This is a genomic window from Pseudomonas sp. M5A4_2d (genome assembly GCF_053345295.1).
Window position 1 is genome coordinate 399,777 of the sequence record NZ_JBKEZW010000001.1, and the last position, 115,343, is coordinate 515,119.

Genomic DNA, 115,343 nt, shown 5'->3' on the forward strand with positions numbered 1-115,343 from the left:
ACGTCTTGTTCGTTCAGGGCAAAGCCGCTTGCGAACAGTTGGGAGGATGCCATGGTAACGGCGAGGCTAAGTGTGGTCTTGAGCATTACTTTTTTCATTATTAGAACTCCGTGGTGATCACCGCTGCGGAAAGTATCAACAATTTTAAGTTAGCGCTATAGGTTGTAATGTAGGAGATAGAGCGGTTTTGTAGGACAATCCGACCAAAATCAACGTTTTTAGCCGAATCTTGCAAAAAGCCTGATCAACAAGTGACGTGATTCTGGGGTGAAACACAGGTTTGCCAGGCTTGAGTGAAATCTCGCAGCCGGCCTTGAGGGTGAAATATTTCCTTCCAGATACGCGCCATGGCCAGTACGTCGCCCGGCTGTGGCAATGTGGTGCGATGCTGTTCTACCAGCAGCCAGGCGATGGCGGTGGCGTAACGCAGGTTCACCGTAAGCTCCAACTGGGGTGCACTCAGAAATGCATGCTGGCTGGCGAGGCCGCGCACCAGGCTGGCGCGCTCGGGGTCGCGAGCGAGGTATTCGTCCCAGAGGGCGCGGTGGCGAGGTTCGGTGATGCTGTACAGGCCGTGGCCGCGCCTGTCATGCAGAGCGGAGCCAAGTTCCGATTGGCTGGCGGCAATCCCCAGCAGCAGGGATTCGGCGGTCGGATGATGGCGGCCGAGGTAAATCAAGGTCGGCCTGATCACATAACGACACAATTCGCTGGCGGCGATACCCATACAGGCCTCAATCCATGAAAGTGGTCGACGAAACCTGAGAGGGGGAGCTTGGCAGCGGTGAATCGGACTCAGGCTCGTCGCAAGCGGATCATGCCGCTTGAGTTGAAGTGTAGTGTCATATTCACGATGTAAAGGACTGTTTTTAAAACATCTTCTTCATTTAGTTATAACGTTTATATCTATTCGTACTTAGTCAAAACGCCCGGACTTAAAAGCCAGGCAATAAAAAACCCTGCTTTTTAAACAGGGTTTTTGTATTTCAGCGACTCGGGTCGATCAGGCAACCAGTGCCTGACGGGTACGCTCGATCACAGCCTGCAGCGGTTCAGCGCTGGAGTATTGATCGGGGTACAGGCGTTCGCTGTGACGAGCGATGCCGTGTTCGTTGACCAGGGTGAAGCTGAAGCAGCCTTTGCGAGCGGCCATGATCAGGCAGTTCATTGGTGCAAAAGCGTTAGTGAGGGTGCGGATGGCATCCTGAGTGTGGATTTGAGTGGACATATTATTGGTGTTCCTACAAATGACACGGATAAGAACCGTGCAACGTTAAAACGTTCCAGTAACGTCGATCACCATTGATCGAACGAAGAACCCGACTGGAACAAAGCAGCCAGTTTGAAGCGCTAATAAGTTAGGCGCGCTTGGGCTGGCAGGTAGGTACTTAGGAGGGCAGGCAACACAACAAGGGCAAAGGTTCTGGGCCCAGGGTGAAGATCCTGATCAATTTGCAGGTTGGTTCGGTCAGAGTATTGAAACTTCGCGACACCCTTTGCTTGTTCAAAGGCAGTGTCGTCGCAAGAAATACCTGGAAACCATCGAGGTGGTCGATCCCGTGTTGTTCAAGGGAGTTGTTCGACCAGAATTGACTTTCAGCTTGGTACTAACGCCGCGGATAGTAACGGATTGAAGCAGGGAAGGGAAGTGTGCTAGCCAAAAAACTTTAATCAGGCGCCTAACAATCCGCGATACACCAGCACTGTTGCGGCGGCCGCCAGTGAGCAGCCCAGCCCGTAGGCCGCAAGGGTAAGGCGCCACGAGCGGCCGGTCTCGATGATTTTCATCACGTCACGCATGTCATTGATCCTGCCTTCTCCCAACTCGATGCACAGGCTCACTGCTGTAAACGCTGCTGATAACAGGATAGCGATGGCAAACAAAGCACCATCGGGGGAGGGCAGGGCCGCATTGACTCCCAATGAGGTCGCACAGATGGCGAGCAGCAATAAGGCGAATAACAGGATTCCTTTCATCTGCCCCTACCTGATGGTTGCGTCCTGGGTCGAGCAGTGTGGCGAGCCCGGGCACTTTTGAAAAGGCCACTGGTTTGGCCTGTCGGTAACATCTTTTGGGCGGGTTGAAGCAAAAAACGCCCGCGATATAGCCAATGGGTCGGTACTTGTGCACATTAGTTGCGAGGTGTGTAACCACTCGGTCAACTGCCTTGGGGCACCGGCGTTTGCCTGTAATGGAAATTTAAGTCAATGAAAAATATCGCTTTTTTTTATTGGTGAAAAAATCGTCAGTTTGACTGCGGCCCCCGTTCCATGGGGCTTTGAGCGAGTTCAAGGCGGGTTGTCCACTGAGTTATCCACAGCTTCTGTGGATTGTCCCAAGCGCTTGCTCTAGAACGGGCGTGTGAGTTTTTTCTGGCTTTACGTCTGCGAAAAAAAGAGTAGAGTGGCGCGCCTTCCGTTCTGTCCCACAGTGCTTTATGAAGTTTCGCTCAGTATCACCTTCTGTTACCGACACCCCTCAAACTGTTACCGCACCCAAGCGTTTCTCCTTGAAAGTTGCCTTGTGGCTGCTCGACAGCCCGCGCCTGGGGCATAACACCAGCGTCAAGCACTTTGCCGGGTGTTTGCTCAAGCAGCCGGCGCGTGAAGGGGTGGTCGCCGCACAGAGCCGCCTGGGCCAGTTGATGTGCCGTGAGTGCGGCAACGCCCGCGATCGTCGCATCGGCCACGACTTGTTACGGTTGGCCGCCCGCGCCGGTGACCGCGGCGCGCAGCGCGAACTGGGGCAGGTCGAAGACTGAGCTGTCCTCAAGCCCTGCGCTTGGTTAACCTTGCTCTTTTTCGGTAATGGCAGAAATGGCTATGGCTTTTGACTGGACCAGTATTGCCTTGGGTCTTGCTGGCGCTGCAGTGCCTTTATTGGCCATATGCTGGCAGATTCAACGGCGGCTGACCGCGCGCATCACGGGCTGGGAGTTGCTTGAAGAGCGCCTGGCCACTGCGCAACTGGCCCAGGAAGGACTGGCGGCGCAACTCGACGCCAGCCGCGACGAGATCAGTGACCTCAGCCAGGCCAACGCTGCCAAACAAGCTGACCTGGCCGCCGTACGCCGTGAGGTCGAACTGCTTCAGATCGACCGCGACAACGCTCGCGACGCGGCGCACGCCTGGAACCTTGACCGCAGCGCCAAAGAAACCGAGCTGCGTCGGCTCGACGCGTTGTCAGCGGCTTTGCGCGCCGAACTGCGCGAACAGCAGGAAAGCCATCAACAACGCCTTGCCGACCTGCAGGGCTCGCGTGACGAGCTGCGCGCGCAGTTCGCCGAGCTCGCCGGGAAGATCTTCGACGAGCGCGAACAGCGTTTTGCCGAAACCAGTCAGGAACGCCTGGGCCAGTTGCTCGATCCGCTCAAGGAGCGAATTCAATCCTTCGAAAAGCGTGTGGAAGAAAGCTATCAGAATGAGGCGCGTGAACGTTTTTCCCTGGCCAAAGAGCTTGAACGCCTACAGCAACTGAACTTGCGTCTGTCCGACGAAGCCACCAATCTCACCCGCGCCCTCAAGGGCCAGAAAACCCAGGGCAATTGGGGGGAGCTGATCCTTGAGCGGGTGCTGGAACATGCGGGGCTTGAGAAAGGCCGCGAGTATCAGACCCAAGTCAGCCTCAAAGGCCCGGATGGCGAGCGTTTCCAGCCGGACGTGTTGATCATGTTGCCCGGCGACAAGCAGGTGGTGGTCGACTCCAAAGTCAGCCTCACGGCTTATCAGCAGTACGTTGCGGCGGAGGATGATGTGATTGGTCAGGCAGCGCTCAAGCAGCATGTGCTGTCCCTGCGCAATCACGTCAAGGGCTTGGCCGGCAAGGATTACAAGCGCCTGGAGGGCCTGCACAGCCTGGATTTCGTTCTCCTGTTCGTACCTATCGAGGCGGCGTTTTCCGCCGCGCTGCAGGCTGAGCCGAACCTGTTCCAGGAAGCCTTCGACCGCCATATCGTCATTGTCAGTCCGACCACTTTGCTGGCCACCCTGCGGGTGATCGACAGCCTGTGGAAGCAGGAACGCCAAAGCCAGAACGCACGGGAAATCGCCGAGCGGGCCGGCTGGCTCTACGACAAGTTCGTGCTGTTTATCCAGGATCTGGACGAGGTAGGCAACCGTCTGCAACAGTTGGATAAAGCCTACAGTGCAGCACGAAACAAGCTGACGGATGGACGCGGAAACCTCGTCAGTCGTACTGAGCAATTAAGGTTGCTCGGCGCGCGCGCCAGTAAAAGCCTGCCGGCTGATTTGCTTGAGCGGGCAATGACGGATGCAGACGGTGTGGCGCATCTGCCGGAATAGAGCGCAGCTGATGCGGGAGCTGGCGTGCCTGCGGTAGTGGGGGTGGCTGATCCACCGCTATCGCAGGCAAGCCAGCTCCCACAGGTTATTGTGTTCAGGCTTCCTACAGGGGTAGGTGCCGACTCAACAGCGCACGCAACGCCGCAGGCTTCACCGGCTTGGCCAGGTAATCCAAACCCGCCGCATGCACCTCGGCCACCATCTCCGGCCGTCCGTCCGCGCTGATCACCACCCCGGGAATCGGCTCCGCCAATTGCGCCCGCAGCCAACCCATCAGCTCGGTGCCGGTTTCGCCGTGGTCCAGGTGGTAATCCACCAGCGCCAGTTGTGGGCGTATGCCTTCGGCCAGCAGCGCCGCACACTGCGCCTGGTCGGTGGCGGTCCACACTTCGCAACCCCAGCGCGTCAGCAGGCTGCGCATGCCAATCAGAATGCTCTCTTCATTATCCACGCACAGCACCTGCGCACCGCTGAGTGGCAACCCACTGTCCTGCGCGGTCTTGACCAGCGGGCTGGCCTGGTTGCGCGCCAGTGGCACGCTCACGCTGAACACGCTGCCTTTGCCCGGCCACGAGCGCACGCTCAGTTTATGCTCCAGCACACGGCACAGGCCGTCGGCGATCGCCAGGCCCAGGCCCAGACCTTTTTCCGCGCGTGTCTGGTGGCTGTCCAAGCGCTTGAATTCTTCGAAGATGACCGTCTGTTTATCCAGCGGAATGCCAGGGCCACGGTCCCAGACCTCCAGGCACAGTTCGCCCTTGCGCCGGCGGACTCCAAGTAGCACAGGGCCGTCGGCATAGCGGAATGCATTGGTCAGAAAATTCTGCAAGATCCTGCGCAGTAATTTGATGTCGCTGTCCACCCGCAAACGACTGCCGCGCAGGCGAAAACGCAGGCCTTGCTCGTGGGCCAGCGCCTTGAATTCCGCGCCCAGGGTGTCGAACAGTTCATTGAGTACAAAAGGCTGTCGCTGCGGGTTGATTTTGCCGTTTTCCAGGCGCGAGATATCCAGCAGGTCGCTGATCAGGTCTTCGGCGGAGCGCAGCGAGCTGTCCAGGTGCTGCACCAACTGCCGCGCCTCCCTGGACAAACCGTCGTTCTGGTGGGAGAGGGCGGCGGAGAACAGCCGTGCGGCGTTCAGCGGTTGCATGAGGTCATGGCTCACCGCTGCCAGAAAGCGCGTCTTCGACTGGCTGGCGGATTCGGCCACGCCTTTGGCGTCGGTGAGCGCCACATTCAGTTGCGACAGTTCATGGGTGCGCTCGGTCACCCGTTGTTCAAGGCCCTCGTTGGCCTCGGTCAGTGCCTGCTCGGCTTCCCGGAACGCGGTGATGTCCGTGAAGCTCATGACAAACCCGCCGCCGGGCATCGGGTTGCCGATCAGCTCAATCACGCGCCCATTCGGGAACAAGCGCTCGGACGTGTGGGCGCGGCCCTGGCGCATCCAGTGCAGGCGTCGCGCTACGTGCACTTCGGCTTCGCCCGTCCCGCACAGGCCGCGTTCGGCGTTGTAGCGAATGATGTCGGCAATTGGTCGCCCGACACTGATCAAACCTTCCGGGTAGTTGAACAGCTCCAGGTAGCGCCGGTTCCAGGCCACCAGCTTGAGTGACTGGTCGACCACGCTGATGCCTTGGGTGATGTTTTCGATGGCGCCCTGCAGCAGCGCACGGTTGAACTGCAGCACCTCGGAGGCTTCGTCGGCGATCCGTACGACGTCCTCCAGCTGCATTTCCCGCCCTTCAATCGCGGCTTTTACTACAGCGCGTGTCGACGATGCACCGAGCACACCGGCCAATAGCCGTTCGGTGTGGGCGATCCAATCGTTATCGGCATTCTGGTTGGGGTTGAACCCTTTGCCTTGGCGATAGGCAAAGCGGATAAAACTCTGCTGGGCGCGTTCTTCACCGACAAAACGCGCGGCGAGGCTGAGTAAGTCGCTGATTTGCACTGACAACATCGAGCGAGCACTGGCGCGCTGGCTGATTTCCTGGCCGATAAAACGCCCGGCCTGCCAATGCTCGGAAACGCGTGTGCGCGACAGCATCGAGACCCAGACAAACAGCGTGAAGTTACCCGCCAGGGAAAACACGGTGCCCAGCGTGAGTGAGGTGACGGATAAACCAAATGGGTGCGAATGCATCCACGTCAGCCCGGGGAAAAGGCTGAACGACCAGCCGAGACTTTTCGCCGTCACCGGCAGGACTAACGTGTAGAACCACAAAAAGGTGCCGGCCGCCAATCCGGCAAACACGCCACGCCGGTTGGCCTGCTTCCAGTAAAGCGCGCCGAGCATCGCCGGGGCCAGTTGGGTCACGGCGGCGAAAGCGATCTGGCCGATGGTCGCCAGGCTCGCGGTGGAGCCAAGCAGGCGATAGCTCACGTAGGCCAGCAACAGGATGATCACAATGCTGACCCGGCGTACCGACAGCATCCAATGGCGAAACACTTCAAACGGCCGCTCAGCGCTGGAGCGCCGCAGCAGCCAGGGCAGCAACATGTCGTTGGAAACCATGGTCGACAGCGCAATACTCGCGACAATCACCATGCCGGTAGCCGCTGATGCGCCGCCGATAAATGCCAGCACGGCGAGGGCTGGATGCGCCTGTGCCATGGGCAGGCTGATGACGTAGGAGTCCGGCAATACCGAGCCAGGCAATAGCATTTTGCCGCCGAGTGCGATGGGAATGACGAACAGCGCGGCGAGGATCAAGTACGCCGGGAACACCCACTTGGCGAGGCGCAAATCCTGCGGGTCGATGTTCTCCACCACGGTGACGTGAAACTGTCGGGGCAGGCAGATGATTGCCATCATCGCCACACCGGTTTGCACCACCATCGACGGCCAGTTGATGGTTTCTTTCCAGTATTCCTCCAGGCGTGGTTCGAGCATCGCCTGGCTGAACAGGTCGCCGAAACCGTCGTACAGGCCGTAGGTCACAAACGCGCCGACGGCGAGAAAGGCGAACAGTTTGACCAGGGATTCAAACGCAATCGCCAGCACCATGCCTCGGTGGTGTTCGGTCGCGTCGAGGTTGCGGGTACCGAACACGATGGTGAACAGCGCCAGAACCAGCGACACAATCAGCGCGGTGTCCTGAGCGCGCGTGCCGGTGGTGTCGGGGCCGGAACCGATCAGCAGATTCACGCCCAGCACGATGCCTTTGAGTTGCAGGGCGATGTAGGGCAGTACGCCAACCAGGCAGATCAGCGCCACCACCACCGCCAGGGACTGGGACTTGCCGTAGCGCGCGGCGATAAAGTCGGCAATGGAGGTGATGTTTTCCTGCTTGCTGATCAGAATCATCTTCTGCAGCACCCAAGGTGCCAGCACCAGCAGCAGGACCGGTCCCAAGTAGATCGGTATAAATGCCCACAGTTGTTCGGCGGCCTGGCCTACAGCGCCGAAGAAGGTCCAACTGGTGCAGTAGACGGCCAGAGAAAGGCTGTACACCCAGGCGCGCACCCGTGGTGGCAGCGGCGCGTGGCGGCGGTCACCGTAGAAGGCGATGGCAAACATAATGGCCATATAGGCCAGGGCAACGGCGGCGATCAGCCCGCTGGACAGCGTCATGGTAACTCCGAGCATAAGAACACCCGGGCATTCCAGGCCCGGTTGGACAGTCTCGCATGATGCTCGGGGTTAGTCAGTGTCGACCAAGGTCGTGTGTAGGATCTGGCGGGCAAGCCCGGCTCCCACACACGCCAGCGCCCACCGTTATCGCGGTGGCAAGGTCTTCTGACGCAAGATATAGAGCGTTACCAGAACGGCACTGGTCAGCATAAACCCGCGTGCCCACGGTAGCGGCACCAGGTAACAGGAGAAGCCGATGCTCAGCCACATCAAGCCGATTGCATAGACCTTGCCCTTGAGCGGAATGCCATTGCCGTCCAGGTAGTCTTTGATCCATGGGCCCAGGCGCGGGTGTTCCACCAGCCAGTGGTAGAAACGCGGGGAGCTTCGAGCGAAGCAGGCGGCGGCGAGCAAGAGGAAGGGCGTGGTCGGCAAGACCGGTAGGAATATGCCGATCACCCCAAGCGCTACGCTCAGCCAGCCGATGGCCAGCAGCACGTAACGCAGGAGCAGCGAGCGGTTGCCCATGGGTGCCACGGGCAAACGACTCAGTGGTGACGTGGCTTGAGGATCGCCGGTTTTTCGTCAGGCGCGTTGCACAGCAGGTACAAGGCGGTCAGGGCTTCCGGGATCTGTACGATCATGTCGTCCATCAGGTTGGCGTCAGCGGCGATGTCGGCGAATTCCGGCTGGTCATCGAACAGGCCCGAACCCACCATGATCGGCAGCAGCATTTCGCTGACTTCTTCTTCGGCGGTTTCGAACCAGGCGGCTTCGCGCAGGAACACACCTTCCATGAAACCGATGCACCAGCCGCGCAGGTCGGAATCATCCGGCTCTTCGCCAAGGTCGAGGTCGCAGGGCAGTTCAAATTCCTCATCGGCAGCCAGTTGGCGACCGATATGGGCCTTGAGGGCCAGCAGGGTGGATTCGATTTCCTCACGCTGGGCGGCATCGGCGTAGTGAGGTTCTTCGGCGAACAGCGCGTCGATCCATTCACGGTCAGGCACGACTTCGGAGCAGATCGACAGGGCGGTCAGGTAGCCGTGAGCGGCCACGTAGTCCAGCGCCTCGTCATGCAGCTCATCGGCGTCGAGGAAGGCTTGCAGGCGGGTTAGTTGCTCAGCGAAGGACATTGAAGGGCTACCTTGGGAATAAACGATGCTGAATTCTAGGCTTTCTTGAGCGCCCAGGCCAGCCACACTGCATATTTGCCAGGTTTTAGATAGCAGCCGCTATTCGTCAGCGGTGCCCTTTGCGGGGTAACGCTCGGGTATACTGCCGCGTTTTGTGATGCCCCTGCAGGCCAAGCGCCAACCCGAGAAAACTTCGCTTACGGATTATTTCCCGTGACCCCGCGTTTTTTCGGCCAGCCTGTACAGAGGGATTTCGGCACCATTTTGGAGTTTTACATGCTCGAGCAGGCTCAACGCGTCCTCAAGGACATCTTCGGCTACGACAGTTTTCGTGGCCGCCAGGGTGCGATCATTGAGCGCGTGGCCAGTGGCGGTGATGCGCTGGTCCTGATGCCTACCGGCGGTGGTAAATCGCTGTGCTTCCAGGTGCCGGCGCTGTTGCGTAATGGCTTGGCCGTGGTGGTGTCGCCGCTGATTGCGTTGATGGACGATCAGGTTGCCACCCTTGAGGAACTCGGCGTTGCCGCGGCGGCCTTGAACTCCACCCTCAGCGCTGAGCAACAGCGCGACCTGGCCGCGCGAATCAAGCGCGGTGAAGTAAAGATGCTTTACCTGGCCCCCGAGCGACTGGTGCAGCCGCGCATGCTGGCCTTCTTGCAGAGCCTGGAGATCGCGCTGTTCGCCATTGATGAAGCTCACTGCGTGTCGCAATGGGGCCATGATTTCCGTCGCGAATATTTGCAACTGGGCCAGTTGGCCGAGCTGTTCCCTGACGTGCCGCGTATCGCGCTGACAGCCACCGCCGACAAACGGACCCGTGAAGAAATCGTCGAGCGTCTGCATTTGCAGAATGCCGAGCGCTTCCTGTCGAGTTTCGACCGGCCGAATATTTTCTACCGCATCGTGCCCAAGGAACAGCCGCGCAAGCAGTTGCTGGCGTTCCTGTCCGAGCGGCGCAGTGATGCGGGCATTGTGTATTGCCTGTCGCGCAAGAAGGTGGATGAAGTGGCCGCGTTCCTCTGCGAGCAAGGCTACCCAGCGCTGCCGTACCACGCGGGCCTGCCGAATGAAACGCGCTCTGCGCACCAGAAACGCTTCCTCAACGAGGAAGGCCTGATCATGGTCGCGACCATCGCCTTCGGCATGGGCATCGACAAATCCAACGTGCGTTTTGTGGCGCACATGGACCTGCCCAAATCCCTTGAGGCGTACTACCAGGAAACCGGTCGCGCCGGCCGTGATGGCCTGCCCGCAGATGCCTGGATGGTCTATGGCCTGCAAGACGTGGTGATGCTCAAGCAGATGCTGCAGAACTCCGAAGGCGACGAGCGTCACAAGCGCCTTGAGCAGCACAAGCTCGACGCCATGCTGTCATTGTGCGAAGAGACCCGCTGCCGCCGCCAAACATTGCTGGCGTACTTCGACGAGGACATGCCCGAGCCGTGCGGCCACTGTGACAACTGCGTGGATGGTGTGCAGACCTGGGACGCCACCGAGCCGGCGCGTCAGGCCCTCTCGGCCATCTACCGCACCGGCCAGCGTTATGGCGTTGGCCATCTGGTGGATGTATTGCTGGGCAAGGACAACGAAAAGGTACGCAGCTTCGGCCACGAAAAACTCTCGGTCTACGGCGTGGGCAAGGCCCGTGCAGAGGGCGAGTGGCGGTCACTGTTCCGGCAGATGGTCGCGCGCGGATTGGTGGATATCGACCTGGAAGGTTATGGCGGCCTGCGCCTGAATGACAGTTGCCGGCCTTTGCTCAAGGGCGAAGTGAGCCTTGAACTGCGTCGCGACCTCAAGCCGCAGACCACCGCCAAAAGCAGCACCAGCCAGGCCAGCCAGTTGGTGCGTGGCGAAGAACGCGAGCAGTGGGAAGCCTTGCGCACCCTGCGGCGCAAACTGGCGCAAGAGCACAGCGTGCCGCCTTACGTTATTTTCCCCGACTCCACCTTGCTGGAGATGCTGCGCGAACAGCCGACCACCCTGGCAGAAATGGGCAGGGTCAGTGGCGTGGGTGCACGCAAACTGGAACGCTACGGGCAGGCATTCCTTGAAGTGCTCGGCGGCCAGGCCGAAGCGCCGAAGGAAGTCGCCGATATTCGCCACGAACTGATCAGCCTGGCGCGTGCCGGCATGACTCCGATCCAGATCGCCGGCCAACTGCAATGCTCGGAAAAAAACGTCTACACCTTGCTGGCTGAATCCATTGGCAAGCAGCAGTTGTCGCTGGAGCAGGCCCTTGATTTGCCGGAAGATCTGCTCGGTGAAATCCAGGACGCCTTCCTCGACGGAGAAGGCGAATTGCCACCTGTTGCGGAGATCGCGCCGCTGTTTACCGGGCGTGTTCCGGAAGGTGTTTTGTATTGCGTGCGTGCCGCTTTACAGTCGGAATTCGAAATTTAATGTGCCAATTACGACAATGTAACGAATCAGAACATAGCAACTCTTGCCTCATGGCATGGCTCATGCTTAGCTGACTAATAATTAGCCACACTTTATTTTCAGTCTAACCCACGAGTTTTTTATGCCTTTAACCGATCAACACCGCTTTGGCATGCAGTTGGCGCAAATGTCCCGAGGTTGGCGCGCCGAGCTGGACCGCCGTTTGGCGGGCTTGGGTTTGTCCCAGGCGCGTTGGCTGGTGCTGTTGCACCTGGCCCGTTTCGAGGAAGCACCGACCCAACGCGAATTGGCACAAAGTGTCGGGGTAGAAGGCCCGACCCTCGCACGCCTGCTCGACAGCCTGGAAGGCCAGGGCCTGGTGCAACGCCAAGCCGTGCTGGAAGACCGGCGAGCCAAGCGCATTCTGCTGTGCGACACCGCCCGCCCTTTGATCGAACAAATTGAAACCATTGCCACGGCTTTACGCCACGAGTTATTTGTGGGCGTGGATGAAGAGGATTTACGCGTGTGCATGCGTGTGCACGGGCATATTTTGGCGAATCTGGAAAAGCCCTGAGGTAGCGCCTGACTAATGTCGGGCAGGGTTGTTGTGGCGAGCGGGGCAAGCCCGCTCACCACACGAGCTCTTCCCACATTTGATGTGTGTTGAGCGTTAGAAGGTCTGGCCCAGGTTCAGGTACACCGCCTGCTGCTTATCATCATTGAACCCATAGCTGAAATTCAGCGGCCCCAGCGGCGTATCAAACCCGAGGAATATACTCGCGGCATTGATATACCCACTGTCGAACTGATTGTCGTTGTTCCACGCGCGGCCGCGTTCCAACGAGGCGCCGAGGTACAGCGGGAAATCCAGTGGCAGGTACGAGCGCGGTGTCAGGCGACGGTAGTACACCGCACGCATCAGCGCGATGTTCTGCCCCGAGATCGAGTCTTCGCGAAAGCCCGATAATTGCCGTGCACCGCCGAGCAGGAAGCTGGAAATCACCACGTCGGATTTATCCAGCGTGCGCCCGTAGCGACCACCCAGTATCAGCGTGTCCGGGCCGTGGCTCATGGCCTTGTCCAGCTTGAACTCCCACTGGCGGTAGCGTTGGTCCGAGCCCAGGCCAGGTGCGAACTCGCGGAAGGCCAGGCCGATGTCTTCGCCGGTGTGGGGGAAGTACACGTTGTCCAGCGAGTCGAAGGAGTATTTCAGCTCATAGAAACCCTCGCTGAAGCTCACGCTTGGCAGGTCGCGCTCGCCAATGCGCACATCCGCCTTGCCCCAGGCTTCGCCGACGCCGAAGCGAATTTCGCCGCTGTTGCCAATCTGTCGCCCCACATTCAGGCCAAAACCGTAGCGCTCCAGGCGGTATTCGGCGATGGGGTCGCTGTCCAGAACCAGATCAACGTTCTGCGCCTGGGCACTGATATAGGGCGCGACGAAGTAGCGTGAACCCACATCCAGTGGCTGGTAGAACTCGCTGTACAGTTCCTGACGATCGCCAATCTGTACCCGTGTCAGCCATTCGGCGCCGAGACGATTGATGCCGTTCATGCGGTAACTGGCGCCGAGGTTGTAGGCGCTGTCGCCGCGCATGTCATCCGACAGGTTGAGGCCCAGGCGCAGATAATCGGTGCCGCTGCGTTTGCCGCGTGCGCTGATGACCAGGGTGTTGTCCGGGCCCTTTTTCACCACGCGGTATTGCACCTGCTCGAAGTAATCCAGGCCGTACAACGTGCCCATATCGGTTTGCAGGCGGTCCAGGTTCAGCGGCTCGCCCAGGGTTTGGCGGATGTAATAGCGGATCACGTCATCGCTGACTTTCGAGTCGTTCTCCACTTTGATCGCGGTGATTATCGGCGTGCGTTCGCCAGGGGTGCGTGCCTCCACCAGTTGCGGGTCGACCGGCTCTGCGGGGCGCAGATGTGCCAGGCGTACATCGAGCGCGCGGGTGGCGCGGTAGCCGGCGTCGATCATGTCCTTGGCGCGGCCAAAGTCCGTAACGCCATAGGCAGCCAGGGGCGGCTGGATCAGCACGTCCTTCGGATGCAGGGCCTTGAGTTGCTCCTCGGAATTGCGTCGGGTCATCAGGGTGATGGACTGGTTGAGCACGTCCACCACTGTCGCCAGTTGTTTACGTGAACGCAGCGGCGTACCGATATCCACCACGATAGCGATGTCGACACCCATCTCCCGGGCCACATCCAGCGGGATGTTGTCGGTCATGCCGCCGTCCACCAGCAGCCGTCCGTCCAATTCCACCGGGGCGAACACGGCGGGGATCGACATGCTGGCGCGGATCACCTGGGGCAGGTGGCCTTTGTTGAATACCACTTTTTCGCCGGTGGTGATGTCGGTGGCCACTGCGCGGAACGGGATCGGCAGCTTGTCGAAATTACGCGTGTTGCTGGCGTGAGCGAACATGCTTTCCAGCAGCAGGGCCAGGTTCTGGCCCTGGATCACGCCGAGCGGCAGGCCCAGACTGCCGTCGTCGCGGAAACTGAGTTTTTGTTTGACCAGGAAATCCCGGTCATCCTGTTTGCGTCGAAACGGTACATCCTCGCGCGGTGGCGCATCGGACAGTGCCTGCTGCCAATCGATATTCAGCGCGAGCTTTTCCAGCTCATCTATTTTGTAGCCCGAGGCGTACAAACCGCCAATCACCGCGCCCATGCTGGTGCCGGCAATGGCATCGATCTGAATACCTTGCTCTTCCAGGGCCTTGAGCACGCCAATATGCGCCAGGCCACGGGCGGCGCCGCCGGACAACACCAGGCCGATTTTGGGGCGTGGTGTTTCAACGGCGTTGGCAAGGAGCGGGATCAGGCACAGGAAAAGGCAGGACAACAGGCGGCGCATCATGTATCTCGGGCTGGGTGATAAAGGCCGGTATTATAGCCACTCGATCCTCCGAGCCCGTTACGCCAGGAACCTCTCAAATTATGTCTGCAAGCAAACCCGAGATCGTCATTACGTATTGCACCCAGTGCCAGTGGCTGCTGCGCGCCGCGTGGCTGGCCCAGGAGTTGTTGAGCACGTTCTGCGACGACCTCGGGCGCGTGACGCTGGAACCGGCCACCGGTGGCGCGTTTCGTATCACCTGTGACGGCGTGCAGATCTGGGAGCGCAAGGCGGACGGTGGCTTCCCTGAAGCCAAAGTGCTTAAACAGCGCGTGCGCGATCAGATCGACCCGCAGCGGGATTTGGGCCACAACGATCGTAACGCCTGAAGGTCATGCCGTTGCAGCGGGCTGTTTGGCCTGGCTGGCACTGCCCATCAGCCCCGAAAGCACGATGGCGACGATGATCAGTGCGCCCCCCAGCATCATGCGCAACGTCGGGGTTTCGGCAAACAGCAGCCACGCCGCAGTGATGCCGTAGACGGGCTCCATGGCAAACACCACCGACGCCGTGCGTGCCTTGATCACGGCGAGGCTGGCGACAAACAGGCTGTGGGCCAGGCCCGTACAGAAAACCCCGAGCAGCCCGATCCACAACCAGTCCAAGGCCCGCACATCCGCCAGCCCCGGCGCTGCCACGGGCAACAGGCAGGCCGCAACCACGACGTTCTGGCACAGCGCTGCCTGCACCGCCGGGATGCGCCCAGAACTGGCGCGATTGTTCAGCGACAGCAGTGAAAACAGCAGCCCTGAGGCGATGCCCCACAGCAAGCCGCCGGTGGCGGCACTGGCAAGGTTGAAGTCTGGAGTCACCAACACCAGGCCGATGCTGACCAGTACCACCAGCAGGATTTCATTGGCGCGAATGCGCTCACGGAAGATCAGCCCTTCGAGAATCACGGTAAAGGCCGGGAATGCGGTAAAGCCGAGCGTGGCGACGGCGACCCCGGCGACTTTGACTGCAATAAAGAAGGTCACCCAGTGCGCCGCCAGCAACACGCCGCTGACCAGCAGCCGACGCCAGTCGCGCATCTGCAGTTTTTTCCAGGTGGTATTGCTGGCGAATCGCGCAAACACCGCCAGGGCGAGCACGGCAAAGGCGGCGCGGCCAAACACAATGATGGCGGGCGAGGCGGCCGCCAGCTTGCCGAATACGCCGGTAAGGCCAAACATCAATGCGCCGATATGCAGGGCGCCGAGGGCTGAACGGGGAGTCATTGCGATCCTTGAAACAACGGAGTGTCAGCGTCGCAGTCTAGTGGGTTGAAAGCGCTGGTGTCTGTCGCGACTCTCGCGGTGATTAACGCAAGGCTCTTGTCAGGCCGCCCGCCGCAACGCGCCGGGTGAGGCGCCGAATTCGCGCAGCATGGCGGCAGAGAATGCACTTTGCGAGGCATAGCCGACGCGTTCGGCGATGTCGCCAATGGCCAGGGGTGTCTCACGTAGAAGCCCTAGCGCCATGTGCAAGCGACGGCTGCGTAGATAGTCCATCGGCGTTTGTCCGCACTCCGCCATAAAGCGTGCATGCAGGCGCGCCACTGAAAGCTCGGCAATCCGTGCCAGGTCGGCCACCTGCAGCGGGCGCGCGGCGTGCCGCTCGATGTGCGCGTTGAATGCCGCATAGGGCAGGCGCTTGCCCTGCATCGGGCGGGCCAGCGGGTGATTGAGGCTGGCCAGTAACAACACTGCGCCTTGCTGCACGATCAGCGGATCATCCACCGGGCTGTGCGCCAGCCATTGCACCAACTGGCTTTGCCGGGAGTCCAGGGCCAGGCGCGCCGGTTGATTGAGCAGGCGGCGGCTGGCGTCGGCATGGTCTCCCAAGGATTGCACCACCCAGTGTTCGGTGGGCACATCCAGCACCAGGCAGCGGCTGCCATCGCGACTGCCGCAGGTATGGTGGGCGGAGAAGGGCAGCACCATCACGCTGCTTTCATGCACTTGGCTGCCATGGCCGTCGACTTCCAGGTCCAGGTGCCCGGACAGGCCGAACACCAACTGCGCGTGGTCATGGCTGTGGGCGAGGGGGGCTTCGATGTAGTGGCGCAGCGTGAGGGTCGGTCTCATCGCGGTCTCCTGGGCAGCATGGCGCCAGTCTACAACGCTTTGCGGCCAGCAAACGCTGTCATCAGATTGACGCAGGCCTGTCATGGGCTATTAATCGCAAGGGTGCAAGCTCGCGAAAACACCGTCGAGGGATGCCCATGACCAGTGCCGAGTTCGTCAAGCCCAGCCGTAAGCAACGGGTGCGTACCCTGTGGATTTCCGACGTGCACCTGGGCACCCGGGATTGCCAGGCCGAGCACTTGTCACAGTTCCTCAAGGGCTATCACGCCGACAAGGTGTACCTGGTCGGCGACATCATCGACGGCTGGAAGATGCGTGGCGGCATGTATTGGCCCCAGGCCCACACCAACGTGATCCGCCGGCTGCTGACCATGGCCAAGCGCGGCACCGAGGTGATCTACGTCACCGGCAACCATGACGAATTTCTACGGCGTTATTCCAAGCTGATCCTGGGCAATATCCAGTTGGTGGACGAGGCTGTGCACGTCACCGCTGATGGCCGCCACCTGCTGGTGATTCACGGCGACCAATTCGATGTGATTACCCGTTACCATCGCTGGTTGGCGTTTCTCGGGGATTCGGCTTACGAGTTCACGCTGACGCTGAACCGCTGGCTCAATCACTGGCGTGCGCGGTATGGCTATGGCTACTGGTCGCTGTCGGCGTACCTCAAGCACAAGGTCAAAACGGCGGTGAGCTTTATCAGTGATTTCGAAGAGGCGATCGCCCACGAAGTGACCAAGCGTGAGCTGCATGGCGTGGTCTGTGGGCATATCCACCATGCGGAGATTCGCAAGGTCGGTGAGGTGGATTACCTCAACTGCGGGGATTGGGTGGAGTCGTGCACGGCGTTGATCGAGCACTGGGATGGGCATATCGAGTTGTATCGGTTGGCGGATGCGCAGGCAAAAGAGGCACAGCTAAAAGCTGAAATGGTCGCGGGCTAAAGCCGGGCGCGATCCAAATGTGGGAGCGGGCTTGCCCGCGAATGCAGTGTGTCAGTCAATGCATCTGGCGACTGATCTACCGCATTCGCGAGCAAGCCCGCTCCTGCCTTTACTTCCGGCTGCTTCAGTTGGAAACGTCGGCGATGGCTTGGGCGAGCAGGCTCAAGCGTGTCGCATCAATACCTGCGACGTTAGCCCGTCCCGAACTGACCATATACACGCTGTGCTTCTCCCGCAGTTGCTTCACCTGCTCGGCACTCAAGCCGGTGTAGGAAAACATCCCGCGCTGTGCACCAATATGCGCAAACCGTTCGGACAGCCCGTGTGGCGCCAGCGCCTCCACCAACCCGGAGCGCAACTGTGCGATCCGCGAACGCATGGCTTCGACTTCGTCGCTCCACACCTGCTTAAGCGCGGCATCACCGAGGATGGTCGCGACCACTGCGGCGCCATGATCCGGCGGTGTCGACCACAAATTACGCGCGATATTGGCCAATTGGCTGCGCACATCCGTGAGCTTTTCGGCATCCGCCGCACACACGATCAACGCACCGACACGGTCGCTATACAGGCCGAAGTTCTTCGAGCAGGAACTGGTGATCAGCACTTCCGGCAGCTCGGCTGCCAGCAGCCGTACCGCCCAAGCGTCCTGCTCCAGACCGTCGCCGAAGCCCTGGTAGGCGAAGTCAATCAACGGCAGCAGTTGGCGCTCGCGTACGATTTGCAGCACTTGGCGCCAGTCATCCCGGGACAGGTCGAAACCGGTCGGGTTGTGGCAGCACGCATGCAGCAACACCACGTCGCCCTTCGGTACCGTGGAGAGTGTCGCCAGCATCGCCGCCACGTCCAGGCGATTGTCAGCGCCCACGTACGGGTAATGGCTGACCTTGAGGCCGGCCTTGGCGAAGATGGTTTCGTGGATCGGCCAGGTCGGGTTGCTCAGCCATACACCACGGCCGGGCAGGCTGTGGGCGATAAAGTCGGCGCTCAGGCGCAGGGCGCCGGTGCCTCCTGGGGTCTGGGTCGCGCCGGCACGGCGTTCGCGGATCAACGTTGAATCGGCGCCGAGCACCAGTTCGCTGATCAACGTGCCGAAAGCTGCGTCGCCGTGCCCGCCGATGTAGGTTTTGGTGGTTTGAGTGTCCACCAGGCGCTGTTCGGCGAGTTTCACCGAGTGCGGAATCGGGGTCAGGCCCTGGTCGTCCTTGTAGACACCCACGCCCAGGTCGAACTTGTTCGGGTTGCTGTCCTGGGCATACAGGTCCATCAGCCCGAGGATCGGGTCGCCGGGCACGCGGCCAATGGCATCGAAATGCATTACTTGCGGCCCTCGGCGTCCTTGGCCACTTCGTCGGTGCGCGCGGCCATGATGAAGTCGTTGCGGTGCAGGCCCTTGATCGAGTGGCTCCACCAGGTCACGGTGACTTTGCCCCACTCGGTGAGCAAGCCTGGGTGGTGGCCTTCGGCTTCGGAGATTTCACCCATGGCGTTGGTAAAGGCCAGGGCGAATTTGAAATTCTTGAACAGGAAAACTTTTTCCAGCTGCATCACGCCGTCGCGGACTTCGATGTTCCAGTCGGGAATCTGCTTGATCAGTACCGGCAGTTCTTCGTCGCTGACTTGCGGGGCGTCGGCGCGGCAGGCTTCGCAGTGGGCTTGGTTCAAGGTGGTCATGTGTGTGTCCTGAATTCGAGTGTTTGAAAAACGGTCGTCAGTAGCGTCACCCTAAAGCAACGCGGGGCCAGGGAACAGACTCACCTGGCGTCAAAACGTAAGGCTCAGGCCGCTTTGGGTTTGGGTGGGAATTTGGGCGCGTGAAGACCCAACTGCATCCCGCGCTCGACCATGCCCATGATGTCTTCCTGCGCCACTTCGAACAGGCGCTTGAGCTCGGGCAGTACGAAGTACAGCGGTTGCAGGATGTCGATACGATACGGCGTGCGCATGGCTTCCAGCGGGTCGAAGGCTTGATGCTCGGGCTCATCCGACAGGCAATACACGCTCTCCTTGGGCGACGATAAAATGCCGCCACCGTAGATGCGCCGACCTTGCGGCGTATCCACCAGGCCAAACTCGATGGTCATCCAGTACAGGCGCGCCAGGTACACCCGTTGCTCCTTGGTCGCTGCCAGGCCGAGCTTGCCGTAGGTGTGGGTGAATTCGGCAAACCAGGGGTTGGTCAGCAGCGGGCAGTGGCCGAAGATCTCGTGGAAAATGTCCGGCTCTTGCAGGTAGTCCAGTTCTTCACGGGTACGAATAAAGGTCGCCACGGGAAACTGTTTGCTGGCGAGCAATTCGAAGAAGGTCTGGAAGGGGATCAGCGCCGGCACGCGGGCGACTTGCCAGCCGGTGGTCTCGGCCAGCACTTTGTTGATTTCACCCAGTTGCGGAATGCGGTCCAGGGGCAGGCCGAGCTTGTCGATGCCGTCCAGGTATTCCTGGCAGGCGCGACCTTCGATGACTTTCAGCTGACGAGTAATCAGGGTGTTCCACACCGCGTGTTCTTCGGGCGGGTAGTGGATAAAACCTTGCGCATCGGGCTCGCGGGCCACGTATTGCGTCTGCTTCATACGGCTCTCCTGCTAGGCATTCGTTCTTGTTATGTTCGGCGTATGGCCTATTGATAACGCGGAAGGCGGCGGATTCCATCCAGCTCTGGCTTGGGCTTGTAGGAAAAGTTACCGATTTCCGTAAAGTATTCGTTACGATCGCTCGGTTCTTCTGTGTCTTGGGCTGTGAAAAGCGCGCGCTCTGTCACATAATCTTGACGACTATCTGCGCCCAGCGGCAAAAAGACGCGGCGCCTTCCCACCTTTCGGGCCTTTTCATGCGTATCAAAGTGCACTGCCAGAACCGCATCGGCATCCTGCGGGACATCCTCAACCTGTTGGTGGAGTACGGCGTCAACGTCGCCAAAGGCGAAGTTGGCGGTGAGCATGGCAACGCGATTTACCTGTTTTGCCCCAATCTGGTGAACATGCAGTTCCAGGCATTGCGCCCGAAATTCGAGGCGATTGCCGGGGTGTTTGGCGTCAAGCGAGTAGGGCTGATGCCCAGCGAGCGTCGGCATATGGAGCTCAATGCGTTGCTCGGTGCGCTGGAGTTTCCGGTGCTCTCCATCGACATGGGCGGCTCCATCGTCGCCGCCAACCGTGCGGCGGCGCAGTTGCTTGGGGTGCGGGTCGACGAGGTGCCGGGGATTCCGTTGTCGCGTTATGCCGAGGACTTCGATCTGCCGGAGCTGGTGCGCGCGAGCAAGTCGCGGATCAATGGCTTGCGGGTCAAGGTCAAGGGTGACGTATTCCTGGCGGACATCGCGCCGCTGCAATCCTCCGAGCACGATGACAGCGAAGCCATGGCCGGCGCAGTGCTGACCCTGCACCGCGCCGACCGCGTGGGTGAGCGTATCTACAATGTGCGCAAGCAGGAACTGCGCGGCTTCGACAGTATTTTCCAGAGCTCCAAGGTCATGGCGGCTGTGGTTCGTGAGGCACGGCGCATGGCGCCCCTGGATGCGCCTCTATTAATAGAAGGCGAAACCGGCACCGGCAAAGAGTTACTGGCGCGCGCCTGTCACCTGGCCAGCCCGCGCGGGCAATCGCCGTTGATGGCGCTTAACTGCGCCGGGCTGCCAGAGTCGATGGCTGAGACCGAGCTGTTCGGCTATGGCCCGGGTGCCTTTGAAGGCGCGCGCGCGGAAGGCAAGCTCGGGCTGCTGGAACTGACGGCGGGCGGTACGTTGTTTCTCGATGGTGTGGGAGAAATGAGCGCGCGGTTGCAGGTGAAGTTGCTGCGTTTTCTGCAGGACGGTTGCTTTCGCCGGGTGGGCAGTGATGAGGAGGTGTATCTGGATGTGCGGGTGATCTGCGCCACCCAGGTCGATTTGTCGGAACTGTGCGCCCGGGGCGAGTTTCGCCAGGACCTGTATCACCGCCTTAATGTGCTGTCGTTGCACATCCCGCCCTTGCGTGAATGCCTGGATGGTTTGGCGCCTTTGGTTGAGCATTTTCTTGATCAAGCCAGTCGGCAGATTGGCTGCCCACTGCCCAGGTTGGCACCGGCGGCAATGGATCGGCTCAGTCATTACCATTGGCCGGGCAATGTGCGGCAGTTGGAAAACGTGCTGTTTCAGGCAGTGTCGTTATGCGAGGGCGGCACGGTCAAGGCGGAGCATATTCGCTTGCCGGATTACAGGGTGCGTCAGCCGCTTGGCGATTTTTCGTTGGAGGGCGGGTTGGAAAACATCGTCGGGCGTTTCGAAAAGGCGGTTCTGGAAGCCTTGTATGCCGAGCACCCGAGCAGTCGTCAATTAGGCAAGCGCCTGGGCGTGTCGCACACCACCATCGCCAATAAGTTGCGCGATTACGAAATTCTTAAGGGCGATAAATAAGGCACCAGGCTAAACACGGTTTAAAACTGTGGGAGCTGGCTTGCGTGCGATGGCGGTGTATCAGTGACACATAAGCCAACTTACCCACCGCCATCGCAGGCAAGCCAGCTCCCACATTTGATCTTTGTCATCTTCAAGACCAGTGCTTGCCGCAGGCGGCAGTAGTCCGCCGTTTTTTCGACTCTCTCCCCGCCTTGAAATCCTCACGCCTCCCCGCAAACCCCCGCGCTGCCTGGACTTTTCCGTCTTTTAAAAAGTTGGTTCGCAAATTGCTTAAGCCTTATCAGTACAGCGGTGGGCGGCAAGCGTCCGTCAGAGAGAGGATAGAGCGTGGACAAGTACCTTTATGTGGCAATGACCGGCGCCAGCCAGAATGCACTGGCGCAGAAGGCCCATGCCAACAATCTGGCGAACATTTCCACCAACGGTTTCCAGCGTGACCTGGAGCAGGCGCGTTCGATGCCGGTGTTTGGTGACAGCTTTCCGGCGCGGGCGTTTGCCATGACCGAACGACCAGCCACCGATTTCTCCCCGGGCGCCATGATCGAAACCGGTCGTGACCTTGATGTGGCGGTCAACGGCAATGGCTGGATGGCCGTGCAAACGCCGGATGGCAGCGAAGCCTACGTGCGCAGCGCCAGCATGAACGTCGACGCGTTGGGCGTGCTGCGTGCCGGCAACGGCATGCCGATCATGGGCAACGGTGGCCCGATTGCCGTGCCGCCCCAGCAGAAAATCGAAGTGGGTGCCGACGGCACCATCAGCATCCGCGCGATGGGCGAAGGCCCACGGGTGATGGCTGAAGTGGACCGCATCAAGCTGGTCCAGCCGGACCTCAAGAACATGACCAAAGGTCTGGACGGCACCATCCACACCAAGGATGGCCAACCCGCCCAGGCCGACGCGAACGTGAAGTTGACCTCGGGCTTCCTGCAGGCGAGCAACGTCAATGCCGTTGAAGAAATGACCGCAGTGCTGTCGCTTTCCAAGCAGTTCGAGCTGCACATCAAAATGATGAACAGCGCTAAAGAAGACGACCAGGCCATGACCCGCGTATTGGCGATGAGCTGATAGCCGTCCCTGACTGAACACTAATTTTGCAGCGCAGCGCCAACAAACAGGCGCACGAAGGAGAACAGCATGCTTCCGGCTCTATGGGTTGCCAAAACAGGTTTGTCCGCCCAGGACACTAACCTGACCACCATTTCCAACAACTTGGCGAACGTGTCGACCACGGGCTTCAAACGTGACCGCGCCGAGTTCCAGGACTTGCTCTATCAGATCAAGCGCCAGCCAGGTGCCCAGTCGACCCAGGACAGCGAACTGCCGTCGGGCCTGCAACTGGGTACCGGTGTGCAAATCGTCGGCACCCAGAAGAACTTCACCGCGGGTAACCTGCAGCAAACCGGGCAGCCGCTGGACATGGCCATCAACGGCAAAGGTTTCTTCCAGATCCTGCAACCGGACGGCACCACCACCTACACCCGTGACGGCACGTTCCACCTGGACGCCAATGGCCAGGTCGTTACCTCCAACGGCTTTGCCTTGGAACCGGCGATCGTCGTACCCGCCAACGCCCAGACCTTCACCGTTGGTAACGACGGCACCGTGTCCATCACCGTTGCCGGCAACCCGGCTTCGCAAGTGATCGGCAACCTGCAAACCGCCGACTTCATCAACCCGGCCGGCCTGCAAGCCATTGGTAACAACCTGTTCCTGGAGACCGCTTCCAGTGGCGCGCCGCAAATCGGCACCCCTGGCCTGAACGGTTTCGGCACCACCCTGCAAAGCACCCTGGAAACGTCCAACGTCAGCACGGTTGAGGAGATGGTCAACATGATCACCACCCAGCGCGCCTATGAGATGAACTCCAAGGTGATTTCCACCGCCGACCAGATGCTTTCGTTCGTAACGCAGAATCTGTAATCAAGTCTATGGGGCGCCTTCGACGGCGCCTGCAACACCGTGAGGTAAGGGTCATGAATCGCTATGTTTCTGTTCTGGCATTGAGTGGGATCGCCGTGCTCGCGGGCTGTGTCGCCCCGACGCCAAAACCCAATGACCCGTACTACGCGCCGGTGCTGCCGCGCACGCCCTTGCCTGCGGCGGCCAACAATGGCTCGATCTACCAGGCCGGTTTCGAACAGAACCTGTACAGCGACCGCAAGGCGTTCCGGGTCGGTGACATCATCACCATCACCTTGAACGAGAAGACCCAAGCCAGCAAAAACGCCAACTCGCAGGTGGGCAAGACCAGCAAGACGAGCATTGGCTTGACCTCGTTGTTTGGTGGCGTCCCCAATACCAATAACCCATTGGGCAGTGGTGATCTGAGCTTGAATGCCGGCTACAGCGGCGACCGCGCCACCAATGGCAAGAGCGCGGCGGGGCAGGGTAACAGCCTCACCGGTTCGATCACCGTGACCGTCGCGGATGTGTTGCCCAACGGCATCATCGCCATCCGTGGCGAAAAGTGGATGACCCTCAATACCGGTGATGAGTTGGTGCGTATTGCCGGGATGGTGCGGGCCGATGACATTGCCACTGACAACACTGTGCCGTCGACGCGGATTGCCGATGCACGCATCACCTACTCGGGTACGGGTTCGTTTGCTGATGCCAGTCAGCCGGGCTGGTTCGACCGTTTCTTCCTTAGCCCGCTGTTCCCTTTCTAGGTGACCACTTTGAAATTCAAACAGCTGATGGCGGCGGCACTCCTGCTTTTCTTAAGCGCTGTCGCCCAGGCCGAACGCCTCAAAGACATCGCCAGCATTTCCGGCGTGCGTTCCAACCAGTTGATCGGTTACGGCCTGGTGGTAGGGCTCAATGGCACGGGTGACCAGACCACCCAAACCCCGTTCACCCTGCAGACCTTCAACAACATGCTCTCGCAGTTCGGCATCAAGGTGCCGGCGGGTTCGGGCAACGTGCAGCTGAAAAACGTCGCGGCCGTGTCCATCAGTGCTGACTTGCCGGCGTTCGCCAAGCCGGGCCAGGTGGTGGACATCACCGTATCGTCTATCGGTAACTCGAAAAGCCTGCGCGGCGGCACGCTGTTGATGACGCCGCTCAAGGGTATCGACGGTAACGTCTATGCCATCGCCCAGGGCAACCTGGTGGTGGGTGGTTTTGATGCCGAAGGCCGTGATGGCTCGAAAATTACCGTGAACGTGCCGTCTGCCGGACGGATTCCGGGTGGCGCCATGGTGGAACGCACCGTGCCCAGCGGTTTCAACCAGGGCAACAGCCTGACGTTGAACCTCAACCGTTCTGACTTCACCACCGCCAAGCGCGTGGTCGACAAGATCAACGACATGCTCGGCCCTGGCGTGGCTCAGGCCATCGATGGCGGCTCGATCCGTGTGACGGCACCGTTGGACCCAAGCCAGCGTGTCGATTACCTGTCGATCCTGGAAAACCTTGAGGTCGACCCGGGCCAGGCGGTGGCCAAGGTCATCATCAATTCGCGTACCGGCACTATCGTTATCGGCCAGAACGTCAAAGTGTCGCCGGCAGCGGTGACCCATGGCAGCCTGACTGTCACCATCACCGAAGACCCTATCGTCAGCCAGCCTGGGCCGTTGTCCAATGGCCAGACGGCGGTGGTACCTCGCTCGCGGGTTAATGCTCAGCAAGAAGCCAAGCCGATGTTCAAGTTCGGCCCCGGCACTACCCTGGACGAGATTGTCCGTGCGGTGAACCAGGTGGGCGCGGCCCCAGGCGACTTGATGGCGATCCTCGAAGCTTTGAAACAGGCCGGCGCCTTACAAGCCGACCTGATTGTGATCTGAGGCCATCGCCATGGACATGCGCAAGAGCGGGATCAGCAGCACGGCGGACTCGGGGTCTTACTCCGACTTGAACCGGCTTAACCAGCTCAAGGTCGGTGCCGACAAGAACAGCGACGGCAACATGCGCAAAGTGGCGCAGGAGTTCGAGTCGTTGTTCTTGAGCGAAATGCTCAAGTCCATGCGCTCGGCCACCGAGGCCCTCGGCAAGGACAACCCGCTGAACACTCCGGCGGCCAAGCAATATCAGGAAATGTACGACCAGCAACTGGCGGTCTCGATGTCCCGCGAAGGCGGCGGTATCGGCCTGGCCGACGTGCTGATGCGCCAGATGCAGAAGAACAAGCCAGTGGACGCCCAGGCCGCTACCTTGCAAGGCCCGGCGGCTGCCGAGCCGGTGAAGAAAGCGGATGTGCCGACGGAAATCGCGGCGGGTACCAAGGCGAATGGGCCGCTGGGTCGCTCCAATGGGCAGCGGCCTCTGTGGGCGTTCCGTGTGGCGGTCCCTGAAGGCACCAACACTCATGCCAACGACGTGGCGCTGATGAACCAGCGCCGTATCTCCTTGCCGAGCAAGCTGACTGATCGCCTGCTCATTGGCATCGTGCCAAACGCTACCGCTGCCACCACCCCGGCAAGCGCGCCACTGCGTAACAGTGTCGCCGCCGACACGGTGATCAACAGCGCGGCGCGCAGCTTTGCCGTACCGAGCGGGCGCATGCAGGTTTATGGTCGCGCCGTTGCCCAGCCACCCTTGGCACCGGCGAAGAAGGCCTTCAGCTCGCAGGATGAATTCGTCGCCACCATGCTGCCGATGGCCAAGGCGGCCGCCGCGCGTATCGGTATCGATCCGAAGTACCTGGTGGCCCAGGCCGCGCTGGAAACCGGTTGGGGTAAGTCGGTGATGCGCGCCGAAGACGGCAGCAGCAGCCACAACCTGTTCGGTATCAAAGCCGGTCAGAGTTGGCAGGGTGCCCAGGCCCGCGCAATCACCAGTGAGTTTCGCGATGGGGCGATGGTCAAGGAGACGGCGCATTTCCGTTCCTATAACTCTTACCAGGACAGCTTCCATGACCTGGTGACACTGCTGCAAAGCAATGATCGCTATAAAGAAGTTGTGAAATCAGCCGACAACCCGGAGCAGTTTGTACGCGAGTTGCAGAAAGCCGGTTATGCAACCGATCCGGCTTACGCCAGCAAGATTTCGCAGATCGCCAAAACGATGAACAGTTACCAGAATTACGCAGCCGCTGGCGCTACCACACATTTATAAGGTCTGAATCATGAGTTTGCTCAGTATCGGGATGTCAGGGCTCAACGCCGCTCAAGGATCGCTGTCGGTCTTGAGTAACAACATTGCCAACGTCAACACCCCGGGATACTCGCGTCAGCAGACCACTCAGAACGCCAATGCCAGCAACCCCTATGGCGGCGTGTTTATCGGCAGCGGCACGACGCTGGCGGATGTGCGCCGCATTTATAACGACTTTTTGGGCGCCGCCTACCAGAGCAGCACGGCGCTCAATAGCGATGCCACTGCCTACGCGGGCCAGGCCGCAGCGATCGACAAGACCTTGTCGGACAAATCCACCGGCATGTCTGCGGTGCTCAGCGCATTTTTTGCCTCGCTGCAGACCGCCGCGGCGACGCCCAGCGACGTGTCCGCCCGGCAACTGCTGGTGACCAGCGCCCAGACCTTGAGCAACCGCTTCAACGCGATTTCCACGCAATTGACTCAGCAGAAAGAAGGCATCAACGCCCAGTTGACCACCATGAGCGATCAGGTCAACAAGCTGACGTCGTCGATTGCGTCGCTCAATGGTCAGATTTCCCAGGCCCAGGGCTCCTCGACCAGCGCGCCGGCCAACCTGCTGGATGCGCGTAACGAGGCGGTACGTTCGCTCAATGAACTGATTGGTGTCACGGCCACCGAGAAGAACGGCCAGGTCAGCATCACCACCGGCACGGGGCAGTCGCTCGTCGAGGGTAATGTCGCCAACACGATTTCAGCCGTGCCCAGCAAGACCGACAACAGCCAGTACACCATCCAGCTGAATATGGGCGACACACCGATGGACATCGGTAATGTCGTTTCCGGTGGCAGCATTGGCGGCTTGTTGCGTTACCGCAGTGATGCGCTGATGCCGGCCATCAACGACCTGGGCCGCATCGCCATCGCCACGGCGGACAGCGTCAACAGTCAGTTGGGTCAGGGTTTGGACCTCAACAGTGATTTCGGCTCTTCGCTGTTCAGCGACATCAACAGTGCGACAGCGATTACTCAACGTAGCCAGGCCGCCTCGGGTAACAGCGCAGGCTCCGGCAACCTGAACGTGACGATTGCCGACAGCAGCAAGCTGTCGACCTTCGACTACAAAGTCACCTTCACCAGCGGCAACCAGTACAACGTGGTGCGTTCCGATGGCAAAGCCATGGGTTCGTTCGACACCACCACCACGCCGCCGCCGGTGATTGACGGTTTCACCCTGGCCTTGAATGGCAAGGGGCCGGTCGCTGCCGGTGACAGCTTCAAGGTCAGCCCGACCGCCACGGGTGCGAGCAACATTAGTGTCGACCTCAAAGACCCGAACAAACTTGCGTTCGCTGCACCCTTGGCGGGGAATGCCAGCAAAACCAACACCGGCACCGGCGCGTTCACGCAACCGACATTAACCGTGCCGATTGATATCAACGGCGGCGCCGCCACTGCTCAATTGCGTGCCGGGATCGAAAACTCGATGCCGGTGAAGATGGTGTTCGGCAAGCCTGCGGCGGATGGCACCCAGTCCTACACGGTCAACGATGCCCAGGGCAACGCGATCGGCACCGGCAGTATCATCCCGGGGCAGGGCAACAAGGTCACCATCAATGTGCCGATGCGCGATGCCACTGGCACGTTGATCCCAGGCAAGAGCTTCAGCTTTGATACCACGGTGTCCGGTGCGCCCGCCAATGGCGACAGCACGACCTTTTCGTTCAACAGCGGTGCGACCTCCGATGGCCGCAACGCCCAGCAATTGCTGGGGTTGCAGACCAAGGCGACGGTCGGCGCGGTGGATGGCAACGCGGGCGTCAGCCTGGTCAGTGCCAATAGCCGGTTGGTGTCGCAGGTGGGCTCCAAGGCGGCCCAGGCCAACACCGACAGCACCGCCACCGGCGCCTTGCTGGCGGCGAACAAGGCGGCCAGCAACTCCGTGTCCCAGGTCAACCTGGATGAGGAGGCGGGCGACATGATCAAGTTCCAGCAGTACTACACCGCGTCGTCGCAGATCATCAAGGCTGCGCAAGAAACCTTCAGCACACTGATTAACGCCCTTTAAAGGAGTCTGGAACGATGCGTATCTCTACACAGCAGTATTTCGACACCAGCTCCAGCAAGTATCAGGATAACTATTCGGGTGTGGTGAAGGCCCAGGACCAGGCGAGTTCCGGTGTGCGTGTGCAGACCGCAGCGGACGATCCGGTAGCCGCCGCCCAATTGCTGCTGTTGCAACAGCAGAAAGACATGCTGGGGCAATACAACGGCAACATCACGACCTTGCAAAACTCGCTGACCAACGAAGAAAGTGTCCTGGCGAGCATCAACACTACCCTGCAAAGCGCGCAGGGCCTGGCATTGCAGGCCGGTAACCTCAAGCTCAGCGATGATGATCGCAAGGCGATCGCCAGCCAGATAGGTGCGCTTGAAGACCAGGTGTTGGGCCTGCTCAACACCAAGGACTCCAGCGGCAACTACATGTTTTCCGGGACCAAGACCGACACGCCGCCCTACAGCCGTAACAACGATGGCACCTACACCTACCAGGGTGATGAGACGCCGCTGAGCCTGCAAGTGTCGAGCAACCTGACGATTTCTGCGGGTGATACCGGCAAGACGTTGCTGGAAAGTTCCTCCAATACCGGTCGCACCCAGGCTACCTTGTTGCCGCCTGCAGTGAATGACGGCAAGGTTGCGATCTCGGCGGGCCTGATCACCTCCGGCACCGCTTACACCAAGAGTTTTTCCGATGGCCAGCCCTATAAGTTGACCTTCTCCAGCAGTACCCAATACAGCGTGAGCGACAAGGACGGTAACGACGTTACCTCCGAGATCACCGGTAACGGCACGTTTGACTCCACCAAGGAAGGCGCCGCCAGCGTCAACCTGCGCGGGGTCAAGTTTGACATCAGCTTGAACCTCGGTCCGGACGTCGCATCGGGTGCTCCTTCTGATGCATTGGTGGCGGGCAAGGCGTTCACCCTGGAAAGCAAGCCGGATACGTTCAGCAGCTCGCGTACCGCCAGTAATCCGTCCACGGCGCAACTGACCGGCGGCCGGGTCACGGATCAGGCGAGCTACGCCAGTACCTTTCCCAACTCGGGGGCGGTGATCAAGTTCACCAGCGGCAGTGCTTACGACGTGTATGCGCAGCCGTACACGCCGAACAGCAAGTCGATTGCCTCGGGCACCATGGCCGCAGGCGCGACGTCGATTACCGCTGCCGGGGTGACGTTCGATGTGAGCGGTACGCCGGGGGCTGGTGATCAGTTTTCCATCGGCGCCACCAGCAACAAGAACATGAACGCCCTGGATACCCTGAGCCAGTTGCGCCAGGCGCTGCTAACGCCGGCCGATGGCAACCAGGTCGCCAAGAACAACCTCAAGGATGTTATCAACACCACCATCGGCAACCTGACGAACGCTTCGGCGCAGATTGACCAAGTGCGTGGTTCGATTGGTGCGCGCCAGAATGCGCTGGATATTCAGGGCCAGGAAAACACCAGCCTGGGCTTGGCCAACACCTCCACCATGTCATCGCTGGCCAACGTCGATATGGGCCAGGCTGCCATTGACCTGACCTTGCAACAGACCATGCTGCAAGCCTCACAACTGGCCTTCGTGAAGATTTCCCAGTTGAGCCTGTTCAGCCGGATGTAATCGGCGGCAGCGCAAGCGGCCCACCCTGGAAGCAGGGTGGGCCGTTGTCGTTTCTGCTGCCGGGAATGTTGCAGGGTTTTGCACAAAGCGCACAAAATTGAGTGACCTGTGAGTCATAAAGCGCATCTTCACTGTATCGTGTGAAAAGGATAAGTCGTCTTCGGGTCTTTACGCGGCGGCTTTCAGCGATATTTTTATGGGGTTATCCCCTTTATTGTCAGCGCTCCCGGCGTAGCCCGAGGGGCGTTATCCAGCTATTTAGTATTGGGAAGCCACAATGATTGGCATAAAAAGCATCGCCAGTTACGTGCCGGCAGACGGGGTTGATAACTACGCCCAGGGCGCCAAATTCGCCAAGGATGAAGATTTCATCATCGGCAAGATCGGTTCGGCGTTCCTGCCGCGCAAGGATGCTGCGCAGGAAACCTCTGATCTGTGTGTCGAGGCGGTCAACGCCTTGTTTGCGGCTAACCCGGATTTGAAGCGCGAATCCATCGACGCGCTGATCGTCGTAACGCAAAACGGCGACGAAGAGGGTTTGCCCCACACCGCTGCTATCGTTCAGGACAAGCTGGGCCTGCCGACCCACGTAGCTGCGTTCGATATCTCCCTGGGCTGCTCCGGCTATGTCTACGGCATCTATGCGATGAAGGGCTTCATGGAAGCCACCGGCCTGAAAAACGGCCTGTTGATCACCGCCGACCCGTATTCGAAGATCGTGGACCCGGAAGACCGCAACACCACCATGCTGTTCGGCGATGCCGCCACCGCCACCTGGATGGGTGAAGACGCGCCCTGGTTGCTGGGCAAGTCGAAGTTCGGTACCGACGGTTCCGGCGCGCCGCACTTGAAGGTCAGCGACGGCGTGTTTTTCATGAACGGTCGCCAAGTGTTCAACTTCGCGTTGCTCAAGGTGCCGGCGCATTTGCACGAGCTGCTCAATGAGTCTGACCTTAAGGCTGACGAAATTGACGCGTTCTGCATCCATCAGGGCAGTGCGGCGATTGTCGACGCCGTCGCGCGGCGTTTCGAAGATGCGCCCGTGGAGAAGTTCATCAAGGACATGGTCGAGACCGGCAACACGGTGTCTTCGAGCATTCCGCTGCTGCTGGAAAAGCACATGATGGATGGCGACTGGAAGCGGGTTGCCATCAGCGGGTTTGGTGTGGGCCTGTCGTGGGGTTCGGCGATTCTCTATCGCCCGTGATGCCTTGATAGGTTGCACAAAAAACGCCCAGGCTTGAAAAAGCCTGGGCGTTTTTTATTTGGCGCCAAAAAACCCAGCATTTGCTGGGCATTGAGCTATCGTAAACGCTTGAATTACAAAGTGTGGCCCCGTGCTAGTAAAAAAAATCAAAAAAGTCCTCAAGCAACTTGCATTCACGACGATAACTATTACGAAGGTTCTCTAGGCCACACCCGGCGGTTGCCAGGGCCGGAAGCCGCAGTACACCACCCACGAGGATTTCGTCATGACTTTAACAGTAAACACTAACCTTGCTTCGTTGACCGTACAGAACAACCTGAACAAGGCTTCCGGTGCCCTGCAAACCTCCATGCAGCGTCTGTCCTCCGGCCTGCGTATCAACAGCGCCAAAGACGATGCGGCCGGCCTGCAAATCTCCAACCGTCTGACCAGCCAGATCAACGGCCTGGGCGTTGCAATCAAGAACGCCAACGACGGCAGCTCGATTGCTCAGACCGCTGAAGGCGCCATGCAGCAGTCCACCAACATCCTGCAAAGCATGCGTACCCTGGCTCTGCAATCCGCCAACGGCTCGCCAAGCGCTGACGACCGTAAGTCGAACCAGGCTCAATACGCAGCACTGACTGCTGAATTGACCCGTATCGCTACCACCACTACTTTCGGTGGCAAGAACCTGCTGGACGGTTCTTTCGGTACCACTTCGTTCCAGGTCGGCGCCAACGCCAACCAGACCATCGACATGAGCATCGGTAACGTTGCAGCCAACAACATTGGTTCGCAGCAGCTGAAAACCCAATCCCTGACGCCTTCGGCAACAGGTATTGCTGGTGGCGCGATCACCGTTACCGGTGGTGGCCAGTCTGCAACCGTTACCCTGGCAGCTGGCGCTTCCGCCAAGCAGATCGCTGCTCAAATGAACGGCGCCGTCGGCGGCCTGGCTGCTACCGCCAGCACCGAAGCTCAGTTCACCGTGAACGCGGCTACCATTGGTGCGGCTACTCCTCCGAACGCTAACTTCACCCTGCAAGTGGGCAGCGGTGCAGCCGTTCAGTTCACTGGCGTGACCAGCACTTCCGACCTGGCTAGCCAACTGGCGTCCAACGCTGCCAAGCTGGGCATCAGCGTTAACTACGATTCGTCGACCAACGCTCTGTCGGTCAAGTCCGACACCGGTGAGAACCTGACCTTCAACGCTGGTGACGGCGGTGCTGCTGGTATCTCGGTTGCAACCAAAGACGGCACCGGTACCTACGGTACTGCTACTGCACTGGCCGCCACCGCTATCGTTGCTACCGGTGCTGTTTCGCTGAACTCCTCCAGCAGCTACGCGCTGAACGGCGCTGGTGTAGCCGGTGTGTTCGCTGCCGGTGCTGCTACCGCTGCCAACTCCACCAAAACCACCGTCAACAACACCGACGTTACTACCGCTGCCAACGCGCAAAACGCGATCGACGTGATCACCCAGGCGATCTCGGACATCGACTCCCAGCGTGCCGGCCTCGGTGCTGTACAAAACCGTTTCGACAACACCGTTGCCAACCTGCAGAGCATCTCCGACAACTCCAGCGCCGCTCGCGGTCAGATCCAGGACGTTGACTACGCTGCTGAAACTGCTCAGTTGACCAAGCAACAAACCCTGCAACAGGCTTCCACTGCGATCCTGTCTCAGGCCAACCAACTGCCATCCGCTGTACTGAAGCTGCTTCAGTAATAGCAATGGGTAGATGACTGACGGAAGGGCGCGTTTACGTGCCCTTTTGTCTTTTGCGTGATGAGGAGATTGGACATGGACATGAGCGTCAAGTTGAACCTGTCTTATCCGGCAGCGGCGCCGCAAAGTGCTCCTGCTCCAGTAAGTGCCGGTCCGCAGAAAACCAAGGTAGACCCTACGGTTGCCACGGTCGAACCCAAGCAGGACTCGAAGCCGTCCGACCTTGAACAGGCGGTCACGGATATTCGCAAATTCGTCCAGGCTGCCCAGCGCAACCTGGATTTTTCCATTGATGACACCACCCATCAGGTGGTGGTCAAGGTCATTGCGACCGACAGCGGCGAGGTGATTCGGCAGATCCCTTCGGAAACTGCGTTGAAACTCGCACAAAGCCTTCACGACGCCAGCAGCGTGTTGTTTGACGCCAAAGTCTGAGCTGGCATGAATTTTGTTGCTGTAGCTGCTTGAGGCGTCGTACGTCAAGAAAGCGCCAGCCCCGGATCAGGAGAACAGTCATGGGTGATATTACGGTTAGCGGCCCAGTTACGAACATCGATACCCAGTCGATCGTGACGGCATTGGTGAACGCGGAACAAGCACCCAAGCAGTCGCAGATCAACAAGCAGACGCAGACGTCGACCGCTCAGCTGTCCTCGATCGGCAAGATTCAAGCGGCATTGGATGCGTTCCGCGGGGCCATGGACAACATGGCCAAAGACGCCAGTATCGGCGGTTTGTCGGCCACGACCTCGGATAACAACGTATCGGCCATCACCCTGGGGGCCGGTGCCTCCGCCGGTAGTTACCAACTGGTGGTCAATCAGTTGGCGACGGCCTCGAAGGTCGCTACCCAGACTTTTGCAGCCGGGACGAAGGCTGTCGTCAATACCGGCACTACGTCGACCACCCTGGAGATCTCCCAGTCCGGCAAGAGCTATGGTGTGAGCGTTCCGCCAGGTGCGACGTTGCAGCAGGTGCGTGACTCGATCAACGCGCAATACAGCAGTGCAGGCTTGAGTGCCAACATCCTGACTGACGCCACCGGTTCCCGCTTGGTCATGACGTCGACCAATACCGGCGTCGGTACCGACATTACCCTTGGCGGTAACTCTGGCCTGGAAGCCGGAACGTCCGTCGTGACCGTGCCGAAGAATGCACAGTACACCATTGACGGCACCGCTCAGGAATCCAAGAGCAACACCTTGGGCGACGCGATCAGTGGCGTGAGTATCAAGTTGACGGCTGTGTCGCCTCTGCCTGCCGGTTCTACAGATCCGCTGCCCGCAGGCTCCACCGTTACGCGCCTGAGTTCGACCATTACCATCGCGCGAAGCACTGACACCCTCAAGAGTTCGGTCAAGGGCTTTGTCGACACCTATAACGCCTTGATGACGGCGATGAACACTGAGACCGCCGTGACCACCAATGCCGATGGTTCCACGACGTCTGCTGCGCTGACGGGCGACGCTACCCTACGTACCCTGTCCTCGGCCGTACGTAGCGAGCTGAACGCGTTGGGTGGTACGGGGGCGTTGAAGTCCTTGGCCCAGTTTGGTGTGAACACTGACCAGAAGACCGGCAAGCTCAGCATTGACGATAAGTTGTTCAGTGCCGCGATCGCGACCAACCCCACTGACATTGGCGGCATTTTCAACGGTGACACGGGGCTGCTGGCTCGGATGAAGTCCGCGACCGACAGCTATGCGCTCAGTGGCACCGGGGTTCTCGCCACGCGTACGTCGACACTGTCGGCAAACATCAAGGACCTGCAAAACCAGCAGGACACCCTGACTGCGCGCATGGCTGCATTGAAGACGAGCCTGACCGCCAAATACACCACGATGAACAACTTGGTTGCCCAGCTCACCAGTCAACGTTCCAGCGTCATGACCACGCTTAACGCGCTGAATAGTCCGAAGACCAGTTGATCCTCAATGAGGCCGCCCGGCGAGGTGATTAACTTTGTCGGGCGTGACCTTCGCAAGACCACCGGCTTAAAGTTTTTTGCGACGCCGTCGACATAATAGTCAGAACCCTTTCTTTTAGTGTTGCCTGTCACGAGGTAGAAACATGAATCCCATGAGAGCCCTTCGCCAATATCAGAAGGTCAATTCCCATGCCCAGGTCTCCGAGGCCACTCCACACCGTCTGGTCCAGATGCTGATGGAAGGCGCGTTGGATCGCATGGCTCAGGCCAAGGGCGCCATGGCTCGTGGTGATATCGCGCAAAAAGGCCTGCTGCTGGGCAAGGCGATCGACATCCTGATTGGTTTGCGTGACGGCCTCAACCCGGAAAAAACCGATGATCCGGCCGCGTTGCAGCAATTGGATAACCTGTATGCCTACATGACCACGCGCTTGCTGGAAGCAAACAGCAAAAGCGATGTCGCCATGATCGACGAAGTAGCCGGCCTGATGATTACGCTTAAGGAAGGCTGGGACGGTATTGCAACGCTGTAGGCCTCTGGGCCTGAGGATGATGTCATGAGCCACGCCCTGCAACGGATTGACGAGACCCGCGAAGCCTTGGTCGATGCATTGGCCAAACGTAACTGGGACGCTATCGGCGAACTGGATTTGGGTTGCCGTGCGGTGATCGATGAGGCGCTCAATAATGCGCCGGTGGACGAAGACGCCCTGCGGGAAAAACTGGAGAGTCTGCTGGCGGTATATCAGCAATTGCTTGAGGTAACGACCGGCGAGCGCCAGGCGATTTTCGAAGAGATGTCGCAGATCAATCGAGCGCAAAGTGCGTCAAAGGTTTACCATCTGTTCGGCTGAATGGGCTCAGTTAATCCGAACGGCGCGTCATATATTTGACTGTGCCAGCATTTTTGACTTAACTAGTGCTGTTTTCAGATTTCAGACGTCTAGTAATGTAAGAAGTCTTACAGGCGTCTAGATTGCCCTCACTCTGGGGCAGAGCGTTTTACTAGGGAAGTTGCTATTGCATGTGGCGTGAAACCAAAATTCTGCTGATTGATGACGATAGCGTCCGCCGCCGCGATTTAGCGGTAATTTTGAATTTTCTTGGCGAAGAAAATTTGCCCTGCGGCAGCCATGATTGGCAGCAGGCGGTCAGCTCGTTGTCATCGAGCCGTGAAGTCATTTGTGTGCTGATCGGGACGGTAAACGCTCCTGGCGCAGTTCTAGGCCTGTTAAAGACACTGTCGACCTGGGATGAGTTCCTTCCGGTGTTGCTAATGGGTGATATTTCTTCCGTGGATCTGCCGGAAGACCAGCGCCGCCGTGTGCTTTCCACCCTGGAAATGCCGCCCAGCTACAGCAAATTGCTCGACTCCCTGCACCGTGCCCAGGTCTATCGCGAGATGTACGACCAGGCCCGCGAGCGTGGCCGTCATCGTGAACCCAACCTGTTCCGCAGCCTCGTCGGCACCAGTCGTGCGATCCAGCACGTGCGCCAGATGATGCAACAAGTGGCCGATACCGACGCCAGTGTTTTGATCCTCGGCGAGTCGGGCACCGGCAAGGAAGTGGTCGCGCGCAACCTGCACTATCACTCCAAGCGCCGCGACGGACCCTTTGTGCCGGTCAACTGCGGGGCGATCCCGGCAGAGCTGCTGGAAAGCGAATTGTTCGGCCACGAGAAGGGCGCCTTTACCGGGGCAATCACCAGCCGTGCGGGGCGTTTCGAGCTGGCCAATGGCGGTACGCTGTTCCTCGATGAAATCGGCGACATGCCGCTGCCGATGCAGGTCAAGCTGCTGCGTGTACTGCAGGAGCGCACCTTCGAGCGCGTGGGCAGCAACAAGACCCAGAGCGTCGACGTGCGCATCATCGCCGCTACGCACAAGAACCTCGAAAGCATGATCGAGGTCGGCAGCTTCCGCGAAGATTTGTACTACCGCCTCAATGTATTCCCAATCGAGATGGCTCCGCTGCGTGAGCGCGTAGAAGACATCCCGCTGCTGATGAACGAACTGATTTCGCGCATGGAGCACGAAAAGCGCGGCTCGATCCGCTTTAACTCCGCCGCGATCATGTCGCTGTGCCGTCACGGCTGGCCGGGCAACGTCCGTGAGCTGGCCAACCTGGTGGAGCGCATGGCGATCATGCACCCCTATGGCGTGATCGGCGTGGTCGAGTTGCCGAAGAAATTCCGCTACGTCGATGACGAAGACGAGCAACTGGTGGACAGCCTGCGCACCGACCTCGAAGAGCGCGTTGCCATTAACGGCCACACGCCGGACTTCGGCTCCACCGCCATGCTGCCGCCGGAAGGCCTGGACCTGAAGGACTACCTCGGTAGCCTGGAACAAGGCCTGATCCAGCAGGCTCTGGACGATGCCAACGGTATCGTCGCGCGCGCCGCCGAGCGCCTGCGCATCCGTCGCACGACCCTGGTTGAGAAGATGCGCAAGTACGGTATGAGCCGTCGAGAAGGTGATGAACAGGCGGATGATTGACGCCTGTTTTTCAAGTGACTGAAAAATAAGCCTATTATTTTAGGCACGGGTATTGCTACAGCCCTCGCAACGTTCCGTTTAACTGACGGTCAGCCAAGCGAGAGAGCATGATGCCCCACGCCGCCCAACTTTCTTCAGCCCCTGCTATCCCGGGGCTCGTTCCGTCCGCAGAGCCGCTTACCCGGCAGGGTCTTGAGCAGGCGTTCTCGCAGTTCAGCCAGATGTCGAGTCAACTGACTGACTCCTACAGCTTGCTGGAAGCCCGGGTATCCGAGCTCAAAGGCGAGCTGGCGGTGGTGAGCGCCCAGCGCATGGAAGAGCTGGCCGAGAAAGAGCGCCTGGCCAACCGTCTGCAAAATCTCCTCGACCTGTTGCCCGGTGGCGTGATCGTCATTGATGAAATGGGCCATGTTCGCGAAGCCAACCCGGCCGCGCGCGACTTGTTGGGCGAACCGCTGGAAGGTGAGCTGTGGCGCCACGTCATCACCCGATGCTTCGCACCGCGTGAGGACGACGGTCACGAAATCTCCCTCAAGGATGGTCGTCGGCTGTCCATCGCCACGCGCTCCCTGGACGCCGAGCCCGGCCAGTTGGTGCTGCTCAACGACTTGACTGAAACCCGTCACCTGCAAGACCAACTGGCGCGCCATGAGCGCTTGTCGTCGTTGGGGCGGATGGTCGCTTCTTTGGCGCATCAGATCCGTACGCCGCTCTCGGCGGCGTTGATCTACGCCAGTCATTTGACTGATGAGCAACTGCCGGCCGCCACCCACCAACGATTTGCCGGCCGCCTCAAGGAGCGCCTGCACGAATTGGAGCACCAGGTGCGCGACATGCTGGTGTTTGCCCGCGGCGAACTACCGCTGACCGACCGCATCACGCCGTCCGAGTTGCTGCAGTCGCTGCAATCGGCGGCAGCTACCCATATCCATGATGTCAATGTGCGCTGGCAGTGCGACAGCCACCTCGGCGAGTTGCTGTGCAATCGCGACACGCTGGTCGGTGCTTTGCTCAACCTGATCGAAAACGCCACCCAGGCCAGCGGCCCCGGTGCACGCCTCAAGGTGCACCTGTACAGCCGCGAGCAAACCTTGCGCCTGTGTATCAGCGACAGCGGCAGTGGCATCGACCCGGTGGTGTTGCAACGCCTGGGCGAACCCTTTTTTACCACCAAGACTAACGGCACTGGCCTCGGCCTGACCGTGGTCAAGGCGGTGGCACGGGCCCATCAGGGAGAATTGCAACTGCATTCCCGGTTGGGGCGTGGCACGTGTGCATTGATGACCTTGCCGCTGTTTTCCAGCGCGGCAAGCGCGGAGTAAAAGGACTATGGCTATCAAGGTTTTATTGGTGGAAGACGATCGCGCCCTGCGTGAAGCATTGGCTGACACGCTGCTGTTGGCGGGCCATGACTACCGGGCGGTCGGTTCTGCCGAGGAGGCCTTGGAGGCTGTTGATCAGGAGTCCTTCAGCCTGGTGGTCAGCGACGTGAACATGCCCGGGATGGACGGCCATCAGTTGCTCGGCCTGCTACGCGCACGCCAGCCGCAACTGCCGGTGTTGTTGATGACCGCCCACGGCGCCGTGGAGCGGGCCGTGGATGCCATGCGCCAGGGCGCGGCGGATTACCTGGTCAAACCGTTTGAGCCCAAAGCCCTGATCGAGCTGGTCGCCCGGCATGCCCTGGGCGTGATCTCGGCTGCCGAAGGCGAAGGCCCGATTGCCTTCGAACCTGCCAGCGCACAGTTGCTGGAATTGGCCGCCCGTGTGGCGCGCAGTGATTCAACCGTGCTGATATCCGGCGAGTCCGGCACCGGTAAAGAGGTGCTGGCACGCTATATCCACCAGCAGTCCGGTCGCGCCAAGCAACCCTTCATCGCTATCAACTGCGCGGCCATCCCCGACAACATGCTCGAAGCCACCTTGTTCGGCCATGAAAAGGGCTCGTTCACCGGCGCCATTGCGGCCCAGGCCGGCAAGTTCGAACAGGCCGACGGCGGCACCATCCTGCTCGACGAAATCTCGGAAATGCCCCTGGGTCTGCAAGCCAAGCTGCTGCGGGTGTTGCAGGAGCGTGAAGTGGAGCGCGTCGGTGCGCGCAAGCCGATCCAGCTGGATATCCGCGTGGTCGCCACCACCAACCGTGACCTGGCGGGCGAAGTGGCAGCGGGGCGCTTTAGGGAAGATTTGTTTTACCGGCTGTCAGTCTTTCCTCTGGCCTGGCGCCCATTGCGTGAGCGCCCGGCGGACATCATCCCGCTGGCCGAACGCCTGCTGAACAACCACGTCAAAAAAATGAAGCACGCCCAGGCACGGCTGTCGGCTGAAGCACAGGCCTGCCTGATCAGCTACCCATGGCCCGGCAACGTGCGGGAACTGGACAACGCGATCCAGCGTGCGTTGATTTTGCAGCAGGGCGGTTTGATCCAGCCCCAAGACTTCTGCCTCGCCATGGGCAGTGGCGCGGCACCCTTGCCGAGCCTTGCGCCGTCGCCTGTGGCGGTTGCCGAAGCCGAGTCCGGCGGTGCGTTGGGTGATGACCTGCGGCGCCGCGAATTCCAGATGATCATCGACACCCTGCGTGCCGAGCGCGGCCGCCGCAAAGAAGCGGCCGAACGTTTGGGCATCAGCCCGCGCACCCTGCGCTACAAGCTGGCGCAGATGCGCGATGCCGGGATGGATGTGGAAGCCTACCTTTTCGCGACCTGACAACCGCGCCTTACAACTAGGCCGACAGGGTTTGTCGCCTTTTCTTACGAATCGCCACGGATCTGGCACCCTTGTTGCTACCACTCTAGTAACCGCTGCGTAGTGTCAAAAAATTGCGGGTCGTCGGAGAGAGAAGGTCATGAGCCAGGGTATTGAGTTCAATCGGTTGATGTTGGATATGCGCTCCATGCAAATGGATGCCATGGCTCAACCGAAATCCGTCGCGCCAGCGCCGGAATTGGGCCAAAGCAGTTTTGCCGACATGCTCGGTCAGGCAATCAACAAAGTCAGTGATACCCAGCAAGCCTCGAACCAGTTGGCGACCGCCTTCGAAATCGGCAAAAGCGGCGTGGACCTCACCGACGTGATGGTCGCCTCGCAAAAAGCCAGTGTTTCCTTCCAGGCCTTGACCCAAGTGCGTAACAAGCTGGTTCAGGCTTATCAAGACATCATGCAGATGCCGGTTTAAGGACGAGATTTAAGTCATGGCAGAAGCAGTCGTGGACAACGTACCCGCCAAGACAGACGGCAAGCCGCCGCTGTTTGGTTTGTCGTTCCTGGAAAACCTCTCCGAGATGACCATGTTGCGTCAGGTGGGCCTGATGGTCGGCCTGGCTGCCAGCGTGGCGATTGGTTTTGCCGTGGTGCTGTGGTCGCAGCAACCTGATTACCGCCCGCTGTACGGCAGCCTGGCCGGCATGGATTCCAAGCAGATCATGGAAACCCTGGCCGCCGCCGACATCGCCTACACCGTAGAACCCAACTCCGGTGCCTTGCTGGTCAAGGCCGACGACGTCGCCCGTGCACGCATGAAGCTGGCCGCCGCCGGCGTGACACCGTCCGACAGCAATATCGGTTTTGAAATCCTCGACAAGGACCAGGGCCTGGGTACCAGCCAGTTCATGGAAGCCACTCGCTACCGTCGTGGCTTGGAAGGCGAACTGGCGCGCACCATCTCAAGCCTCAATAACGTCAAAGGCGCCCGCGTGCACCTGGCGATTCCGAAGAGTTCGGTGTTTGTGCGTGATGAACGCAAGCCGAGCGCCTCGGTGCTGGTGGAACTGTTTTCCGGCCGCTCCCTGGAGCCTGGCCAGGTTCTGGCGATCATCAATCTGGTGGCCACCAGCGTTCCTGAATTGAGCAAATCGCAAATTACCGTGGTCGACCAGAAGGGCAACCTGCTGTCGGACATGGCGGAAAATTCCGCGCTGTCCCAGGCCGGCAAGCAGTTCGACTACAGCCGCCGCATGGAAAGCATGCTCACCCAGCGCGTGCATAACATTCTGCAGCCGGTGCTGGGCAACGACCGCTACAAGGCTGAAGTGTCTGCCGACGTGGACTTCAGCGCGGTCGAATCGACCTCTGAACAGTTCAACCCGGACCAGCCGGCCCTGCGCAGCGAGCAGTCCACCAGCGAACAACGCACCGCCAGCAATGGCCCGCAAGGCGTGCCGGGTGCCCTGAGCAACCAGCCACCGGCGCCTGCCTCGGCGCCGCAAACCACCGGTGGCGCCGCTGCGACCGCCGGTGCGATCCAGCCTGGCCAGCCATTGTTGGACGCCAACGGTCAGCAGATCATGGACCCGGCCACCGGCCAGCCGATGCTCGCGCCATACCCGGCGGACAAGCGTAACCAGTCGACCAAGAACTTCGAACTCGACCGGTCCATCAGCCACACCAAGCAGCAGCAGGGCAAAATCAATCGCCTGTCGGTGTCGGTGGTGGTCGATGACCAAGTCAAGGTCAACGCCGCTGACGGCGCTGTTACCCGTGCGCCGTGGAGTGCCGACGAACTGGCGCGCTTTACTCGCCTGGTGCAGGACGCGGTAGGTTTCGACGCCAGCCGGGGTGACAGCGTCAGCGTGATCAACATGCCGTTCTCGGTCGAGCGTGGCGAAGTCATCACTGACCCTGCGTTCTACACGCAGCCGTGGTTCTGGGACATCGTCAAGCAAGTGCTGGGTGTGTTGTTCATCCTGGTGCTGGTGTTCGGCGTGCTGCGTCCGGTGCTCAACAACATCACCGGCCACGGCAAGAAGCAGCTTGCTCTTGCAGGAAGCGACGTCGAGTTGGGTGGCATGGGCGGCCTGGACGGCGAACTGGCCAACGACCGCGTCAGCCTGGGCGGCCCGCAAAGTATTCTGTTGCCAAGCCCGAGCGAAGGCTATGACGCTCAGCTGAATGCAATCAAGAGTCTGGTAGCAGAAGACCCGGGCCGTGTGGCTCAGGTCGTGAAAGAGTGGATTAACGCAGATGAATGATCGAGCCGCTGTTGCCAAGCTCACCAAAGTCGATAAAGCCGCAGTCCTGCTGCTGTCCTTGGGTGAGACCGACGCCGCACAAGTGCTGCGCCACATGGGCCCCAAAGAGGTTCAGCGCGTGGGCGTGGCCATGGCGCAGATGCGCAATGTGCACCGTGAGCAAGTCGAGCAGGTGATGAGCGAGTTCGTCGAGATTGTCGGCGACCAGACCAGCCTGGGCGTCGGTTCCGACAGCTATATCCGCAAGATGCTCACCTCGGCCCTGGGCGAAGACAAGGCCAACGGCCTGATCGACCGCATCCTGCTGGGCGGCAACACCAGTGGCCTCGACAGCCTGAAATGGATGGAGCCGCGCGCCGTGGCTGATGTGATCCGCTACGAGCACCCGCAGATCCAGGCCATCGTGGTGGCCTACCTCGACCCGGACCAGGCCGGTGAAGTGCTCGGCCACTTCGACCATAAAGTGCGCCTGGACATCATCCTGCGCGTGTCGTCGCTGAACACCGTGCAGCCGGCCGCGCTGAAAGAACTCAACACGATTCTCGAGAAGCAGTTCTCGGGCAACTCGAATGCCTCGCGTACCACCCTGGGCGGCATCAAGCGTGCGGCCGACATCATGAACTTCCTCGACAGCTCGGTCGAAGGCCAGTTGATGGACTCGATCCGCGAGATCGACGACACCCTGTCCGGCCAGATCGAAGACCTCATGTTCGTGTTCAACAACCTCTCCGATGTCGACGACCGTGGCATCCAGGCGTTGCTGCGTGAGGTCTCGTCCGACGTTTTGGTACTGGCCCTCAAGGGCTCGGACGAAGGTGTCAAAGAGAAGATCTTCAAGAACATGTCCAAGCGCGCGTCCGAACTGTTGCGCGACGACCTGGAAGCCAAAGGCCCGGTCCGCGTCAGCGACGTGGAAACCGCCCAGAAGGAAATCCTCACCATTGCCCGCCGTATGGCCGAAGCCGGAGAAATCGTTCTCGGCGGGAAGGGCGGCGAAGAAATGATCTAAGGCGCTTCCCATGTCGAACAAAGATGAGACGCCCAGCGATCTGATTCGCGCGCGGGATGTCGGCGGGTTCGACATCTGGTCGTTGCCCAGTTTCGACCCGCATGTGCCCGTGCCGGAACCAGAGCTGGTCGAAGAACCGCCTGCGCAAATGGAAGAAGTGCCGCTGGATGAAGTCCAGCCACTGACCCTTGAAGAATTGGAAGCCATCCGCCAGGAGGCCTACAACGAAGGTTTTGCAGCGGGTGAAAAAGACGGTTTTCGCAGCACCACGCTCAAGGTGCGCCAGGAAGCCGAAGAGGCCTTGAGCGTCAAGCTGGCCAGTCTGGAACGCTTGATGGGCAGCCTGTTCGACCCAATCGCCGAACAGGATTCGCAACTGGAAAAATCCATGGTCGGCCTGGTTGAGCACATCGCTCGCCAGGTGATCCAGCGCGAGCTGGTGCTCGAGTCCAGCCAAATCGAAAGCGTGATGCGCGAAGCTCTCAAGCTGCTGCCCTTGGGTGTTGGCAATGTGCGGTTGTACATCAATCCCCAGGATTTCGAACAGGTCAAAGCCCTGCGCGAGCGCCATGAAGAAACCTGGCGCATTGTCGAGGACGCGGCGTTGCAGCCCGGTGGTTGCCGCGTCGAGACCGAACACAGCCGCATCGATGCCACGGTGGAAACCCGTATCAGCCAGATCATGGCCAAGCTCTTCGATCAACTCCATGAACAGGTCTTGCACCCGGCCGAGCCAGACTTGAGCGTGGACCTGGACGCCCCCGATGCGCCTTGATCGCACCAGTTTCGCCAAGCGCCTGGGCGGCTACGCCGAGGCCACCGAGTTGCCTGGCCATCCCATTCTTGAAGGGCGCCTGCTGCGCATGGTCGGCCTGACCCTCGAAGCCGAAGGCCTGCGCGCCGCCATGGGCAGCCGCTGCCTGGTGATCAACGACGACAGCTACCACCCGGTGCAGGTCGAAGCCGAAGTGATGGGCTTTTCCGGCAGCAAGATTTTCCTGATGCCGGTCGGCAGCCTGGCGGGCATCGCCCCCGGCGCCCGCGTGGTGCCGCTGGCCGATACCGGCCGCCTGCCGATGGGCATGAGCATGCTCGGCCGAGTGTTGGACGGCGCCGGTCGCGCGCTGGACGGCAAGGGCGGCATGAAGGCCGAAGACTGGGTGCCGATGGACGGCCCGACCATTAACCCGCTCAATCGCAACCCGATCAGCGTGCCGCTGGACGTGGGTATTCGCAGCATCAACGGTTTATTGACGGTCGGTCGCGGCCAGCGTCTGGGCCTGTTTGCCGGTACTGGCGTGGGTAAGTCCGTGCTGCTCGGCATGATGACGCGCTTTACCGAGGCCGACATCATCGTGGTCGGGCTGATCGGTGAGCGGGGCCGTGAAGTAAAGGAATTCATCGAGCACAGCCTCGGTGAAGAAGGCCTCAAGCGCTCGGTGGTGGTGGCGTCCCCCGCGGACGATGCCCCGCTGATGCGCTTGCGCGCTGCGATGTACTGCACACGCATCGCCGAATATTTTCGCGACAAGGGCAAGAATGTTCTGTTGCTGATGGACTCGCTCACGCGTTTCGCCCAGGCCCAGCGTGAAATCGCCCTGGCCATCGGCGAACCGCCTGCCACCAAAGGCTACCCGCCGTCGGTGTTTGCCAAGCTGCCCAAGCTGGTGGAACGCGCCGGTAATGCCGAGGCCGGGGGCGGCTCGATAACGGCGTTCTACACCGTGTTGTCCGAAGGCGATGACCAGCAGGACCCGATTGCCGACTCGGCGCGGGGCGTGCTCGACGGGCACATCGTGCTGTCGCGGCGGCTGGCGGAGGAGGGGCACTATCCGGCCATCGATATCGAAGCGTCGATCAGCCGGGTGATGCCGGCCGTGGTCACGCCGGAGCACATGGCCCGCGCGCAACATTTCAAACAGCTGTGGTCGCGTTATCAGCAGAGCCGCGACCTGATCAGCGTCGGCGCCTACGTGGCCGGTGGCGATCGCGAAACCGACCTGGCGATTGCCCTGCAACCGCAACTGGTGACCTACCTGCGCCAGGGCCTCAACGACAAGATCAGCATGGGTGAAAGCGAAGCGCACCTGGGCTCAATCTTCGCCCCGGCGCCAGGCGGCTAAGCCATGGCCAGTACCCGTTCGTCGCGCCTCGCGCCGGTGGTGGACATGGCTGAAAAAGCCGAAAAAGCCGCTGTCCAGCGCCTGGGTTACTTCCAGGGCCAGGTACGCCTGGCGGAAAGCAAGCTGGGCGACCTGGAGCGCTTTCGTGGCGAATACCAGCAGCAGTGGATCGACCGCGGCAGCAAGGGCGTGTCCGGCCAGTGGCTGATGGGCTACCAGGGCTTTCTCAACCAGCTGGAAACCGCCGTCGGCCAGCAGCGCCAGAGCCTGGCCTGGCACCAGAACAACCTCGATAAAGCCCGCGAGAGCTGGCAGGCGGCATTTGCCCGTGTGGAAGGTTTGCGCAAGCTGGTGCAGCGCTATATCGACGAAGCGCGGGCGATTGAAGACAAACGCGAGCAAAAGTTGCTCGATGAGCTATCACAACGTCTTCCCCGTCAATCGCCGTACTAACGGCCACCACCGTCCCACTGTGGGAGCCGGCTTGTGTGGGAGCCGGGCTTGCCCGCGATGCAGGCGATGAGGTGTACCAGTGACACTGCGGTGATGCTATCGCAGGCAAGCCAGCTCCCACACAAGCCAGCTCCCACATTGAGTACTCGATGTTGCTCACTTCTGGTTCACCTGCTAAACCTTGTTGCACATAGCCAATGACAAGGAAGCAGTCGCATGTCAGTTGAGTCAGAAGTATCCCTGGATGGGACGAAGTTGACGATTACAGTCAAGGGCCGATTCGATTTCGGTAGCCACCAGAAATTTCGCGAGTCGTATGAGCGCTTCTACAAGGTGCCCGAGGTCTATGTGGTGGACTTGAAAGACACCACCTACATGGACAGCTCGGCCCTGGGCATGCTGCTGCTGTTACGTGACCATGCCGGTGGCGATACTGCCGAGGTGCAGGTGGTCAACAGCAACTCCGATGTGCGCAAGATCCTCGGTATCTCCAACTTCGACAAACTGTTCGACATCAGTTGAGCAGCCTGGCCCCCGTCCTTGAACCGCTGACGATCCTGATCGCCGAAGACAGTGCCGCCGATCTGCTGTTGCTGTCGACCATCATCCGGCGTCAGGGCCATCAGGTGCTGACGGCGACTGACGGCGCGCAAGCCGTCGACGTGTTTACCCGCGAGCGCCCGCAGCTGGTGTTGATGGATGCACTGATGCCGGTGATGGACGGCTTCGAAGCGGCGCGCCGAATCAAACAGCTGGCGGGGGAGGCGCTGGTGCCCATCATCTTTCTCACCTCCTTGCGTGAGAGTGAAGCCCTGGCCCGGTGCCTGGACGCCGGGGGGGATGATTTCCTGCCCAAGCCTTACAACCCACTGATCCTGGCAGCCAAGATCAATGCCATGGACCGTCTGCGCCGCCTGCAGGCCACGGTCCTGCGCCAGCGTGACCTGATCGCCAGGCACCACGATTACCTGCTGCATGAGCAGCGGGCGGCCAAGGCGGTGTTCGATAAGGTGGCGCACTCCGGCTGTATCAACGCGGCGCCGAATATTCGCTACCTGCAATCGCCCTATGCGCTGTTCAACGGCGACCTGCTGTTGGCGGCGTATACCCCGTCGGGTGACATGCACGTGCTGCTCGGCGATTTCACCGGCCATGGTCTGCCCGCAGCCGTCGGCGCCATGCCCCTGGCGGAAGTGTTCTACGGCATGACGGCCAAGGGGTACGGCCTGGCGCAAACCCTGCGGGAGATGAATGCCAAGCTCAAGCGTATTCTGCCGGTGGACATGTTCTGTTGCGCCACACTGATCTGCCTGAGTGCCCAGCGGCGCGTGGTGGAGGTGTGGAACGGCGGCATGCCCGAAGGCTATGTGCATGAGGTCGCCACGGGCAAGCGCACGCCGTTGGTGTCGCGGCATCTGCCGTTGGGCGTGCTGTCGGCCGAGGCGTTTGATGACAGCACGGAAGTCTGGCCCATGGTCCTGGGCGACCGGGTATTCTTACTTTCCGATGGCGTGCTGGACACCGCCGACGCCAATGACCAACTGTTCGGTGCCGAGCGCTTGCAGCAGGTGTTCGCCACCAACCGCAAGCCTGACCGCCTGTTTGAAGATATCGAACAGGCCCTGGCGGCATTTCGGGGTCAGGCGCGGGATGACGTCAGCATGGTCGAGATCACCTTGCAGGCCGGCCAGCCGCTGCGTGCGGCGGAGCCCATGTATGCCGACAGCGGCCAGTCGAGCCCGCTGGACTGGTCGGTGAGTTTCGAATTTCGCGCGCAGACCCTTAAAAGCTACAACCCGCTGCCGTATTTGCTGCAATTGCTGCTGGAGATCCATGGCCTGCGCGAGCAGAGCGGGGCGCTCTACAGTGTGATGGCCGAGCTGTATTCCAACGCGCTGGAGCATGGCGTGCTGGGGCTGGATTCGCGACTCAAGCGTGATGCAAGGGGCTTTGCCGAGTATTACCACCTGCGCAATGAGCGCCTCGTGCAATTGAACAGTGGTTATGTGCGTGTGCACGTGCTGGTGGTGCCGACCCCCATGGGTGGCAAAATGACGCTGCGCATCGACGACAGCGGCCCCGGGTTTGACGTGGAGCAGGTGCTGGCGCGCCCGCTGGATGTCGACCGTCTGTCTGGCCGCGGTTTGAGTCTGGTGCGCCAACTGAGCAGCGATGTACGCTGGTCGGATGGCGGGCGCAGTGTCTGCGTGGAGTTTTGCTGGGGGGCTCTGGCATAATCCGCCGATTCTTGATCAAGGAGCGAACAAGTGCTTGAGATTCATTTGGACCCTGATGTGTTGTCGGGTTTGCAAGAGGTTATGGAGAGCGAGTACCCCAAGCTGCTCGATACCTTTCTTGACGATTCGCAAAAGCGTGTCGAGGCGTTGCGCAAGGCGCGTGATGATGCCAAGGCGCTGGGGCGGATTGCGCATAGCTTCAAGGGCAGTAGCGGCAATCTGGGCGCGGTGCGGTTGGCAGAGCTTTGCCGCCGGCTGGAAGACGGCTCTGCCGAACCCTTTCGCGTGGACCTCGGTGAACTGATCGATGAGATTGACCAGGAGTTCGCTCTGGTCCGGCCGTTGTACGAGCATGAGCGCCAGCGGTTTCAGCTTTGACTGAAGGGCCTCGGAAACGTGGCCCGACTCTTGCTATATCACCTCTGACTGCATCCCCGACCCTCAATGCAGTGGAGACCTTTACCTATGCCAGTTGCCCCGAATTCGCTCCTTCAGGCTGCCCCAGTGGCCAAGCCTCAAGCGCCTGCCGCCGCACCCCCGGTGGTGGCTGCGGACCCACGGGACAAGGGCCCTGGCTTCGCTCAAGTGTTTGCCAATCAAGGTGCGAAACCGACGGCGAAGATCGACGTCGCGCCGGCCAAACCCACGCGCGACAAGTCTTCCGACACCAGCACCAAGCCTATGACCGGTAACGATAAGCCTGCCGTCAGTTCGCCAGCCGTTGCCGATAGCGGCAATCCCTTGCCTGCCAAGCCGGCCGCCACGTCCGACGCCAGCACCAGTACCGACACCAGCAGCAAAGACGACAAACCCACCGACCCGTCCGTGGCGCAGCAACCCCCGGTTGATCCTGTCGTTGATCCGGCATTGATTGCCACGGTCACGCCGGTTGTCGTGCCTGTCCCCGTGGAAACACCGACGCCTGTGGCCGCCAAGGACGACAATGCCCAGCCTGTCGTCGCGGCACCGGTTGCGGCCACGGATGAGGCCAAGCAACCCGCGTTCGACCCTGCAGCCGACCCGCTGGATTCGATGCCGGCCGTGCGCCTGGCGATGGAGCAGGGCGGTCACGTCTCGGCCAGCAGCCAGACACCGCAGAAAACCGCCCCGACGACTCAGGACCCACTGACCTCCGCGCAGAATTTTGCCGCCGGTCTGGCAAATATGGTTGACCAGCAAGCCACCAAGGACAGCACTGACCAAGGCGGCGACAAAGCCTTCAGCGGGCTGATCGAAGGGGGGCTCAAGGATTTGAAAGACGCCAGCAGTGACACCCGTGTCGATGACTTCGCCAGCCGTCTGGCCGCGTTGACCCAGGCTGCCACGCCGAAAACGGCGAATGCCTTGCCGCCGGTCGCGAATGCGCCACTGGCCATGCACCAGAGCGGCTGGACCGACGAAGTGGTCAACCGCGTAATGTATTTGTCCAGCGCCAACCTCAAGTCGGCAGAGATCCAATTGCAGCCGGCTGAGCTGGGGCGCCTGGATATCAAGGTCAACATGACGGCGGACCAGCAGGCCCAGGTTACGTTCATGAGTGGTCATGCCGTGGTGCGCGAAGCGCTGGAAAGCCAGTCCGGGCGTTTGCGCGAAATGTTTGCCCAGCAGGGCATGGGGCAGGTGGACGTTAACGTCTCCGATCAGTCCCGTGGTTGGCAGGGGCAAGGGCAGGAGCAACAGCAGCAGAACCAGGCTCGCGGCGTGAGTGGCAGCGGTGGGCGGAGTGAGGGTGGTGACGCGGGTGAGCATGCTGAAGTGGCTGCGGCAGTCGCGCCAGTGACCCAGACCATCGTCGGCTCCAGTGCCGTTGATTACTACGCCTGATTCCAGCCCAGCGCAGCTCTAAAGGTGGGAGCGGGCTTGCTCGCGAAAGCGCAATGTCAGTCAAAGGATTCATCGACTGACCCACCGCATTCGCGAGCAAGCCCGCTCCCACAGGGACCTGTGGTGTTGCATCTATCCCCGATCATCTGACAACTCTGGCATAACACTTGCTCTTGCCTTTCCGTAGATCTATGAATTCCCGAATAGTGACGGATTATTGGCATGGCGAAGAGCGACGACGCAGCAACACCCCCCGCAAGCAAGGGCAAGCTCAAGCTTATCCTGCTGATTGTGCTGGGCCTGCTCCTGGCCATCGGCGCTTCGGTGGGCGGTACCTGGTACATCATGCACAGCAGTGCAAGCAAACCGGCCCCCGCCGCCGAAACCGCCAGTAACGCCAAACAACCGGCAATCTTCGAGCCGATGCTTCCGGCCTTTGTCGCCAACTTCAACCAGAACGGCCGTCAACGCTACCTTCAGGTGAGTATCACCTTGCTGGCGCGTAACCAGGCGGACCTGGATGCTCTCAAGGTGCACATGCCGGTTATCCGCAACAACCTGGTGATGCTGTTCTCCGGGCAGAGCTTCGAAAGCCTGGCCACGCCGGTCGGCCAGGAAATGCTGCGCCAGAAGGTCACTGCCAGTGTGCAGGAAGTGGCCCAGAAAGAGCTTGGCAAAGTCGTGGTCGAGCAGGCGCTCTTCACTAACTTCGTATTGCAGTAGGATCACGAGATGGCCGTGCAAGACCTGCTGTCCCAGGATGAAATTGACGCGCTGTTGCATGGCGTCGACGATGGTCTGGTACAGACCGAACTGGCTGCCGAGCCCGGCAGCGTCAAAAGTTATGACCTCACCACCCAGGATCGCATCGTCCGTGGACGCATGCCGACGCTGGAAATGATCAACGAGCGCTTCGCCCGGTACACCCGTATCAGCATGTTCAACATGCTGCGCCGTTCGGCGGACGTGGCGGTGGGCGGTGTGCAGGTGATGAAGTTCGGCGAGTACGTACACTCGCTGTACGTGCCCACCAGCCTCAACCTGGTCAAGATCAAGCCGTTGCGCGGTACCGCACTGTTCATCCTCGACGCCAAACTGGTGTTCAAACTGGTGGACAACTTCTTCGGCGGCGACGGCCGTCACGCGAAGATTGAAGGCCGTGAATTCACCCCGACCGAATTGCGCGTGGTGCGCATGGTGCTGGAGCAAGCCTTCATCGACTTGAAGGAAGCCTGGCAGGCGATCATGGAAGTCAATTTCGAGTACATCAACTCGGAAGTGAACCCGGCCATGGCCAACATCGTCGGCCCCAGCGAAGCGATTGTGGTGTCCACCTTCCACATCGAACTCGATGGCGGTGGCGGCGACCTGCACGTGACCATGCCGTACTCGATGATCGAGCCGGTGCGCGAGATGCTCGACGCCGGTTTCCAGTCCGACCTGGACGACCAGGATGAGCGTTGGGTCAAGGCGCTGCGCGAAGACCTGCTCGACGTCGACGTACCTTTGAGCGCCACCGTGGCCCGTCGCCAGCTGCGTTTGCGCGATATTTTGCACATGCAGCCGGGGGACGTGATTCCGGTGGAATTGCCGGAAGAACTGATCATGCGCGCCAATGGCGTGCCATCGTTCAAGGTCAAGCTCGGCTCCCACAAGGGCAACCTGGCGTTGCAAGTGATCGAACCGATCAACCGTCGCTGATCCGCCCCTATTTTTTGATGAATGTTTGCTCCGCCGAGGACATGTAATGGCTACCGAACACGAAAACACTTCCGCCGAAGACCAGGCCCTGGCTGACGAGTGGGCTGCGGCCCTGGAAGAAACCGGCGATGTTGGCCAGGACGATATCGACGCGCTGCTGGCCGCCGACGCCGCCAGTGCGCCGGCCGGCAACCGCCTGCCGATGGAAGAATTTGGCAGTGTGCCGAAGAACAACGACCCGGTGACCCTCGACGGCCCGAACCTGGATGTGATCCTCGACATTCCGGTGTCTATTTCCATGGAAGTCGGCAGCACCGAAATCAACATTCGTAACCTGCTGCAACTCAACCAGGGCTCGGTGATCGAGCTTGATCGCCTGGCCGGTGAGCCACTGGACGTGCTGGTCAACGGCACGCTGATCGCCCATGGCGAGGTGGTGGTGGTCAACGAGAAGTTCGGCATCCGCCTGACGGACGTGATCAGCCCGAGCGAACGCATCAAGAAGTTGCGCTGATATGAAGTATTCGATGGCGGGACTGTTTCTGGCGCTGCCATTGAGCGCCCTGGCGGCTGAGCCGGTCGCGCAAGCGGCGGCTGCGGCGCCCGTAGTCAGCAGTGGCATCGGCGGGCAATTGACCCAGTTGGTGCTCGGTCTGTTGCTGGTGGTGGGGTTGATCTTTGTATTGGCCTGGTTGATGCGCCGCGTGCAGCGCATCGGCCCGGGCAATGGCCAGGTGATCGAGATGATCGGTTCGCGTGCTCTCGGCCCGCGTGACCGTCTGGTGCTGGTGCAAGTCGGCGAGGAGCAGATTCTGCTCGGCATCACGCCTGGCCGCATCACCCCGCTGCACGTGCTCAAGTCGCCGGTCGAAGTGGCCAGGACCGAGGCCGCCACGCCAGAATTCGCCCAGCGCCTGATGGAGTTGCTGGGCAAGGATCAGAAGGATAAGAAGTAATGCGCGTTTTATTGACGCTCATGCTGTTGCTGGCGGCGCCGTTGGCGTTGGCGGCCGACCCGTTGTCGATCCCGGCGATCACGCTGGGCACCAACGCTGCCGGCGCCCAGGAATATTCGGTCAGCCTGCAGATCCTGCTGATCATGACCGCGCTGAGTTTTATCCCGGCGTTTGTCATGCTGATGACCAGCTTCACGCGGATCATCATCGTCTTCTCGATTTTGCGTCAGGCCCTGGGCCTGCAACAGACGCCGTCGAACCAGATTCTCACCGGCATGGCGCTGTTTTTGACGCTGTTCATCATGGCGCCGGTGTTCGACAAGGTGAACCAGCAAGCGCTGCAACCGTATCTTGCGGAAAAACTCACGGCTCAGGACGCGATCGACAAGGCCCAGGGCCCGATCAAGGACTTCATGCTGTCGCAAACCCGCTCCAGCGACCTTGAGCTGTTCATGCGTTTGTCCAAGCGCACCGACATCGCCACCCCGGATCAGGCGCCGCTGACCATCCTGGTGCCGGCGTTCGTCACCTCCGAGTTGAAGACCGCGTTCCAGATCGGCTTCATGATTTTCATCCCGTTCCTGATCATCGACCTGGTGGTGGCGAGCGTGCTGATGGCCATGGGTATGATGATGCTGTCGCCGCTGATTATCTCGTTACCGTTCAAGATCATGCTGTTTGTGCTGGTGGATGGCTGGGCGCTGATTATCGGCACGCTGGCCAGCAGTTTCGGCGGAGTGTAGGCCAATGACCCCAGAAGTCGCCGTCGACCTGTTTCGTGAAGCGTTGTGGCTGACCACCATGATGGTCGCCGTGCTGGTGGTGCCGAGCCTGTTGGTCGGCCTGCTGGTGGCCATGTTCCAGGCCGCGACGCAGATCAACGAACAAACCTTGAGCTTCCTCCCGCGTTTGCTGGTGATGCTGATCACCCTGATTGTCGCCGGCCCGTGGCTGGTGCAAACCTTCATGGAATACATCCTGCAGTTGTACGGCAGTATTCCGCAGTTGATCGGCTGACCCCATGCAATCTGTGCTGGCATTGACCGACACCCAGATCAGCACGTGGGTGGCGTCTTTCATCTTGCCGATGTTCCGCGTCACAGCGGTGCTGATGACCATGCCGGTGTTCGGCACTACCCTGGTTCCGCGGCGTATCCGTTTGTATTTCGCCTTCGCCATCACCGTGGTGATCGTGCCCGGGCTGCCGCCGATGCCGCCGGTGAATGCCCTGGACCTCAGTGCATTGCTGCTGATTGCCGAGCAGATCCTGATCGGCGCGCTGCTGGGCTTCTCGCTCACGTTGTTCTTCCAGGCGTTTGTGATTGCCGGGCAAATCATCTCGATCCAGATGGGCATGGGCTTCGCTTCCATGGTCGACCCCACCAACGGCGTGTCGGTGGCGGTGATCGGGCAGTTCCTGACCATGCTGGTGACGTTGCTGTTCCTGGCCATGAACGGCCACCTGGTGGTGTTCGAGGTCATGACCGAAAGTTTCACCACCCTGCCGGTGGGCTCGGGGTTGGTGGTCAGTCACTTCTGGGAACTGGTGGGGCGCCTCAGTTGGGTGTTGGGCGCTTCGTTGTTGCTGGTATTGCCGGCAATCACCGCCTTGCTGGTGGTCAACATCGCCTTTGGCGTGATGACCCGCGCGGCGCCGCAACTGAACATCTTCTCGATTGGTTTCCCGTTGACCCTGGTGTTGGGCATGGGGATTTTCTGGATCGGCATGGCCGACATTCTCAATCAGTATCAACCGCTGGCGACCGACGCCTTGCAGTTCCTACGTGACCTGGCACGAGCGCGCTGAGCCATGGCCGAGAGCGAGAGTGGTCAGGACAAAACAGAAGACCCCACGGAGAAACGCAAAAAGGACTCCAGGGAAAAGGGCGAGATTGCCCGCTCCAAAGAGCTCAATACCCTCGCCGTGATGCTCGCCGGTTCCGGCGGCCTGTTGATTTACGGCGGTGGTTTGGCGTTGGACATGATGGAGTTGATGAAACTCAACTTCTCACTGCCCCGCGAAGTGCTGCTCAGCCCCGGCGCCATGGGCCAATACCTGTTGCACTCGGGCAAAATCGCGATTCTGGCGGTGCAGCCGGTGCTGATCACACTCTTGCTGGCCGCGTTGATCGGGCCGGTGTCCCTCGGCGGCTGGTTGTTTGCCGCCGGCAGCATGGCACCCAAGTTCAGCCGGATGAACCCCGGGCCCGGGCTCAAGCGCATGTTTTCCGCCAAGGCGCTGGTGGAGTTGCTCAAGGCGCTGGCGAAATTCATCCTGATCCTGTTTGTGGCACTGACGGTGTTGTCGTCCGACATCGACGACTTGCTGCGCATTGCCCATGAGCCGCTGGAGTCAGCGATCATTCACAGCGTGCAGGTGGTGGGCTGGAGCGCGCTGTGGATGGCTTGCGGGCTGATCATCATCGCTGCCGTGGATGCGCCGATCCAGCTGTGGGAAAGCCACAAGAAACTGCTGATGACCAAGCAGGAAGTGCGCGACGAGCACAAGGACCAGGAAGGCCGCCCCGAGGTCAAGCAGCGTATTCGTCAGCTGCAGCGCGAAATGTCCCAGCGCAAGATGATGGCGGCGGTGCCCGATGCCGACGTGGTCATCACCAACCCGACGCACTACGCGGTGGCGCTCAAGTACGACCCGGAGAAGGGCGGCGCGCCGATGCTGCTGGCCAAGGGCAGCGACTTTACCGCGCTGAAAATCCGCGAAATTGCCGTGGCCAACGACATCCTCTTGCTGGAGTCGCCGGAGCTGGCGCGGTCGATCTTCTACTCCACCGACCTCGATCAGGAAATCCCTGCGGGGCTGTACCTGGCCGTGGCGCAGGTGTTGGCTTATGTCTATCAAATCCGCCAATACCGCGCGGGCAAGGGCAAGCGGCCTGATCCGCTCAAAGACCTGCCGATTCCGCCGGATTTGCGCCGCGATTCCTGATACTGGGCTGGTGGTGAGCTGCTTCCTTTGGCGAGCTCGCTTGCCACAATTAAGCCGCGATCCAATCATTACCACTCGTCGCTAATCACCGTCTACCTGTCAACTCTGACAGTAGTCAGCGCCGCCTTCCCGCGGTTCCATGGCACCACACTGCACACAGGTAGTTAAGAGATGCAGAGGGAGCAGTGATGGAAGCGGTAATGGGTACGATCAAATCTTATTGCCGAAAAACCGGGGAAGGCGTGATTGCCCTTGATGACGGTGATGAGCCCGTGCGTGTCGATCTCAAGAGTACGGCCGGAATTTGGCTGGAAAAGGGGCAACGGGTGAAATTTGCGAGGATCCATCGTCCCACGGGTATTTTTGCGACCAACATCAAAATTATCTAGCGACCTCTGTGGCTCATCGACCCGGAGGTCAGGAGAACGGCAATGGCGACAGGTACTGTTAAGTGGTTTAACGACAGTAAGGGGTTTGGTTTTATTTCTCCGGATGATAGCGGCGCTGAAGTCTTCGTTCACTTTACGGCGATTCAGCGTGAGGGGTTCAAGACGCTCACGGAAAACCAAAAGGTGGAGTTCGAGGTTGAGAAAGGCCTGAAAGGGCTCCAGGCTGTGAATGTGCGCGTTGCGTAAAGATTCACTTGATCGTTCCCACCTGCGGGAACGATCTGTTATCTGATGTTCTGCCTAGAATTTGCCGGGTTCTGACTCGGGCGGCGGCCCCATGTCATCCAGCGCTCGCTCAGCCAATAACCGCGATACCTCAATCAACTGCGCAATGCCCAGCGCGCCTTCTCGCCGCGACCCTTCCAGATCAAAGGCGAAGTCGCAGGCCAGCGCGTGGGCGGACTCCAGGGTTTCGGTGAGGTTGACCAGCAGGTCTTCGGTGCTGATGCCGTCGATGACGGTGAAGAGCGCGGTGGGGGAATTTTGTGTGGTTTTGGACATGGCGTCGCTCCTTGGTAAGGAATAAGAGTTCTCCTTGATATTGCGAGCCGCGACGCCCGACCACTGTATTTGCAGCGGTGTACGGAGACTAGAGAGCGGGTTTCCTAGGGGCACCTTAAAACCCTGTCGGAAATTTCCTTGGTGGCGGCGAGTTCATACAGATCCAAATGTGGGAGCGGGCTTGCTCGCGAAGGCGATGTGTCAGTCGGCAATGTACTCGCTGAACCACCGCCGTCGGGAGCAAGCCCCCTCCCACATTTGGATGGATTTACACCCGGTAGGCGTGGTCGCTTGTGCGGTCATCTGAGCCTCAGAGCAAAAGTTGGAAGGCTTCTTGCAATACCGCCTTCAGGACGCCCTCCAGCGTCAAAACTTTGCTTCAAGGAACACGAGGAATACCGGTGGTAGATCGCTCTCAAATGCTCAGCACGGCCCGTGGCACCCTGACTGACCTGTCGCGGGGAAATCTGGGTGTGCCGTTGCTGTTGCTGGTGATGCTGGCAATGATGATGTTGCCGATGCCGCCGTTCCTGCTCGACGTGTTTTTTACCTTCAACATTGCCCTGTCCGTCGTGGTGCTCCTGGTCTGTGTGTATGCCCTGCGGCCGCTGGATTTTGCGGTATTTCCGACCATCCTGCTGATTGCGACCCTGCTGCGCCTGGCGCTGAACGTGGCGTCTACGCGGGTGGTGATGCTTCATGGTCAGGACGGCCACGCCGCCGCCGGTAAGGTGATCCAGGCTTTCGGTGAAGTGGTGATTGGCGGTAACTATGTGGTCGGTATCGTGGTGTTTGCGATCCTGATGATCATCAACTTCGTAGTGGTGACCAAGGGCGCCGGGCGGATTTCCGAGGTGAGCGCGCGGTTTACCCTCGACGCCATGCCCGGCAAACAAATGGCGATTGACGCCGACCTCAACGCCGGCCTGATCGACCAGAACCAAGCCAAGTCCCGCCGCCTGGAAGTGGCCCAGGAAGCCGAGTTCTACGGCTCCATGGACGGTGCCAGCAAATTCGTGCGCGGCGACGCCATCGCCGGCCTGCTGATTCTGTTCATCAACTTGATCGGCGGGATGGCAGTCGGCATCTTCCAGCACGGCATGACCTTCGGCGATGCGGGCAAGGTGTACGCCTTGCTGACCATCGGTGACGGTTTAGTGGCGCAATTGCCATCACTGTTGTTATCTACAGCTGCAGCCATCATGGTGACCCGTGCTTCGGGCTCCGAAGACATGGGCAAGCAGATCAGCCGGCAGATGTTCGCTTCGCCCAAGGCGCTGGCCGTGGCGGCGGGCATCATGGCGATCATGGGCATCGTGCCCGGCATGCCGCATATCTCGTTCTTGAGCATGGCGGCCATGGCGGCCGGCGGTGCTTATCTGTTCTGGCGCAAGCAAAACCTCGTCAAGGTCCAGGCCCAGCAGGAAATCGCCCGCCAGCAGGACTTGCTGCCGTCGCCGGCCCGCGCCCAGGAAACCAAGGAGCTTGGCTGGGATGACGTCACCCCGATCGACATGATCGGCCTGGAAGTCGGCTACCGCCTGATCCCGCTGGTAGACCGCAACCAAGGTGGCCAACTGCTTGCGCGGATCAAGGGTGTGCGCAAGAAGCTGTCCCAGGACCTGGGCTTCCTGATGCCCACCGTGCACATCCGCGACAACCTCGACCTGGCGCCCAGTGCCTACCGCCTGACCCTGATGGGCGTGATCCTCGCCGAAGCGGAGATCTACCCCGACCGCGAACTGGCGATCAACCCCGGCCAGGTATTCGGCACACTCAACGGCATAACCGCCAAAGATCCGGCTTTTGGCCTGGAAGCGGTGTGGATCGAAGTCAGCCAGCGCAGCCAGGCACAGTCTTTGGGTTACACCGTGGTAGACGCCAGCACGGTGGTCGCTACCCACCTTAACCAGATTCTCTACAAGCACTCCCACGAGCTGATCGGCCACGAGGAAGTCCAGCAATTGATGGGGTTGCTGGCCAAAGCCTCGCCAAAATTGGCCGAAGAGCTGGTGCCCGGCGTGCTGTCGCTGTCGCAGTTGCTCAAGGTGCTGCAGGCCTTGCTCGCCGAACAGGTGCCGGTGCGCGACATTCGCAGCATTGCCGAGGCCATCGCGAACAATGCCGCCAAGAGTCAAGATACTGCCGCGCTGGTGGCTGCGGTGCGCGTCGGATTGTCCCGTGCAATCGTGCAAAGCATTGTAGGGGTTGAGTCTGGGCTGCCTGTTATCACCTTGGAGCCAAGGTTGGAACAAATATTGCTCAATAGTATTCAGAAGGCAGGGCAAGGCCAGGAAGAGGGCGTTCTGCTGGAGCCAAGCATGGCTGAGAAGCTGCAGCGTTCGTTGATCGAAGCCGCGCAGCGTCAGGAAATGGCGGGTCACCCGGTGATTCTGCTGGTGGCGGGCCCGGTCCGAGCGATGTTGTCGCGGTTTGGACGTCTGGCAGTGCCGAATTTGCACGTTTTGGCTTATCAGGAAATTCCTGACAACAAGCAAGTGACTATTGTCGCGACAGTAGGGCCCAACGGCTGAGGTAGTGGGATATGCAAGTTAAGCGTTTTTTCGCCGCCGATATGCGTCAGGCCATGAAACTGGTACGTGATGAGCTGGGCGCCGATGCCGCGATTATTGGAAACCGCCGTATTGCCGGCGGTGTCGAGCTGACGGCTGCCCTGGATTACACCCCCTCGGCGCTGGCGCCGCGCGTGCCGAACATGGAACTTGAGGACGAGCTGCGCAAGACCGCTTCGCGCATTGTCTCGGCCCAGGCTGAGCTGAGTATGCGTGGCGACAGCGATTCCACCAGCAGTCGCCAGTTGTTCGCCGGCCTGCCGCTGACCGCCGCCGAACCGCTGGTTGAGCCGACGTTCAAAGAACCGCCGCGTCCTGCAGCGCCAGCCCCGGCTGCCGCAGTCGACCAGCGCGTGTTTGACTCGATGCGTTTTGAACTCAATGGCCTGCGTGAGCTGCTTGAAGTGCAATTGGGCTCGTTGGCGTGGAACCAGCTGCAAGGCAGCAAACCGCACCAGGCCAACCTGTGGCGTCGCCTGCAACGCATCGGCCTGTCCGGCCCGTTGTCCCGCGACCTGTTGGCACTGACTGCTGAAGTCGAAGAGCCTCGCCAGGCCTGGCGCATGTTGCTGGCCCACCTGGCACGCATGATCGTCACCCCGGAAATCGAACCCCTGGAAGAGGGCGGTGTGATCGCCATGGTCGGCCCTGCCGGCATGGGCAAGACCACCACCCTGGCCAAGCTGGCTGCGCGTTATGTGCTCAAGTACGGCGCGCAGAATATCGCGCTGGTGAGCATGGACAGCTACCGTATTGGCGCCCAGGAACAGCTTAAGACCCTGGGCCGCATCCTCAATGTGTCGGTGACCCACGTCGACGCGGGCCAGTCCCTGGCCAACGCGCTCGACCCGTTGCTGCGCAAGCGTGTGGTGCTGATCGACACTGCCGGCCTGCAAGCCAGTGATCCGGCATTGCGCATGCAGCTGGAAAGCCTGGCTGGGCGTGGCATCAAGTCAAAAAATTACCTGGTGCTTGCAACCACCAGCCAGAAACAGGTTCTTACCGCTGCCTACCACAGCTACAAGCGTTGCGGCCTGGCGGGTTGCATTCTGACCAAGCTCGACGAAACGGCGAGCCTGGGTGAAGTGCTGAGCCTGGCCATCAGTCATGAATTACCGGTCGCCTACCTGACCGACGGGCCGCGGATTCCGGATGATTTACATCTGCCGCGCCGTCATCAGTTAGTCAGCCGTGCTGTCAGCGTGCAAATGCAAGAAGAGCCTAGCGAGGAAGCGATGGCCGACATGTTCGCCGACCTTTACCACAACCCGGCAAAGCGGGTGGGTTGAAGGGCAGGATGAACACCGTGAAAAGTATCTACATCGATGGTCTGCAAGCGATTCACGCGGCCAAGCCATGTAGCCTGCGTCTAAGCAAGACAAGGTAAAGAAATAAAATGGGCAGCATGCATCCCGTACAGGTGATCGCGGTGACCGGCGGCAAAGGTGGCGTCGGAAAAACTAACGTGTCAGTGAATTTGTCCCTGGCCCTGGCAGAGCTTGGCCGTCGGGTCATGCTGCTGGATGCTGACCTGGGGCTGGCGAACGTCGACGTTCTGCTGGGGCTGACACCCAAACACACCCTTGCCGATGTGATCGAGGGCCGCTGCGAGCTGCGCGATGTGCTGCTGCAAGGTCCCGGTGGCATTCGTATCGTGCCGGCGGCCTCGGGTACCCAGAGCATGGTGCATCTGAGCCCGGCGCAGCACGCCGGCCTGATCCAGGCGTTCAGTGACATCGGCGACAACCTCGACGTGCTGGTGATCGACACCGCCGCCGGGATCGGCGAGTCCGTGGTCAGCTTCGTGCGCGCTGCCCAGGAAGTGCTGCTGGTGGTCTGCGATGAGCCCACCTCCATCACCGATGCCTACGCCCTGATCAAACTGCTTAACCGTGACTACGGCATGAATCGCTTCCGTGTGCTGGCCAACATGGCCCAAAGCCCGCAGGAAGGGCGAAACCTGTTCGCCAAGTTGACCAAGGTCACGGATCGCTTCCTCGATGTCGCCTTACAATACGTTGGCGCAGTTCCCTATGACGAGTGTGTGCGCAAGGCTGTGCAAAAGCAGCGTGCAGTCTATGAAGCGTTCCCTCGTTCGAAGTGCGCATTGGCGTTCAAGGCTATTGCCCAGAAGGTCGATACTTGGCCGTTGCCCGCCAACCCGCGCGGGCATCTGGAGTTTTTCGTCGAGCGATTGGTGCATCAGACGAGCGCAGGACCGGTGCTATGACAGCCAGCGGCTATAACCTTTACAAAAACTCGGCACGTGACAGCCAAGGCGAATTGATCGAGCGCTATGCGCCCTTGGTCAAGCGCATTGCCTACCACTTGCTGGCACGCCTGCCTGCCAGTGTGCAGGTTGAAGACCTGATCCAGGCCGGCATGATCGGCCTGCTCGAAGTGTCGACCAAATACGACGCGAGCAAAGGCGCGAGTTTCGAGACGTATGCGGGTATCCGTATCCGTGGTGCGATGCTCGATGAAGTGCGTAAAGGGGACTGGGCGCCGCGTTCGGTACACCGCAACACGCGAATGGTCAGTGACGCAATTCGTGCAATTGAAGCAAAAACAGGTCGTGACGCTAAAGATCATGAAGTTGCGGCCGAACTCCAATTGAGTCTCGACGATTACTACGGGATTTTGAACGATACCTTGGGCAGCCGCCTGTTCAGTTTCGACGACCTGTTGCAGGACGGCGAACACGAAGGGCTGCACGAGGACGGCGCGAGTGCACATCTCGAACCGTCGCGCGACCTGGAAGATGAACGCTTCCAGGGGGCGTTGGCGGAGGCGATTGCCAATTTGCCTGAGCGTGAGCGACTGGTGTTGGCGCTGTACTACGACGAAGAGCTGAACCTCAAGGAAATCGGTGAGGTCCTGGGGGTCAGCGAATCGCGTGTCAGCCAGCTGCATAGCCAGTGCGCAGCCCGCTTGCGGGGGCGATTGGGAGAGTGGCGCGCGCGCTGACAGGCAGTGTGGGGATACTGCAGCGCAATTAGGCGAGAGGTGAAAAGTCTTTCGCGGGTTCGTTCCGTGGTACCCCTGGCAGTCCTTTTTGTGTAACGCCTGTTGATTGAAATGGCGCGTCCAGGTGCTGGGCGCGTTTAAGACTGCTTGGAGGTCGAATTGGACAAGAACATGAAAATCCTCATCGTTGATGACTTCTCAACGATGCGGCGGATCATAAAAAACCTGTTGCGTGACCTTGGGTTCACCAACACGGTCGAGGCGGATGACGGCCTGACGGCGATTCCTATCCTCAACAGCGGAAGCATCGACTTTCTGGTAACCGACTGGAACATGCCGGGCATGACCGGCATCGACTTGCTGCGTCACGTGCGCGCCGATGAAAAACTGCGCAGCCTGCCTGTGCTGATGGTGACCGCCGAAGCCAAGCGTGAACAGATCATCGAAGCCGCCCAAGCCGGGGTTAACGGTTACGTGGTTAAGCCATTCACTGCATTGGCCTTGAAAGAGAAGATCGAAAAAATCTTCGAACGCATCCACGGCTGATGCCACCACGGGGGAGCTATGGAGCATAAAGAATCATCGCAGGCAGACTTTGAGTCGACCCTGAAAAAGCATGCTCACCAGTTGGTCGAAAGCCTTGAAAAAGGCCAGTTCGGCGACGCGGTGCAGTTAATCCATGAGCTTAACCAGACCCGTGACCGCGGCCTGTACCAGGAAGTGGGCAAGCTCACACGCGAGCTGCACAGTGCGATCGTCAATTTTCAGATTGACCCGCACATGCCCCAGGCCGAAGAAATCTCCCAAATCACCGATGCCACCGAACGCCTGTCCTATGTGGTCAGGCTGACTGAGGCGGCGGCCAACCGCACCATGGACCTGGTGGAAAACGCCACGCCCCTGGTCAATGGCATGGCGACCGAAGCGCAGGCCCTCAGCGTTGACTGGGGCCGTTTCATGCGTCGGGAAGTGGGGGCTGAAGAGTTTCGTGAGTTGGCGCGTCGGGTCGACGCTTTTCTGTCGCGCAGCGAAGAGGAAAACCGCAAGGTTGCCAGCAACCTCAATGACATTCTGCTGGCCCAGGATTACCAGGACCTCACCGGTCAGGTGATCAAACGCGTGACCCAGTTGGTCACCGAAGTGGAAAGCAACTTGCTCAAATTGGTGCTCATGGCTGGCCAAGTTGATCGTTTTGCCGGCATCGAACATGACCGCGAAGCGATCCTCTCGGAAAAAGATCCACAAAAACATCTCGCCAAGGGTGAAGGTCCGCAGATTCATGCCGATAAACGTGAAGACGTTATGTCAGGTCAGGATGACGTAGATGACCTGTTATCCAGTTTAGGCTTCTAAGGAGCACCCACATGAGCTTCGGCGCCGATGAAGAAATCCTTCAGGATTTCCTTGTAGAGGCCGGCGAAATTTTAGAGCAACTGTCCGAGCAACTGGTCGAGCTGGAAAGCCGCCCGGATGATGCGAACCTGCTCAATGCAATTTTTCGCGGTTTTCACACTGTAAAAGGGGGCGCCGGCTTCCTCCAGCTCCATGAGCTGGTGGAGTGCTGTCACATCGCCGAGAACGTATTCGACATCCTGCGCAAGGGTGAGCGACACGTCGACTCGGAACTGATGGACGTGATTCTCGAAGCATTGGATGCGGTCAACGGCATGTTCAGTGAAGTGCGCGAACGTGCACCGATCACGGCGGCCACGCCGGAACTGCTGGCCGCCCTGGCGCGCCTGGCAGAACCTGCCGACACCTCGGTTGCACCGGTGGTGGAAGCGGCGCCTGTGGCCGAGCCGGAAGCGGACGTGACGGACAGCGAGTTCGAGCAGTTGCTCAACTCCCTCAGTGCGGTGAAGGCCGAAGCTGAAGCACCGCAAGCGGTCGCCCCGCCTGCAACGCCGACCAGCGAAGACATTACCGACGCTGAATTCGAGTCCCTGCTCGACCAGTTGCATGGCAAAGGCCAGTTCGCTGCCGACGCGGTGGCACCTGCCGCTACGCCGGAAGTTCCGGCTGCCAGCGCCAGCGCCAGCACCGACATTACCGACGACGAATTTGAAGCGTTGCTCGACCAGTTGCATGGCAAAGGCACCTTTGCGGCCGAAGCCTTGCCGGAAGTCGCGGCCACGGCCGTCGTCGCGCCTGCCGTGCCTGCCGCCAGCGCAGAGCCTGCCGCTGACGGGCTGATCTCCGATCACGAATTCGAAGCCTTGTTGGACGAATTGCACGGCAAGGGCAAGTTCACCGAAGTGGCCCCGGCTGCTGCGGCGACCGCCACGCCTGTCGCGGCGAAACCTGCGCCGGCCAAAGCCGCCGCCCCGGTTGCCGCCAAGCCCGCTCCAGCCCCTGCAGCCGCCCCGGCGCCTGCACGTGCCGCAGCGGCACCCGTGGCCGAGAAGCCTGCCAGTGAAGCCGAAACCACCGTGCGCGTTGATACCGCACGCCTGGACGACATCATGAACATGGTTGGCGAACTGGTGTTGGTGCGTAACCGCCTGGTGCGCCTGGGCCTGAACAGCGGCGACGAAGCCATGCAGAAGGCGGTGTCGAACCTCGACGTGGTCACTGCCGACTTGCAGACCGCGGTGATGAAAACGCGGATGCAGCCGATCAAGAAAGTCTTCGGCCGCTTCCCGCGTCTAGTTCGCGACCTGGCACGCCAGCTCAAGAAAGAAATCAACCTGGAACTGGTGGGTGAAGAAACCGACCTCGACAAAAACCTTGTCGAGGCCCTGGCCGACCCGCTGGTCCACTTGGTGCGCAACGCCGTTGACCACGGCGTCGAAACCCCGGAAGAGCGCGAAGCCTCGGGCAAGTCCCGTAACGGCAAGGTGATTCTGGCGGCGGAGCAAGAAGGCGACCACATCCTGCTGTCGATCACCGATGACGGCAAGGGCATGGACCCGGCGATCTTGCGCAATATCGCAGTCAAGCGTGGCGTGATGGACAAGGACGCCGCCGACCGCCTGACCGACACCGAGTGCTACAACCTGATCTTCGCCCCGGGCTTCTCGACCAAGACCGAGATTTCCGACGTGTCCGGCCGTGGCGTCGGCATGGACGTGGTGAAGACCAAGATCAGCCAGCTCAACGGCTCGATCAATATCTACTCGACCAAGGGCCAGGGCTCGAAGATCGTCATCAAGGTGCCGTTGACCTTGGCGATCATGCCGACCCTGATGGTGATGCTGGGCAACCAGGCGTTCGCTTTCCCGCTGGTCAACGTCAACGAAATCTTCCACCTCGACCTGTCGCGCACCAACGTGGTGGACGGCCAGGAAGTGGTGATCGTACGCGACAAGGCGTTGCCACTGTTCTACCTCAAGCGCTGGCTGGTGGCATCGGCCAAGCATGAAGAGCAGCGCGAAGGCCATGTGGTGATTCTCTCCGTGGGCACCCAGCGGATCGGCTTTGTCGTCGATCAACTGGTCGGCCAGGAAGAAGTGGTCATCAAGCCTTTGGGCAAAATGCTGCAGGGAACCCCGGGCATGTCGGGTGCGACCATCACCGGTGACGGTCGGATCGCGCTGATTCTCGATGTTCCGAGCATGCTCAAGCGTTACGCCGCACGGCGTATTTGATTCTGGCGGGGCAGGGCGGTTTGCCCGCCCCGCCTAACGGAGTGTTTATGGCAGTCAAGGTCCTGGTGGTGGACGATTCGGGTTTCTTCCGCCGCCGCGTCTCGGAAATTCTTTCCGCCGATCCAACCATCCAGGTGGTCGGTACGGCCACTAACGGCAAAGAGGCGATTGATCAAGCCATTGCGTTGAAACCGGACGTGATCACCATGGACTACGAGATGCCGATGATGGATGGCATCACGGCTGTTCGGCATATCATGCAGCGCTGCCCCACCCCGGTGTTGATGTTCTCCTCGCTGACTCATGAAGGCGCCCGGGTGACCCTGGATGCGCTGGACGCCGGTGCGGTGGACTTCCTGCCGAAGAATTTCGAAGACATCTCGCGCAACCCCGAGAAGGTCAAGCAGATGCTGTGCGAGAAGGTGCACAGCATTTCGCGCAGTAACCGTCGCAGCCTGTTCAGTGCGCCGGCGCCTGCACCGGTTGCGGCGCCGGCGGCGTCCACTGCGCCCACTTCGTCGTTTGCTCGCCCAGCGCCTGCGCCAGTGGCGCGCCCTGTGGCACCGCCGGTGCGCGCTTCTGCGCCGAGCGCGCATTCGCCAGCGCCCAAGCGCAAGGCCTACAAGCTGGTTGCCATCGGTACATCCACCGGCGGCCCGGTGGCCCTGCAGCGGGTGTTGACCCAGCTGCCGGCCAATTTCCCGGCGCCGATCGTGTTGATCCAGCATATGCCCGCGGCCTTCACCAAGGCCTTCGCCGAGCGCCTGGACAAGCTGTGCCGCATCACCGTCAAGGAAGCCGAGGATGGTGACATCCTGCGTCCTGGCCTGGCACTGCTGGCCCCGGGCGGCAAGCAGATGATGGTTGATGGCCGTGGTGCGATCAAAATCCTGCCGGGTGACGAGCGCCTGAACTACAAGCCGTGTGTGGATATCACCTTCGGTTCGGCGGCAAAGTCCTACGGCGACAAAGTTCTGGCGGTGGTGCTCACCGGCATGGGCGCCGACGGCCGTGAAGGCGCTCGCCTGCTCAAGCAGGGCGGCAGTGCAATCTGGGCCCAGGACGAAGCCAGCTGCGTGATCTATGGCATGCCCATGGCCATCGTCAAAGCGGACCTGGCCGACGCCGTGTATAGCCTGGACGATATCGGCAAGCATCTGGTGGAGGCCTGCCTCTGATGGATGTATTGAGCCTGATTGGCATCATCATGGCGTTTGTCGCAATTATCGGCGGCAACTACCTCGAGGGCGGCCACCTTGGCGCCTTGGCCAACGGCCCGGCTGCGCTGATCGTGATTGGCGGCACCGTGGGCGCTGCGTTGTTGCAGTCGCCCATGAGTTCGTTCAAGCGCGCAATGCAAATCCTGATCTGGATTATTTTCCCGCCGCGCGTTGATCTGCCCGGTGGTATCGACCGCGTGGTCAACTGGAGCCTCACCGCACGCAAGGAAGGCCTGCTGGGCCTGGAAGGCGTGGCCGATGCCGAGCCCGACAGCTACGCGCGCAAGGGCTTGCAGTTGCTGGTGGACGGCGCCGAGCCGGAAGCGATTCGCAGCATCCTGGAGGTGGATTTTCTCACCCAGGAAAGCCGCGACATCAACGCCGCCAAAGTCTTTGAAAGCATGGGCGGCTACGCGCCAACCATCGGTATCATCGGTGCGGTGATGGGCCTGATCCACGTGATGGGCAACCTGGGCGACCCGTCGCAGTTGGGCAGCGGCATTGCCGTGGCGTTTGTCGCCACCATCTATGGCGTGGCGAGTGCCAACCTGGTGTTGTTGCCGGTGGCGAGCAAGCTCAAGTCGGTTGCCATGCGCCAGTCGCGTTACCGCGAGATGCTGCTTGAAGGTCTGTTGTCGATTGCCGAGGGTGAGAACCCGCGCTCCATCGAATTGAAGCTCCAGGGCTTCATGGACTGATGGGAGGTATTGAGTGTGAGCCGTCGCCGTCGCGAGCCTGAAGAACACGTCAACCATGAACGCTGGCTGGTGTCCTACGCGGACTTCATCACCTTGCTGTTCGCGTTTTTCGTGGTGATGTATTCCATCTCGTCGATCAACGAAGGCAAGTACAAAGTCATTTCGCAGGCCCTGATCGGCGTGTTCAATGACACCGACCGTGCCCTGAAACCGATTCCGATTGGTGAAGAGCGGCCCAAGACCGTGACCCCGGCCAAGCCGCTGGTCAACGACAGTGATGAAATCGCCGCCGGCATCGGTGGCACCAGCGACCCGCTGAAAAGCATCGCCGATGACATCAGCGCAGCCTTTGGCGACCTGATCAAATCCAACCAGATGACCGTGCGCGGTAATGAGTTGTGGGTCGAAATCGAGCTGAACTCCAGCCTGCTGTTCGCCAGCGCCGACGCATTGCCGAGCGACCAGGCGTTCACCATCATCGACAAGGTCGCGGCGATCCTCAAACCGTTTGAAAACCCGATTCACGTTGAAGGCTTTACCGACAATTTCCCGATCAGCACTGCGCAGTACCCGACCAACTGGGAGCTGTCGTCGGCCCGGGCGTCGAGCATCGTGCGCATGCTCGCGATGCAGGGCATAAACCCTGGGCGCCTGGCGTCGGTGGGCTATGGTGAATTCCAGCCGGTGGCCAATAACGCCACCGCCGAAGGCCGAGCGCGCAACCGCCGCGTGGTGCTGGTGGTGTCACGCAACCTGGATGTACGCCGCAGCCTGACCGGCACCGGTACCGCCAATGCAACACCGGATGCGGCCTTGAAGCGGGCTGGCACACAAACTGCACCGCCAACCGTTAAGCCGTCGGTTCGTCAGAGCGCCGTCAATTCTCCGTCACCGGCTCAATAACTTTATGCAATGTCTCGGTCGCGCCATCGCCTGCCGGGAGGAACCAACCGAATGAGAGTCTGGGCAGTTGCCAATCAAAAAGGTGGAGTCGGCAAGACGACCACCTCCATCGCCTTAGCCGGCTTGCTGGCCGAGGCGGGCAAGCGTGTCGTCGTGGTCGACCTGGACCCGCATGGCTCGATGACCAGCTATTTCGGCTACGACCCGGATGCGCTGGAGCACAGCTGCTACGACCTGTTCCTGCACAAGGGCAGCGTGCCGAGCGATTTGCCCGGGCAACTGTTGCTGCCCACCAGTAACGACAGCATCTCCCTGCTGCCGTCGAGCACCGCCCTGGCCACCCTAGAGCGCCAGTCGCCGGGGCAGAGCGGTTTGGGCCTGGTGATCGCCAAGACGCTGGCGCAGCTGTGGCAAGACTTCGACTACGCGATCATCGACAGCCCGCCATTGCTCGGTGTGCTGATGGTCAACGCCTTGGCCGCCAGCCAGCAGTTGGTGATCCCGGTACAGACCGAGCACTTGGCGGTCAAAGGCCTGGAACGCATGGTCAGCACCCTGGCGATGATCAACCGATCGCGCAAACAGGCGCTGCCTTTCAGCATCGTGCCGACCTTGTTCGACCGCCGCACCCAGGCCTCCCTCGGCACTTTGCGTGTGTTGCGTGATGCTTACCCGGAGACCATCTGGCAAGGCTACATTCCAGTGGACACGCGCCTGCGTGATGCCAGCCGTGCAGGCCTGACGCCTTCGCAGTTCGACGGCAAAAGCCGTGGCGTGCTGGCCTACCGCGCCTTGCTCAAGCATCTGCTGTCGCAGCAGCTTGTGGCGCAGGTGGCGTGATGAACCGTCCTGTCAAACTCAAGACCCGGCCGCAACTGGCACTGGAATCCTACCTGGATGCCCTGCTGCAGGATGCGACCGAGGAGGAACTGCCGGAACCGATTCTGGTACTTGAACCGGTCGTAGAAGCAGAAAGCACGCTGGATGAATTCCAGCTGGCTGTGCTGGAAGAACAGGCGCGTGATGCCCACGTTGTGGTCGCACCGGTTGTCGCACCGGTAGCTCCGGTAGCTCCAGTAGTTGTGGCGCCCGTGGTGGTCGAGCCGGTGGTGGAAGTCCACCTGCCGCCGAGCATCACGCCGCCGCCGGTGAGCGGTGATGACCGCCCGGCATGGGCCGCCGAGCCGTTCGAATGCCTGCTGTTCGACGTCGCCGGGTTGACCCTGGCGGTGCCGCTGGTGTGCCTGGGTTCGATCTATTCGCTTGAAGGCCAGGAGCTGACACCGCTGTTCGGGCAACCGGAGTGGTTCCTCGGCATCCTGCCCAGCCAGGCCGGTAACCTCAAGGTGCTGGACACCGCGCGCTGGGTGATGCCCGACCGCTACCGCGATGACTTCCGCCAGGGTTTGCAGTACGTGATCTCGGTGCAGGGCTACGAGTGGGGGCTGGCGGTGCATCAAGTCAGTCGCTCATTGCGCCTGGACCCGAACGAAATCAAATGGCGCAGTCACCGAGGCCAGCGGCCTTGGTTGGCGGGCACCGTGATTGAGCACATGTGCGCCTTGCTCGACGTCGCCGAACTGGCCGAGTTGATCGCCAGTGGCGCCGTCAAGGCGATGCCGCAGAACAAACGCAGTTGATTGAACAATAAGGTCCGCATGCAAGTGCGGTCAGCGAAGCACACACGCCGTGTACAACGGCATTTGAAGGGGTCAGGGGTATGAATAAGTCAGCGTCCGCACAAAGTTTGGATGATCCGATCCTGCAATGGGTTACCTTCAAACTGGACAACGAGTCCTATGGCATCAACGTGATGCGCGTGCAAGAAGTGCTGCGCTACACCGAAATTGCGCCGGTACCGGGTGCGCCAAGCTACGTGCTGGGCATCATCAACCTGCGCGGCAACGTGGTAACGGTGATCGACACCCGCCAGCGTTTTGGCCTGGCGCCGACCGAAGTCAACGACAACACCCGTATCGTCATCATTGAAGCCGACAAGCAAGTGGTCGGGATCATGGTCGACAGCGTGGCCGAAGTGGTTTACCTGCGCCAATCGGAAGTGGAAACCGCGCCGAACGTGGGCAACGAGGAATCGGCCAAGTTCATCCAGGGCGTGTGCAACAAGAACGGCGAATTGCTGATTCTGGTTGAGCTGGACAAGATGATGAGCGAAGAAGAGTGGTCGGATCTGGAGAACATCTGATTGTTTCTTGAAGCGGCGGTGATTGTCCTGGCCCTGTTGTGGGCCGGGACGTTGGCTTTCCTGCTGCGCTATATGCGCCAGCAGCGCGAACTGGCCCTGCAACAGGCCGAGCGCGACGGCGTGCGTGACCGGCGCATTCTGGACCTGGTCAGGCGCGTGGATCACTTCCAGCAGAGTGCGGTGAAGGTCGGGGACGAGGTGCACGAACTGCGCGCGATCCTCGGGCCGTTGCCGGACAAGCTGGCGCAGATCGAACAGCGCGACCCGTCGAGCCTGTCATTTGCCCAGGCGGCGAAGCTGGTGGGCATGGGCGCGACCGTGGATGAGCTCACGCAGTCGTGTGGGTTGACCCAGGCTGAGGCGCAGTTGATGAGTAAATTGCACAAGAGCTGACGTAGGTTGCTGCATCTGTCCGACGTTGCTGGCTGACTTTCCTGTGGCCAGCTCCCACCGTTGACCGAGACGTTGCGGGTCGTGTCACAAGTGCCTCGCATAGTCAGGGCACTTTCTCGTCTGTGTGATGACCAATCCTGCACCTGTAGGACGGTTCACTCACAAGGATGAAGAATGTCTTTCCACGCGCTCGTTGGAATAAAAGCGGTTGGTTTGCGGCCGTCTTGCGCTGCTGCCTGCGTCCTCATCTGCGCTTTTGCGCTCAGCGCCTGTACCCCCTTTCAACCGCCGCCCCCAGACTTCTCGCAATGGTACAAATCCGGTGTATCCCTTGACGGCGTAAAAACCGCCATGCGTGCCTGCGGGTACACCAACCTGGACGGTGCGGGAGACCGATCGCCTGTCGATATCAGGCTGACGCGCTTCTACTGCATGAAGGACGCGGGCTTCAACCGCAAAGACAAACTCGACCTGTGCAAGACCGGGCGCATCAGTGAATCACCGGTGTGCGAAGGCCGCCGTTAACGCTTTATCAAAAGGAAACAGGGATGACCACACGCAATGGAGGGTACGGCGCCGCGCTGATACTGGCGGCAGTAGCGTTGGGCGGTTGCGCTTCGTCGATGACCGAGACCGGCGAGCCCGGGGTGAAGATGGGGGACAGCTACGCACAGGTGCTCGCGGTAGTGAGCCGCAACAATACCGTGATCAAGCAGGTCGATGGCCAGGGCTTTCGCGCGGAAGGCTACTCGACGATGTTCAAGGATTGCCGCATCAAGTATTTCATCTTCCAGGGCGCCGATGGTTTGCAGCGCGTGAAGTACGATCCGGCGCCGCTGTTGTCGGTAAACCAGAATTGTCGCCAGCCGTAACGGCCCTTTCTTTCTCCGCGAGTTGAATGCAAATGACCGGTTTGCGTGTTATGCCCGTTGCGTTGCTGGTGCTGCTGACCGGGTGCGGCCAGGTGGCGAACATCCGTTCCCTGTCCACCGGCTATATCCCGCCGCATTCCGGCGAGACCGCCCGCGTGCGGTTGATCACCGATGGCTTGGTGCGCGCAGTGCCGGGGCGTGACTGCCTGGACTGGAATGTGCCGGGCGCCGGGGTGATGGCGTCGACCAAATCCGGCTTCCCCGACCACAATGGCGAAAGCCTTAACATGCCCGGGCCGGTGTATACCTGGAACGGTGCGGTGACCACGGAGCTGGTGGTGCCTGCGAACCAACCGATCGCGCTGCATTACCTGGGGCAATTGCAGTATGCCCGGCAATGCTTCAGCAGCATGACCTTCGTGCCTCGACCTGGCGTGGACTACAGGGTGCAGGCGACCCTTTATGCGGACTGTTCAATCCAGTTGCATGAGCTGTCTGCGGACGGCAAGCAATGGGACGCTGTAGAACCTGTGCCCAAGGGCAAGGTATCGATGTGCAACGCGATGGATAACTTCTAGACAGGCAATAAATTTGCGTCCCCGATGGCTTTTTTCTCTCCGGCAAAGGTCAACATCCTTCAAGTACCTTTAAACCCAGGAGATCCCCCACATGACCACCCACAAGGCACTGCTGATTCTGCACGGCAAGCAAGCCCTCAATGAGGATGTGCGCGCCGCCGTGCAGGCCCGGCGCGAACTGGGCTGGGAGCTGGCGGTGCGAGTCACGTGGGAGGGCGGCGACGCCCAGCGCCTGGTCAATGAGGCGCTGGCTGACGGCTATACCCACCTGATTGCCGGTGGCGGCGACGGCACCCTGCGCGATGTGGCCGAGGCCATGGCGTTGGCCAAGACCGAGGCCAGCCTGGTGCTGATGCCGTTGGGCACCGCCAATGATTTCGCCCGCGCCGCCGGTGTGCCATTGGATCCTGCCCGCGCACTGGCCCTGCTGGATGTGCCGCCAAGGGCCATCGACCTCGGGCAGGCCGGTGGGCAAATATTCCTCAACATGGCCACTGGCGGTTTTGGCAGCCAGGTCACCGCCAACACCTCCGAAGACCTGAAAAAAGTGCTGGGCGGCGCGGCCTACCTGTTCACCGGCCTGACGCGTTTCAGCGAATTGAAGGCCGCTTATGGCGAGTTGGAAGGGCCCGGCTTTCACTGGAAGGGTGACCTGCTCGCCCTTGGTATCGGCAACGGTCGCCAGGCGGGCGGTGGGCATGTGTTGTGCCCTGGCGCGTTGGCCGATGACGGCTTGCTGGACATCAGCATCCTGCCGGCGCCCCAGGAAGTGGTCGGCACGCTGCTCACCCTGATGAGCGATGGTTGGGGACTGGACAATATGTTTGTGCGGGCGCGCTTGCCGTGGGTCGAGATCAAGGTGGCCGAAGGGCTGTACATCAACCTGGATGGTGAGCCCTTGAAAGGTGACGACTTGCGCTTCAGTGCATTGCCCAAAGCCCTGCGCGTTCACTTGCCACTGGCGTCGCCGTTAGTCGTCCAGGCTGATGATCTGCTCGCGAACGGCGAATAACACCAGGCCCGCCACATCGAATATCTGCAGGCGTTTCATGATCTGCGAGCGATGCGCCTCCACGGTCTTGATGCTCAAGCCCAGGCCCTGGGCGATTTCCCGGGTGGATTTACCACGCACGATCAAGCGCAGAATCTCCAGCTGGCGTGCCGTGAGGTTGTGGCTGTCGGCGACGGCGCCGATGGGGCCCTGGCTGCGGATCAGCGCCTGATTGATCACCGTGTGGGCAATGGCGGGGCTCAGGTAGCGCTCGTTGTTGCGCAAGGCCATCAGGGCGTGTTCCAGCTCGTTGGCCGTGGTGTCTTTGAGCAGGTAGCCATGGGCGCCGGACTCCAGCGCGCGCATGATCAACTCCGGATCGGTGTGCATCGACAGGATCAGCACCTTGCTTTTGGGGTAGGTTGCCTTGAGTTGCTGTAACGCGTCCAGGCCACCGGTGTATTTCATCGACAGGTCCAGCAGCACGATATTCGGTTGCAGGGTGCTGAATTTCTCCAGCAACTGCGCGCCATCGCTGGCCTCGCCGACTACGGTATAGCCGGGCATATCCTGGATCAGCGCGCGTACGCCGGCCCGGATCAGTGCGTGGTCATCCACCAGGAGTAAAGTGCAGGTCACTCGAGAACCTTAGGGGAACTGGCCCGATCGAGGGCGCGGGGCGCCCAGGGGAAAAGCGCATCGATCCGTGTTCCTTTGCCTGGCTGGCTGCTGACCTTCAAAGCGCCCCCCAGTTGATCGATCCGCTCGGACATGCCGGCCATGCCTCGTTGGCCTTCCCGGCCCGGGTTGATGGCGGGCGAAAAGCCCCGGCCGTCATCGCAGATCATCAGCGACAGGCCTTCGGGCAGGCGTTGCAGGCGTACCAGCAAATTGTGCGCCTGGGCATGGCGAAGCATATTGGTCACCGCTTCCTGGGTGATGCGAAACGCTGCCACGGCCATTTCTTCCGGGATACCGGTCAGCCGTTGCTGGCATTCCAGGCTCCAATGGATCGGGGTGTTTTCCAGGGTCTTGAGCAAATGCGCGCGCAGGCTCGCCTCTAAACCCAGGCTGGCCAGCTGCCGAGGGTTGAGGATGGCGGACACGTCGCGCACTTTGGCCAGGGTTTCATTCAAGGTGTTGCACAGCACTGTGCATTGGCTCTGCAGGTCGTCCGGCAGGCGGCGCTTGAGCCATTCGCTTTGCAGTTTGGCGGCGGTGAGCAGTTGGCCGATGTCGTCATGCAGTTCGCGGCTGAGGCGGTGACGTTCGTTTTCCTGGACTTGCAGCAGGCGGTCGGCCAATTCCTGTGGCTGGAATTTTATCGACTTGCGCGAGCCCCACTGCTGCAAGCCCACCACCACCAGCGTGGCCAGGTTGAGCAGCAGAATCAGTAACGGCAACGGCGCGGAGCGGCTATAGGCCCACAGGCTGACCAGCAGTGAGCAAAGGCACAGGGCGAGGACCAAGCGACGTGTATTGCTGCGGGACACGGACCTTGCGATGAGTGACTTTAGGCTGGCGTACATAGCGGATGGAGCCAATGAAGGTTCGCTGCGGGAAGACCGGTCACGGCGGCTGACAGGGCTCTATTTGGAATACGGTGCAGAAACGTTTTTTTATACATGATGAAGTTGAGTCACTTCGAGCGGGGCATAGTACCACCACTATTACCGTTGGTCGCCTGGCGCCGCACGCTGGCGGGTTTAATAACCGGCCAGATGCGCCGCGCCTTGGTCCTATAGTTCAAAGGACCCCTAGGTTAAAAACGGATAGTTATATAAATCAAGTTGGCGGGTATCGTTACTGCGTTGATGGCTAATTGATATGTTTTTGCTCGCGCACCTTTATCGACCGCTAAAGGAACGGTCGTTTTTAGATAACTTGGCGACAAATACGACCTGGTCAGCGCTCAAGACGCGTGATGCACACGCTGCTGCGGTTTATTAGCGAAGTCTTTTTGTGGGATCTGCAAGGTTACCGTCGCAATCAGTGTGGTTTGTTCGCTTTTATCCAGGGCCAGTTCGCCGGTGCGGGTGTCGATCAGCTCCAGTTGCCACGCCAGCAGTGTCAGGCAGTCATGCAGGGCATTCAGCGCCTGGTCATGCAACTCCATGGGGCCCGCGGCATTCGCAATCAAGTATTGAATATGCCGGGAGAATTCGCTGATCGCCTGCAGGGCCAGGCCTTCGGCTTTTTCAGCCAGGTTGGCCAGGCTGCTTTTCATGCAGTCGATGGCGTCGCTGTCGTTGCGAATCAGATGAAGGTGGTTCAAGCACTCTTGCGATTTTTCCAAGAGCATTTCGGCTTCGAGCAGAAATTCGGGAAGTGCGGTTTGCCATTCGTTTGCATTGTTCATCATGCAAGTCTCCGCAACATAAGGTCGGGTGGTGAGATGTCGCACCGGGTGAATGGCGTAAAACTACCGCTGAAATATGACTGAGATCTGTAGCCTGGTTCTGAAATTTCAGTAGGACCGTTATTTGAATGATCGCGATAGCTGTAGAACGCCCTCGTCATTCGGGCCGCTTGCACAACTTTGGCTGCCGCCACGTATACGTCTGGAAGACCCGTGGGCCGAGGGCTTGGGATGGCAAACAAAAGCCTGACTCCATTCATGCAATGAGAATGGCGTCACATTAATGGCTATTAGATATCGCGAATATCAGGTTGGGCCTGATTGTGCGTAGGGGAATCCCTTACACAGCGGAACCTCGCGTCGATTTTTAGGTCGCGCAACGTGGGTGTACTGCCGTTTGGAGAGGCGGTTGCAGTAAACCATGATGTCAGTGTGACATCAATGAATTTACATGGCATTTTACAAGGGTCAAGGTCTGGCGCTTGCCGCCGATAACAAGCTTAGTGAACTGCACAATCCCACATCAGGAGCTTTCAATGGCCGGCATTCTCGACACGGTAGATCAACGCACGCAACTGGTGGGTGAGAATCGCCTGGAGATTCTTATGTTTCGCCTGGCGGGACGGCAGCTGTTCGCGATCAACGTGTTTAAGGTGCAGGAAGTCTTGCAGTTGCCCAAGTTGACCCTGATGCCCCAGCGGCATCCATTTGTGTGCGGTGTGGTCAACCTGCGTGGCCAGACCCTGCCGGTGATTGACCTGTCCCAGGCCATCGGCATGCGCCCGCTGGTGCCGGGGCCCAACAGCACGATTATCGTCACCGAGTACAACCGTTCGGTGCAGGCCTTCCTGGTGGGCGGCGTGGACCGCATCGTCAATATGAACTGGGAAGCCATCCTGCCGCCACCGGCCAGCGCCGGGCGCCAGCATTACCTCACGGCCATCAGCAAGGTCGATGACCAGTTGGTGGAAATCATCGACGTGGAAAAAGTCCTCGCTGAAATCGTGCCCTATAACGCCAAAGTCTCTCGTGAAAAACTCGAAGACCCGGTGTTGGAACGCGCCCGTGGCCGTGAAGTGCTGTTGGTGGACGACTCCAATGTGGCCCTCTCGCAACTGCGCGACACCCTGGGGCAACTGGGCGTGAAGATGCATATCGCCAGTGACGGCCTCAAGGCACTGAACATGCTCAAGGCCTGGGCCGACACCGGCCAGGTGATGACCGACAAATTGCTGATGATCTTCACCGACGCTGAAATGCCCGAGATGGACGGCTACCGCCTGACCACTGAAATCCGCAACGACCCGCGCCTGCGTGGGCTTTACGTGGTGTTGCACACCTCGTTGTCGGGCAGCTTCAACGACTCGATGGTGAAGAAGGTCGGTTGCGATAACTTCCTGTCCAAATTCCAGCCGGACAAGCTGGTGGATGTGGTGCGCCAGCGACTGATGCTGGACGTAGTGCCCGCATGACCTTAGGGTGACGCTTTGCCCCTCAGGAATGCAGGCCCATGCTTCGTCTCAGCGCGCTTTACCGTTATCCCTTGAAGTCCGGCAAGGCCGAAACCTTGCAGCATATCGGCCTGGATGAACTCGGGCTGGCCGGTGATCGACGCTGGATGCTGGTGGACGAAGGCAGCGGGCGGTTCCTCACGCAGCGGGCGGTGGCGAAGATGAGCCAGTTGTCGGCGTTGTGGAACAGTGCCGGTGGCCTGACCCTGAGTTCACCTGGTTTTGCGTCGCTGGACGTGGCTCTGCCGAGCAGCGACGCCGAATTGCGCGGCGTGACTATCTGGCGCGACACCTTGCGCGTGCCGGATGCGGGCGCCGCGGCGGCGGCCTGGGTCAGCGACTTTATCGGCAAGCCGACGCGGTTGGTGCAAGTGCCGGTGGAGCGCGCGCGCACCACTCAAGATGGCTACGGCAAGGATGACGACAAAGTTGGATTCGCCGATGGCTTCCCGCTGCTGTTGATCGGTCAGGCCTCCCTGGATGACTTGTCCCAGCGCATTGGCCGCCCCATGGAGATGCTGCGGTTTCGCCCCAACCTGGTGATAGAAGGCAGCGAGGCCTTCGCCGAAGATGGTTGGAAGCGTGTGCGCATTGGCGATGTGGAGTTTCGCGTGGTCAAGTCGTGCTCACGCTGCATCCTCACCACCATTGACCCATCCAGCGGCGAGCGCAGTGCCGACCGCGAACCGTTGACCACGCTCAAGACCTACCGCGAGCAAGACGGCGATGTGATGTTCGGCCAGAACCTGGTCAACGACGGCCTGGGGCACCTGGAAGTGGGTATGCCGGTGACCATTCTCGAGTAATTCATTCGCCCATAAAAAATGCCCGTCTCCTGCGAGATGGGCATTTTTTTGTCCGGGCGAACGCTTAGCCGCGGTATTCGCACAGGTAAGCCGTGTCTACAGCGACCTTCAGATGGAACTTGCTGTTGGCCGGTACATTGAACTGGCTGCCGGCGGCGAAGGTTTCCCAGTCGTTGGCGTCAGGCAGTTTGACGCTCAAGGCGCCGGACACCACGTGCATGATTTCACGCTGGGCGGTGCCGAATTCGTATTCACCCGGGGCCATCACGCCGATGGTCGCCGGACCTTCTGCGGTGCCGAAAGCGATCGACTTGACGGTGCCGTCGAAGTATTCGTTGACTTTGAACATGGGGGAATCCTCGGAAGAAAGGGGCTGGAAAGGTTGGCCAGTATGCCCAAGGCGAGGGGAGCTGCCTAGACCGGCAAAATCAACGGCAGCAGGCGTGCGGTGTTGCGCGCATCTTCCAGCGCCCGATGTTGCTGGCCATGGAACTGCATCCCCGCCAATTGCAGCGCGCCGTTGAGCCCCAGCGGCTTGTCCAGGCGCCGGGCCTTGGCGAAGCGCTGCTTGAGGTTCACATGCGGCGTCTGGGCAAGCGCGCTGGCCAGGCCATGGCGTTGCCATTCAAGCTCAAGCTGTGCCCGATCGTAGTCACCCCAACTGGCCCAGCCTTCCAGGCGTGAGTGATGTTGGCCCAGCCAGCGCTCGAAGAGCGGCCATACCTCAGTAATCGGCGCAGCAGCGTCGATGTTGGCCTGGGTGATGTGAGTGAGCTGGCGGCAGAAAGGCGTCAGCAATGGGCGACGCAGCGGCCGCACAAAGCGCTGGAAGTGATCCAGCTCGCGGCCCTGGCGGTTCACCAGGCTTGCGCCGATCTCGATGACTTCCATCTCCGTCACGGGCCAGCCGCCTTCATCCGTTGTGGCTTCAAGGTCAATAATCAGCCAATGAGGCATCGTGCAGGTTCCCGTACTCGTCCTTTCCTGTTGGGGATAGAGCGTAGCGCGACTGTGTAGTTCCGCGCTGTTTTTTCATGCAACCCGCGCCTTACTCAATCTCCAGCAGAACCTGGCGATTACGCACCTGGTCACCCGCAACCACCTGCATACCTTTGATGACACCGGCGATGCCGGCGGTCAGTGGGTGCTCCATTTTCATGGCTTCCAGCACCAACAGCAGTTGGCCTTTGGTGACGGTCTCACCGACGCTTACGCGTATGTCGACAATCGCGCCGTCCATTGGCGCCTTGACGATGCCGGTACTGGCGTCTGCCTGACGGCTGGCGACTTGTTGAGTGCGGTTAATGACCTTCAAGCCGGGCAGCCAGAGCTGGGTGTCGTCGAGGTGATAGGCGATGCGACGGCGAACGCCGTTGATCATCAGGGTGGCCCAGCGGCCGTCGGTGCTCAGGTGGCTGATGTCGATGCCGTTGGCGTGCAGACGATGGTTCTCCAGCACGCTGACGGCGACATCGCGGACGTCATCGTTGATGTCCAGGCGATAGGTCCAAGGCACACTGGCATTGTTGCGCCATCCCGATAAACCCTGACGGTGGGCATTGGCGTTGGATTGATAAAACAGCGCGGCCGCCAGGGCGACCTGTTCGTTCGTCGCCGGCGGGCGGTTAATTTCATTGAAGTGCTCGGCGATAAAACCGGTGCTGAAATCGCCTGCGATGAAGTCGGGTTGCCTGAGCAGGTCCACCAGCAGTTGCTGATTGGTCGTCAGCCCCAGCAGCACAGTGTCCTCCACCGCTCGCAGCAGTTTGCGTCGGGCTTCTTCGCGAGTGGCCCCATGGGCGATGATTTTGCCCAGCATCGCGTCATAAAACGGGCTGATGCGTTGGCCTTCCAGTACGCCATGGTCAATTCGCACACCGGCGGCGGGTTCCCAACGCAGCACATTGCCGGTTTGCGGCAGAAAGCCCTGGGCGGGGTCCTCGGCGTACAGGCGTACTTCCATCGCATGGCCGGTCAGGGTCACCTCAGCCTGTTTCAAGGGCAGCGGTTCACCGGCAGCGACTTTCAGTTGCCAGTCCACCAGGTCCAGGCCAGTGATCCATTCGGTGACCGGGTGCTCCACTTGCAGGCGGGTGTTCATTTCCAGGAAAAAGAAGCGGCCGTTGCGGTCGAGCAGGAACTCCACGGTGCCGGCCCCCACGTAATTGACGGCGCGCCCGGCCTTCAGCGCCGCTTCACCCATGGCCTGGCGCAGCTGGGGTGTCATCACAGGGCAGGGCGCTTCTTCAATGACTTTCTGATGGCGGCGCTGAATCGAGCAGTCGCGTTCGCCCAAGTAGATGAGGTTGCCATGGCTGTCGCCGAACAGTTGGATTTCAACATGGCGCGGTTCGATCAGGGCGTGTTCGAGGATCAGTTCGTCGCTGCCGAAGGCGTTCAGGGATTCAGAGCGTGCGGTGCGCAGTTGGTCGAGCAGTTGGGTGCTGTCGTGCACCAGGCGCATGCCGCGCCCGCCACCGCCGGCGCTGGCTTTGATCATCAGCGGGTAGCCGATGCGGTTGGCTTCCTGCTGCAAGGTGGCGTCGTCTTGTCGGTGGCCCTGGTAGCCGGCGATGCAGGGGACGCCGGCGTCGAGCATGGCGAGTTTGGACAGACGTTTGCTGCCCATCAGTTCGATGGCCTCAACGCTTGGGCCAATAAAGGTCAGCCCCGCGTCTATGCAGGCGTTGGCGAATTGGGCGTTTTCGGAGAGGAAGCCGTAGCCGGGATGCACGGCGTCGGCGCCGGTTTTGCGGGCAGCCTCAAGGATGGCCGGGATGTTCAGGTAAGACTGATTGACCGGAGCGGGGCCAATATTAACGGCTTCATCAGCCATTTGAACGTGCAGGGCCTGGGTATCGGCGTCACTGTAGACGGCGACTGTGCGGTAACCCAGGGCATGGGCGGTGCGCTGGATACGGCAGGCGATTTCACCGCGGTTGGCGATCAGGATTTTGCTGAATGCGGGCATTGGATTATCCCTTGGCGTATGGGGTATGTGCTCGGGCCTCATCGCGGGCAAGCCCGCTCCCACAGGGGGAATGCGTTGCAAAATGTGGGGGCTGGCTTGCCTGCGAAGGCGTCATTTGCACCACCCCGGTTTACGCTTCTGCACAAAAGCCTGGGTCCCCTCTATTCCTTCTACACCCGTCACCGCCTCGGCAAACCACTGTGCGGCCTGATCCAGTAGCGGTCCGATTGGTTGCTCTGCGCTGGCGAGCAGCAGGGCTTTGGTTCGGCCATTCGCCCCCGGCGCGCACCGCAGCACTTGCCCCAATACATCGTCCAAGCGTTCTGCCAACGCCTGAGGGTCGTTCTCCACAAAATGCACCACCCCCAACCGATGGGCTTCAACCCCGTCAAACCGCGCCGCCGTCAGCGCCAGCCGTCGCGCCTGGGTCAGGCCGATACGTTTGACCACAAAGGGCGCGATCTGCGCCGGCAACAAGCCCAGGCTGGTCTCCGGCAAGCCGAACTGCGCCTGATGGTCGGCAAGCGCAATATCACTGACACAGGCCAGCCCAAACCCACCGCCGAGCACCGCACCTTGCAGTACCACGATCACCACTTGCGGCACCGCTTCCACCTCCTGCAGCAAGGTGCCGAACGCGCGGTTCAGCGCCTGCAACTGCGCCTTGCCGCCTGCGGTGACCATGTCCTTCACATCCGCCCCTGCACAGAAGTGCCCACCCGCACCGCTGATCACCAGCGCACGCACCTGGCTGTCCAATTGCGCCAGTACCGCACGCAGCTCATTAACCATTTCCAGGCTCATGGCATTGCGATTGGCGGGGCGGTTGAGGGTGATGTGCAGCACGCCGTTATGCGGTTCGAGCAGCAGGGTGTTCATGATTTTTTCCCGGGCAGGGTGCCCATCAGTTTGCAGATGATGCCCAGCATGATTTCGTCGGCGCCGCCGCCAATCGACACCAGGCGCACGTCGCGATAGGCGCGGGCTACCGGGTTGTCCCACATAAAGCCCATGCCGCCCCAGTATTGCAGGCAGCTGTCGCTGACTTCGCGGCCCAGGCGCCCGGCCTTGAGCTTGGCCATCGACGCCAGGCGGGTCACGTCCTGGCCTTTGATGTATTGCTCGGTGGCCTGGTAGACGAGCGCGCGCAGGCATTCGATTTCGGTGGCCAATTCGGCCAGGCGAAAATGAATGACCTGGTTATCGATCAGTGCCTTGCCGAAGGTCTGGCGTTCCTTGCAGTAGTCGATGGTGCTGTCGATGCAGTATTCCAGGCCCTTGATCATGTTGGCCGCGCCAAACAGGCGTTCTTCCTGGAACTGCAGCATTTGCATCATGAACCCCGCGCCTTCGTGGCCGATGCGGTTGCGCTGGGGTACGCGCACGCCATCAAAGAACACTTGGGCGGTTTCGGAGCTGTGCATGCCGAGCTTTTCCAGGGGCGGGCTGACGCTGATACCCGGCGTGTTCATGGGCACCATGATCAGCGACTTGTTGATGTGCGGCTTGTCGTCGGAGGTGTTAGCCAGCAAGCAGATAAAGTCGGCGCTGGGCGAGTTGGTGATCCACATTTTGCTGCCGTTGATCACGTAGTCGTCGCCGTCTTTGCGCGCATGGGTTTTCAGCCCGGCCACGTCGGAGCCGGCGCCGGTTTCCGAGACGCCGATGCAGCCCACTTGCTCGCCGCTGATGGCCGGGCGCAGGAATTCGTCGCGCAATTCATCGGAGCCGAAGCGGGCGAGGGCGGGGGTGCACATGTCGGTCTGCACGCCGATGGACATGGGGATGCCGCCGCAACGAATGGTGCCGAATTCTTCGGCAGCAACGATGGAGTAGCTGTAGTCCAGGCCCATGCCACCGAATTTTTCCGGCTTGGAAATACCCAGCAAGCCGAGGTCGCCAGCCTTGCGGAAGATCTCGTGGATGGGGAAACGTCCGGCTTTTTCCCATTCATCCACGTGCGGGTTGATCTCGCGGTCGACGAAGGCGCGGACGGTGCGGCGCAGTTCCTGATGTTCCTGGGTAAAGATCATTGTTCTTGTTCTCCTGTTAGAAACGCGCCACACCGAAGCTGTTGGGCTGCAACTGCCGCACCTCGGCCTCATGGCAGATGTCCAGCACAAACCCCAGCAGGGTGCGGGTATCCCGTGGGTCAATCAGCCCGTCGTCCCACAGGTTGGCGCTGCCATAGAGTGCAGTGGACTGGCTGTCGAGCTTCTGCGCGGTGACCTGTTCCAGCATATCCAGCACCCTGGGGTCGGGCACCAAACCGTCTTTGAGTTGCTTGGCCTCGGTGACGATGCGCAGCACTTTGCCTGCCTGCGCGCCGCCCATAACCGCCGTGCGGCTGTTGGGCCAGGCGAAGATAAACCGTGGGTCCAGGCCTCGGCCGCACATCGCGTAGTTGCCGGCGCCGTAGGAGCCGCCAACCACCACGGTCAGTTTAGGCACGCGGGCATTCGCCACGGCCTGGATCATTTTCGCGCCGTGCTTGATCACGCCTTGTTGCTCCGACTCAGTGCCCACCATGAAACCCGTGGTGTTGTGCAGGAATAGCAGCGGCGTGCGGCTCTGGTCGCACAGCTGGATAAATTGTGCGGCCTTGCTTGCACCCTTGGGCGTGATGGGGCCGTTATTGCCGATCACGCCGACAGCGCGGCCCTGGATGTGCAAATGGCCGCAGACCGTGTGGGCATCGAACTCGCCCTTAAATTCGAGGAAGTTGGAACCGTCCGCCAGGCGCGCGAGGATTTCGCGCACGTCATAGGGTTTTTTCGGGTCGTCAGGGACCAGCCCCAAGAGCTCTTCGATGGGGTGCAGCGGTTCGGTATAAGGCCGTTTTGGTGCAAGCGCCAGGCGATCATCCCATGGCAACAGGCTGACGATTTCGCGCACGATGCGCACGCCATCGGCATCGTTTTCCGCCAGGTATTCGGCGGTGCCGGCGGTTTGCGCGTGCATCTCGGCGCCACCCAGTTCCTCGTCCGTCGCCACTTCGCCGGTCGCCGCTTTGAGCAGCGGCGGGCCGGCAAGGAACAGTTTGGCCTTGCCGCGCACCACCACCACGTAATCCGACAGCCCCGGCTGATACGCGCCGCCCGCCGTGGCCGAGCCGTGCACCACGGTGATCTGCGGCAACCCCATGGCCGACATGCGCGCCTGGTTGGCGAAGCTGCGTGCGCCTTCGACGAAAATCTCGGCCGCATAGTTGAGGTTGGCACCGCCGCTTTCGGCGAGGGTCACCACTGGCAGTTTGTTTTCCATGGCGATCTGTTGCAGGCGCAGGGACTTTTTCAGGCCGGAGGGGGAAATGGTGCCGCCCTTGATCGCGCTGTTATTGGCCACCACCAGCATGCGCACGCCGCTGACGTAGCCGATGCCGGCGATCAAGCCGCCGCCGGCCGCGCTGCCGTCTTTGTCGTCGTGGAGTTTGTAACCGGCCAGGCTGGCCAATTCCAGGAACGGCGCGCCGGGGTCCAGCAGCAGGTTGAGCCGTTCGCGGGGCAGCAGTTGGCCGCGTTTGTCGAACTTGGGCTTGGCTTCCTGCGCCTTGCTCAGCAGGTTGTGTTCCAGTTGGCGCAATTGCGCGATGGCCGCCAACATGGCTTCGCGGTTTTGCGCGAACTGTGGGCTGTGGCTGTCGATCTGCGTTTCAATGAGCGGCATAGGTTATTGCTCCGCCTTGAGCACATCCGGCAGGTAGGCGCGGTGGAAACCATTGAAGGGTTCGTTCGGTGGTTGCGCCTTGGGCAGCGGCCAGGCCCGGCTGCCCAGGCTGGCGGCGCCATCGATGCGCAGGGTGCTGCCGCTGATGAACGCCGCGGCGGGACTGAGCAGAAACACAATGGCCGCGCTGACTTCCGATTCGGTGCCGATACGCTTGAGCGGCACGTGTTCGCGCAGGGTCGGGATCACCGCCTTGAACGCGCCGTCGTAGGTGTCCATGCCGCTGGAGGCAATCCAACCCGGCGCCACGGCGTTGACCCGCACGCCGGCATAGCCCCATTCAAAGGCGGCGGTCTTGGTGAAGTTGTCCATGCCCGACCGCGCCGCGCCGGAGTGACCCATGCCGGGCATGCCGCCCCACATGTCGGCGAGCATGTTGACGATCGATCCACCGTGCTTGCTCATGGACTGGTTGAACACTTCCCGCGCCATCAGGAAACCGCCGACCAGGTTGGTGCGCAGTACGGTTTCAAAGCCCTTTTGGTTGATCGAGGCCAGTGGCGACGGGTATTGACCGCCGGCGTTATTCATCAGGCCATGGATCGGGCCATGGTCATCAATGAGCTGCGTCACCAGCGCTTTCACCGCGTCTTCCTCGCGAATATCGCAAGCTTGCCAATGGGCGGTGCCGCCGTCTTCGGCAATTTCGGCCGCCACCTTCGAAAGCTTTTCCGGCTTGCGTCCCACCAGGATGACCCGGGCGCCAAGGGCGGCGAGTTCATGGGCGGTGCAGCGGCCGATGCCGCTGCCGCCGCCGGTAACAATTATGGTTTGCCCCTGGAACAGGTCGGCTTTGAAGATCGAATCGAAGGCCACGGCGACAGTCCTTTAGGTAAGTTGATCGGCGATGTGTTGCGGCACGGCAACGGGGATTTCCAGCAGTTGCTGGGCGAAGGCTTTGCCTTGGGGGTCGATGCGCAGGCTGGCGATGCCGCCACCGCCCAAGGCGTTTTCCAGCAGGAAATTCAGGCTGTGGCTGCCGGGCAAGTACCAGCGTTCGACGCGGCCGTGCAGCGGGTCGAGCACGTGGTTCATCCAGTCGACGATCACTTCCGGGGTCAACGCTTCGGCGATCCACGGCAGGTAGTCGGGGTGGCGGGCGATGACGCCGATATTGCTGTGGTTGCCCTTGTCACCGGAGCGCGCCACGGCGAGTTTCACCAGCGGCACGCTGGCATCCGCACGGCCTTGGGGCTTGGGCGGCTCGACGGCAGCGGTCGGTGGGAGCAGGTGGGCAGTCACGGGCAGCTCAATGGCATGGCGCTGGCCCTGGAACTCAATCACCGGCTCACAGGATGATTTATCGATAAGGAATGAAAACAGCCGAATCAGCGGGTACACCGTTGGTCGCCCACCGACGATCCCGGTCAACCCCGGCGCCATGCCGGTGGCTGCCTGGGCAATCTCGCGGGCGAACAGCACCAGCGCCTGTTTGCTCGGGTGCCGCACCGCCAGTTTCACCACCACTTCGCGGCAGTCGTGACGCTGGGCATGGGCGCCGTAGGTGGCTTCGCTGCCGAGCAATTCGATGTTGACCTCGGTGTAGGGCGCCCAGCCACGTTGGCTGAACAGTGCCGACGTTTTATTGATGATTGCCTGGCTGACCCGCTCGGCCTTGGCCACTGCGTCGATCCCGGCGATCAGGCAACTGGCGGTGCAGCGGAACCCGTCGGGGTAGGTGGCGCTGACCTTGTATTGGTCGGTAGGTGGCAAGCCCTTGGCGCCGTGCAGGCGTACTTGGTGTTTGCCTTGCTGTTGCAGTTTCACCTGGCTGAAATCGCAGATCACATCAGGCAGCAGGTAGGCGCGCGGGTCGCCTATTTCATACAACAGCTGTTCGGCCACGCTGAGTTCGCTGATCAGCCCGCCGCTGCCGTCGACCTTATTGACGGTGAATTGGCCATCGGCGCTGACCTCAATGATCGGAAAACCGATCTGCTCGTAGTCCGGCACGTCGCGCCAGTCGGTGAAGTTGCCGCCGGTGCACTGCGCGCCGCATTCGATGATGTGCCCCGCCAGTGCAGCCTGTGCCAGGCGGTCATAGTCCTGCCATGACCAGTTGAATTCATGCACCAGCGCCGCGCTGACCACGGCGCTGTCGACCACGCGGCCGGTGATGACGATATCGGCGCCCAGCTCCAGGGCTTTGGCAATGCCTGGCGCACCGAGGTAGGCGTTGGCGGAAACGCACATCGGCGGCAGCGGCGCGCCGTTGAACATATCGGTAATGCCCGGCAGTTGTTTCAGTCTGGGTTGCAAATCGTCGCCCAGCAGGACGGCGATTTTCAGCGCAATGTTGGCCTTGTCACAGGCTGCTTGCAGTGCGGCGGCGCAAGCCTGGGGGTTTATGCCGCCGGCATTACTGATCACGCGGATGCCCTGGCGCTGGAGATCGCCCAGCAGCGGCGTGAGCACCTCGACGAAATCGGTGGCGTAGCCGGCCTGGGGATCTTTCATTCGTGCGCCGGCAAGGATCGACATCGTGACTTCCGCCAAGTAGTCGAAGACCAGGTAATCCAGCGTGCCGCCGTGCACCAACTGGGCGGCGGCGGTGCAGGTATCGCCCCAGAAGGCGCTGGCACAGCCGATACGAACCGTCTTGCTCATGAGAAATCCTTCCTCGAATGGCTGGCGTCGAGACTACCAAGCAAGCGCTTGGTTTGTAAACTCCGCTCACAAGTTTTGCCCAAGCGCTTGCTTGGGTGGCGGCCACGGCCTAAATTGCCGCCCAAGACGTCAGTAGAAATGAAGGAGAGCAGCATGGATGAGCAAAAAGCCCTGCGGGTGATGCGCACCATGGTCGACGGCGGTCATTTGACCGACCCTGACAGTGCACGGGGCAAGTTGCTGCAAACCGCGGCTCACCTGTTTCGCAACAAGGGCTTTGAGCGCACCACGGTGCGTGACCTGGCCAGTGCGGTGGGCATTCAGTCCGGCAGCATCTTTCATCATTTCAAGAGCAAGGACGAGATCCTGCGGGCGGTAATGGAGGAAACCATCCATTACAACACCGCGATGATGCGCGCCTCGCTTGAGGAAGCGAGCACGGTGCGTGAACGTGTTTTGGCGCTGATTCGCTGCGAATTGCAGTCAATCATGGGCGGCAGCGGCGAAGCCATGGCAGTGCTGGTCTACGAATGGCGTTCGCTGTCGGCCGACGGCCAGGCCCAGGTGCTGGCGCTACGTGATGTGTACGAAGAGATATGGCTGCAGGTGCTGGGCGAGGCCAAGGCCGCCGGTTACATCAAGGGCGATGTGTTTATCGCCCGGCGCTTTCTGACCGGCGCCTTGTCCTGGACCACCACGTGGTTCCGCGCCGAAGGCAGCCTCACACTCGAGCAACTGGCCGAAGAAGCGCTGTTGATGGTTCTGAAGGCCGATTGAGGCGCAAGCTATTAATTTTTCGGTGGAAAGTTGTCTCACCTGACAAAAACGCCTAGCTTATTGCCATCAACGTGTTGAACGGTGCGTGCCTCAATGTTTTCGCCATGGCGGCTGGCTGCAGGACTAACTCTATGGGCATTGGGCACCGCGTGGTGGGTGCCGGCTTCGGCTGGGCAATTGGTGAGGATTGGCGCCGCGCATTTTCCGCCCTATACGGTACGGCCTGAGCAAGGTGCCGACACCGGTCTGCTGCCGCAACTGGTGGAAGCCCTGAACGCCTCACAAACCGACTACCAGTTTGTGCTGGTGCCTACGTCCATCCCACGGCGCTTCCGAGATTTCGAACAAGGCCGGGTCGACATGGCGATCTTTGAAAACCCCAGCTGGGGCTGGCAGGACATTCCCCATACCAGCGTCGACATGGGCCTGGAAGATGCGGAAATCTTCGTCGCCGAGCGTCAGCCAGGTCGCGACCAAAGCTATTTCGCCGACCTCGCCGGCAAGCGGCTGGCGGTGTTCAGCGGTTATCACTACGCCTTCGCCAACTTCAACCCCGACCCCAAGTACATGGCCGAACACTTCAACGCCACGTTGACCTATTCCCATGACAGCAACCTGCTGATGGTTGCGCGCGGGCGGGCCGATATTGCGCTGGTCACACGCTCGTATTTGAGTGATTTCATGGTGCGCAATGCAGACATGGCCGGGCAGTTCCTGGTCTCGGAGCGCATCGACCAGGTGTATCACCACTATGCGTTAGTGCGGCCGAAGGCGCCGATTACCGGCGCGGCGTTTGCCGGGCTGCTCAAGCGGCTGCGCGACAGTGGGGAGATGTTGAAGATCTTCGAGCCGTATCGTATTGAAGTAACCGCGGTGCGCTGAAGTCAGCACAGAGATCAAACGGTGGAATGGCACCGTTTTCAAATCCGCCGTGCAAACGTATCGCTGTGGCTGCCCGACACCTTGCGGCAATGCACCAGCGCATCACGAATCATGAAGTTCACCAAGGTTGGCGATACGCCCAGTTCCTTGGCGATATCCTTTTGCGGCACGCCGTGCAGCCGGTACATCTCGAACGCGTAGCGGGTGCGCTGTGGCAGCTCCGTCAGGGCGCAAGCGATGTTTTCCAGTGTATTGAAGTTGATGTGGGAGGTTTCCGGTGAAGCGCCGTGAATCACCACATTCAAGCCTTCCTCTTCCGTCCCCGAGTATTTGAGCTCCAGGGCCTGCTTACGGTAGTGGTCAATTGCCAGGTTACGCACGATCTGGAACAGATAGCTCAATTGCGCCTTGAACGATGAGGTGATCGTCGGCGCCGATTGCAGGCGGAAGTAGGCGTCTTGCACAACGTCTTCGGCACGCGAGCGGCAGCCGGTAATACGTGCAGCGATCTTCACCAGAATCAGTCGATTGTCGACAAACGCCTGCAGAAGGGGTGAGTCGCACCTGCCTGTGGATACTTGTTCCGTCATGGAAATCACCTTGTCGCAAAAGAGGTAGGGGAGGGCGTCCGTGCTGGGGCCTCCTGCACATCGTGCAACAAATTATTCTTAATGATAATGATTGTCAAATGAGAAGACGAACTAATCTTGCGCGGTTCTTGAAGGTGTGAACCCCGTCTCGCTCCTCCCCACCGACTAATTATTTGCCCGCTCCGTCCGTTCTCATGGGTGACAGGTCCGTTAACAAACGGCCAAGGATCAGCGCCCGCAGGAGGACGACATGGGTTTCTATCGTGCATACAGCGTGTTCAAGTCTGGAGCCCTCATTCGATGAGTGTCTCGACTCGACTGCGCCTGTTTTGCCTGCCTTATTCGGGGGCCAGTGCCATGGTGTATGCGCGTTGGCGCCGGGCGTTGCCTGATTGGTTGCAGGTGTGCCCGCTGGAGTTGCCAGGGCGCGGCATGCGCATGGATGAGCCGTTGCAGCGCGACATCAAAGCCCTGGCTGCGCAGCTGGCCGATGAAATCAGTCGTGACCTGAATGCCCCGTATGCCTTGTTCGGCCACAGCCTTGGCGGCCTGTTGGCGTTCGAGCTGGCCCACGCCCTGCGTGAACGTGGCGTGCCCGCACCGCTCGCGTTGTTTGCCTCCGGCACCGCCGGCCCGGCACGCCGTGATGTCAGCGAGTACGCCATCGAAAAGTCGGATGAGCAACTGATTGCCCGCCTGCGCGAATTGCAGGGCACCGCCGAAGAAGCCCTGGCCAACCCCGAGCTGATGCAATTGATGCTGCCGATCCTGCGCGCCGACTTCCTGTTGTGCGGCAGCTTCACCTACGGCCAGCGCGCGCCGCTGGGCATGCCGATCCATGTGTTCGGCGGCAAGCAAGACAGCGTGCGCGTCGACCAGTTGCTCGACTGGCAGGCAGACGCCGCCAGCGGCTTTTCCCTCGACATGTTCGACGGCCACCACTTCTTTCTCGTGCAGCACGAAAGCGCCGTGCTGCGTTGCCTGCGGCGCTACGCCGAGGAACACCTGGCCCGCTGGCGCAATGGCGCGGCGCGGCCGCGGGCTGCCAGCTGAAAGCACCCTATTTCCCGATTTCCCGTAAGCCGATTTCAGGCAGGAACCCCATGATGGACGCCTTCGAACTTCCACGCACATTGGTCCAGTCCCTTCAACGCCGCGCCGCGCAGACCCCGGACCAAGTGGCCCTGCGCTTTCTTGCCGAGTCGGCCGAGCACAACGTTGTGCTCAGCTACCGCGACCTGGACCAACGCGCCCGCACCATCGCCGCCGCCTTGCAGGCCAACGCGGCGTTGGGTGATCGCGCGGTGCTGTTGTTCCCCAGCGGCCCGGACTACGTGGCGGCGTTTTTTGGTTGCCTGTATGCCGGGGTGATTGCGGTGCCGGCCTATCCGCCGGAGTCCACGCGTCGCCATCACCAGGAGCGCTTGCTGTCGATCATCGCCGATGCTGAGCCACGCCTGCTGCTGACCATCGCCAGCCTGGGCGATGGCCTGGCGCAGATCGAGAACGCGCCGCCGGTGCTGAGCGTCGATACCCTGGACACCCTGATTGCCGATCGCTGGATCGAACCCGAGCTGCACGCCGACCACATCGCCTTCCTGCAATACACGTCGGGCTCCACCGCGCTGCCCAAGGGCGTACAAGTCAGCCACGGCAACCTGGTGGCCAACGAAGTGCTGATCCGTCGCGGTTTCGGCATCGACCTCAACCCGGATGACGTGATCGTCAGCTGGCTGCCGCTGTACCACGACATGGGCCTGATCGGCGGCTTGTTGCAACCTATTTTCAGCGGCGTGCCGTGTGTGTTGATGTCGCCGGCGTACTTCCTCGGTCGGCCGTTGCGCTGGCTGGAGGCAATCAGCGAATACGGCGGCACCATCAGCGGCGGTCCGGATTTCGCCTATCGCCTGTGCAGTGAGCGGGTCAGCGAATCTGCCCTGCAACGTTTGGACCTGAGCGCATGGCGCGTAGCGTATTCGGGTTCCGAACCGATCCGCCTCGACACCCTGGAACGCTTCGCCGAGAAGTTTGCGGCCTGCGGTTTCACTCCGAACAACTTCTTCGCCTCCTACGGGCTGGCCGAGGCGACCCTGTTTGTCGCTGGCGGCTCCCGTGGCCGTGGCATCCCGGCCTTGCGCCTGGACGAACAGGCCCTCGCCGCCAACCGCGCCGAGCCTGGGCAGGGCAGTGCAATCATGAGCTGCGGCACCAGCCAGCCGGAACACGCAGTGCTGATCGCCGATCCCCATACGCTGAGTGAACTGTCCGATAACACGGTCGGCGAGCTGTGGGCCACCGGCCCGAGCATCGCCCATGGCTACTGGCGCAACCCCGAAGCCACCGCCAAGACATTCGTGCAACACGCTGGCCGCACCTGGCTGCGCACCGGTGACCTGGGTTTTATTCGCGACGGTGAGGTGTACATCACCGGCCGCCTGAAAGACCTGCTGATCGTGCGCGGGCACAACCTGTACCCCCAGGACATCGAACAGACCATCGAGCGCGAAGTGGAAGTGGTGCGCAAGGGCCGCGTCGCCGCGTTTGCGGTAAATGACCAGGGCCTGGAAGGCATCGGCATTGCTGCAGAAATCAGCCGCAGCGTGCAGAAAATCCTGCCGCCCGAAGCACTGATCAAGGCGATCCGCCAAGCGGTGGCCGAGGCTTATCAACAAGCCCCGAGCGTGGTGGTGTTGCTCAACCCTGGCGCCTTGCCGAAGACGTCCAGCGGCAAGGTGCAGCGTTCGGCGTGTGCCATTCGTCACGCCGATGGCAGCCTCGACAGCTACGCGCAGTTTCCGGGCCTGCACATGCAGGCGAGTGACGCGGCGTTGGAATCCGCACTGCAAAACCGGATCGCGGCGATCTGGTGCGAGCAGTTGCACGTCGCAACTGTGACGGGCGATGATCATTTCTTCCTGCTTGGCGGCAACTCCATCACCGCCACCCAAGTAGTTGCGCGCCTGCGCGAAACCCTGGGGCTGGAGCTGAACCTGCGCATGCTGTTCGAAGCGCCGACCCTGGCGACCTTTGCCGCGAATGTCGCGCAATTGCAGCAAGACGGCGGCGTCGCCCAAGGTGCGATCAATGCCCTGTCACGCCGCGAAGCCCTGCCGCAATCGCTGGCGCAAAACCGCCTGTGGATCACCTGGCAACTCGACCCGCAGAGCAGCGCCTACACCATTCCCGGCGCCCTGCGTTTACGCGGAGCCTTGGACGAAGACGCCGTGCGCGCCAGCTTCGAGCAATTGATTCAGCGCCACGAAGCCTTGCGTACACGCTTCTATGAACACGATGGCCAAGCCTTCCAGCGTGTGGATGCAAATGTAGCGTTCGACCTGCACGTCATTGACCTCGGCGACGTGCCCGCCGCCGAACGTGAAGCCCGTGCGCAACAGCTCCGCGAAGACGCCGCGTGCACCTCGTTCGACCTGGAAAAGGGCCCGCTGCTGCGGGTGACCCTCGTGCGCCTGGACGATGAGGACCACCAACTGTTGGTGACGCTGCACCACATCATCGCCGACGGTTGGTCGCTGAATATCCTGATCGACGAATTCTCGCGCCTGTACGCCGCCGCGATTCAAGGCCAAACCCTGGCGTTGCCGCCACTGGCCCTGCACTACGCTGACTACGGCAGTTGGCAGCGCCAATGGCTGGCCGAGGGTGAAGGCCAGCGCCAACTGGCGTATTGGCAAGCGCAACTGGGCGAGGAGCATCCGACCCTGAGCCTGGCCACCGATCATCCACGGTCGGCGCAGCAGCGTCATAGCGCCTCGCGCCACAGCGTGCGCCTGGAGGCAAGCCTCAGCGCAGCGATTCGCCAGACCGCCCAAGCCAATGAATCCACCCCGTTCATGCTGTTGCTGGCGGCGTTCCAAAGTTTGCTCTATCGCTACAGCGGTCAGCGCGATATCCGCATCGGTGTGCCGAGTGCCAACCGTCCGCGCCAGGAAACTCAGGGCCTGATCGGCTTTTTCATCAACACCTTGGTACTGCGCGCCGAGCTGGACGGGCGCCTGCCGTTCAACCAACTGTTGGCGGCAACACGCCAGGCCGCTTTGGGGGCCCAGGCCCATCAGGACCTGCCGTTCGAACAGCTCCTGGAAGCCTTCCCGCAAGCCCGTGAACAAGGCTTGTTCCAGGTCATGTTCAACCACCAGCAGCGTGACCTGAGTGCCTTGCGCCGCCTGCCGGGCATGCTCGCCGATGAATTGCCGTGGCACAGCCGCGAAGCCAAGTTCGACCTGCAACTGCACAGTGAAGAAGACCGTAATGGGCGGTTGAGCCTGTCATTCGACTACGCCGACGAGCTGTTCGAGCCCCACACGATCCAAAGCCTCGCCGAGCACTTCATCAACCTGCTGCAAGCCGTGTGCGAACAACCCGAGCAGGCCATCGGCGACCTGATGCTGATGCAAAAAGACCAAGCGCTGCTGTGGAGTGAAGCCCCGTGCACCCCGGCACAACGCTGGTTACCCGAATTGCTCGACCGCCAGGCCTCGGATAACACCGCGTTGGTTTGGCAGGGCGCCAGCCTGTCCTTCGCCCAACTGCACACCCAGGCTAACCGCCTGGCCCACTACCTGCGTGACAAAGGCGTCGGCCCGGATGTGTGCGTGGCCATCGCCGCCGAGCGTTCACCGCAACTGCTGATCGGCCTGCTTGCAATCATCAAGGCCGGTGGCGCCTATGTGCCACTGGACCCGGATTACCCCGCTGACCGCCTGGCCTACATGCTCCAGGACAGTGGCGTGCATCTGCTGCTGACCCAAACCTCACTGCTGGCGCTACTGCCAGCGACCGAGGGCGTGAGCGTGATCGCCATGGACAGCCTGCACCTCGACAGCTGGCCCACCCAGGCACCGGGCCTGCCCCTCAATGGCGACAACCTCGCCTACGTGATTTATACCTCCGGTTCGACCGGCCAACCCAAAGGTGTGGGCAACACCCATGCAGCCCTGGCTGAACGCTTGCAGTGGATGCAGGCCACCTATCAACTGAACGACACCGATGTGCTGCTGCAAAAGGCGCCGATCAGTTTCGACGTGTCGGTGTGGGAATGCTTCTGGCCGCTGATTGCCGGTTGCCGTCTGGTGCTGGCGGGGCCAGGCGAGCATCGCGATCCGCACCGCATCGCGCAGCTGGTGCAAGCGCATGGCGTGACCACGCTGCACTTCGTGCCGCCGCTGTTGCAGCTGTTTATCGATGAACCATTGGTGGCCGAGTGCACCAGCCTGCGTCGGGTGTTCTCCGGCGGCGAAGCCTTGCCCGCCGAGTTGCGTAATCGCGTATTGGCGACGTTGCCGGCGGTGCAACTGCACAACCGCTATGGCCCGACTGAAACCGCGATCAACGTCACCCACTGGCATTGCCGCACGGAAGATGGCGAGCGTTCGCCGATTGGCCGGCCGCTGGGCAATGTGATCTGCCGCGTGCTGGACGAGCAGCTCAACCCGTTACCGGCCGGTGTGCCCGGCGAACTGTGCATTGGCGGCATTGGCCTGGCGCGCGGTTATCTTGGCCGTGCCGGGCTCACCGCAGAGCGTTTTGTTGCCGACCCATTGGGCGAGGCGGGCGCACGCCTGTATCGCACCGGTGACCGTGTGCGCTGGAGCGCCGATGGCATGCTCGAATACCTCGGTCGCCTGGATCAGCAGGTCAAGTTGCGTGGTTTCCGTGTTGAACCGCAAGAAATCGAAGCCCGTATGTTGGCGCTGGACGGCATCGCCCAAGCGGTGGTGCTGGTGCGTGACGCACAGTTGATCGGCTATTACACCGCCCATGCCGAGTTGGGCGAGCCGGCCGTAAAAACGGCCCTCGCGGCTGAGCTGCCGGAGTACATGGTGCCTGCGCTGTTGATGCGCCTGGACGCCATGCCTTTGAGCCCCAGCGGCAAACTCGACCGCCGCGCGTTGCCCGAGCCGGTGTGGCAGACCCGCGAACACGTTGAGCCGCAAACCCCGTTGCAGCAGCAGATTGCAGCCATATGGCGCGAAGTGCTTGGCTTGCCACGTATCGGGCTGCACGACGACTTCTTCGCCCTCGGCGGCCACTCGTTGCTGGCCACGCAAATCATCTCCCGCACCCGCCAGGCCTGCGACGTCGAGTTGCCGTTGCGCACCTTGTTCGAAGCCAGTGAGCTGGGCGCATTTGCCGAGCAAGTCGGCCTTATCCAGGCCTCGGGTCAGCGCAACCAGCAAACCGCCATCGCCAAGGTCGACCGCCGCCAGCCTGTGCCGCTGTCCTATTCCCAGCAGCGTATGTGGTTCCTCTGGCAGATGGAGCCGGATAGCCCGGCCTACAACGTCGGCGGCATGGCCCGCCTGTGTGGCGTGCTCGATGTGGGGCGTTTTGAGGCGGCGTTGCAAGCGCTGATCATGCGCCACGAAACCCTGCGCACCACTTTTCCGAGCATCGACGGGGTGGCTTATCAGAAGGTCGCGCCGCAAACCGGCTTGCGCATGGACTGGCAGGATCTTTCGGCGCTGCATGACACCGAGCGCCAGCAGCGTCTGCAACATCTGGCCGATCAGGAAGCCCACACGCCATTCAACCTGGAAACCGGGCCGCTGCTGCGCGCATGCCTGGTCAAAGCCGGGGAGCAAGAGCACTACCTGGTGCTGACCCTGCACCACATCGTCACCGAAGGCTGGGCCATGGACATCTTTGCCCGTGAACTCAGCGCGTTGTACGAAGCCTTTATCGACGAGCGCGACTCACCACTGGCGCCGCTGCCGGTGCAATACCTCGACTACAGCGTGTGGCAGCGCCAGTGGCTGGAGTCGGGTGAGCGCCAGCGTCAACTCGACTACTGGACCGCACAACTGGGTCACGAGCATCCATTGCTCGAACTGCCCGGCGACCGCCCACGGCCACCGGTGCAAAGCCATCAGGGCGAGTTGTACCGCTTCGACCTGAGCGACGATCTGGCCGCTCGCGTGCGTGCCTTTAATGCCGAGCGTGGCCTGACCCTGTTCATGACCATGACCGCCACCTTGGCGGTGTTGCTCTACCGCTACAGCGGCCAGACCGACCTGCGCATCGGTGCGCCCGTGGCCAACCGCATTCGGCCGGAAAGCGAAGGGTTGATCGGTGCGTTCCTCAACACCCAAGTGCTGCGTTGCCAGCTCAATGGGCAGATGCAGGTTGGCGAGTTGTTCGAGCACGTGCGCCACACCGTGATCGAAGGCCAGTCCCATCAGGACCTGCCGTTCGACCATCTGGTGGAAGCCCTGCAACCTCCGCGCAGCGCGGCGTACAACCCACTGTTCCAGGTGATGTGCAACGTGCAGCGCTGGGAGTTCCAGCAAAGCCGCCAACTGGCCGGCATGACCGTCGAGTACCTGGCCAACGATGCGCGTGCGACCAAGTTCGACCTCAACCTGGAAGTCACCGACCTCGACCATCGCCTGGGTTGCTGCCTGACCTACAGCACCGACCTGTTCGACGAACCGCGCATTGCGCGCATGGCTGAACATTGGCGCAACCTCCTGGAGGCGTTGATCGCAAGCCCCGAACAGCGCCTCAGCGAACTGCCGTTGCTGACTGCCGTCGAGCAGCGCGCATTGCACGACAGCCTGGGCGTCGAGCCCGGCGTGCATCGCCTCGACCAGTGCCTGCATTCACTGTTCAGCCAACAGGCAGCAGCCCGTCCCGATGCCGCTGCCTTGACCTTCGCCGGGGAAACCCTCAGTTACCGCGAACTGGACACCCGCGCCAATCGCCTCGCGTGGATGCTGCGCGAGCGTGGCGTCGGCCCGCAGGTGCGCGTGGGCCTGGCGCTGCCGCGCTCCCTGGAAATGGTCATCGGCCTGTTGGCGATCCTCAAGGCGGGCGGTGCCTATGTGCCGCTGGACCCGGAATACCCGCTGGACCGCCTGCACTACATGATCGAAGACAGCGGCATCGGCCTGCTGCTCAGTGATGCGGCCATGTTCGAGGCCCTCGGCGAATTGCCGGCGACCGTGGCTTGCTGGTGCCTGGAAGATGACCTGCCGGTGCTGGCCAATTATCCGGCCGACGCGCTGCCGTTTATCAGCCTGGCGCAACACCAGGCGTACCTGATCTACACCTCCGGCTCCACCGGCAAGCCCAAAGGCGTGGTGGTCTCCCACGGTGAAATCGCCATGCATTGCCAGGCCGTGATCGAGCGCTTCGGCATGCGCCCGGACGACTGCGAGCTGCACTTCTATTCGATCAATTTCGACGCCGCCACCGAACGTTTGCTGGTGCCGTTGCTCAGCGGTGCGCAGGTGGTGTTGCGCGCCCAGGGCCAGTGGGATGCCGAAGAAATTTGCGCGCTGATCCGCACCCATCGCATTAATGTGCTTGGTTTTACCCCGAGCTACGGCAGCCAGTTGGCGCAATGGCTGGCCACCCAGCACCAGACGTTGCCGGTGCGCATGTGCATCACCGGTGGCGAAGCGCTGACCGGCGAGCACTTGCAGCGTATCCGCGCAGCCTTCCAGCCGGAGGTGTTTTTCAACGCCTATGGCCCGACCGAAACCGTGGTGATGCCGCTGGCCAGTCTGGCGCCGGAGTGCCTGGAGGAGGGCGCTGCCAGCGTGCCCATCGGCAGCATCATCGGCGCCCGCGTGGCCTGCATTCTCGACGCCGACCTGGCCCTGGTACCGCAAGGTGCGACCGGCGAGTTGTATGTCGGCGGAGCCGGTTTGGCCCAAGGCTATCACGAGCGTGCGGGCATGACGGCCGAGCGTTTTGTCGCCGACCCGTTTAGTGGGAATGGCGGCCGTCTGTACCGCACCGGCGACCTGGTGCGCCAACGCGCCGACGGCCTGGTGGAATACCTGGGCCGGATCGACCATCAAGTGAAAATTCGCGGTTTCCGCATCGAGCTGGGCGAAATCGAAACCCGTCTGCTGGAACACGCAGCCGTGCGCGAAGCGGTGGTGCTGGCGCTGGATTCGCCCAGTGGCAAGCAGTTGGTGGCCTATTTGGTCAGCGATGCAGGCCACGGCACATTGCGTGAAGGGCTGAAGGCGCACCTCAAGGCGCAACTGCCGGACTACATGGTGCCCGCGCACCTGATCGTGTTGGACAGCATGCCGCTGACCGCCAACGGCAAGCTCGACCGCCGCGCCTTGCCGCAACCGGACCCCGAAGCCAACCGCCAACAGTACGTCGCGCCGCGCAACGAGCGCGAGCAAACCCTGGTGGCAATCTGGTGCGCCGTGCTGAACGTGCAGCAAGTCGGCTTGCACGATAACTTCTTTGAGCTGGGCGGCGACTCGATCCTGTCGATCCAGGTCGTCAGCCGTGCGCGACAGGCCGGGATTCATTTCAGCCCTCGCGACCTGTTCCAGCACCAGACCGTGCAAACCCTGGCGGCCGTTGCGACCCGCTCCGAGCTGGTCACGGCTGAACAAGGTGTGCTCACTGGCAGCTCTGGCCTTACGCCGATCCAGCATTGGTTCTTCGATACCGATGTCCCGAATCGTCAGCACTGGAACCAGGCGTTGGTGCTTAAACCGCTGCAACTGCTGGAGCCCCATCGCCTGGAGCAAGCGTTGCTGGCGGTGCTGGAACATCACGATGCCCTGCGCCTGAGCTTCACCCCGCGCGACGCTCAATGGCATGCCGAGCATCTGGCCGTCCCGCAAGGCGGCGTGCTGATGCAGGCGCAAGTGCGTGATATGCAGCAATGCACCGCGCTGTTCACCGACACCCAACGCAGCCTTGACCTCGAGCACGGCCCGCTGCTGCGCGCTTTGCTGGTGGACGGGCCGCAAGGTCAGCAACGCCTGCTGATCGCGGTCCATCACCTGGTGGTGGACGGCGTGTCGTGGCGCGTGTTGCTTGAGGACCTGCAAACGGTTTACCGCCAACTGAGCACCGGCCAATCCGTCAGCCTGCCCGCCAAGACCAGCGCGTTGCGCGATTGGGCCGCGCGCTTGCAGGCCTATGCGAGCAGCGAATCTTTGCGCGAAGAGCTGAGCGTATGGCAAGGCCAGTTGGCCGGGCCGAACGTGGCCTTGCCGATGGATCGGCCACAGGGTTCGCTGCGTCATCGCGATGCCGACGCCGTCAGCGTGCGCCTGGATGCCGAACACACCCGTCAGTTGTTGCAACAGGCGCCGAGCGCCTACCGCACCCAGGTCAATGACCTGTTGCTGACGGCCCTGGCTCGCGTGCTGTGCCGCTGGAGCGGCCACGATTCGGCCTTGATCCAGCTGGAAGGCCATGGCCGCGAACCCTTGTTCGATGACATCGACCTGACCCGCAGCGTCGGCTGGTTCACCAGCGCTTATCCACTGCGCCTGACGCCGCAAGGCGGGCCGGGAGACTCGATCAAGGCCATCAAGGAGCAACTGCGCGGCGTGCCGCACAAAGGTTTGGGTTATGGCGTGCTGCGCTACCTGGCGGATGACCTGTGCAAGCAGACCCTGGCCGCACTGCCAGGCGCCGACATCACCTTCAACTATCTCGGCCAGTTTGATCAGGGCTTCGGCGCCGATGCGCTGTTCCACCCGCTGGATGAATCGGCGGGCCTGGCCCATGACCCGGATGCCACGTTGCCCAATGCGTTGAGCGTCGACAGCCAAGTCTATGGCGGTGAACTGGTACTGTGCTGGACCTTCAGCCGTGAATGCCACGATCAGCAGACCATTCGCGCATTGGCCGATGCCTACCTCTGCGAATTGCACAGCCTGATCGCACACTGCCTCAACGACGAGGCCGGTGGCCTCACGCCATCCGACTTCCCACTGGCGCAGTTGAACCAATCCCAACTCGACGCCTTACCGGTTCCGGCCAGCGCCATCGAAGACGTGTACCCGCTGACCCCGATGCAGGAAGGCTTGCTGCTGCACACCCTGCTGGAGCCGGGCACCGGCCTCTATTACATGCAGGACCGCTACCGCATCAACAGCGCGCTGGACCCCGAGCGTTTTGCGCAGGCCTGGCAGGCAGTGATCGCGCGGCATGAAGCCTTGCGTGCGTCGTTCTGCTGGAACGTCGGCGAAGACATGCTGCAAGTGATCCATAAACCGGGCAGTACGCCGATTGAATATCTGGACTGGCGCGCTGACCCAGAAAGCGAACAGGAACCGCGTCTGCAAGCCCTGCTCAAGCAGGAGCGCGAAGCCGGTTTTGATCTGCTCAACCAGGCGCCGTTCCACCTGCGCCTGATCCGCGTCGGCGAAGCGCGCTACTGGTTCATGATGAGCAACCACCACATCCTGATCGATGCCTGGTGTCGTTCGCTGCTGATGAATGACTTCTTCGAGATCTACATGGCCCTCGGCGAAGGCCGCGATGCGCAACTGGCCACGCCGCCGCGCTACCGCGACTACATCGCCTGGCTGCAACGCCAGAACCTTGCCGAAGCGCGCCAGTGGTGGCAGCAGAACCTGCGAGGCTTCGAGCGCACTACGCCGATCCCCAGCGACCGGCCGTTCCTGCGTGAGCATGCGGGTCACAGCGGTGGAATGGTGGTGGGCGACTGTTACACGCGCCTCGATGCCCGTGACGGTGCGCAACTGCGTGAACTGGCGCAGGCCCATCAACTGACCGTCAACACCTTCGCCCAAGCGGCATGGGCGTTGGTGCTGCGCCGCGTGAGCGGGGATCGTGACGTCTTGTTCGGCGTCACCGTGGCCGGGCGCCCGGTGGAAATGCCGGAGATGCAACGTACCGTCGGCCTGTTTATCAACAGCATTGCGCTGCGGGTGAAACTGCCCGAGGACGACCAGCGTTGCAGTGTGCGCCAGTGGCTGAGCGGCTTGCTCGACAGCAACATGCAACTGCGCGAGTACGAATACCTGCCGTTGGTGACTATCCAGGAGCACAGCGAAGTGCCCAAGGGCCAGCCGCTGTTCGACAGCCTGTTTGTGTTTGAGAACGCGCCGGTGGAAGTCTCGGTGCTGGACCATGCGCAAAGCCTGAATGCCACCTCGGATTCCGGTCGCACCCACACCAACTTTCCGCTGACGGCGGTGTGCTACCCGGGCGACGACCTCGGTCTGCACCTGTCCTACGACCAGCGTTATTTCGACGAAACCACCGTGCAAGGCATGCTCGCTGAGTTCAAACGCCTGCTGCTGGCGCTGGTGCAGGGCTTCCACGGCGACATGGCCGAGCTGCCGTTGATCGGCGAACCGGAACGTGAGTTCCTGGTGCAAGGCTGCAACCAGAGCGAGCATGACTACCCGCTGGAGCGCAGTTACATCGAGTTGTTCGAAGCGCAGGTGGCGCAGCATCCGCAACGCATCGCCGCCAGTTGCCTCGACCAACAGTGGACCTATGACGAGCTGAATCGCCGCAGTAACGGCCTGGGCCACGCGCTGATCGCTGCGGGCGTCGGGCTGGATCAACCGGTGGCATTGCTGGCCGAACGTAATCTCGACTTGCTGGGCATGCTCATCGGCAGCTTCAAGGCCGGTGCCGGTTACTTGCCGTTGGACCCGGGCCTGCCACGCTCGCGCTTGAGTCGCATCATCGACCTGAGCCGTACGCCATTGCTGGTGTGCACCGAGGCATGCCGCGAACAGGCGATTGAGTTGCTGGAGGGCACGGCCTGCCAGATGCTGGTGTGGGAAGACGTGCCTGGCCGTGGCGAAAACCCGGGCGTCTACAGCGGCCCCGACAACCTTGCCTACGTGATCTACACGTCGGGTTCCACCGGCTTGCCCAAAGGCGTGATGGTCGAGCAGCGCGGCATGCTGAACAACCAGTTGAGCAAGGTGCCGTACCTGCAACTGAGCGAGACCGATGTGATCGCCCAGACGGCCTCGCAAAGCTTCGACATTTCGGTGTGGCAGTTCCTGGCGGCGCCGCTGTTCGGCGCGCGGGTGGCTATCGTGCCGAATACCATTGCCCATGATCCGCAAGGTTTGCTGGCGCATGTGCAGGCCCAGGGCATTACCGTGCTGGAAAGCGTGCCGTCACTGATCCAGGGCATGCTGGCCCAGGAGCGCATGAGCCTGGACGGCCTGCGCTGGATGTTGCCGACGGGGGAGGCGATGCCGCCTGAGCTGGCGCACCAATGGTTGTTGCGCTATCCAGAGATTGGTTTGGTCAACGCCTACGGGCCGGCGGAGTGTTCGGATGACGTGGCGTTCTTCCGCGTCGACCTGGCGTCGACCCGTGGTACCTACCTGCCGATCGGCACGTCCACGGATAACAACCGTTTGTACGTGCTCGAGGGTGCGCTGGAGCTGGTGCCACAGGGCGCCGTTGGCGAGTTGTGCGTGGCCGGCACCGGTGTCGGCCGAGGTTATGTCAGCGACCCGCTGCGCACAGCGCAAGCCTTTGTGCCGAACCCGTTCGGTGCGCCCGGCGATCGGCTGTACCGCACCGGCGACCTCGCACGTCGGCGCAGTGATGGCGTGCTGGAGTATGTGGGGCGTATCGACCATCAGGTGAAGATTCGCGGCTATCGCATAGAGTTGGGTGAAATCGAAGCGCGCCTGCATGAGCAACCGGAAGTACGTGACGCGGCCGTCGGCGTGCAGGAAGGCGTTAACGGCAAGCACTTGGTCGGCTATCTGGTGGCGGCTGATGAAGCGTTGAACCCGAGTGATCGCCTGGACCGCATCAAGCAACGCCTGCGCAGCGAGCTGCCGGAATACATGGTGCCGCTGCATTGGCTATGGCTCGACCGCCTGCCGCTGAACGCCAACGGCAAGCTGGACCGCAAGGCCCTGCCGGAACTGGAGATCGGCCAGTTGCACAGCCAGGACTATCTGGCACCGCGCAACGCGCTGGAAACCACCTTGGCTGCGATTTGGGCCGAGGTGCTGAAAGTCAAAAGGGTGGGGGTACAGGACAACTTCTTCGAACTGGGCGGGCACTCGTTGCTGGCCACGCAGATTGCCTCCCGCGTGCAGAAAACCCTGCAACGCGATGTGCCGCTACGGGCGATGTTCGAGTGCAGCACGGTGGCGGAGTTGGCTGAGTACATTGATGGGTTGGCGGCGAATGAGATCAGTGCCGAGAAGGTGGATCGGTTGAGTGATTTGATGGCGGAGTTGGAAGGGCTTTAGTCTTCGTTGCCTGTCAGGGCCTCATCGCAGGCAAGCCCGCTCCCACATTTTGATCTGTGAATACAGTCAAAGGTGGGAGCGGGCTTGCTCGCGAAGGCGTCAGCCCAGGCGCGGCTTACTTGGGCCCAAGGATTTTGGCCAGCTTCTCCGGCGACGGCGCACCCTGCTGTTGCTGCAAGCCGCCCTTGTCATCCAGGTAGAAAATCGCCGGTGTAGCCGACAATTCCAGCTCCTCCATCAACTTCATGTTGGCGTCGAGCTTGGCTTCGATAGGCGCCGGAATCTTGTCCAGCGCCTGCAATTTGCTGCCTTTGCCGGCGGCTTCATGTTCTTCCAGGGCTTTCTGCGGGTCTTTGGCGGCGAACAGGGCGGCCGACTTGCCTGGGCTGTCTTCGCGGATAATACCGACCATGATGTGGCGCAACTGTACCTTGCCGGCTTTTACCCACGGTCGTGCCTGTTCCCAGAACATGTTGCAGTACGGGCAGTTGGGGTCGCTGAACAGGTAGACGATACGTGGCGCGTTTTTATCGCCGTCCTGAATCCAGCTGCTGTTTTCCATTTTGCCCCAGACTTCCTTGGCCATCGGCGCGTACACCAGTTTTTCCAGGGGCGCGCTGCTCAGGTCTTTGCCTTCGGCGTCGTACAGGTTGCCGGCGATCACGCTTTTGCCGTCGGCAGTCAGGTACAGGGCCATGCCGCGGTTCTGGTACTGCGCGGCGTAGCCGGTGAGGCCGCTGGGAGCGTCGAACTTGCCGAGGATCTTGGCGCCCTTGGCTTCAATCTGCTTGATCGGTGCAGGCCAGTCTTCGGCCTGGGCCAGGGTGGCCGCGAGCGTCAGCGGCAGCAGGGTCAGCAGGTGGCGGAGTCGAGGCATGTCGGTTTCCTTGTGGCGGCAGGGGCAGTGTCGAAGGGTTCCATGGCGCGGGCCAGGCTGGCCTGGGACAATTCGCCCAAGTGGCTGTTGATCAGGCGCCCATCGGCTTGGTAGAACAGGGTGGTCGGCAACGCCATGCTGCCCACGGCCTGGCCGAGCCGGCCGCTGGCGTCAAACAGCACGTTGTCGAGGGTCAGGCCTTGGGTGGCGAGGAAGGTGCTGACGCTTTGCATGCTTTCGGCCTGGTTGACGAACAGGAAGGTCACGTCCGGCCGTTGATGCTGCGCGCGCTCCAGCACCGGCATTTCCCGGCGGCACGGTGGGCACCAGGTGGCCCAGAGGTTGATCACCAGTGGGCCGCCTTTGTAATCGGCCAGTTGCACCACGTCGCCATTGGCATTGCGCAGGGTGATATCCGGCAGTTGTGCGCCCTTGTCGTAAAGGCTCAGGGACACGCTGGTCAGGCCCCAGAACACCAGCCCGGTGATCACACCGGCGCTTAACGGTTTGCGCAAGGCCGGGCGGCGCCAGCCGTACAACAGGGTACCCAGCACCAGCGCGATCACGCCGGGCCAGGCGAGAAAACCGCCGTCGCGCAGGTCAACCATCTGCAATGGGTCGCGGCTGTAATCGCTCCAATACATCAGTACAAAACTGACGCGGGCGACCAGCATGCCCAGCAGAAACAGACTGAACAGCACCGATTCCGGGTTTTCACCGCCACGCTTGGCCACGCGCCAGCCCACCAGCGTGGCAAGAATCAGCGCGCTGATCAGCAGGATGTGATTCAGGGCGATGGCGAAGGTGCCGATGGTCAGGGTCAGCATCAGCGTGCGTCTCGGGTTTGCGTCCAGCGTTGCAGGAAGGCGGCGGCATCCACTTCGCCGGTGATGCGTTGTGCGCGGCGTTCTTCACCGTCCGGGCCGATCCACACGAAGCTCGGTGGCCCTGGCACCTTGTAGCGGCCGAGCAGTTCGCGGCTGGCGGCGTTGTCGGCGGTGACGTCCAGGCGCAGCAGGCGCACGTCTTTCAGCGCGGCCATCACTTCGGGTTTGCCGAACACTTGTTTTTCCATGATCTTGCACGACACGCACCAGTCGGCGTAGTAGTCCACCAGCACCCATTGGCCCTGGGCTTTGGCGCTGTCGAGTTGGCTTTGCAGCACAGTCGGGTCGCTGATGGTCATGAAGGCGTCGTGGGCGCTCGGCGCAGCCGCCACTGTTGATCCGCTGTAGACCTTCAACGGTTGCCACAGGTCGTCACTGCCACCGGCCGCGCCCACCATCAGCACTGCGCCCCACAGGCCCAGCACCAGGGAACCGGCGCCGAACACTTTGGCCGCCAGGCCGTACTCGCGGGCCAGTGTCCAGCCGCAGTAAGCCATCACCAGCGCCAATGCGCCCCACAGGCCAATCCACAGGCTTTCGCCGACCACCGGGCGAATCATCAGCACCGCAGTGCCGAGGAACAGGAAGCCGAAAACGCCTTTGAGCACGTCCATCCAACTGCCCGGTTTAGGCAGGAAGCGGTTGCCCACGGTGACCAGCAACAACAGTGGAATACCGATGCCGATGCCCATGGCGAACAGGATCAAACCACCGTGCAGCGCATTGCCGCTCTGGGCGATATACAGCAGGGCGCCGGCCAGTGGCGCGGTCATGCACGGCCCCACCAACAGGCCGGACAGTGCCCCAAGAATGCCGGCACCTACCAGGCTGCCGCCGCTTTGCTGGCGGCTGACATTGTCCAGGCGATCACGCACAAAGGCTGGCAGTTGCAGTTCAAAGAAACCAAACATGGGCAGGGCGAGGAGCACAAACAGCGCGGCGAAACTGCCGAGAATCCAGGGTGTTTGCAGCAGTGCGGCGAGGTTGCCGCCCAGCAGCGCGGCCAATACGCCAAGCGCCGCATACACCAGGGCCATGCACACCACGTAGCTGCTGGCCAGGGCAAAACCGCGACGCGGGCTGGCGCCACTGCCCACCACCAGCCCTGCGAGGATCGGCAACATCGGCAACGAACAAGGGGCAAACGCCAGCAGCAAGCCCAAGCCAAAGAACACCAGCAGGCTCCAACCCAGGCTGCGCTGTTGCAGGCCGCTGGCCAGACTTTGATCCTGGGCTTGGCCTTGGGCCTGCACTTGCGCAGTGCCCGCTATGGCCGGGGTGCCGCCCAGATCCACGGTAATCGACTGCGGCGGGTAGCACAGGCCCGCATCGGCGCAACCCTGCCAGCCGAGCTTGACCTGGCCGGTGGCACCGGCGGGGATCTTCACTTCCAGGCCTTGGCGATACACTTGCTGCTCGCCGAAAAACTCATCGCTATGGGCTTCACCCTGGGGCAATACCGGTTTTTCAGCCAGGCCGTCGAACTTCATGCGCTGCTGGTACAGGTAATAACCGTCGGCAATCTGCCAATACAGCTGGGTCTCGCCGGTTTCCAGGCGCTCGGAGGTAAAGGTGAAGGCCTTGCCCACCGGGAGGAAATCGGGTTTGGTCTCGAAGGGATTGCCCGGCGCGGCCTGGGCGAACCCTGCAAACAACACCAGCAGAAAGGTAAACAGATACCGCATGGTCAAGCCTTAGTTCGATGCAAGTTAGGCACACAATGTGTGGTGTTGATTAACCGATGATTAACCGGGCGCTATTCTAAAGTGAAGGGCAGCGCTGAGCGCGCCTCTTTTCACGGCATAATCGGCACTTAATCCGCTGGACCTTTAATCCCCCCATCATTCATGAAGGGTTAACCATGCACGTACTGGTCTGTGAAGACGACGAACTGATCGCCAGCGGCATTGTGGCCGGGCTCGGTGCCCAGGGCTTTACCGTCGAGCGCGTGGCCACGGCCGCTGCCGCACGCGCGATGCTCAAGGCGGCCAACTTCGACATCATGGTGCTCGACCTCGGCTTGCCCGACGAAGACGGCCTCAAGCTGCTGCAACAACAGCGCAGCCACGGCCTGGAAATTCCGGTGCTGATCCTCACGGCGCGCGATTCGGTGACCAACCGTGTCGATGGCCTGCAAGCCGGTGCCGACGACTACCTGCTCAAACCCTTTGACCTGCGCGAACTGGCCGCACGCCTGCAAACCCTGCTGCGGCGAGTAGCAGGACGCCGGGTCAACCTGATCGAACACGGTCATCTGGCCTACGATCCCAGCAGTCGCGAAACCTTCCTGGCCGGCCAGCCGGTAGACCTCTCCCGTCGCGAGCAAGCGCTGTTGCAGGCCCTGCTGCATAACAAAGGCCGGGTGCTGTCCAGCGAGCAGCTCAAGGACAGTGTCTACGGCTTCAACGACGAACTGGAAAGTAACGCCCTCAACGTGCACATCCACCACCTGCGACGCAAATTGGGCAACGGCATCGTCGAGACCGTGCGCGGCCTCGGTTATCGCCTGGGTACGGCGGATGGTGGTGTTGCTGACGAAGGAGACAACGCTTCGTGATGAGCCTGCGCCTGCGCCTGACGTTCAAGCTGGGCGCTGCTTTTGTGCTGATCTGGGTACTGGCGGCGGCCTGGATGCTCAACGATCTGCGCAACCAGATGATGTTTTCCCTCGACCAGCGCCTGGTGGCGTCGGCGCGTATGGTGGCGGGGCTGACCGAGCAGATGCCGGGCCTGGCCAGTGTGAGCGCGGGTACGCATTTGCGCACCGAGCAACTGAACGTGCCGGGCGGCATGGCCTGCCAGGTCAGCTCCCTGCGTGGGGAAATCCTCGCACGCAGTCACATGACCCCGGATGAAGGCCTTGAGTCGCGCAAGAGTGGCTTTCGCGATCAGGTGATCGACGGCGTAAGCTGGCGCAGTTTCACCCTGTCCCGTGGCGACTTGCTGATCACCACCGCCGACCGCCAGGTGGAGCGCGAGGCGTTGAACCTGTCGATATTGCTGGCCGCTTCGGTGCCGGTGGGTGTGGCGCTGCTGTGCTGCCTGTGCCTGCTGTGGCTGGGCATCGGCCAAAGCCTGTTGCCGCTCAACCGCATGCGCGATGCGTTGATGCGCCGCAGTGCTGATTCCCTCGAACCGCTGCAGATTCACCCGTTACCCAGCGAGTTGAAACCACTGCTCGATACCCAGAACCAACTGTTGCAACGCATCGCCAAGACCATCGAGCGTGAGCGCCGCCTCACCGGCGACGCCGCCCACGAACTGCGCAGCCCGCTGACGGCGATCAAGACCCACCTGCAAGTGGCGCGCATGACCGAAGGCGCGGCGCGCGACCAGTCCCTGGCCCATGCCGAAGAAGGCGCCGACCGCTTGCATCGTACGTTGGAGCAATTGCTGCTGTTGGCGAGGGTGGAGGGCAGCCTGTCGTTCGACGACGGCCTGCAATCGAGTGCTGAACAAGTCGCGCGGCTGGCGATCCAGGATGCGAATGCCGGCGACAATCGGCGCATCGATCTGGTCCTGGCGGAGAACCTCACGCAAACCCCGGTGGAAATGCCGGTGGCCTTGGCCGTCGCAGCCCTGCGCAATCTGTTGGACAACGCTTTGCGCCATACCCCGGACGATACCCGTGTGGAGTTGAATGTGTTCACCACGGCCGACACGGTAGTGTTCCGCGTGCGTGACCACGGCAAGCAAATCTCCAGCGAAGACCTGCAATACCTGACCCAACGCTTCTGGCGCAATGGCAGCAGCGAGGGCTGCGGCCTGGGATTGGCGATCGTTCAGGCGATCGTGCAACGCTGCTCTTGCTCCTTGAAGTTCGACAGCCAGCCGGATGGTCTGCGGGTCGACCTGGGCATGCCATTACGGCGCTGATCACTTTTTTTCAAGTGGCAAAAATAGTTACCGCCCTCCTGGATTTCATACGTTCAGGATGGCGGTAATTTTTTGCGCTTGAACGGGCTGAATGACTCGGCCTGTACTGAAAAGGACGGTTCTTATGTTGGTGATCGACAGCAGTTTCCCCGCCATGGATTTCAATCAACGCGACGGTGAAACCGTGCGGCAAGTGGTCCTGCATTACACGGCGGCGCCCTTTGCCTCGTCCCTGCGTACCCTCACCCAGGATGGCGTCAGTGCTCATTATCTGGTGCCGGACCCCGATGACAGTGGCTACCAGGCACTCGGATACGAAGAGTTACGCGCGTTTCGCTTGGTACACGAGGACCAGCGCGCCTGGCATGCCGGGGTGAGCCATTGGGGTGGGCGCGATAACCTCAATAGCCGCTCCATTGGCATCGAGATAGTCAATTTGGCGCGCGATGATGGGGGCGTATTGACCTTTCCTGCTTACGGTGATGAGCAGGTTGAGGTGTTGATTGCGTTGGTGCGCGACCTACTCGCGCGATACCCGCAGATTGGCCCGACTGACATTCTTGGGCATTCGGATGTGGCGTATTGGCGCAAGAGTGATCCAGGGCCTCGACTACCTTGGCGGTGTTTGTTCGAGGCCGGTATCGGGGCCTGGTTTGATGAGTCGACGCGGGTGATGTATCAGCGGCGATTTTCTTTGGGACTGCCGCCAGAGGTTGAGATAGAGCGGGCGTTTCAGCGATATGGCTATAAACCGGCTCAGAATCGCAGGGCCTTTGAGTTAAGGACGCGGGCGTTTCAGATGCACTTTCGGAGCCGGGATTACGCTGGGGTTCTGGATGGGGAGACGTGCGCGATTTTGTATGCGTTGAATGAGCGGTATCGGGCGGTGTGAGCTCGAGTGGTCGTAGCAGCCCATCGACCTGATGCACTGAGATCCAAGGGTGGCAGCGGGCTTGCTCGCGAATCCAATCAAAAACCATAACAAGCCTAAATCCCCCCACCGCTGGTGCGTCTCCAGAACATGAAATCCGTGCGCACCACGGATCGGCAGTTTGGTCACCCCCACCCGCGTATTGAGGGATCGAGAGATGTCAGTCGCTACCAGCCGTATCGAAGACGCCCCGGTGTATGCCAACCCGGCACCTGCGGAAACGCTTTACCAATTTGAAGAAACCCCACTGTTGGCCCGCCAACGCCAGCAGGAATCCAACGCCCGCAGCTACCCACGGCGTATTCCTTTGGCACTCAAGCGTGCCAAGGGGATCTACGTGGAAGACGTGGAAGGCCGCAGTTTCATCGACTGCCTGGCGGGTGCAGGCACCTTGGCGCTGGGCCACAATCACCCGGTGGTGATCGAAGCCATCCAGCAGGTACTCAGCGACGAGCTCCCGCTGCACACCCTCGACCTGACGACGCCAGTCAAGGACCAGTTCGTACAAGACCTGTTCGGCCTGTTGCCTGCAGCGCTTGCGCAGGAAGCGAAAATCCAGTTCTGCGGCCCCACCGGCACCGACGCGGTGGAAGCCGCGCTGAAGCTGGTGCGCACGGCCACCGGTCGCAGCACGGTGTTGTCGTTCCAGGGCGGTTACCACGGCATGAGCCAGGGCGCACTCAGCCTGATGGGCAGCCTGGGGCCGAAAAAACCGTTGGGCGCCTTGCTCGGCAATGGCGTGCAATTTCTGCCTTTCCCCTACGACTACCGCTGCCCCTTCGGCCTGGGCGGCGCGGAAGGAGTGCGGGTCAATCTGCATTACCTGGAAAATCTGTTGAACGACCCGGAAGGCGGGGTGTTGCTGCCGGCGGCGGTGATTGTCGAAGTGGTGCAGGGCGAGGGCGGGGTGATTCCGGCCGACCTTGATTGGCTACGTGGCTTGCGACGCATCACCGAGCAGGCGGGCGTGGCGTTGATCGTTGATGAAATCCAGAGCGGTTTCGGCCGCACCGGCAAGATGTTTGCCTTCGAACATGCCGGCATCATCCCGGATGTGGTGGTGATGTCCAAAGCCATCGGCGGCAGCTTGCCGCTGGCGGTAGTGGTGTATCGCGACTGGCTCGACACCTGGCTGCCGGGCGCGCATGCCGGGACTTTCCGTGGCAACCAGATGGCAATGGCGGCGGGTTCGGCGGTGATGCGCTACCTCAAGGAGCACGACCTGGCCGGTCATGCAGCCGCCATGGGCGAGCGCCTTGGCGAACACCTGCGCATCCTGCAGCGAGACTTCGCGTATCTGGGGGATATTCGTGGTCGTGGGTTGATGCTGGGCGTGGAGCTGGTGGACCCGAACGGCACCCTGGATATTCAGGGACACCCGCCGGTGCATCGCCAACTGGCACCGCTGGTTCAGCGTGAATGCCTCAAGCGTGGCCTGATACTGGAGTTGGGCGGTCGGCATGGCTGCGTGGTGCGGTTCCTGCCACCGTTGGTGATTACGGCCGTCGAAGTCGACCGGGTTGCCGAGATCTTCGGTCGTGCTTTGGCGGCAGCGGTCGCCAGCCTCTAATTTTTCGCAAGCTTGGTACGTTTCTACAGATATCAGCGCTGCGCGTGGTGCGCAGCCAGCCTTTTTAGCGATGGAGAACAGCAATGACCTCAGTATTTGACCGCGACGACATCCTGTTTCAGGTAGTGGTCAACCACGAAGAACAGTATTCCATCTGGCCCGACTACAAGGTCGTACCGGAAGGCTGGCGCACCGTGGGCAAGAGCGGCATGAAGAAAGAGTGCCTGGCTTACATCGAAGAAGTCTGGACCGATATGCGCCCCCTGAGCCTGCGTCAGAAGATGGACGCTGCTGCGCTGGCCAGCTGACACACCGCAAATCCAATGTGGGAGCGGGCTTGCTCGCGAATGCGGTGTATCAGCCAGCCCATTCAGTGACTGGCAGACCGTATTCGCGGGCAAGCCCGCTCCCACAGAACAACCCTATTGCGGTGTGTTGGTATACAGATAATCCGTCGCCAACGACGCCAGTGTCCGCACTCCCACCACCAACGCCGACTCATCCACAAAGAAGCCCGGATTATGGTTCGGCGCGGCTTTGCTCATGTCCTGATCCCTCGGGGTCACCCCCAGGAATACAAACAGTCCTGGCGCTTGCTTGGCATAAAACGAGAAGTCTTCGGCACCGCCAACCAGCGGCCCTTGCACCACATCATCCTTGGCCGCCCAGCGCAGGCTTGGCAGCATTTTCTCGGTCAGCGCCGGGTTGTTGATGGTCGGGTCGTACTTCTCGATGATGGTGACTTCGGCCTTGGCGCCGCCACTCTCGGCGATTTTTTCCACGGTCTGGCGCACATCCGCGTGCAGCTTCTGGCGAATGCCGTAATCGTAGGAGCGAATGGTGCCGCTCATGTCGACCGACTCCGGGATGATGTTGTAGCGCGTGCCGCCGTTGATGGTGCCAATGCTCACCACCGACGGAAACGACGAGATGTCGGTACGCCGGCTCACCACGGTTTGCAGGCCGACAATGGTTTGCGCGCCAACGGTGATCGGGTCGATGCCGTCCCACGGGCGGCCGGCGTGGGTCTGTTTGCCGAGGATCTTGATGCGCAGGTCATCGGAACTGGCCAGGGTCGGGCCCGGGCGGTAAGTGATCTGCCCGGCCGGTACGCCGGCCCAGACATGCAGGCCGAACACGGCATCCGGCTTGGGTGCCGTCATCACGCCTTCCTGCACCATCATTTTCGCGCCCCAGGTGTTCTTGCCGTCGGGGATAAAGTCGCTCGGGCCTTCTTCGGCCGGCTGGAAATAAAACACCACGGTGCCGGGCAGGCGGTCACGCATGCCGGTAAGAATTTTCGCTGTGCTCAGCAGGATCGCGGTGTGGGCGTCGTGGCCACAGGCGTGCATGACGTCGACCTCTTTGCCCAGATAGGTGCCTTTGGCCTTCGAGGCGAAGGGCAGGTCGGCGACTTCCTTGACCGGCAGCGCATCCATGTCGGCGCGCAAGGCGACGGTGGGGCCGGGCAGGCCACCCTTCAAGATGGCGACGACGCCGGTGCGGGCCACGCCGGTTTTCACCTCAAGGCCGAGGTCGCGAAGTTGTTTGGCGACCAGCTCGGCGGTGCGTGTCTCGGTATTGCCCAATTCGGGGTGAGCGTGGATATCGCGGCGGGTTTCCAGCAGGCTCGGCTCCAGCGCCTTGGCCTGGGTGGCGATTTCCTCGCGGGCGCTGTCCTGGCCACTGCTGGCGGCAATCACCGCGCTGCTGGCGACCCCGCACAGCACGCCTAAAACCCATCGGTGTGTCAGACCATTCAAACGCATAAAGACCTCTCCTGAGTTTATTGTTGTTGATCTTTCTCCTGCACGCTGCCGGCGGTCACCACCTGCACACTCAAGCGCGGCGTGGCCAAATCCAACCCGGCCTCATCCAGATGGCGCTTGAGCGACAGGTTGAACGCCCGCGACACTTCCCACTGTTTGATCGGCGCGGTTTTGAAGCGCGCGCGCAGGATCGCACTGCCGGACTCGAAGCTTTCCACGCCCTGAATTTCCAGCGGCGACCAGATGTTGCGGCGTTGCAGTGGGTCGTTGCGCATTTTCTGGCCGACGTCGCGCATCAACTTGATGGCGTCGTCGATTTCCATGTTGTAGGGGATCGCCACCCGGAAGATCGCGTAGCCGAACTCCCGCGAGTAGTTCTTGATGCTCTTGATTTCGCTGAACGGAATGGTATGCACGATGCCGTCGATGTCCCGCAGGCGCACGGTACGGATGGTCAGGCCCTCGACGGTACCGAGGTGGCCGCCAACGTCCACGTAGTCATCGATGGCCAGGGAGTCTTCGATGATGATGAACAGGCCGGTAATCAGGTCCGCTACCAGCGATTGCGCACCAAAACCGATGGCCAGGCCGATCACACCGGCACCGGCCAGCAGTGGGGTGACGTTCATGCCCATGTTCGCCAGGGCGACGATGGCGGCGATGATAAAGATGGTCACGAACAGCACGTTGCGAATCAGCGGCATCATGGTCTGCGCGCGCGCGTTGGCCAGGCCTTTGCGCGAGCGCGTGAGGGCGTGGTGGATCGCGGTGTCGCTGAGGATCCAGATCAACCAGGCAAACAGCAGCGTGCCGCCAAGGCCGAACAGCTTGACGCTGATTTCATGGCCATCGCCTTCGGTAAAACGAATCAGCGAAAGGCCCCAGACGCGCAAGCCCAATTCGATAAACGCCAGCCACACCACCAAATGAGCCAGGGTGTACACGAAGCTTTTCAGGCGCTCGGAGTACAGCGCGTGGCGCTTGTGCCCGCGTAGCGGTTTGAGCGCATGACGGCGCACCAGCCCGTTGATCACCATGCACAACACCAGCAACACCGTGCATAACAACGATTGGCGCAGGGCGGTGCTGGTGTCGCCGGCAGACAGGAAGGTGGCAAACAGCGAGATGCCCACCAGCAGCAGCGCCGGCAAATACCAGAAGCTGCCGATAATCGAGAGCGTGTCGGTGATGGCGCGGCGGGTAAGGCGCCGGGACAGCGGTTGGTTGCGGATCAGGTGGGCGATCGGCCGGCGGAAACGCAGGATAAATACGCCGGTGGACAATGCCGCCATCACA

103 protein-coding genes (2 of these 103 cut by a window edge) are annotated in these 115,343 nt (G+C 61.0%); 72 read left to right on the forward strand and 31 right to left on the reverse strand.

Going from position 1 to position 115,343, the window contains the following annotated elements:
* The 4 genes from ACLBW8_RS01825 to ACLBW8_RS01840 all read right to left on the reverse strand — a co-directional run.
* Positions 1–98, reverse strand: the 5' portion of a protein-coding gene (locus ACLBW8_RS01825; protein ID WP_447804436.1) for an OmpP1/FadL family transporter. Its footprint begins 1,204 nt before the window's first position; the window shows 98 of its 1,302 coding nt (coding positions 1–98); the start codon lies at positions 96–98; its stop codon lies off the left edge, out of view.
* Between the two features lie 146 nt (positions 99–244).
* Positions 245–727, reverse strand: coding sequence for a hypothetical protein (locus ACLBW8_RS01830; protein ID WP_064453489.1), 483 nt, complete (start codon positions 725–727; stop codon positions 245–247).
* A gap of 276 nt (positions 728–1,003) precedes the next feature.
* A complete protein-coding gene (locus ACLBW8_RS01835) occupies positions 1,004–1,228 on the reverse strand; it encodes a hypothetical protein (RefSeq protein WP_007898912.1) in 225 nt (74 codons plus the stop codon).
* 443 nt (positions 1,229–1,671) lie between these two features.
* Positions 1,672–1,977: a hypothetical protein gene (locus tag ACLBW8_RS01840; RefSeq protein WP_447804437.1), complete on the reverse strand. Its 306-nt coding sequence runs from the start codon at positions 1,975–1,977 to the stop codon at positions 1,672–1,674.
* A 461-nt stretch (positions 1,978–2,438) separates the two neighbouring features.
* On the opposite strand from ACLBW8_RS01840, the gene ACLBW8_RS01845 reads away from it, so the two are divergent.
* Together ACLBW8_RS01845 and rmuC are read left to right on the forward strand one after the other, a co-directional pair.
* Positions 2,439–2,762 carry a sel1 repeat family protein gene (locus ACLBW8_RS01845; RefSeq protein ID WP_221295339.1) on the forward strand — a complete coding sequence of 108 codons (324 nt, stop codon included), beginning with the start codon at positions 2,439–2,441 and terminating at the stop codon, positions 2,760–2,762.
* Between the two features lie 175 nt (positions 2,763–2,937).
* Positions 2,938–4,302 (forward strand): DNA recombination protein RmuC, encoded by a 1,365-nt coding sequence (gene rmuC / locus ACLBW8_RS01850; RefSeq protein WP_262668043.1) that lies wholly within the window; start codon positions 2,938–2,940, stop codon positions 4,300–4,302.
* A 103-nt stretch (positions 4,303–4,405) separates the two neighbouring features.
* Here rmuC and ACLBW8_RS01855 read toward each other — a convergent pair whose 3' ends face one another.
* The 3 genes from ACLBW8_RS01855 to ACLBW8_RS01865 form a co-directional block, all read right to left on the reverse strand.
* Complete coding sequence (locus tag ACLBW8_RS01855; RefSeq protein WP_447804438.1) at positions 4,406–7,876, reverse strand: hybrid sensor histidine kinase/response regulator; 3,471 nt, start codon at positions 7,874–7,876, stop codon at positions 4,406–4,408.
* A gap of 144 nt (positions 7,877–8,020) precedes the next feature.
* Positions 8,021–8,404 (reverse strand): YbaN family protein, encoded by a 384-nt coding sequence (locus ACLBW8_RS01860; RefSeq protein ID WP_447804439.1) that lies wholly within the window; start codon positions 8,402–8,404, stop codon positions 8,021–8,023.
* Positions 8,405–8,424: 20 nt separating this feature from the next.
* On the reverse strand, positions 8,425–9,012 hold the full coding sequence (locus ACLBW8_RS01865; protein WP_064453483.1) for a UPF0149 family protein: 588 nt from the start codon (positions 9,010–9,012) through the stop codon (positions 8,425–8,427).
* Between the two features lie 276 nt (positions 9,013–9,288).
* On the opposite strand from ACLBW8_RS01865, the gene recQ reads away from it, so the two are divergent.
* Positions 9,289–11,415: a DNA helicase RecQ gene (recQ, locus tag ACLBW8_RS01870; protein WP_064453482.1), complete on the forward strand. Its 2,127-nt coding sequence runs from the start codon at positions 9,289–9,291 to the stop codon at positions 11,413–11,415.
* Between the two features lie 121 nt (positions 11,416–11,536).
* Complete coding sequence (locus ACLBW8_RS01875; RefSeq protein ID WP_053257333.1) at positions 11,537–11,971, forward strand: MarR family transcriptional regulator; 435 nt, start codon at positions 11,537–11,539, stop codon at positions 11,969–11,971.
* Between the two features lie 96 nt (positions 11,972–12,067).
* On the opposite strand, the gene ACLBW8_RS01880 is transcribed toward ACLBW8_RS01875, so the two are convergent.
* Entirely contained in the window at positions 12,068–14,257 is a 2,190-nt protein-coding gene (locus tag ACLBW8_RS01880; protein ID WP_447805003.1) for a patatin-like phospholipase family protein, read from the reverse strand.
* An 83-nt stretch (positions 14,258–14,340) separates the two neighbouring features.
* On the opposite strand from ACLBW8_RS01880, the gene ACLBW8_RS01885 reads away from it, so the two are divergent.
* The gene (locus ACLBW8_RS01885; protein WP_064453480.1) at positions 14,341–14,628 is read left to right on the forward strand and encodes a SelT/SelW/SelH family protein; all 288 of its coding nucleotides are present in this window, start codon (positions 14,341–14,343) and stop codon (positions 14,626–14,628) included.
* Between the two features lie 3 nt (positions 14,629–14,631).
* On the opposite strand, the gene ACLBW8_RS01890 is transcribed toward ACLBW8_RS01885, so the two are convergent.
* Entirely contained in the window at positions 14,632–15,516 is an 885-nt protein-coding gene (locus ACLBW8_RS01890; protein WP_064453479.1) for a DMT family transporter, read from the reverse strand.
* Positions 15,517–15,615: 99 nt separating this feature from the next.
* A complete protein-coding gene (locus ACLBW8_RS01895) occupies positions 15,616–16,365 on the reverse strand; it encodes an AraC family transcriptional regulator (protein ID WP_064453478.1) in 750 nt (249 codons plus the stop codon).
* A 137-nt stretch (positions 16,366–16,502) separates the two neighbouring features.
* On the opposite strand from ACLBW8_RS01895, the gene ACLBW8_RS01900 reads away from it, so the two are divergent.
* Positions 16,503–17,312 (forward strand): UDP-2,3-diacylglucosamine diphosphatase, encoded by an 810-nt coding sequence (locus ACLBW8_RS01900; RefSeq protein ID WP_053257328.1) that lies wholly within the window; start codon positions 16,503–16,505, stop codon positions 17,310–17,312.
* A gap of 124 nt (positions 17,313–17,436) precedes the next feature.
* Here the strand turns inward: ACLBW8_RS01900 and ACLBW8_RS01905 are convergent, their stop codons facing one another.
* From ACLBW8_RS01905 to phhA, 3 genes are all read right to left on the reverse strand, one after another.
* Positions 17,437–18,630: an amino acid aminotransferase gene (locus ACLBW8_RS01905; RefSeq protein ID WP_447804440.1), complete on the reverse strand. Its 1,194-nt coding sequence runs from the start codon at positions 18,628–18,630 to the stop codon at positions 17,437–17,439.
* The gene (locus tag ACLBW8_RS01910; RefSeq protein WP_017134918.1) at positions 18,630–18,986 is read right to left on the reverse strand and encodes a 4a-hydroxytetrahydrobiopterin dehydratase; all 357 of its coding nucleotides are present in this window, start codon (positions 18,984–18,986) and stop codon (positions 18,630–18,632) included. The genes ACLBW8_RS01905 and ACLBW8_RS01910 overlap by 1 nt, the downstream gene beginning before the upstream one ends.
* A gap of 104 nt (positions 18,987–19,090) precedes the next feature.
* Positions 19,091–19,882, reverse strand: a complete 792-nt coding sequence (gene phhA, locus ACLBW8_RS01915) for a phenylalanine 4-monooxygenase (protein ID WP_064453476.1) — start codon at positions 19,880–19,882, stop codon at positions 19,091–19,093.
* Between the two features lie 257 nt (positions 19,883–20,139).
* Between phhA and ACLBW8_RS01920 the strand changes: the two genes are divergently transcribed.
* The 37 genes from ACLBW8_RS01920 (at position 20,140) to ACLBW8_RS02100 (ending at position 56,608) form a co-directional block, all read left to right on the forward strand.
* A complete protein-coding gene (locus ACLBW8_RS01920; RefSeq protein WP_447804441.1) occupies positions 20,140–21,702 on the forward strand; it encodes a sigma-54-dependent transcriptional regulator in 1,563 nt (520 codons plus the stop codon).
* A gap of 330 nt (positions 21,703–22,032) precedes the next feature.
* Positions 22,033–22,773, forward strand: coding sequence for a flagellar basal body rod protein FlgF (locus ACLBW8_RS01925; RefSeq protein ID WP_053257324.1), 741 nt, complete (start codon positions 22,033–22,035; stop codon positions 22,771–22,773).
* A 69-nt stretch (positions 22,774–22,842) separates the two neighbouring features.
* On the forward strand, positions 22,843–23,628 hold the full coding sequence (gene flgG, locus ACLBW8_RS01930) for a flagellar basal-body rod protein FlgG (protein WP_064453474.1): 786 nt from the start codon (positions 22,843–22,845) through the stop codon (positions 23,626–23,628).
* Between the two features lie 53 nt (positions 23,629–23,681).
* Positions 23,682–24,377, forward strand: a complete 696-nt coding sequence (flgH, locus tag ACLBW8_RS01935) for a flagellar basal body L-ring protein FlgH (RefSeq protein ID WP_064453473.1) — start codon at positions 23,682–23,684, stop codon at positions 24,375–24,377.
* A 27-nt stretch (positions 24,378–24,404) separates the two neighbouring features.
* Positions 24,405–25,493 (forward strand): flagellar basal body P-ring protein FlgI, encoded by a 1,089-nt coding sequence (locus tag ACLBW8_RS01940; RefSeq protein ID WP_447805004.1) that lies wholly within the window; start codon positions 24,405–24,407, stop codon positions 25,491–25,493.
* Positions 25,494–25,503: 10 nt separating this feature from the next.
* Positions 25,504–26,763, forward strand: coding sequence for a flagellar assembly peptidoglycan hydrolase FlgJ (gene flgJ / locus ACLBW8_RS01945; RefSeq protein WP_064453472.1), 1,260 nt, complete (start codon positions 25,504–25,506; stop codon positions 26,761–26,763).
* Between the two features lie 10 nt (positions 26,764–26,773).
* Positions 26,774–28,810, forward strand: coding sequence for a flagellar hook-associated protein FlgK (gene flgK / locus ACLBW8_RS01950; RefSeq protein ID WP_447804442.1), 2,037 nt, complete (start codon positions 26,774–26,776; stop codon positions 28,808–28,810).
* A gap of 14 nt (positions 28,811–28,824) precedes the next feature.
* Complete coding sequence (locus ACLBW8_RS01955) at positions 28,825–30,408, forward strand: flagellar hook-associated protein 3 (protein ID WP_221295332.1); 1,584 nt, start codon at positions 28,825–28,827, stop codon at positions 30,406–30,408.
* 277 nt (positions 30,409–30,685) lie between these two features.
* Complete coding sequence (locus ACLBW8_RS01960) at positions 30,686–31,615, forward strand: ketoacyl-ACP synthase III (protein WP_064453469.1); 930 nt, start codon at positions 30,686–30,688, stop codon at positions 31,613–31,615.
* Positions 31,616–31,880: 265 nt separating this feature from the next.
* Positions 31,881–33,326 (forward strand): flagellin N-terminal helical domain-containing protein, encoded by a 1,446-nt coding sequence (locus tag ACLBW8_RS01965; protein WP_407016016.1) that lies wholly within the window; start codon positions 31,881–31,883, stop codon positions 33,324–33,326.
* A 75-nt stretch (positions 33,327–33,401) separates the two neighbouring features.
* Positions 33,402–33,761: a flagellar protein FlaG gene (locus ACLBW8_RS01970; RefSeq protein WP_128590691.1), complete on the forward strand. Its 360-nt coding sequence runs from the start codon at positions 33,402–33,404 to the stop codon at positions 33,759–33,761.
* An 80-nt stretch (positions 33,762–33,841) separates the two neighbouring features.
* On the forward strand, positions 33,842–35,254 hold the full coding sequence (gene fliD, locus ACLBW8_RS01975; protein ID WP_407016017.1) for a flagellar filament capping protein FliD: 1,413 nt from the start codon (positions 33,842–33,844) through the stop codon (positions 35,252–35,254).
* 142 nt (positions 35,255–35,396) lie between these two features.
* Positions 35,397–35,786 (forward strand): flagellar export chaperone FliS, encoded by a 390-nt coding sequence (gene fliS / locus ACLBW8_RS01980; RefSeq protein WP_407016018.1) that lies wholly within the window; start codon positions 35,397–35,399, stop codon positions 35,784–35,786.
* Positions 35,787–35,810: 24 nt separating this feature from the next.
* On the forward strand, positions 35,811–36,107 hold the full coding sequence (locus ACLBW8_RS01985; RefSeq protein ID WP_259763563.1) for a flagellar protein FliT: 297 nt from the start codon (positions 35,811–35,813) through the stop codon (positions 36,105–36,107).
* A 170-nt stretch (positions 36,108–36,277) separates the two neighbouring features.
* On the forward strand, positions 36,278–37,753 hold the full coding sequence (locus tag ACLBW8_RS01990; protein WP_064453465.1) for a sigma-54 dependent transcriptional regulator: 1,476 nt from the start codon (positions 36,278–36,280) through the stop codon (positions 37,751–37,753).
* A gap of 110 nt (positions 37,754–37,863) precedes the next feature.
* Complete coding sequence (locus ACLBW8_RS01995) at positions 37,864–39,075, forward strand: sensor histidine kinase (protein ID WP_447805005.1); 1,212 nt, start codon at positions 37,864–37,866, stop codon at positions 39,073–39,075.
* A gap of 7 nt (positions 39,076–39,082) precedes the next feature.
* A complete protein-coding gene (locus tag ACLBW8_RS02000) occupies positions 39,083–40,462 on the forward strand; it encodes a sigma-54-dependent transcriptional regulator (protein WP_262665781.1) in 1,380 nt (459 codons plus the stop codon).
* Positions 40,463–40,601: 139 nt separating this feature from the next.
* Positions 40,602–40,931: a flagellar hook-basal body complex protein FliE gene (gene fliE, locus ACLBW8_RS02005; RefSeq protein ID WP_016972029.1), complete on the forward strand. Its 330-nt coding sequence runs from the start codon at positions 40,602–40,604 to the stop codon at positions 40,929–40,931.
* A gap of 16 nt (positions 40,932–40,947) precedes the next feature.
* Positions 40,948–42,723 (forward strand): flagellar basal-body MS-ring/collar protein FliF, encoded by a 1,776-nt coding sequence (fliF, locus tag ACLBW8_RS02010; RefSeq protein WP_447804443.1) that lies wholly within the window; start codon positions 40,948–40,950, stop codon positions 42,721–42,723.
* The gene (gene fliG, locus ACLBW8_RS02015; RefSeq protein WP_053257308.1) at positions 42,716–43,732 is read left to right on the forward strand and encodes a flagellar motor switch protein FliG; all 1,017 of its coding nucleotides are present in this window, start codon (positions 42,716–42,718) and stop codon (positions 43,730–43,732) included. Before fliF ends, fliG begins: the two co-directional genes overlap by 8 nt.
* Before the next feature lie 10 nt (positions 43,733–43,742).
* Positions 43,743–44,507 (forward strand): flagellar assembly protein FliH, encoded by a 765-nt coding sequence (fliH, locus tag ACLBW8_RS02020; RefSeq protein ID WP_447804444.1) that lies wholly within the window; start codon positions 43,743–43,745, stop codon positions 44,505–44,507.
* Positions 44,497–45,855, forward strand: a complete 1,359-nt coding sequence (gene fliI / locus ACLBW8_RS02025) for a flagellar protein export ATPase FliI (protein WP_128590681.1) — start codon at positions 44,497–44,499, stop codon at positions 45,853–45,855. The genes fliH and fliI overlap by 11 nt, the downstream gene beginning before the upstream one ends.
* A 3-nt stretch (positions 45,856–45,858) precedes the next feature.
* Positions 45,859–46,308: a flagellar export protein FliJ gene (gene fliJ, locus ACLBW8_RS02030; protein ID WP_064453460.1), complete on the forward strand. Its 450-nt coding sequence runs from the start codon at positions 45,859–45,861 to the stop codon at positions 46,306–46,308.
* Between the two features lie 216 nt (positions 46,309–46,524).
* Positions 46,525–46,830 carry an STAS domain-containing protein gene (locus tag ACLBW8_RS02035; RefSeq protein WP_064453459.1) on the forward strand — a complete coding sequence of 102 codons (306 nt, stop codon included), beginning with the start codon at positions 46,525–46,527 and terminating at the stop codon, positions 46,828–46,830.
* Positions 46,827–48,545 (forward strand): SpoIIE family protein phosphatase, encoded by a 1,719-nt coding sequence (locus ACLBW8_RS02040; protein WP_447804445.1) that lies wholly within the window; start codon positions 46,827–46,829, stop codon positions 48,543–48,545. Before ACLBW8_RS02035 ends, ACLBW8_RS02040 begins: the two co-directional genes overlap by 4 nt.
* 30 nt (positions 48,546–48,575) lie before the next feature.
* The gene (locus ACLBW8_RS02045; protein WP_064453457.1) at positions 48,576–48,923 is read left to right on the forward strand and encodes an Hpt domain-containing protein; all 348 of its coding nucleotides are present in this window, start codon (positions 48,576–48,578) and stop codon (positions 48,921–48,923) included.
* 87 nt (positions 48,924–49,010) lie between these two features.
* Positions 49,011–50,369 carry a flagellar hook-length control protein FliK gene (locus ACLBW8_RS02050; RefSeq protein WP_447804446.1) on the forward strand — a complete coding sequence of 453 codons (1,359 nt, stop codon included), beginning with the start codon at positions 49,011–49,013 and terminating at the stop codon, positions 50,367–50,369.
* A 222-nt stretch (positions 50,370–50,591) separates the two neighbouring features.
* Entirely contained in the window at positions 50,592–51,092 is a 501-nt protein-coding gene (gene fliL, locus ACLBW8_RS02055) for a flagellar basal body-associated protein FliL (RefSeq protein ID WP_064453455.1), read from the forward strand.
* 9 nt (positions 51,093–51,101) lie between these two features.
* Positions 51,102–52,070 (forward strand): flagellar motor switch protein FliM, encoded by a 969-nt coding sequence (gene fliM, locus ACLBW8_RS02060; protein WP_064453454.1) that lies wholly within the window; start codon positions 51,102–51,104, stop codon positions 52,068–52,070.
* 46 nt (positions 52,071–52,116) lie between these two features.
* The gene (gene fliN, locus ACLBW8_RS02065) at positions 52,117–52,584 is read left to right on the forward strand and encodes a flagellar motor switch protein FliN (RefSeq protein WP_064453453.1); all 468 of its coding nucleotides are present in this window, start codon (positions 52,117–52,119) and stop codon (positions 52,582–52,584) included.
* A gap of 1 nt (position 52,585) precedes the next feature.
* Positions 52,586–53,026: a flagellar biosynthetic protein FliO gene (gene fliO / locus ACLBW8_RS02070; protein WP_064453452.1), complete on the forward strand. Its 441-nt coding sequence runs from the start codon at positions 52,586–52,588 to the stop codon at positions 53,024–53,026.
* Complete coding sequence (fliP, locus tag ACLBW8_RS02075; protein WP_017134948.1) at positions 53,026–53,769, forward strand: flagellar type III secretion system pore protein FliP; 744 nt, start codon at positions 53,026–53,028, stop codon at positions 53,767–53,769. Before fliO ends, fliP begins: the two co-directional genes overlap by 1 nt.
* Before the next feature lie 4 nt (positions 53,770–53,773).
* Entirely contained in the window at positions 53,774–54,043 is a 270-nt protein-coding gene (fliQ, locus tag ACLBW8_RS02080) for a flagellar biosynthesis protein FliQ (RefSeq protein WP_003214552.1), read from the forward strand.
* Positions 54,044–54,047: 4 nt separating this feature from the next.
* Positions 54,048–54,833 (forward strand): flagellar biosynthetic protein FliR, encoded by a 786-nt coding sequence (gene fliR, locus ACLBW8_RS02085; protein WP_064453451.1) that lies wholly within the window; start codon positions 54,048–54,050, stop codon positions 54,831–54,833.
* 3 nt (positions 54,834–54,836) lie between these two features.
* A complete protein-coding gene (flhB, locus tag ACLBW8_RS02090) occupies positions 54,837–55,973 on the forward strand; it encodes a flagellar biosynthesis protein FlhB (protein WP_064453450.1) in 1,137 nt (378 codons plus the stop codon).
* A gap of 188 nt (positions 55,974–56,161) precedes the next feature.
* Complete coding sequence (locus ACLBW8_RS02095; protein ID WP_447804448.1) at positions 56,162–56,362, forward strand: cold-shock protein; 201 nt, start codon at positions 56,162–56,164, stop codon at positions 56,360–56,362.
* Between the two features lie 42 nt (positions 56,363–56,404).
* Positions 56,405–56,608: a cold-shock protein gene (locus ACLBW8_RS02100; RefSeq protein WP_064453448.1), complete on the forward strand. Its 204-nt coding sequence runs from the start codon at positions 56,405–56,407 to the stop codon at positions 56,606–56,608.
* 54 nt (positions 56,609–56,662) lie between these two features.
* Here ACLBW8_RS02100 and ACLBW8_RS02105 read toward each other — a convergent pair whose 3' ends face one another.
* Positions 56,663–56,923: a DUF6124 family protein gene (locus ACLBW8_RS02105; protein WP_447804449.1), complete on the reverse strand. Its 261-nt coding sequence runs from the start codon at positions 56,921–56,923 to the stop codon at positions 56,663–56,665.
* A gap of 419 nt (positions 56,924–57,342) precedes the next feature.
* Here ACLBW8_RS02105 and flhA point away from each other — a divergent pair, with 419 nt between their 5' ends.
* The 18 genes from flhA (at position 57,343) to yegS (ending at position 73,929) form a co-directional block, all read left to right on the forward strand.
* Positions 57,343–59,457 (forward strand): flagellar biosynthesis protein FlhA, encoded by a 2,115-nt coding sequence (flhA, locus tag ACLBW8_RS02110; protein ID WP_447805006.1) that lies wholly within the window; start codon positions 57,343–57,345, stop codon positions 59,455–59,457.
* Between the two features lie 11 nt (positions 59,458–59,468).
* Positions 59,469–60,785 carry a flagellar biosynthesis protein FlhF gene (gene flhF / locus ACLBW8_RS02115; RefSeq protein WP_064453445.1) on the forward strand — a complete coding sequence of 439 codons (1,317 nt, stop codon included), beginning with the start codon at positions 59,469–59,471 and terminating at the stop codon, positions 60,783–60,785.
* A 107-nt stretch (positions 60,786–60,892) separates the two neighbouring features.
* Entirely contained in the window at positions 60,893–61,726 is an 834-nt protein-coding gene (gene fleN, locus ACLBW8_RS02120) for a flagellar synthesis regulator FleN (RefSeq protein WP_003192912.1), read from the forward strand.
* Positions 61,723–62,463 carry an RNA polymerase sigma factor FliA gene (fliA, locus tag ACLBW8_RS02125; RefSeq protein WP_053257288.1) on the forward strand — a complete coding sequence of 247 codons (741 nt, stop codon included), beginning with the start codon at positions 61,723–61,725 and terminating at the stop codon, positions 62,461–62,463. The genes fleN and fliA overlap by 4 nt, the downstream gene beginning before the upstream one ends.
* 171 nt (positions 62,464–62,634) lie before the next feature.
* Entirely contained in the window at positions 62,635–63,009 is a 375-nt protein-coding gene (locus tag ACLBW8_RS02130) for a chemotaxis response regulator CheY (RefSeq protein ID WP_003192908.1), read from the forward strand.
* Between the two features lie 18 nt (positions 63,010–63,027).
* Positions 63,028–63,816 carry a protein phosphatase CheZ gene (locus tag ACLBW8_RS02135; protein WP_064453444.1) on the forward strand — a complete coding sequence of 263 codons (789 nt, stop codon included), beginning with the start codon at positions 63,028–63,030 and terminating at the stop codon, positions 63,814–63,816.
* A gap of 11 nt (positions 63,817–63,827) precedes the next feature.
* Complete coding sequence (locus tag ACLBW8_RS02140) at positions 63,828–66,050, forward strand: chemotaxis protein CheA (RefSeq protein WP_447804450.1); 2,223 nt, start codon at positions 63,828–63,830, stop codon at positions 66,048–66,050.
* A 47-nt stretch (positions 66,051–66,097) separates the two neighbouring features.
* Complete coding sequence (locus ACLBW8_RS02145; protein ID WP_064453442.1) at positions 66,098–67,228, forward strand: protein-glutamate methylesterase/protein-glutamine glutaminase; 1,131 nt, start codon at positions 66,098–66,100, stop codon at positions 67,226–67,228.
* Positions 67,228–67,968: a flagellar motor protein gene (locus ACLBW8_RS02150; protein WP_064453441.1), complete on the forward strand. Its 741-nt coding sequence runs from the start codon at positions 67,228–67,230 to the stop codon at positions 67,966–67,968. Before ACLBW8_RS02145 ends, ACLBW8_RS02150 begins: the two co-directional genes overlap by 1 nt.
* Before the next feature lie 15 nt (positions 67,969–67,983).
* Positions 67,984–68,871, forward strand: a complete 888-nt coding sequence (motD, locus tag ACLBW8_RS02155; protein WP_064453440.1) for a flagellar motor protein MotD — start codon at positions 67,984–67,986, stop codon at positions 68,869–68,871.
* Positions 68,872–68,922: 51 nt separating this feature from the next.
* Positions 68,923–69,711, forward strand: coding sequence for a ParA family protein (locus ACLBW8_RS02160; protein WP_064453439.1), 789 nt, complete (start codon positions 68,923–68,925; stop codon positions 69,709–69,711).
* The gene (locus ACLBW8_RS02165) at positions 69,711–70,511 is read left to right on the forward strand and encodes a CheW domain-containing protein (protein ID WP_447804451.1); all 801 of its coding nucleotides are present in this window, start codon (positions 69,711–69,713) and stop codon (positions 70,509–70,511) included. Before ACLBW8_RS02160 ends, ACLBW8_RS02165 begins: the two co-directional genes overlap by 1 nt.
* Before the next feature lie 80 nt (positions 70,512–70,591).
* Positions 70,592–71,074, forward strand: coding sequence for a chemotaxis protein CheW (locus ACLBW8_RS02170; RefSeq protein ID WP_064453437.1), 483 nt, complete (start codon positions 70,592–70,594; stop codon positions 71,072–71,074).
* On the forward strand, positions 71,075–71,467 hold the full coding sequence (locus tag ACLBW8_RS02175; protein ID WP_447804452.1) for a DUF2802 domain-containing protein: 393 nt from the start codon (positions 71,075–71,077) through the stop codon (positions 71,465–71,467).
* 246 nt (positions 71,468–71,713) lie between these two features.
* Positions 71,714–71,992 carry a hypothetical protein gene (locus ACLBW8_RS02180; RefSeq protein ID WP_064454988.1) on the forward strand — a complete coding sequence of 93 codons (279 nt, stop codon included), beginning with the start codon at positions 71,714–71,716 and terminating at the stop codon, positions 71,990–71,992.
* 23 nt (positions 71,993–72,015) lie between these two features.
* Positions 72,016–72,339: a hypothetical protein gene (locus tag ACLBW8_RS02185; RefSeq protein WP_447804453.1), complete on the forward strand. Its 324-nt coding sequence runs from the start codon at positions 72,016–72,018 to the stop codon at positions 72,337–72,339.
* Between the two features lie 32 nt (positions 72,340–72,371).
* Positions 72,372–72,917, forward strand: a complete 546-nt coding sequence (locus ACLBW8_RS02190; RefSeq protein WP_447804454.1) for a hypothetical protein — start codon at positions 72,372–72,374, stop codon at positions 72,915–72,917.
* A 91-nt stretch (positions 72,918–73,008) separates the two neighbouring features.
* Positions 73,009–73,929 (forward strand): lipid kinase YegS, encoded by a 921-nt coding sequence (yegS, locus tag ACLBW8_RS02195; RefSeq protein WP_064453433.1) that lies wholly within the window; start codon positions 73,009–73,011, stop codon positions 73,927–73,929.
* Here yegS and ACLBW8_RS02200 read toward each other — a convergent pair.
* The 3 genes from ACLBW8_RS02200 to ACLBW8_RS02210 all read right to left on the reverse strand — a co-directional run bounded on the left by ACLBW8_RS02200 (position 73,888) and on the right by ACLBW8_RS02210 (position 76,270).
* Positions 73,888–74,547, reverse strand: coding sequence for a response regulator transcription factor (locus ACLBW8_RS02200; protein WP_064453432.1), 660 nt, complete (start codon positions 74,545–74,547; stop codon positions 73,888–73,890). The genes yegS and ACLBW8_RS02200 overlap by 42 nt on opposite strands.
* Positions 74,544–75,437, reverse strand: coding sequence for a sensor histidine kinase (locus tag ACLBW8_RS02205; protein ID WP_447804455.1), 894 nt, complete (start codon positions 75,435–75,437; stop codon positions 74,544–74,546). Before ACLBW8_RS02205 ends, ACLBW8_RS02200 begins: the two co-directional genes overlap by 4 nt.
* A 383-nt stretch (positions 75,438–75,820) precedes the next feature.
* Positions 75,821–76,270 carry a hypothetical protein gene (locus tag ACLBW8_RS02210; protein WP_447804456.1) on the reverse strand — a complete coding sequence of 150 codons (450 nt, stop codon included), beginning with the start codon at positions 76,268–76,270 and terminating at the stop codon, positions 75,821–75,823.
* A 533-nt stretch (positions 76,271–76,803) separates the two neighbouring features.
* Here ACLBW8_RS02210 and ACLBW8_RS02215 point away from each other — a divergent pair.
* A complete protein-coding gene (locus tag ACLBW8_RS02215; RefSeq protein ID WP_447804457.1) occupies positions 76,804–77,739 on the forward strand; it encodes a chemotaxis protein CheV in 936 nt (311 codons plus the stop codon).
* A 38-nt stretch (positions 77,740–77,777) separates the two neighbouring features.
* Positions 77,778–78,584 carry an MOSC domain-containing protein gene (locus ACLBW8_RS02220; protein WP_447804458.1) on the forward strand — a complete coding sequence of 269 codons (807 nt, stop codon included), beginning with the start codon at positions 77,778–77,780 and terminating at the stop codon, positions 78,582–78,584.
* A gap of 64 nt (positions 78,585–78,648) precedes the next feature.
* Here the strand turns inward: ACLBW8_RS02220 and ppnP are convergent, their stop codons facing one another.
* The 8 genes from ppnP to ACLBW8_RS02260 form a co-directional block, all read right to left on the reverse strand.
* The gene (gene ppnP / locus ACLBW8_RS02225; RefSeq protein ID WP_064453428.1) at positions 78,649–78,933 is read right to left on the reverse strand and encodes a pyrimidine/purine nucleoside phosphorylase; all 285 of its coding nucleotides are present in this window, start codon (positions 78,931–78,933) and stop codon (positions 78,649–78,651) included.
* Positions 78,934–78,998: 65 nt separating this feature from the next.
* Positions 78,999–79,541: an exonuclease domain-containing protein gene (locus tag ACLBW8_RS02230; RefSeq protein WP_064453427.1), complete on the reverse strand. Its 543-nt coding sequence runs from the start codon at positions 79,539–79,541 to the stop codon at positions 78,999–79,001.
* A 91-nt stretch (positions 79,542–79,632) separates the two neighbouring features.
* Complete coding sequence (locus ACLBW8_RS02235; RefSeq protein ID WP_447804459.1) at positions 79,633–81,555, reverse strand: acetyl/propionyl/methylcrotonyl-CoA carboxylase subunit alpha; 1,923 nt, start codon at positions 81,553–81,555, stop codon at positions 79,633–79,635.
* Between the two features lie 111 nt (positions 81,556–81,666).
* Complete coding sequence (locus tag ACLBW8_RS02240; protein ID WP_262665752.1) at positions 81,667–82,434, reverse strand: enoyl-CoA hydratase/isomerase family protein; 768 nt, start codon at positions 82,432–82,434, stop codon at positions 81,667–81,669.
* Positions 82,431–83,588 (reverse strand): citronellyl-CoA dehydrogenase, encoded by a 1,158-nt coding sequence (gene atuD / locus ACLBW8_RS02245; protein ID WP_064453424.1) that lies wholly within the window; start codon positions 83,586–83,588, stop codon positions 82,431–82,433. Before atuD ends, ACLBW8_RS02240 begins: the two co-directional genes overlap by 4 nt.
* Before the next feature lie 16 nt (positions 83,589–83,604).
* Positions 83,605–85,221 carry a geranyl-CoA carboxylase subunit beta gene (gene atuC, locus ACLBW8_RS02250; RefSeq protein ID WP_447804460.1) on the reverse strand — a complete coding sequence of 539 codons (1,617 nt, stop codon included), beginning with the start codon at positions 85,219–85,221 and terminating at the stop codon, positions 83,605–83,607.
* A gap of 3 nt (positions 85,222–85,224) precedes the next feature.
* Positions 85,225–86,097 (reverse strand): SDR family oxidoreductase, encoded by an 873-nt coding sequence (locus ACLBW8_RS02255; protein ID WP_447804461.1) that lies wholly within the window; start codon positions 86,095–86,097, stop codon positions 85,225–85,227.
* 12 nt (positions 86,098–86,109) lie between these two features.
* Entirely contained in the window at positions 86,110–87,888 is a 1,779-nt protein-coding gene (locus ACLBW8_RS02260; RefSeq protein WP_447804462.1) for an acyclic terpene utilization AtuA family protein, read from the reverse strand.
* Positions 87,889–88,041: 153 nt separating this feature from the next.
* On the opposite strand from ACLBW8_RS02260, the gene ACLBW8_RS02265 reads away from it, so the two are divergent.
* On the forward strand, positions 88,042–88,665 hold the full coding sequence (locus ACLBW8_RS02265; RefSeq protein ID WP_128587582.1) for a TetR/AcrR family transcriptional regulator: 624 nt from the start codon (positions 88,042–88,044) through the stop codon (positions 88,663–88,665).
* A 93-nt stretch (positions 88,666–88,758) separates the two neighbouring features.
* The gene (locus ACLBW8_RS02270) at positions 88,759–89,547 is read left to right on the forward strand and encodes a substrate-binding periplasmic protein (RefSeq protein WP_447804463.1); all 789 of its coding nucleotides are present in this window, start codon (positions 88,759–88,761) and stop codon (positions 89,545–89,547) included.
* Positions 89,548–89,585: 38 nt separating this feature from the next.
* Here ACLBW8_RS02270 and ACLBW8_RS02275 read toward each other — a convergent pair whose 3' ends face one another.
* Complete coding sequence (locus ACLBW8_RS02275; protein ID WP_064453418.1) at positions 89,586–90,137, reverse strand: RNA polymerase factor sigma-70; 552 nt, start codon at positions 90,135–90,137, stop codon at positions 89,586–89,588.
* Between the two features lie 300 nt (positions 90,138–90,437).
* Between ACLBW8_RS02275 and ACLBW8_RS02280 the strand changes: the two genes are divergently transcribed.
* Positions 90,438–91,190, forward strand: coding sequence for a thioesterase II family protein (locus tag ACLBW8_RS02280; RefSeq protein ID WP_447804464.1), 753 nt, complete (start codon positions 90,438–90,440; stop codon positions 91,188–91,190).
* A 50-nt stretch (positions 91,191–91,240) separates the two neighbouring features.
* Positions 91,241–104,137 carry a non-ribosomal peptide synthetase gene (locus tag ACLBW8_RS02285; protein ID WP_447804465.1) on the forward strand — a complete coding sequence of 4,299 codons (12,897 nt, stop codon included), beginning with the start codon at positions 91,241–91,243 and terminating at the stop codon, positions 104,135–104,137.
* Between the two features lie 115 nt (positions 104,138–104,252).
* Here the strand turns inward: ACLBW8_RS02285 and dsbG are convergent, their stop codons facing one another.
* From dsbG to dsbD, 3 genes are read right to left on the reverse strand one after another with little or no spacing between them, the layout of a single operon-like run.
* Positions 104,253–105,014, reverse strand: a complete 762-nt coding sequence (dsbG, locus tag ACLBW8_RS02290; protein ID WP_447804466.1) for a thiol:disulfide interchange protein DsbG — start codon at positions 105,012–105,014, stop codon at positions 104,253–104,255.
* Positions 104,990–105,841 (reverse strand): prolipoprotein diacylglyceryl transferase family protein, encoded by an 852-nt coding sequence (locus tag ACLBW8_RS02295; protein WP_447804467.1) that lies wholly within the window; start codon positions 105,839–105,841, stop codon positions 104,990–104,992. Before ACLBW8_RS02295 ends, dsbG begins: the two co-directional genes overlap by 25 nt.
* Positions 105,841–107,586: a protein-disulfide reductase DsbD gene (dsbD, locus tag ACLBW8_RS02300; protein ID WP_447804468.1), complete on the reverse strand. Its 1,746-nt coding sequence runs from the start codon at positions 107,584–107,586 to the stop codon at positions 105,841–105,843. Before dsbD ends, ACLBW8_RS02295 begins: the two co-directional genes overlap by 1 nt.
* A gap of 176 nt (positions 107,587–107,762) precedes the next feature.
* Between dsbD and ACLBW8_RS02305 the strand changes: the two genes are divergently transcribed.
* The 5 genes from ACLBW8_RS02305 to ACLBW8_RS02325 all read left to right on the forward strand — a co-directional run bounded on the left by ACLBW8_RS02305 (position 107,763) and on the right by ACLBW8_RS02325 (position 112,586).
* The gene (locus tag ACLBW8_RS02305; RefSeq protein ID WP_447804469.1) at positions 107,763–108,458 is read left to right on the forward strand and encodes a response regulator; all 696 of its coding nucleotides are present in this window, start codon (positions 107,763–107,765) and stop codon (positions 108,456–108,458) included.
* Complete coding sequence (locus tag ACLBW8_RS02310; protein ID WP_447804470.1) at positions 108,458–109,777, forward strand: ATP-binding protein; 1,320 nt, start codon at positions 108,458–108,460, stop codon at positions 109,775–109,777. Before ACLBW8_RS02305 ends, ACLBW8_RS02310 begins: the two co-directional genes overlap by 1 nt.
* A 124-nt stretch (positions 109,778–109,901) precedes the next feature.
* Complete coding sequence (locus tag ACLBW8_RS02315) at positions 109,902–110,669, forward strand: N-acetylmuramoyl-L-alanine amidase (RefSeq protein ID WP_447804471.1); 768 nt, start codon at positions 109,902–109,904, stop codon at positions 110,667–110,669.
* 196 nt (positions 110,670–110,865) lie between these two features.
* Positions 110,866–112,278: an aspartate aminotransferase family protein gene (locus tag ACLBW8_RS02320; protein ID WP_064453408.1), complete on the forward strand. Its 1,413-nt coding sequence runs from the start codon at positions 110,866–110,868 to the stop codon at positions 112,276–112,278.
* Between the two features lie 83 nt (positions 112,279–112,361).
* Positions 112,362–112,586 (forward strand): MbtH family protein, encoded by a 225-nt coding sequence (locus ACLBW8_RS02325; RefSeq protein WP_064453407.1) that lies wholly within the window; start codon positions 112,362–112,364, stop codon positions 112,584–112,586.
* Positions 112,587–112,700: 114 nt separating this feature from the next.
* On the opposite strand, the gene ACLBW8_RS02330 is transcribed toward ACLBW8_RS02325, so the two are convergent.
* Complete coding sequence (locus tag ACLBW8_RS02330) at positions 112,701–114,047, reverse strand: amidohydrolase (protein ID WP_064453406.1); 1,347 nt, start codon at positions 114,045–114,047, stop codon at positions 112,701–112,703.
* A 17-nt stretch (positions 114,048–114,064) separates the two neighbouring features.
* Positions 114,065–115,343, reverse strand: the 3' portion of a protein-coding gene (locus ACLBW8_RS02335) for a mechanosensitive ion channel family protein (RefSeq protein ID WP_064453405.1). 887 nt of this gene lie beyond the right edge of the window; the window shows 1,279 of its 2,166 coding nt (coding positions 888–2,166); the start codon falls outside the window, past its right edge — the gene reads right to left on this strand; its stop codon occupies positions 114,065–114,067.

Coding starts and splice junctions, on each gene's coding strand:
- ACLBW8_RS01830 (WP_064453489.1), bottom strand. CDS start 727: ATGGGTATCGCCGCCAGCGAATTGTGTCGTTATGTGATCAGGCCGACC.
- ACLBW8_RS01835 (WP_007898912.1), bottom strand. CDS start 1,228: ATGTCCACTCAAATCCACACTCAGGATGCCATCCGCACCCTCACTAAC.
- ACLBW8_RS01840 (WP_447804437.1), bottom strand. CDS start 1,977: ATGAAAGGAATCCTGTTATTCGCCTTATTGCTGCTCGCCATCTGTGCG.
- ACLBW8_RS01845 (WP_221295339.1), top strand. CDS start 2,439: ATGAAGTTTCGCTCAGTATCACCTTCTGTTACCGACACCCCTCAAACT.
- ACLBW8_RS01855 (WP_447804438.1), bottom strand. CDS start 7,876: ATGACGCTGTCCAGCGGGCTGATCGCCGCCGTTGCCCTGGCCTATATG.
- ACLBW8_RS01860 (WP_447804439.1), bottom strand. CDS start 8,404: ATGGGCAACCGCTCGCTGCTCCTGCGTTACGTGCTGCTGGCCATCGGC.
- ACLBW8_RS01865 (WP_064453483.1), bottom strand. CDS start 9,012: ATGTCCTTCGCTGAGCAACTAACCCGCCTGCAAGCCTTCCTCGACGCC.
- recQ (WP_064453482.1), top strand. CDS start 9,289: ATGCTCGAGCAGGCTCAACGCGTCCTCAAGGACATCTTCGGCTACGAC.
- ACLBW8_RS01875 (WP_053257333.1), top strand. CDS start 11,537: ATGCCTTTAACCGATCAACACCGCTTTGGCATGCAGTTGGCGCAAATG.
- ACLBW8_RS01880 (WP_447805003.1), bottom strand. CDS start 14,257: ATGCGCCGCCTGTTGTCCTGCCTTTTCCTGTGCCTGATCCCGCTCCTT.
- ACLBW8_RS01885 (WP_064453480.1), top strand. CDS start 14,341: ATGTCTGCAAGCAAACCCGAGATCGTCATTACGTATTGCACCCAGTGC.
- ACLBW8_RS01890 (WP_064453479.1), bottom strand. CDS start 15,516: ATGACTCCCCGTTCAGCCCTCGGCGCCCTGCATATCGGCGCATTGATG.
- ACLBW8_RS01895 (WP_064453478.1), bottom strand. CDS start 16,365: ATGAGACCGACCCTCACGCTGCGCCACTACATCGAAGCCCCCCTCGCC.
- ACLBW8_RS01900 (WP_053257328.1), top strand. CDS start 16,503: ATGACCAGTGCCGAGTTCGTCAAGCCCAGCCGTAAGCAACGGGTGCGT.
- ACLBW8_RS01905 (WP_447804440.1), bottom strand. CDS start 18,630: ATGCATTTCGATGCCATTGGCCGCGTGCCCGGCGACCCGATCCTCGGG.
- ACLBW8_RS01910 (WP_017134918.1), bottom strand. CDS start 18,986: ATGACCACCTTGAACCAAGCCCACTGCGAAGCCTGCCGCGCCGACGCC.
- phhA (WP_064453476.1), bottom strand. CDS start 19,882: ATGAAGCAGACGCAATACGTGGCCCGCGAGCCCGATGCGCAAGGTTTT.
- ACLBW8_RS01920 (WP_447804441.1), top strand. CDS start 20,140: ATGCGTATCAAAGTGCACTGCCAGAACCGCATCGGCATCCTGCGGGAC.
- flgG (WP_064453474.1), top strand. CDS start 22,843: ATGCTTCCGGCTCTATGGGTTGCCAAAACAGGTTTGTCCGCCCAGGAC.
- flgH (WP_064453473.1), top strand. CDS start 23,682: ATGAATCGCTATGTTTCTGTTCTGGCATTGAGTGGGATCGCCGTGCTC.
- ACLBW8_RS01940 (WP_447805004.1), top strand. CDS start 24,405: ATGGCGGCGGCACTCCTGCTTTTCTTAAGCGCTGTCGCCCAGGCCGAA.
- flgJ (WP_064453472.1), top strand. CDS start 25,504: ATGGACATGCGCAAGAGCGGGATCAGCAGCACGGCGGACTCGGGGTCT.
- flgK (WP_447804442.1), top strand. CDS start 26,774: ATGAGTTTGCTCAGTATCGGGATGTCAGGGCTCAACGCCGCTCAAGGA.
- ACLBW8_RS01955 (WP_221295332.1), top strand. CDS start 28,825: ATGCGTATCTCTACACAGCAGTATTTCGACACCAGCTCCAGCAAGTAT.
- ACLBW8_RS01960 (WP_064453469.1), top strand. CDS start 30,686: ATGATTGGCATAAAAAGCATCGCCAGTTACGTGCCGGCAGACGGGGTT.
- ACLBW8_RS01965 (WP_407016016.1), top strand. CDS start 31,881: ATGACTTTAACAGTAAACACTAACCTTGCTTCGTTGACCGTACAGAAC.
- ACLBW8_RS01970 (WP_128590691.1), top strand. CDS start 33,402: ATGGACATGAGCGTCAAGTTGAACCTGTCTTATCCGGCAGCGGCGCCG.
- fliD (WP_407016017.1), top strand. CDS start 33,842: ATGGGTGATATTACGGTTAGCGGCCCAGTTACGAACATCGATACCCAG.
- fliS (WP_407016018.1), top strand. CDS start 35,397: ATGAATCCCATGAGAGCCCTTCGCCAATATCAGAAGGTCAATTCCCAT.
- ACLBW8_RS01985 (WP_259763563.1), top strand. CDS start 35,811: ATGAGCCACGCCCTGCAACGGATTGACGAGACCCGCGAAGCCTTGGTC.
- ACLBW8_RS01990 (WP_064453465.1), top strand. CDS start 36,278: ATGTGGCGTGAAACCAAAATTCTGCTGATTGATGACGATAGCGTCCGC.
- ACLBW8_RS01995 (WP_447805005.1), top strand. CDS start 37,864: ATGCCCCACGCCGCCCAACTTTCTTCAGCCCCTGCTATCCCGGGGCTC.
- ACLBW8_RS02000 (WP_262665781.1), top strand. CDS start 39,083: ATGGCTATCAAGGTTTTATTGGTGGAAGACGATCGCGCCCTGCGTGAA.
- fliE (WP_016972029.1), top strand. CDS start 40,602: ATGAGCCAGGGTATTGAGTTCAATCGGTTGATGTTGGATATGCGCTCC.
- fliF (WP_447804443.1), top strand. CDS start 40,948: ATGGCAGAAGCAGTCGTGGACAACGTACCCGCCAAGACAGACGGCAAG.
- fliG (WP_053257308.1), top strand. CDS start 42,716: ATGAATGATCGAGCCGCTGTTGCCAAGCTCACCAAAGTCGATAAAGCC.
- fliH (WP_447804444.1), top strand. CDS start 43,743: ATGTCGAACAAAGATGAGACGCCCAGCGATCTGATTCGCGCGCGGGAT.
- fliI (WP_128590681.1), top strand. CDS start 44,497: ATGCGCCTTGATCGCACCAGTTTCGCCAAGCGCCTGGGCGGCTACGCC.
- fliJ (WP_064453460.1), top strand. CDS start 45,859: ATGGCCAGTACCCGTTCGTCGCGCCTCGCGCCGGTGGTGGACATGGCT.
- ACLBW8_RS02035 (WP_064453459.1), top strand. CDS start 46,525: ATGTCAGTTGAGTCAGAAGTATCCCTGGATGGGACGAAGTTGACGATT.
- ACLBW8_RS02050 (WP_447804446.1), top strand. CDS start 49,011: ATGCCAGTTGCCCCGAATTCGCTCCTTCAGGCTGCCCCAGTGGCCAAG.
- fliL (WP_064453455.1), top strand. CDS start 50,592: ATGGCGAAGAGCGACGACGCAGCAACACCCCCCGCAAGCAAGGGCAAG.
- fliM (WP_064453454.1), top strand. CDS start 51,102: ATGGCCGTGCAAGACCTGCTGTCCCAGGATGAAATTGACGCGCTGTTG.
- fliN (WP_064453453.1), top strand. CDS start 52,117: ATGGCTACCGAACACGAAAACACTTCCGCCGAAGACCAGGCCCTGGCT.
- fliO (WP_064453452.1), top strand. CDS start 52,586: ATGAAGTATTCGATGGCGGGACTGTTTCTGGCGCTGCCATTGAGCGCC.
- fliP (WP_017134948.1), top strand. CDS start 53,026: ATGCGCGTTTTATTGACGCTCATGCTGTTGCTGGCGGCGCCGTTGGCG.
- fliQ (WP_003214552.1), top strand. CDS start 53,774: ATGACCCCAGAAGTCGCCGTCGACCTGTTTCGTGAAGCGTTGTGGCTG.
- fliR (WP_064453451.1), top strand. CDS start 54,048: ATGCAATCTGTGCTGGCATTGACCGACACCCAGATCAGCACGTGGGTG.
- flhB (WP_064453450.1), top strand. CDS start 54,837: ATGGCCGAGAGCGAGAGTGGTCAGGACAAAACAGAAGACCCCACGGAG.
- ACLBW8_RS02095 (WP_447804448.1), top strand. CDS start 56,162: ATGGAAGCGGTAATGGGTACGATCAAATCTTATTGCCGAAAAACCGGG.
- ACLBW8_RS02100 (WP_064453448.1), top strand. CDS start 56,405: ATGGCGACAGGTACTGTTAAGTGGTTTAACGACAGTAAGGGGTTTGGT.
- ACLBW8_RS02105 (WP_447804449.1), bottom strand. CDS start 56,923: ATGTCCAAAACCACACAAAATTCCCCCACCGCGCTCTTCACCGTCATC.
- flhA (WP_447805006.1), top strand. CDS start 57,343: ATGCTCAGCACGGCCCGTGGCACCCTGACTGACCTGTCGCGGGGAAAT.
- flhF (WP_064453445.1), top strand. CDS start 59,469: ATGCAAGTTAAGCGTTTTTTCGCCGCCGATATGCGTCAGGCCATGAAA.
- fleN (WP_003192912.1), top strand. CDS start 60,893: ATGGGCAGCATGCATCCCGTACAGGTGATCGCGGTGACCGGCGGCAAA.
- fliA (WP_053257288.1), top strand. CDS start 61,723: ATGACAGCCAGCGGCTATAACCTTTACAAAAACTCGGCACGTGACAGC.
- ACLBW8_RS02130 (WP_003192908.1), top strand. CDS start 62,635: ATGAAAATCCTCATCGTTGATGACTTCTCAACGATGCGGCGGATCATA.
- ACLBW8_RS02135 (WP_064453444.1), top strand. CDS start 63,028: ATGGAGCATAAAGAATCATCGCAGGCAGACTTTGAGTCGACCCTGAAA.
- ACLBW8_RS02140 (WP_447804450.1), top strand. CDS start 63,828: ATGAGCTTCGGCGCCGATGAAGAAATCCTTCAGGATTTCCTTGTAGAG.
- ACLBW8_RS02145 (WP_064453442.1), top strand. CDS start 66,098: ATGGCAGTCAAGGTCCTGGTGGTGGACGATTCGGGTTTCTTCCGCCGC.
- ACLBW8_RS02150 (WP_064453441.1), top strand. CDS start 67,228: ATGGATGTATTGAGCCTGATTGGCATCATCATGGCGTTTGTCGCAATT.
- ACLBW8_RS02160 (WP_064453439.1), top strand. CDS start 68,923: ATGAGAGTCTGGGCAGTTGCCAATCAAAAAGGTGGAGTCGGCAAGACG.
- ACLBW8_RS02165 (WP_447804451.1), top strand. CDS start 69,711: ATGAACCGTCCTGTCAAACTCAAGACCCGGCCGCAACTGGCACTGGAA.
- ACLBW8_RS02170 (WP_064453437.1), top strand. CDS start 70,592: ATGAATAAGTCAGCGTCCGCACAAAGTTTGGATGATCCGATCCTGCAA.
- ACLBW8_RS02185 (WP_447804453.1), top strand. CDS start 72,016: ATGACCACACGCAATGGAGGGTACGGCGCCGCGCTGATACTGGCGGCA.
- ACLBW8_RS02190 (WP_447804454.1), top strand. CDS start 72,372: ATGACCGGTTTGCGTGTTATGCCCGTTGCGTTGCTGGTGCTGCTGACC.
- yegS (WP_064453433.1), top strand. CDS start 73,009: ATGACCACCCACAAGGCACTGCTGATTCTGCACGGCAAGCAAGCCCTC.
- ACLBW8_RS02205 (WP_447804455.1), bottom strand. CDS start 75,437: ATGTACGCCAGCCTAAAGTCACTCATCGCAAGGTCCGTGTCCCGCAGC.
- ACLBW8_RS02210 (WP_447804456.1), bottom strand. CDS start 76,270: ATGATGAACAATGCAAACGAATGGCAAACCGCACTTCCCGAATTTCTG.
- ACLBW8_RS02215 (WP_447804457.1), top strand. CDS start 76,804: ATGGCCGGCATTCTCGACACGGTAGATCAACGCACGCAACTGGTGGGT.
- ACLBW8_RS02220 (WP_447804458.1), top strand. CDS start 77,778: ATGCTTCGTCTCAGCGCGCTTTACCGTTATCCCTTGAAGTCCGGCAAG.
- ppnP (WP_064453428.1), bottom strand. CDS start 78,933: ATGTTCAAAGTCAACGAATACTTCGACGGCACCGTCAAGTCGATCGCT.
- ACLBW8_RS02230 (WP_064453427.1), bottom strand. CDS start 79,541: ATGCCTCATTGGCTGATTATTGACCTTGAAGCCACAACGGATGAAGGC.
- ACLBW8_RS02235 (WP_447804459.1), bottom strand. CDS start 81,555: ATGCCCGCATTCAGCAAAATCCTGATCGCCAACCGCGGTGAAATCGCC.
- ACLBW8_RS02240 (WP_262665752.1), bottom strand. CDS start 82,434: ATGAACACCCTGCTGCTCGAACCGCATAACGGCGTGCTGCACATCACC.
- atuD (WP_064453424.1), bottom strand. CDS start 83,588: ATGATCTTTACCCAGGAACATCAGGAACTGCGCCGCACCGTCCGCGCC.
- atuC (WP_447804460.1), bottom strand. CDS start 85,221: ATGCCGCTCATTGAAACGCAGATCGACAGCCACAGCCCACAGTTCGCG.
- ACLBW8_RS02260 (WP_447804462.1), bottom strand. CDS start 87,888: ATGAGCAAGACGGTTCGTATCGGCTGTGCCAGCGCCTTCTGGGGCGAT.
- ACLBW8_RS02265 (WP_128587582.1), top strand. CDS start 88,042: ATGGATGAGCAAAAAGCCCTGCGGGTGATGCGCACCATGGTCGACGGC.
- ACLBW8_RS02270 (WP_447804463.1), top strand. CDS start 88,759: ATGTTTTCGCCATGGCGGCTGGCTGCAGGACTAACTCTATGGGCATTG.
- ACLBW8_RS02275 (WP_064453418.1), bottom strand. CDS start 90,137: ATGACGGAACAAGTATCCACAGGCAGGTGCGACTCACCCCTTCTGCAG.
- ACLBW8_RS02280 (WP_447804464.1), top strand. CDS start 90,438: ATGAGTGTCTCGACTCGACTGCGCCTGTTTTGCCTGCCTTATTCGGGG.
- ACLBW8_RS02285 (WP_447804465.1), top strand. CDS start 91,241: ATGATGGACGCCTTCGAACTTCCACGCACATTGGTCCAGTCCCTTCAA.
- dsbG (WP_447804466.1), bottom strand. CDS start 105,014: ATGCCTCGACTCCGCCACCTGCTGACCCTGCTGCCGCTGACGCTCGCG.
- ACLBW8_RS02295 (WP_447804467.1), bottom strand. CDS start 105,841: ATGCTGACCCTGACCATCGGCACCTTCGCCATCGCCCTGAATCACATC.
- dsbD (WP_447804468.1), bottom strand. CDS start 107,586: ATGCGGTATCTGTTTACCTTTCTGCTGGTGTTGTTTGCAGGGTTCGCC.
- ACLBW8_RS02305 (WP_447804469.1), top strand. CDS start 107,763: ATGCACGTACTGGTCTGTGAAGACGACGAACTGATCGCCAGCGGCATT.
- ACLBW8_RS02310 (WP_447804470.1), top strand. CDS start 108,458: ATGAGCCTGCGCCTGCGCCTGACGTTCAAGCTGGGCGCTGCTTTTGTG.
- ACLBW8_RS02315 (WP_447804471.1), top strand. CDS start 109,902: ATGTTGGTGATCGACAGCAGTTTCCCCGCCATGGATTTCAATCAACGC.
- ACLBW8_RS02320 (WP_064453408.1), top strand. CDS start 110,866: ATGTCAGTCGCTACCAGCCGTATCGAAGACGCCCCGGTGTATGCCAAC.
- ACLBW8_RS02325 (WP_064453407.1), top strand. CDS start 112,362: ATGACCTCAGTATTTGACCGCGACGACATCCTGTTTCAGGTAGTGGTC.
- ACLBW8_RS02330 (WP_064453406.1), bottom strand. CDS start 114,047: ATGCGTTTGAATGGTCTGACACACCGATGGGTTTTAGGCGTGCTGTGC.